The following is an 82,199-nucleotide window of genomic DNA, read 5'->3' as shown; positions in this document are numbered from 1 at the left end:
TGGAGCACGACCCGTCGGACGACGACATCGTGAAGAACTGGCTCCCGGAAGAGCCCTGGACCCCCACGACTACGCAGGACGACTGGACCTGGACGGTGCGCGTCAAGGAGGACGACGTGGACACGGAACTGGGGGGCGAGGAGATTTACCTGCAAATCGCTCTTCGCAACATGACGACGTCGTCTCCGCCCATCCTGGGGCGGTCCAGGCTCATCCAGGTCAGCCCTGGTTAAGGGACACCCGACCTGCCGGCTGACACACTGTGACCTGCCAGGCTTCACGCCGGCAGGTCACAGAGCCGCAGGGCAGCGCTAGATGCGGAAGAACAGGTTCAGGAAGCGGTTGGCCAGGTCGACGTCGCCGCGGACCGTGCCGAAGTTGCCGCGGCCGAAGGTGGTCAGGACCATGCTGGCCGCGTCGAACTCGATCACGGCGGGGAGGCCGGTGATGTCGCCGGGGGCGTAGGCCATGCCCTCGGCGCCGATGTCGATCCGGAAGTCGCCGCCGTTGCGGCCGCCGATGCGCAGGCCCACCGAGAACGGGGTCAGGTCGGCGTCGGCCTTGATGGTGTACTGCCAGAGCACCAGCATGAACGGCACCAGCAGGTCGGCGGCGTCGCCGGACATGGCGTGGTTGCGGCCGGTGCCCTCGCGGATGTCCCAGGAGTGCACGCCGAAGTCCATCAGCTGGCCGGCGGCGTAGAAGTAGGCGGGCACGGGGCCCATGTAGGGGTGCACGACCAGGAAGCCGGTCCAGTCCTCGGGGCTGAGGGCGGTGAGGATGCCCTGCATCTTCTCGAAGTCGGCGCGGGCCCGGTCGAGGAGTTCCTTCTGGGTGGTGTTCCGGAACGAGATGGCCTGCTCGTTGACCCGGGCGCCCATCGCGGGCAACCCGTACGGATCGTCGGGCCGGGCCCCCGCGCGGGCCACGTCGAAAGCGGCGAAGTAGCCCTCGGTGGTGTCGACGATGTGCGCGACCACGTCGCGGACGTGCCAGCCCGCGCAGGCGGTGGGGGCCTCCCAGGCGTCCTCGGGTTCCGCGAGGGCGAAGAATCGCCCGGCCTCCTCGCGGACGACCCGCAGGATGGTGTCCTTGCCTTCGACGCTGGTGGCGTCCCATTCGCTCATGTCAGGTTCTCCTCGCCTGGGGGGCGGCGGCACGGCCTCGCGGGGAGAGCAGCCTCCCCGTTGAGGCCATTGAAGATTCAATCAAACCGGCGGGGATGGCGGCGGTCAACCCCCGGCGCGGGGCGCGTCGTAGTCGCAGCCGACGGTCTCGGTGGCCAGCCGGGTGAGCAGGTCGGTGAGCTCGGGGTTGGCGTCCGGATCCCAGCCGTCCAGGTGCCGCGCGAGCGCCGCCCGGCGCACGCGGATCAGCCGCTGCGCGGCCTGCAGGCCGGTGCCGGTGATCACCAGCTGGGACGCGGCGTGCTCGACCAGGCCGTCGTCGACCAGCGGCTGCACGTACGGGAGGCCCTGCTCGACGGTGACCCCGGCGCGTTCGGCCAGGACCGCGCGGTCGACGCTGCCCTCGCGGGCGACCCGGCAGAGCGTCCAGGTGGTCCCGGCGGAGAAGGCGTAGCCGGCCCGGTGGGCCAGGTCGGTGTAGAGGGAGACGGCGGTGGAGTCCCGGCGGATCAGGCGGCTGAGGGCGCGCTCGATCTCGGCCTGGGAGGATTCGCCGCGTGGCCTGCCGTACCCGTCGCCGAGGTCGCCTGCGGCGGCGCCGATGGTGGAGCGGAGCGGGATCTGGCGCAGCAGCAGGGCGAGGGCGAAGCCGAGCAGGGTGATGGGGACCGCGTACAGGAAGATGGCGGTGACCGACTCGGAGTAGGCGTGGATGATCCGGGCGGCGGCCATCGGGGGCAGCGAGGTGAGGTAGTGCGGGTCGCCCTGGATCAGGTTGGGGTCGAAGCCCGGCGGGAGGTCCTGGCCGCGCAGCGCGCCGGTGATGTTCCCGGCCAGCCGGCTGGCGAAGACGGAGCCGAAGACGGAGACGCCGAAGGAGCCGCCGATGGAGCGGAAGAAGGTGACCGAGGAGGTGGCCACCCCGAGGTCCGGGTAGTCGACCACGTTCTGCACGGCGATCACCAGCACCTGCATGACCATGCCGAGGCCGGTGCCGAGCACGAAGAAGTAGAGGCCGCACAGGGTCAGCGAGGTGCGCTCGTCCACCGACTGCAGGAGCAGCATGGCGATGGTGGTCAGGCCCATGCCGAGGATGGGGAAGACCCGGTAGTGGCCGGTCCTGCTGATCAGCTGGCCGGAGCCGATGGACATGCCGAGCAGGCCGACCATCAGCGGCAGCAGGTAGAGGCCCGAGGTGGTGGCCGAGACGCCGTGCACGACCTGCAGGAACAGCGGCAGGTAGACCAGCGACCCCATCATGGCGAAGCCGACGATGAAGCCGAGCCCGGCGCTGACCGAGAAGATGTTGATCCGGAACAGCCGCAGCGGCAGCAACGGCTCCGCGGCCTGCCGTTCGATCAGCACGAACAGGACGAGCAGCGCGATCGAGATGATGCCCAGGCCGAGGATCTCCGGAGCGTTCCAGGCGTATTCCGTGCCGCCCCAGGTGGTGATCAGCACGACGCAGGTGACCGCGGCGGAGAGCGTGGCCGCGCCCAGGTAGTCGATGACGTGCCGGGTGCGCTGGGGGCGGCCGGGCAGCGTGGCGGCGACCACCAACAGGGCGGCGGCCCCGATGGGCAGGTTGACGTAGAAGACCCAGCGCCAGCTGAGCTGGTCCACGAACAGGCCGCCGATGAGCGGGCCGACCACGCTGGCGAAGGCGAAGACGCCGCCGAACAGGCCCTGGTAGCGGCCCCGGTCGCGGGGGGCGACCACGTCGCCGACGATGGCCATGGCGAGCACGATGAGGCCGCCGCCGCCCAGGCCCTGGAGCGCCCTGAAGAAGATCAGCTGTTGCAGGTTCTGGGCCAGGCCGCAGAGCGCCGACCCGATCAGGAAGATCACGATGGCGGCCTGGAAGAGGCCCTTACGGCCGTACTGGTCGCCGAGTTTGCCCCACAGCGGGGCGGAGACGGTGGCGGCGAGCAGGTAGGCGGTGACCACCCAGGACAGGTGGTTCAGGCCGCCGAACTCGCTGACGATGGTCGGCAGCGCGGTGGAGACGATGGTCTGGTCGAGGGCGGCCAGCAGGAGGGTGAGCATGAGCGCGCCGATGATCACCCAGAGGTCACGCTCCGCCTTTCCACCCATAGATCACAATGTCCCCACACCGCCCTGTTTCATACTTGATGTCGACTTAAGGGCGATAAACGCGGCGAAGATCGCCAAACCCGTCAGCACCAAGATCGAGATCAGCAGTAACGCGAGCATCACCAGCGCGACGACCACCCCCAGTGACATCAGCGTGCCTGCGAGCTCGGCCATGCGACCCCTCCAATGATCTAGGTCATAGGAGCGCTTGCCCGCTATGTGTAGATAAATGCCTTACCTGGAGGTCAGGTCACAGCCTTACGCCCGATCCGTTGGGGAGCACGTCGAGGCGGCGCAGGATGACGCCCTCGCGCAGGGCCCAGGGGCAGAGCTCCAAGGCGGGCAGCTCGAACAGGTCCATGGTGGCGTCGGCGACCAGGGCGCCCGCCAGGAGCTGGGGGGCGCGGCCGATGGAGACGCCGGGCAGGGTGTTGCGCTGGGCGGCGCTCATCTCGGCCAGCCGGGTGGTCCAGGTGGTGACGGCCTCGTGGGTGAGGGTGCGCTTGGCGTACGCGCCTTCGCTGGAGGGGGCGGCGCCGGCGATTCTGGCCAGCTGGCGGAAGGTCTTGGAGGTGGCGACGGTGTGGTCGGGGCGGCCGTACCTGACGACGCCGCCGACGGTTCGGCCGATCTCGGCGCGGATGTGGCGGCGCAGCGCGCGCACCTCGTCGGCGGGGGGCGGGTCGGCGGTGAACCAGTCGCGGGTCAGCCGGCCCGCGCCGAGCGGCAGCGAGATGCCGGTGTCGGGCTGCTCGTCGATGCCGGAGGCGATCTCCAGCGAGCCGCCGCCGATGTCGATGACCAGCAGCCGCCCGGACGACCAGCCGAACCAGCGGCGGACCGCGAGGAAGGTCAGGCGGGCCTCGTCGGCCCCGGACAGCACCTGGATGTCCACCCGGGTGTCGTCCTTGATCCGCCCGAGCACCTCCTCGCCGTTGACGGCGTCCCTGACGGCCGAGGTGGCGAAGGCGACGAGGTCCTCGACGCCCTTGTCCTCGGCGATCCGCATCGCCTCCCGGACGAACCCGTGCAGTTGCTCGGCCCCCTGTTCGGACAGCCGGTCGCCGTCGAGATGCTCGGCGAGCCGCAGCTCGACCTTGTGGGAGTACGCGGGCAGCGGCCGGGCTCCCTGGTGCGCATCCATCACCAGCAGGTGCACCGTGTTGGATCCGACGTCGAGGACACCAAGTCGCATGAGTGCGACGCTACCGCCTGCGCATAACCGTTCATCCCTCCGTTATCGCTCCTTGATGCGGGCGCGATCTCACGTTCGAGCCCGGAAGGCCGCGGTTTTCACCCGGTTCTGGCAGGCGGTGGAGCAGAATCGCCGGGTTCCATTTCTGGACACATCCACATATACGCGGTCACACCGGTCGGCCGTGCAGACACCCAGGCGGTCGTGCAGGTCGCTGCCCAGCACGATGGCCAGGCCAGTCGCGCAGGAGGCGGCGTAGTCGGCGCCGAACGTGCCGTCGGCGCCGTGGAAGTGCACGTGCCACGGTTCGCCGTCGTGGCGGGACAGGTGCGGCCTGGCCCGGGTGTCGGTGAGCAGCCGGTTGAGCGTCCCGGCGGCGTGATCGAGATCACCTTTGGCCACCGCCTCGAAGACCGCCCGCAGGTCGAGCGCGTAGCCCGCGAGCTCCGCCGCCTCGGCGTCGGTGATCTCCCGCCGCAGCGGCACGGCCTCGGCGACGGCCGTGCGCCGATCCGCCGGGATCTGGTACGGCCTGCCGCGCCGTTCGCCGGGCGTGAGGGCGTTCACCACGGCCACGGCGTGGGCCACGATCATGTCCGAGTGACTGTTGAAGTTCACTTGACCAGTTACATCCTCTGTGCCTAAATTTGTGACTGTCCAAATGATAGACGACAGTGACAAGAGGTGCCGCGATGCTGACCCACGCTCACGCCCACGCCTGGATCGAACGCTGGGACCGCCAGCAGGAGGGCTACCTGCCCGACCGGGAGGAGCGTTTCACCGCCCTCATCGACGCGGTCGCCGCCGGGCGTCCCGACCCGATCGTGATCGACCTCGGCTGCGGCCCCGGCTCGCTGAGCGCCCGCCTGCTGGACCGCCTCCCGGACGCGACGGTGATCGCCGTCGACACCGACCCGCTCCTGCTGGCCCTGGGCCGGGCCGAGTACGCGGACCTGCCCGGCCTGCGCTTCGTGGACCGGGACCTGCGCGTCCCCGGCTGGACGGAGGCGCTCGAACTGCCCCGGCCCGCCGACGTGGCCGTCAGCACGACCGCCCTGCACTGGCTCCCGGAACCCCGGCTCAAGAACGTCTACGCGGAACTCGCCGGGGTGCTCCGGCCCGGCGGCATGTTCCTGAACGGGGACCATCTCGCCGTGTCCGACACCTCGCCCCGGCTGAACGACCTCGAACTGGCTCTCGCGGCCGGCGCCACCGAACGGCTGTTCGCCGGGAGCCCGCCGGAGGACTGGGCCTCCTGGTGGGCGGCCGTGGCCGCGGATCCGATCCTGGGGGCCATCGACCGCCGGCAGGACTCCGTCGGCCACCACGGCTCGGAGTCCGGCCTGCTGTCGGCCCACGTCGGGGCGCTGCGCGCGGCCGGCTTCACCGAGATCGGCACGCTGTGGCAGCGCGGCAACGACCGCCTGCTCTGCGCCCTGCTTCCTTAACGCAGTCCCGCGTAGTTCTCCGCCAGTTCCGCGGCGGCGTGCCGGGAGTCGGCGATGCGGTGCAGCTGGGAGAGCTGCAGGCGGGCGTCGAACGCGGTCTGGCCGGGCGCGCGGTGGAGCAGCGTCGTCATGAAATAGGAGAAGTGCTCGGCCCGCCAGACCCGGCGCAGGCAGGTGTCGGAGTAGGCGTCGAGCAGGTCGGCGGAGCCGGTGGCGTACCAGCGTTCCAGGGCCCTGGCCAGGATGACGACGTCGGAGATGGCCAGGTTGAGGCCCTTGGCGCCGGTGGGGGGCACGATGTGGGCGGCGTCGCCGGCCAGGAAGATGCGGTCGTGGCGCATGGGTTCGGTGACGAAGCTGCGCATGGGGGTGACCGACTTCTGGGTGATCGGGCCGCGCATCAGCTTCCAGTCGGCGTCCACGGCGAAGCGCGCGTCCAGTTCGTCCCAGATGCGGTCGTCGGGCCAGTCGTCGGGGTCGGTGTCGTTCGGGACCTGGAGGTAGAGGCGGCTGACCGTGGGGGAACGCATGCTGTGCAGGGCGAAGCCGCGTTCGGAGTGGGCGTAGATGAGCTCGGCGCAGGACGGCGGGACGTCGGCGAGGATGCCCAGCCAGGAGTAGGGGTAGTCCCGTTCGTACGTCCTGGCGTCCGGGATCGCGGCCCGGGAGATGCCGTGGAAGCCGTCGCAGCCGACCACGAAGTCACAGCTCAGCTTCTCCTCGACGCCGTCCCGGAGGAAGGTGACCATGTCCTGTTCGATGGCGACGGCCTGCGCCTCGAAGATCAGCGGGCCGCCCTCGCGGAGCTGGAGCGCGACCAGGTCCTTGACGATCTCGGTCTGCGCGTAGATCGTCACGCTCCGCCCGCCGGTCAGGTCAGGGAAGTCGAGGTGGTGGCTGCGCCGGTCGAAGCGGAGCTCGATGCCGTGGTGGAGCAGGCCCTCCCGGTCCAGGCGATCGGCGGCCCCGCAGGCGCGCAGGGCGTCGACCGTGCCCTGTTCCAGCATGCCGGCGCGCTGCCGGTGCTCGACGTAGGCGCGGTCCCGGTGTTCCAGGACGACCGAGTCGATTCCGGCTTTGTGCAGCATTCGGGCCAGCAGCAGCCCGGCCGGCCCGGCTCCGATGATGGCGACGGTGGCGAACATCAGGTCCTCCCAAGGGTGCGCTGCGCCACGGCGAAGGCGGCGTTGGCCGCGGGCACGCCGCAGTAGACGGCGGTCTGCAGCAGGACTTCCTTGATCTCGTCCGGGGTGAGGCCGTTGCGGAGGGCGGCGCGCACGTGCATGGCCAGCTCCTCCAGGTGGCCGCCCGCGACGAGGGCGGTGAGCGTGATACAGCTGCGGGTACGGCGGTCCAGGCCGGGGCGGGTCCATATCTCGCCCCAGGCGTAGCGGGTGATGAAGTCCTGGAAGTCGGCGGTGAAGGCGGTGGTGTTCGCGATGGCGCGGTCGACGTGTTCGTCGCCGAGGACTGCCCGCCGTACGGTCATGCCGTCGGGTGCGGGCAGGTGGCCGCGCAGGGCGGCCAGCACGGGTCCGGGGCGTTCGAGGTTGGCCAGGTGGGCGGCGCGGGCGATCTCGGTGAGGGCGGCGCCGGGGATGCCGTCGGCGAGTTCGCGGGCGGCGGCGGGCGGGGTGACGGGGTCGTCGCGGCCGGCGATGATCAGGGTGGGGGCGGTGATCCTGGGCAGGTCGGCGCGCAGGTCGTAGCCGGCCAGGGCATCGCAGCAGGCCGCGTAGCCTTCGGGGTCGGCGGCGGCGAGGTCGGCGGCCATCCGTCGGGCCTCGGGCGTCCGCGCTCCCTCGGCGGTGAACCACCGGCCGAGAGCGGCCGCCACGAGCGGGGCCGTGCCTTCGGCGCGGACGAGGGCGGCGCGTTCCCGCCAGGCTTCCGGTTCGCCGAAGCGGGCCGCGGAGCACAGCATGGCGAGCGATTCGATCCGGTCCGGATGGTGTACGGCCAGCCAGGCCCCGATCGCGCCGCCGAGGGAGATCCCGGCGTAGTGGAAACGCTCTGCGCCGAGGGAGTCGGCCAGGGCGAGCACGCGCCCGGCGAGTCCGGCCATCGACGAAACCGGCGTGGCTTCGGAATCGCCGTGGCCGGGCAGGTCGAAGCGGATGACCCTGAAGTGGCGTCCCAGCTCGGCGGCCTGCGGGTCCCAGACCGCCTGCGAGGTGCCGAGCGAAGGCCCGAGGATGCAGACGTCACTCATCGCGCCCCCTGCGGGTGAGGGCCAGGTCGGTCAGCGCCGGGGCGGCCCCCAGGTAGGTGGCAGGGTCGCAGAGTTCGTCCAGGTCGGTGAAGTCGAGGTCGCCGGGCGAGGTCTCCCTGACGAGGGCCTGGCGGAGGGTGATCCCTTCGGCGACGACCCGGCGGGAAGCGCGTTCCAGCAGGTCGCGGGCCTCCAGGCGGCCGAGGGCCGGGGTCAGTGCGGCGCTGACGCGTTCGGCGGCGATCAGTCCCCGGGTGAGGTCCAGGTTGGCGCGCATCCGGTCCGGGTCGACGCGCAGTCCTTCGGCGAGGGCGGCGGCGTGGGCGGCCGAGCCGCCGGCGTGGCGGAGCAGGTCCCGCAGCGGCGACCATTCGGCGTGCCAGGCCCCGGCGGGGCGTTCGTCCTCGGCGGCGAGCGAGCCGTACAGGATCGCCGCGAGTGAGGGCGTGGTGCGGGCGGCGGCGGCGATCAGGGTGGCGGCGACGGGGTTGCTCTTGTGCGGCAGCGCGGAGGAGCCGCCGCCGGCGCCTTCTGCGACTTCGGCGATCTCGGTGCGGGACAGGACCAGCACGTCGGCCGCCGGCTTGCCGAGCGCGCCGGTCACGAAGGCCAGCGCGGCGCCGAGGTCCACGATCGGGGTTCGCAGGGTGTGCCAGGGCAGAAGGGGCTCGGCCAGGCCGAGTTCCCCGGCGAAGCCGGCGAGCAGCCGCCGGTGGTCGACCCGGGGGACGAACGCCTCGAAGGCGGCCATCGTCCCGGCGGCCCCGCCGAGCTGGACCGGGAGGACCACCGCGTGCAGCCGGTCGCGGGCGTCCAGCACCAGATCCCGCCAGCCCGCGGCTTTCAGCCCGAACGTGGTCGGCACGGCGTGCTGGGTCAGCGTGCGCCCGGCCATGGGCGTGTCCCGATGTTCCGCCGCGAGCCGGGCCAGCGCTTCGGTCACCCGATCGAGGTCGGCGAGGATCACTTCGCGGGTGCGCTTGGCCATGAGCATGAACGCCGTGTCCATGATGTCCTGGCTCGTGGCCCCCAGATGCGCGTCGGGCGCCCGTTGCGTCAGGGCTTTGACCAGGGGGATTACCGGATTCCCGCCGGATCTCGCCAGCAGCGCCAGGGTTCGCGCGCCCTCCCGGGCCAGCGCGTCCGCGGCTGCCGCGATGTCCTTCACCGCGCCGTCCTGGATCAGCCCCTCGGCCGCCTGGGCGCGGGCCAGGGCCAGCTCCGCGTCCAGCAGGGCGCGCAGGAAGGCGAGGTCGCCGGTGGCGGCCTCCGCCGGGCTGCCCGCCCAGATCGGGGCGAGCAGCCCGGCGTCCGGCGAAAAATCATCGGAATTCAAGAAAGACGGTCTCCCGCTCCCCTTGCAGGTGGATGTCCAGCCGATGCGTGCCGCCAGGCCCGGCCGTCGCCACCAGTGTGGCGCGGCGGTCCGGCTCCAGCGACGCCAGCAGCGGATCGGACGCGCTGTCCTCAAAATAGATCCGGGTGTACAGATGGTGCAGCAATCCGCGCGCGAACACGCACACCGAAATGTACGGAACCCGCCCCGGCCCGGTCGCCCCCGGCCGGAACGTGCGCACCGCCCACTGGCCGTCGGCGTCGGTCGCCACCCGCGCGAACCCGGTGAACCGCACGAGATCCCGCCCGGCGAACGACCGGTTCACCTGGTCCTTCCGCATCGAGCCCGGCTCCCCGTCCAGGCCGCCGCCCGGATCGGCCTGCCAGAACTCCAGCAGCGCGTCCGGCACCGGCTCCCCGGCCCCGTCGTACACGAACCCGTGCACGACCACCGCGTCAGGATGCCCGGCCGGAGCGAGCTCTCCCCCGCCCGGGTACGGCAACGCGTACCCGTAGAAGGGCCCCACCGTCTGCGAAGGCGTCGGCTTCACCGGCCTTCCTCCATCCAGGTCGCCGACGGGCCGTCCAGCACGATGTCCCAGCGATACCCCAGCGACCACTCCGGGCTGGACAGGTCGTGATCATACGCGGCGATCATGCGCTGCCGGGCGGACTCGCTGGGCACCGAGTTGAAAATCGGGTCGTACCGGAACAGCGGATCGTTGGGGAAGTACATCTGGGTGACCAGTCGCTGGGCGAAGGCCGTGCCGAATACAGAGAAGTGAATGTGCGCGGGACGCCATGCGTTGACGTGGTTACGCCACGGGTAGGCGCCCGGCTTGATGGTGGTGAAGTGGTAGCGGCCCTCGTCGTCGGTGAGGCAGCGGCCGGTGCCGGTGAAGTTGGGGTCCAGCGGGGCGGGGTGCTGGTCGCGGTCGTGGGCGTACCGGCCGGAGGCGTTGGCCTGCCAGACCTCCACCAGCTGGCCGCGGACCGGCCGGCCGGACCGGTCGAGCACCCGGCCGCTGACGGTGATCCGCTCGCCGAGCGGCTCGCCCGGATGGTGCCGGGTGAGGTCGCGGTCGAGTTCGGTCACGTCGGTGACGCCGAAGACGGGGCCGCGCAGCTCGGTGTCGGCCTCCTCGGTGAGGATCAGCGGGAGGCGCGGGTGGCGGAGCACGCTGCTGCGGTAGGGCGGGTAGTCGCGCGAGACGTGTTCGGGCTCCGGCTCACCCCCGGCCACCGCCTTCGCCGCGGCGGTGGCGATATCGGCGATCTCGCGGTCGATATCGCCCTGGCTGTCAGGCATGTCACGCTCCTCGGTCGGATAGTTCACGGAGTGCGGCGAGTTCTTCCGCGGTCGGCGGCTCGGTCTCGCCGACGTCGGGGGCGGTGCGGAGTTTCCAGCCGGTGGCCTCGGCCGCCTGCTCCGCCGACACCCCCGGATGCAGTTCGGTCAGCACCAGCTCGGCCGTCTCCGGGTCGGGCCGGAGCACGCCCAGGTCGGTGATGACCGCGACCGGGCCCGCGCCCGGCAGGCCGAGCCTGGCCCGGTCGCCCGGCCCGGAGCCGTGCCCGACGGTGGTGACGAAGTCGAGTCGCTCCACCAGGTTCCGCCGCGAGTGCCGCACCACCATCAGGACTTTCCCGCAGCCGGCCGCGATCTCGGGCGCTCCCCCTGCGCCGGGCAGCCGCCCCTCGGGACGGCCGGGGCCGCGGTCGATCACGGTGGTGTTGATGTTGGCGTACCGGTCGACCTGGGCGGCGCCGAGGAAGCCGACGTCGATACGCCCGGCCTGCAGCCAGTAGTTGAAGATCTCCGGCACCGAGACGACCGCGTCGGCGGTGTCGGCCAGCTCGCCGTCGCCGATCGACAGCGGCAGCCGGGACGGCTTGGAGCCGAGCGTGCCCGACTCGTAGATCAGCACCAGGCCGGGCCGTACCGTCCTGCGGGCCAGGTTGGCGGCGGCGCTGGGCAGGCCGATGCCGACGAAGCAGGTGCGCGCCCCGGCCAGCGCGCGGGCGGCGTTGACGGTCATCAGCTCATCCGGCGTCCAGCTCACGCCGCCTCCAGCACATGCGCGCGCATCCAGGCCAGGAAGGTGTCCCGATCCCTGGAGATGGGATCCCAGGCTTGGTAGAAGTCGTTGTCGCGGACCGTGTAGCCCGCCGTGTACGACGGGTGCGCGCCGTTCGGCGCGACCGCCACCGCGTGCACCGACCAGGACGGCAGCACCACCGCGCCCGGCCGCGGATCGAGCGCGTCCACGATCTCCTCCACGGTCACCAGCACCCGCTCGGCGGCCAGCGCGGCCTCCTTCTGGATCCCGACCAGCCCCCACAGCTGCACGTTCCCGTCCCGGTCGGCCCGCTGCGCGTGGATCACGGTCACGTCGGGGTTGACCGCGGCCACGGCCGCCAGCTCCTCGCCGGTGAACGGGCACCGCACGGTCGAGATGGTCGGCGACCTGGTCGCCAGGTCGCTGCCGCGGTAGCCGCGCAGCACCGCGAACGGCAGCCGGGACGCCCCCGCCACGTAGCGGTTGGCCATCCCGGCGTGGCTGTGCTCGTCCAATTCGAGCGGGCGCGGCCAGCCGTTCTCGACCGCGTCGCGGAAACGGTGTAGCGAGCCGACGCCCGGGTTGCCGCCCCAGGAGAAGACCAGCTTGCGGGCCGCGCCCATGCCGATCAGCTGGTCGTAGATGACGTCCGGGGTCATCCGGACCAGCGTCAGGTCGGTGACGCCCTGCCGGATCACCTCGTGCGCGGCGGCGAACGGGATCAGATGGGTGAACCCCTCCATGGCCACGGTGTCCCCGGGCCGGACCAGGCTCGCCACCGCCTCCCGCAGGCTCAGGATCTCCGCCATTGGCCCCTCGAATCAGCTAGGCGTTGTTCGCCTGATGAACTAATGTTCAAAATCGATTGCCGACAGAGTCTGCCCCTGGGACAGGACGGATGTCAATGACACGGGACGCGACGGTGGGGCCGCTGGAGCGCGGTCTCGCCGTCCTGCGCGCCATGTCCGGGACGGAGGTCTCCCGGGCCAGCGAACTGACCCGCGAGACCGGGCTGGCCCGCTCCACCGTGGACCGGGTGCTGGCCACGCTGGTCCGCCTCGGCTACGTCCGCGAAGCCGATCGGTCGGTACGGCTCGCGCCGCCGCTGCTCGAACTCGGGAACGCGTACCTGGCGGGCAGCGGCCTCCCCGACGCGCTCGGCCCGCTGGCGGAACGCCTGGCCGGCGAGTTCGACGAGTCGGTGTCGGTGGCCGTGCCGGACGGGGACGGGGTGCGTTTCGTCACCCAGATCACCCGCCGCAGGACGATGTCGCCGGCGTTCCGGATCGGCGACCTGCTCCCGGCCGAACGCTGCGCCCCGGGGGCGCTGTTCGCGGCGGGCTGGACCGACGGGGACTGGGACCGCTGGCGGTCGGCCGAGGGCGGGACCGCGGTGCCCCGGACCCCGGAGGCCGAGCCGGACTTCCGCCGCAGGGCCGCCGGGAGCGCACGCGGCTGGGCCGAGGACGACCAGCTCATCGAACCAGGGCTGATCGCGGTCGCGGTGCCGGTGCGGGACGCCTCCGGCCGGGTGGTCTGCGCGGTGAGCGTGGTCAGCCACACCAGCAGGCACACGATCGGCTCGCTGGCCGGGCGCGTGCTGCCCCGGCTGCGCGCGGCGGTCCCGGTGCTGGCCGCCGAGGCGCGCGGCGCGCGGCGGCCGGGCGCGGCCGGGGTCGACCCGGCACGCGGGGTGAAGGAGGAGGCCGGGGCGGAGTTCCTGCAGTCGCTGGCGCGCGGGCTCGCGGTGCTGGCGCGGCTGGGCGACGAGCGCGGCGGGCTGACGCTGGCGGAGGCGGCCGAGGCCACGGGGCTGGCGCGGGCCACGGCGCGGCGGTCGCTGCTGACCCTGGCCGGGCTCGGCTACGTGGCGCAGGCCGGGCGGCGGTTCGCGGCGCTCCCCCGGGTGCTGGAGCTGGGGTACGCGCGGCTGTCGTCGATGGGGTTCGGGGAGGTCGTCCACCCGCATCTGGCCGGGTTGATGGAGCGGGTGCGGGAGTCGGTGTCGATGGCCGTGCTGGACGGCACCGAAATCCGATATATCGCCCGGGTTTCGGCTTATCGGATCATGAGTGTGGACATCACGGTGGGGAGCCGGCTGCCGGCGTACGCGACCTCGATGGGGCGGGTGCTGCTCGCCGGCCTCGGCCCCGAGCGGCGGGCCGGGGCGCTGGCCAGGACGCCTCCGCGCCCGCTCACCCGGCGGACTCGGATCGATCTGGACGCGGTGCTGGACGAGGTGGCGGAGGGTGGGTACGCGTTCGTGGACGAGGAGCTGGAGGAGGGGCTGCGCTCTCTCGCCGTGCCGGTCCGGGACTGCGCCGGGCGGGTGGTGGCGGCGGTCAACGTGGCCACGCACGCCGCCAGGGGGACGGCGGCGGAGACCCTCGCCGCGCTGCTGCCGGAGCTGACCGAGACGGCGCACCGGATCGAGGCGGACCTGCGGCTGATGCCTGATTTTAGAGACTTGCCCTAGAGAACGGCCCGCGCATGTTTCATCCACGCCGCGCCGAACACGGCCGGGCACGCGGCCGCCATCGCCGAGCGCAAGGCGCCGCAGCTGGACCGCCTGGTGGCCTGGCTGCGCCCGCACATCGCCGCCGGGACCGTGGCCGACCTGCCGGTTCCGCTGCTGGAGATGCTGCTGATCGGGCCGCTGTCGGAGGTGACCAGGCGCTGGCTGTCGGGGGCGCCGGGCATCGATCTGGCCGAGGCCGCCCGGGTGCTGCCCGAGCCCATCTGGCGCTCGCTCCAGGCTGGTTATTGACGACGAAACGGCCCGCGGGTTACGTTCGCTCCAATTAAAAGGAAAGCTTCCTAATAGTTCCCTTGGAACCCGCAGCTAGGAACCATGCGTCATGCCGCGATCGCCGCCTGCCCAGAAGCCTGCCCGCTGAGCGATTCCCCCCGAGTGCCCGCCCGAGCCCGGTCGGCCGCGCACACGCGTCCCGCGACATCCGATCCCCCCATGGACGTGGAGCAGCACAGATTATGAGACTCAGGACCGTTCACACCCTGTTACTGGCAGTGGGGGCACTGCTTCTTCCTCTTCTCCTCTCCCAGAACGCCGCGTACGGCGCGGTGAGCGTGCCGCTGCGGGCCAACGCGAACGGCCCGGCCTTCACCGACGGCGGCGGCAACGCCTGGCTCGCCGACAAGGGCTACACCAGCGGCACGTGGGGCTACGAGACCTCGTACGGCGCCGGCTCGACCGGCAGCGCCATCGGGGGCACCACCGACGACGCCCTCTACCAGAACTACCAGCTGTTCAACGGCTGGGGCGGCTACAAGTTCGACGTCGCCAACGGCACGTACGCGGTCACCGTGAAGATGGTCGAGGACTGGGCCAACGCCGCCGGGCAGCGCAAGTTCGACATCCGGGTCGAGAACACGGTGGTGGCCACCGCCTTCGACGTGTTCGCCTCCTGCGGGGCGCTGACCGCCTGCGACCGGACGTACAACACGACGGTGAGCGACGGCCAGCTGAACGTGCAGTTCAACATGAACGGCGGCGCCAACTACGCCATCGTGGCGGCGGTCGCGGTGACCGGCGGTTCCGGCGGCGGCGACACGACCGCGCCCTCCGTGCCGGGCAACCTGCGCACGACCGGCGTGACGAACAACAGCGTCGCGCTCGCCTGGAACGCCTCGACGGACAACGTCGGCGTGACCGGCTACCTGGTGTACCGGAACGGCACGCTGGTGACCACGGTCACCGGTCTGGCGTACACCGACACCGGGCGTTCGGCGAGCACCGCCTACACCTACACGGTCCGGGCCAGGGACGCGGCCAACAACCAGTCCGGCCTGAGCAACTCGGTGGTCGGGACCACCACCGGCGGCGGAGGCGGCGACACGACCGCGCCATCGGTGCCGGGCAACCTGGTGAGCACCGGCGTGACCAGCAACAGCGTCTCGCTGTCCTGGAACCCCTCCACCGACAACGTCGGCGTCACCGGCTACCTGATCTACCGGGGCGGCACGCTCGTCACCACGGTCACCGGCACGACGTTCACCGACACCGGCAGGGCCGCCAGCACCACCTACACCTACCAGGTGCGGGCCCGCGACGCGGCCAACAACCAGTCGGGCCTGAGCAACTCGGTGTCCGCGACGACGACGACCGGCGGCGGCGGGGGCGGCGGCAAGAAGCTGCTCGGCTACTTCGTGCAGTGGGGCGTCTACCAGCGCGGCTACCACGTCAAGAACATCGTCACCAGCGGCTCCGCGGCGAAGCTGACGCACATCAACTACGCCTTCGGCAACGTGCAGAACGGCCAGTGCACCATCGGCGACTCCTACGCCGACTACGAGAAGGCCTACACGGCCGGGGAGAGCGTGGACGGCGTCGCCGACACCTGGGACCAGCCGCTGCGCGGCAGCTTCAACCAGCTGCGCAAGCTGAAGCAGCAGTTCCCGAACATCAAGATCCTGTTCTCGTTCGGCGGCTGGACCTGGTCCGGCGGCTTCGGCCAGGCCGCGGCCAACCCGACCGCGTTCGCGAACTCCTGCTACAACCTGGTGGAGGACCCGCGCTGGGCCGACGTCTTCGACGGCATCGACATCGACTGGGAGTACCCGAACACCTGTGGCCTCAGCTGTGACGCCAGCGGTTTCGCCTCCTTCAAGAACCTGATGCAGGCGCTGCGCAACCGGTTCGGCGCCGGCAACCTGGTCACCGCCGCGATCACCGCCGACGGCACGAACGGCGGCAAGATCGACGCGGCCGACTACGGCGGCGCCGCCCAGTACCTCGACTGGTACAACGTCATGACCTACGACTACTTCGGCGCCTTCGCCCCGACCGGACCGACCGCGCCGCACTCGCCGCTGACGTCCTACACGGGCATCCCGCAGGCGGGCTTCTACTCGGACGCGGCGATCCAGAAGCTGAAGAGCAAGGGCATCCCGTCCAGCAAGCTGCTCCTCGGCATCGGCTTCTACGGCCGCGGCTGGACCGGCGTCACCCAGGCCACACCCGGCGGTACGGCCACAGGCCCGGCGTCCGGCACCTACGAGCAGGGCAACGAGGACTACAAGGTGCTCAAGAACACCTGCCCGGCCACCGGGACGATCGCCGGCACGGCGTACGCGAAGTGCGGCAGCAACTGGTGGAGCTACGACACGCCGGCCACCATCGGCGGCAAGATGACGTACTCCAAGGACCAGGGGCTCGGCGGCGCGTTCTTCTGGGAACTCACCGGCGACACCACCGGCGGTGAGCTCATCACGGCCATGAAGAACGGCCTGGCCTAACCGGACCAGGGCGAGTCCCGCTCGCCCGACCCAAGGCCCGCCGGGGAATCCCCCCTCTCCGGCGGGCCTCTTCACGTGCGGAATCGGCCGCCACGGGGGGCGGGGGCGGCCGGGGTCGGGCAGAATAGGCGGGTGACGACTTCGATCAACCAGCGGATCGCCGACGAGCTCAACGTGCGCGAGCGGCAGGTCGCCGCGGCCGTGGACCTGCTCGACGGCGGGGCCACCGTGCCGTTCATCGCCCGGTATCGCAAGGAAGCGACCGAGATGCTGGACGACGCGCAGCTGCGGACGCTGGAGGAGCGGCTGCGGTATCTGCGCGAGCTGGAGGAGCGGCGGAGCGCGATCCTGGAGTCGATCCGGTCGCAGGGCAAGCTGGACGACGCGCTTGAGGCGCAGCTCATGGCGGCCGACTCGAAGGCGCGGCTGGAGGACATCTACCTGCCGTACAAGCCGAAGCGGCGGACCAAGGCGCAGATCGCCAGGGAGGCCGGGCTGGAGCCGCTGGCCGACCAGCTGATGAGCGACATGACCCTGGACCCGGCGGCCACCGCGGCCGCCTACGTCGGGGAGGCCGTGGCCGACGCGGCGGCGGCCCTGGAGGGGGCCCGCGCGATCCTGATCGAGCGGTTCGGCGAGGACGCCGACCTGATCGGCGAGCTGCGCGAGAGCATGTGGTCGCGCGGGCGGCTGCTGGCCCAGGTCAAGGAGGGCAAACAGGAGGCGGGGGCCAAGTTCTCCGACTACTTCGCGTTCGGCGAGCCGTTCACCCGGCTGCCTTCGCACCGGATCCTGGCCATGTTCCGGGGCGAGAAGGAGGAGATCCTCTCGCTGACCCTGGAGCCGGAGGAGCCGCAGGAGGGGCCGAGCACGTTCGAGCAGCGGATCGCGCGGCGGTTCGGGATCGGCGACCGGGGCCGGGCCGCGGACCGCTGGCTGCTGGACACGGTGCGGTGGGCGTGGCGGACCCGGGTGCTCGTGCACCTGGGCATCGACCTGCGGACCCGGCTGTGGCAGGCGGCCGAGGAGGAGGCCGTGCGGGTGTTCGCGGCCAACCTGCGGGACCTGCTGCTGGCCGCCCCGGCGGGGACCCGGCCGACGATGGGGCTCGACCCGGGGCTGCGTACGGGGGTCAAGGTGGCCGTGGTCGACGCCACCGGCAAGGTGGTCGAGACCGCGACGATCTACCCGCACGAGCCGCGGCGGCAGTGGGACCAGGCGATCGCCGTGCTCGGGGCGCTGGCGAAGAAGCACAATGTCGAGCTGATCTCGATCGGCAACGGGACCGCGTCCCGGGAGACCGACAAGCTCGCCGGTGACCTGCTGAAGCTGATGCCGGGGCTGACGAAGATCGTGGTGTCGGAGGCGGGGGCGTCGGTGTACTCCGCTTCGTCGTACGCCTCGCAGGAGCTGCCCGAGCTGGACGTGTCGCTGCGCGGCGCGGTGTCGATCGCGCGGCGGCTGCAGGATCCGCTGGCCGAGCTGGTCAAGATCGACCCCAAGTCCATCGGGGTCGGGCAGTACCAGCACGACCTGTCCGAGCTGAAGCTGTCGCGGTCGCTGGACGCGGTGGTGGAGGACTGCGTGAACGCGGTCGGCGTGGACGTGAACACGGCCTCCGCGCCGTTGCTGACCCGGGTGTCCGGGATCGGGTCCGGGCTGGCCGAGAACATCGTGCTGCATCGGGACGCGAACGGGCCTTTCCGGTCGCGGCGGGCGTTGAAGGACGTGGCCCGGCTGGGGCCGAAGGCGTTCGAGCAGTGCGCGGGCTTCCTGCGCATTCCCGGCGGGGACGATCCGCTCGACGCGTCCAGCGTGCACCCGGAGGCGTATCCGGTCGTGCGGCGGATGCTGGCGGGGGGCGACCTCAAGTCCCTGATCGGGGACAGCGCCCAGGTGCGCAAGCTCAACCCGGCCGACTTCGTCGACGACACCTTCGGCCTGCCGACGGTGACCGACATCCTGAAGGAGCTGGAGAAGCCCGGCCGCGACCCTCGGCCCGCCTTCAAGACGGCCACCTTCAAGGACGGCATCGACAAGATCGGCGACCTCAAGCCGGGCCTCATCCTGGAGGGTGTGGTCACGAATGTGGCGGCTTTCGGGGCGTTCGTTGACGTCGGCGTGCACCAGGACGGCCTGGTCCACGTGTCGGCTATGTCGTCGAATTTCGTGAAGGATCCCCGCGATGTGGTCAAGCCCGGTGACATCGTCCGGGTGAAGGTGCTCGATGTGGACATTCCGCGTAAGCGGATCTCGCTGACGCTGCGCCTGGAGGACGAGGCGGCGAAGTCCGTGCCGTCCCCGCGTGGCGAGACCCGCCAGGGCAAACCGGGCGGAAAACAGCAGGGCGGCCAGCCCCGCCAGAACCGGGGCGGACGCGACGCCGGTTCCGGTGGCTCCGGTGGTCCGGGCGGCTCCGGCGGCGGCTCGATGGCGGAGGCCCTGCGCCGCGCGGGCCTCAACGACCCAGGCAAACGAAACCGCTGATTGCCGCACCCGGCCGTCTTAGCTCTTCGCCGGCGCGGGCCTCTCCCGGGGGCCCATCGCCGTCTGAGCCCTTAACCTCGCGGGCTTCTCCCCCGGGGACCCCGCCGCCCTTCGCCGTGCCCGCCGTCTGAGGCTCCGCTCAGGCGGCGTGCTGGTCCGCGCAGGCTTGGGCGAGGACGTCCAGGGAGATGCCCAGGGTCGCGCCCAGTGCGGCGATGGTGAAGAAGGCGGGCGTGGGGATGCGGCCGGTCTCGATCTTGCGGAGGGTCTCCGGGGAGAGTCCCGCGGCGGCGGCCACCTCGGGCATGCTGCGGTCCCCTCTGGCCTGGCGGAGGAGGTGGCCGAGGCGGTGGCCGCGTTCATGGTCCAGCTCGGAGAGTGAAGGTCGCACCATGCCGAGCATCCTAGCAACTGTGATAACAATACCGGTATAACTATTGGGATGCCGGTTGGAGGAGTCATGGTCGAGATCAAGACGAGCGGCGAGCTGGACGCCATGCGGGCGGCGGGCCGGGTGGTCGGGCGGGCGCTGGCCGCGATGAAGGCGGCGGTCGCGCCGGGGGTGCGGCTGACCGAGTTGAACGAGATCGCCGTCACGATCCTGGCGGAGAGCAAGGCCACGTCGGCGTTCCTGCACTACAAGCCGGACTTCGCGCCGACGCCTTTCCCGGCCGTGATCTGCGCCTCGGTCAACGACGTGATCGTGCACGGCATCCCGGACCGCTACCGGGTCCGCGACGGCGACCTGCTGACCATCGACTTCGGCGCGTACCTGGACGGCTGGGCGGGCGACGCCGCGTTCAGCACGGTGGTCGGCTCGGGTGGCGACCAGCGCCTGATCGACGTGGCCTCGGAGGCGATGGAGGCCGCGCTCAAGGTGGCCGTCCCCGGCAACCGTCTCGGCGACATCGAGCACGCCATCGGGAAGGTCGGCCGGGCCGCCGGCTACGGCATCCCGGACGGTTTCGGCGGCCACGGCATCGGCCGCCACATGCACGAGCCCCCGTTCGTGCGCAACGAGGGCCGTCCGGGCAGGGGCCTGGTGCTGCGTCCCGGTCTCACCCTGGCCCTTGAGCCGATGTTCCTGTCCGGCGGCTCCGACCGCTACCACACGGCGGGCGACGGCTGGGCCCTGCGCAGCTCCGACGGCACCCGCGCGGTCCACATCGAGCACACCGTCGCCATCACCGACGACGGCCCCCGCATCCTCACCCTCCCCTGACCGGAAGGTCACGCGGCCCGCCGCCGAACGCGTCCGCGGCCAGCTGCGCGAACCACCGCACCCCCGGCAGCAGCAGAAACCAGCCCGCCAGCGCCCACCCCAGATGCACATGTTGTACGGCGTTCGCGAACGCGGCCACCCCGTCCGCGGCCACCCCGTCCTCCCGCTCGTACCGCATCCGCCGCAGCTCCCCCGGATACCCCTCGGCGGCGGCCACCCGCAACGCCACCGGCCGCCGCCCGGCCAGCCACCGCGCCAGCGCCGAGCACTCCCCGCAGCTCTCGGCCAGATAGACGACCGCCGAAGGCATCCCGGGATATGGCCGGAGCGACGGCGCCCAAGCCCGCACCGCGTCATGCCCCCGCCCGAACCTGGCCCGCAACTGCCCGCCCTCATGCCAGGCGGCGAGCCCCGCGCCATAGCAGAACGCGGTGACCGCTCCGGCCAGGAACCGCACGTCCACCAGAGCGAGGACGAGATAGCTCGCCACCATCGACACCTGCATCGGATTGCGGACATACGCGTACGGCCCGCTGGTCACCAGCCGTTCCGGCGGGTCGAAGGGCAGCGGCGTCCCGGATCCGGCGACGGCGAACTCTCGGACGGCGGCCACGCCGAGCAGGCACGGCACGGCGAGCACCTGCGCCAGCAGGCAGAGCACCCACGCGGGCTGGTCCCAGGCCCCGGTGACCGCGAGCGGCAGCCCGAGCATGACCGCCCCCGCCAGCACGACCTGGGCGGAGACCCGGACCCCGAGTCTGGTCCCTGCCGCCGTCCAGCGCGCCAGCAGCAGCCCCGGGATCAGCGCGACCGCGATGGCCACCGCCTCCCCGTACAGCCAGGTGGCGTGGACCACGACGACCGGCCCGGCCTGGGGCATGAACGCGAGATCGATCCACGCGAGGACCCCGACCACCAGCGGCGGCGGATGATCCCGGCCGATATGCGCGGGTATGGCACCCCAAAGGACCGCCCACCCGAGAAGCAACCCCACCGGCAGTTCCTCCCCCGGAAAGGACCACCAGCCGACCTCCACCGCGACGACGTTGACCACGCTGAGCGCCACCAGATTCCAGACCGTAGCGAGGATGACGGCCGCGATGCCGCTCCCCGCAGGCCGTACCACCAGCAGCGTGAGCCAGCAGACGACGATCGGCGCGAACGTCAGGACCGCGATCACGACGTGAACGTCCCGGCCAGATAGGTGGCGGCCGCCGCCACCGCATGCCGCTGCAACGGCCCGAAATACCAGCTCGGATCGAAGGTACGGCGATACCGGATGGTCACCTCCAGCCGCGCCGGCGTCCACCGGAACTCGGCCTCCCGCAGCTCCATCCAGCGGGCCAGCGTCGTGTCCGAGACCACGCCGAAGGCGACCATGCCGGGCCCCCGGCGAATCACCCGTAACGTCATCGAACGCGATTCGAGCGGCGCCCCGATCCCCAGCGACCGCCGTGGCGTGAACGTGACCACCCGGCTGTCGCCGACCTCCAGCCCGGTCCCGGCCGCGCTCAGTGGCTTCGGAAAGCCCAGCGCCAGGAAACGGGACCGCACAGGGCCGAACCGTGGCTCCTCCGCCAGCGCGAGTTCGACGTCGCCCCGCGCAGGAACGCTGACGGTGACCTCGTTCTCCCGTGGCACCGACCCGGCGGCGCCCTCCAGCGCGACCATCAGGATCAACGGCCCCACCAGCAGGTACGTGCCACGCCGGTGGACGTAGTCCACGCAGAGCCCGATGAACAGCCCGACCAGGTAGAACAGCGGCGCGGCCATGAGCAGGCAGACGATGCCCTCGCGCAGCAGCGGCCCGGCCACGGCGAGACCGATGGTGATGGTGACCATGATCAGGCCGGTGGCGGTGCGCGGGCGGGCGGTGAGGGCGACGGTGACCGCGATGAGGCCCGGGATGCCGATGTAGAACAGCGCGGTCTGCTCCACACCGCCGGCGTGCAGCGTCACGTACAGCAGGTAGGCGGCGAACAGTCCGGCCAGGACGGCCGCCGGCATCCGGCGCGCGGAGCCCATTCATCCTCCAAGTGATTTAATCAACTGATTAAACCGTATGATGAGAGGACGGGTTCGTGTCAAGTGGAGGCGCGCGTTGGTCGGGAAGCAGCAGTCGGGGGCCGAGACCCGGGATCGGCTGATCAGGGCGGCGGGCGAATCGCTGCTCGCGGAGGGCTACGCGGGCACCAGCGCCCGGACCATCGCCCGCGCCGCCGGAGTCAACTCGGCCCTGGTCTTCTACCATTTCGGCGGGGTCGACCCGCTGCTGCTGGCCGCCCTGGACCGCGCCTCAGAACAGCGCATGACCACCTACCGGGAGGCGGTAGCCTCGGCCCGGAACCTGGAGGAACTGGTGGAGGTGGCCACCCAGATCTACCGCACCGACATCGCGGAGGGCCACATCACCATGTTCTCCGAGCTGGTCGGCGCGAGCATCGCCCGCCCCGAACTGCGCGAGGAGATCGTCAAACGCTCCGAGCCGTGGATCGACTTCGTCGAGACGACCCTGGACCGCGTCATCGGCGGTTCCGCTCTCGCCAAACTGCTGCCGCCGCGCGACCTGGCGTACGCGGCGATCACCTTCTACCTGGGGGTCAACCTGTTCACGCATCTGGACGCCGACCGGTCCCGGACCGAGGCGCTGTTCAGCCTGGCGGCGCGGGTGGCTCCGCGCGCCCGGCTGCTCACCCTGCGGCTGCCGCGCCGGGGTGGCCGCGATGCGTGAGCCCGTCGTCGAGGTCGCCCCCGCCCGTGGCGCGGTGAAGGCGGTCGCCATGGTCCTGCACGGCGGCCAGGAGGTCGGGCGGACCCCGACCACGGCGCGGCAACTGGCGGTGCTCCGGATGCTCCCGTTCGCCTGGGCGCTCACCCGGGCCGGCGCCGATCACGGCCTGGCCGTCTGGCGCGTCCGCTACCGCGTGCGCGGCTGGAACGGCTCCGAGGCCTCCCCCGTCGCCGACGTCGACCAGGTCCTCACCCGGCTCCGGCACGAGCACGACGTCCCCGTCATCCTGGTCGGCCACTCCATGGGCGCCCGCACCGCCCTGCGCGTCGCCGGCCACCCGAACGTCGTCGGCGTGGCCGCCCTGGCCCCCTGGGTCCCCGAAGGCGAACCCGTCACCCAACTGGCCGCCCGGAGAATCCTCCTCATCCACGGCACCGCCGACCGCATCACCTCCCCCGCCGCCACCCACACCTACGCCCGCCACGCCGCCGAAGTCGCCACCGAGGTCCGCCTGATCGACATCCCCGGCGAGGGCCACGCAATGCTCCGCAAACCCCGCCTCTGGCACGACCTGACCACAGAATTCACCCTCTCCCTGATCTGACGAGCGGGGAGGCACACGGCTTCGCGCTCCACGGGATGGCTCGCAGCGAGCACCTGGATCGCGCTTCCCCTCGTCTGATGTGCGAGGAAGTTCGCGGCTTCGCGTTCCACGGGTGACTCCCAGCGGACCCCTGGGTCGCGCTTTCCCTGGTCTGATGTGCGAGGTGAGGCTCGCGGCTTCATGCTCTGCGAGATGGGATTCGCTCTTCTGGCTGCTCCGAGGACCACTAACAGCATGGGCCGCGCCTTCCTGGCGCCGGTGCGGTGAGAAGCATCACTTGCGTGAACGGCGCCGGATAACGGCGATCGACCCAGCGACTCACCTTTTCCGTTAGGAGTTGTAGTCGCGGGGCCGCTCAGTTGGGCTCGCGGAGGGCGGCGGTGATCGGGGTGCGCGCGGTGGCGCTGGCGATGAGGCGTTCGTACTGGTCTGGGGTGGTTGTCTCGCAGCCGAGGCGGTGGCCGGTCAGGTCGCCGTGGTCGTCGCTGGAGCCGGTGATGATCAGGTCCAGGTCGGTGGCGAGGGCGCGGAGTTCGGCGCGGGCCTCTGGGGTGTGGTCGCGGTGGTCGATCTCGATCCCGGCCAGGCCGGCGTCGGCCAGTTCGGCGATCCACTCGGCGGGGACGGTCCGGCCGCGTTTGGCGGAGCGGGGGTGGGCGAGGACCGCCGCTCCCCCGGCCGCGAGCGTGAGCCGGACCGCGCGGACCGGATCCAGCGCGTAGCGGCTGACGTGGGCGCGCCCGCCGGAGCCGATCCAGTCGGGGGTGAACGCCTCCGCCACGGTCGCGACGGCCCCCACCGCCAGCAGCGCGCGGGCGATGTGCGGGCGGCCGATCACACCGCCGGCGGCGATGGCCGTCACCATGTCCAGAGTGATCGGCGCGCCCAGCTCCACGATCCGGTTCACCATCGCGGCGGCCCGATCGTCCCGGGCGGCGCGAATCAGCTCAAGCTCGGCGGCCAATTCGGCGTGCCCAGGATCGAAGAGGTACGCGAGCATGTGGATGCTCATCCCGTCCCGGCGGCACGACAGCTCCATGCCGGGAACGAGGGTCAGCCCGTCCGGGAGCGCCTCGATCGCCTCCCCGTGCCCGGCGACGCCGTCGTGGTCGGTGAGGGCCAGGACGTCGAGCCCGGCCTCCCCGGCCCGGCGAACCACCTCGGCGGGACGTTCTGTCCCGTCCGAGGCGGTGCTGTGGCTGTGCAGATCGATCCGCACGGCTCAGGGTTCCACGGGCGCCGGTTGCGCCGCCAGGAACTTGTCGATCACCTCATCCGGCGCCGCGCCCCGGGCGGGCACCTCGATGCCCTGCTCCCTGGCCCAGGTCCGGACGTCGCTGTTGGTGAACCCCTGCAGCCGCTGCGGCTCGGCCGCCTTCCGCGCCCTGGTCGCCTGCTTGACCTCGCGGCCCCGCTCCAGCGCCAGCTCGATCAGGCTGACCGCCTCGGCCAGCCGCGCACTGTTCGCCTCCGACAGATCGATCGCGAACGTGCGCTGCAGGAGCTGGAACTCCCGCCGAACCACATCTTCGCCTTCGGACTGATCGAGATCATCAATCAGGATGACCTTCTCTGCCACGCGCTCTCCCCCAGCCAGACGTCATGTGCCCGGCAATCGTACTGGGGTTCTAGGAGATCGATTGCCACCAGCCGTCCACCAGCGGCGGCTGATCGACCGCGACGCGCTCCCCTGGTTTGGGGACGGCCAGCCGTACTCCACGGGCCTTGGCCTCGCGCCAGAGGCGGTCGACCGGCTCGCCCCAAGCGTGGAAGGCCAGGACGAACGTGCACCAGTGGACGGGGATCAGAAGTTGGGCCCGCAGGTCGAGATGGGCGGCGACGGCCTCTTCCGGGGTCATGTGGATGTCCGGCCAGCTGGGGCTGTACGCGCCGATCTGGATGAGGGACAGGTCGAAGGGGCCGTGTCTCTCGCCGATCTCGGCGTAGCCGGGGAAGTAGCCGGAGTCGCCGGTGTAGAAGACGCGGCGGGTCGCGCCGGCCACCACCCAGGAGCCCCAGAGGGTGCCGTTGCGGCGGAACGAGCGGCCGGAAAAGTGCCGGGCCTCGGTGACGGTGAGGCGCAGGCCCGCGACGGTGGTCGACTCGTTCCAGTCGAGCTCGACGATCCGGGACGCGGGGACGCCCCATTTCTCCAGGTGTGCGCCGACGCCGAGGGGAACCAGGAAGGGGGCGGACTGGAGGCCGACCAGGGCGCGGACGGTGGGCATGTCGAGGTGGTCGTAGTGGTCGTGGGAGATCACGATCGCGTCGACCTGGGGGAGGGTGTCCAGCGGGGCCGGGGGCTGGTGCAGGCGGCGCGGGCCGAGGTGGGCCGCCGGGGAGCAGCGGTCGCTCCACATCGGGTCGAACAGGACCCGGCGGCCCTCGATTTCGAGCAGGGTGGAGGCGTGGCCGTACCAGATGACGTCGAGGCTGCTCAAAGGCTTGACCGAGGGGGTCACCAGGGGAATCTGGCCGTGTGGTTTGCGCTGTTCGCGGCCTTCGATGAGGTCGCGCATGATGGGTTTGCTCTCACCGGCGGGCGGCACCGTGGTCGGTTCCGTGTTGCGGAAGGCGTCACCGTCGAACTGGGGCGAACGGCGCATCCGCTCGGCCCGCTTGCCGGCGGGCTTCGCGCCCAGCGCGGCAGGAATGTCCCGCATCGCCCAAGCGGCCCCCGCCGCCGCCAATCCCGCTGCCAACCACCCCGATTTACGCATACCAAAGATGGTGTCACAAGGACCGCGCGCCGGTGATGGGGGGCATGGCCAGAACCAGGCGTGTCGCCACAGACCACAGACGCGCCTCCGCCGGACGACAGGCCGTGTTTCGTGGCGCGGGCGCACCTCCGCCGGACGACAGGCCGTGCTTCGTGGCGCGGGCGCACCTCCGCCGGATGAGAGACCGCGGTTTCGTGGCGCACCGCGGACGCATTCCCCGAACGGCAGGCGTTGGTTTCGCGGTCTCACGACTGACCGCGTCCGCCCGCCTGGCGGCGGCTAAAGTGCGAAGCGATGATGAACCATCAGATACTAGTCCAGTGGCATCCTGACCCGGACTCCCCGGCGGCCCGCACCTTCACCTGCTCATGCGACCTGCCGCTGCCCGACCAGACCGCCGCCGAACTCCACGCCATGGAGCTCAACCGCTGCACCACCTGCTTCGGCTCCGCCCGCCACGAACCCGTCCCCGGCTACAACCGCCCGTGCACCGCCTGCGCCGCCACCGGCCGCCGGGGCCCCCAGCTCGTCTGGGAACTGGCCCACGCCGAAGCCGAACGAACAATCACTCTCCCCCTGATCCGCCTTCTCCTCCCCCACCGCCCGTTCCGCCTCTCCGAACTCGCCGACAAGGTCCGCTCCCACCTCTCCCTCCCCCCGGGCCGCCTCCCCGTCGGCCCCCGCGTCCGCGACCTCCTCCTCCACCTCCAGTCCATGGGCGAACTGGCCCTCCTGTCCGCCCCCGACCGCCTCCTCCAGGGCACCGACGTAGTCCTCTACGACGACCCCCACTGGATCCGCGTCTCCTGACCGCGAACGCTCCACTCAGACCTGCGGCGCGACCGCCAGATCCGCCCACAACACTTCGATGGGGAAGGGCGCGGTGACATTCACAGCCATGGGGCCCATGTCGCGATGGGTAGTGCCGATATGTGTGTACGGGCTGTTCCGTCCCGCCAGCACATACCTCTCAATCGATACCGCCCCGACCTTGTCGAAGCTCACAATCCAGTAATGCGGAATACCGCCATCGGCATAGTCACTCATCTTGTGCGCACGATCGCGACGCCCTGACCAGGTGGAAAGCACCTCGGCGACGATCATTACGGGGTCGGCCGCCAGCTGCCCGAACTCCTCCAGGCAGCGATGGAGAACCACGTCCGGCTTACGCGCGGTCGGGGGCACCTCCCAGAGCAGGTCGGGGGCACCTCCCAGAGCAGGTCGGGGGCACCTCCCAGAGCAGGTCGGGGGCACCTCCCAGAGCAGAACGTCCACTTCGGTGTTGGTCTCGTAGCAATCGCCTCGGCGGGACCGCCGCATCTCCGCCACCGCCGCTCGCTCCAATGCCAACGACAGCCGGGTCGCCACCTTCTGATGCTCACGACTCCGCTGCTCGCGCGGAACGACGAATCCGTCCACGATCTCAAGATCTCGGCGGATATCCGGGGTCGATCTCAAGGAACATGTCCCAGGTGATCGGCTCGCGTTGTTGCCCGTTCCACACGATCACGCAGTCCTACCCCTCATCCACCGCTGCGCGCGATCCTATGCCCGCATCAGATACGGCCACCGGAACGCAGTCGGGCGCACAGGTCGCGGATTTGTCGGTGGTGGTGTCTACGATCCGGGGCATGGTGACTGTTGACTTGATTCGGGCGGTCGCGCTGGCGTTGCCGCGGACCACGGAGCATCTGATCAGGGATCGGGTGAAGTTCCGGGTGGGGCGGATCGTGTATCTGGCGATTTCGCCGGATGAGGCGTCGATGGGGTTCGGGTTTCCGAAAGAGGAGCGGGCGGCGCTGGTTGAGGCGGAGCCGGAGAAGTTCTTCATGCCTGTGCCGTCGGATGAGCGGTATCACTGGGTTCGGGCCTGGTTGGGGGCGCTGGACGAGGAGGAGACCCGCGAGCTGGTGATCGAGGCGTGGCGGATGTGCGTGCCCAAGAAGATCTCGGCGTTGGTCCCTTGATGCGCGAGCCGAGAGATGTCGGCATTGGTTCCTTGATGTGGGGGCCCGAGAGATCTCGGCGTTGGTTCCGATATGAGCGGGAGCCAGTGATTCGGGTGGGTATGGTGTGGTTGTGCGTGATCTAGGTGAGGATCCCCGGCCGGGTCGGGGGGCGGTTCGTGAGGTCCATCGGGTGGATCGGGTGGCCGCGTTGGAGTATTCGCCGGACCTGGATGGGATGGCGGATCCAGGGGAGATCGTCTGGGCCTGGGTACCTTACGAGGAGGATGCTCGGCGCGGTAAGGATCGGCCGTTGCTGGTGGTGGGGCGGCATGGGCGGCTGCTGCTGGGGATGATGTTGTCCAGCAAGGGCGGCGGCGGGGATGAGTGGCTCGCCCTCGGGGCGGGGACGTGGGATCGCGAAGTGCGGCCGTCGTTCCTGCGGCTGGACCGCATATTCGAGCTGAGCGAGGACGGCATCCGGCGCGAGGGCGCGATCCTGGACCGGGAGCGGTTCGCGAAGGTGGCCGCCGTTCTCATGCGGACCCACGGATGGGCCGCTGACGGCTGAACCCGATTCCGGCCACCGCGATCACAGCGGTGGCCGCCAGGCGAGTCGGAGACCTGGTCGGCCGGATGGCCTGGGCGGAGCGCGGGTACGACAGACCCAGCGGCGACACGGGGATGGCACCATGACCACAGACAACCTCTTCTGGCCCGGCGGCGCGCGGCTGGCCTTCTCGATCACTGTGCAGTTCGAGGCGGGAGGACAGCCGATCAGCGGCGCCCCGGGGCCGATCAGCGAGCCGATCCTGCCCGGTTTCCCCGACCTCGGGCAGAACAGCTTCTATGAGTACGGCGCCCGCGAGGGAATACCTCGCCTGCTGGACCTCTTCGACAAGCATGGCATCAAGGTGAGCGCCTACATGGTCGGCGACGCGGTCCGCCGCCATCCCGGCCTGGCCGCCGAGGTCGTGCGCCGCGGACACGAGGCCGGCGCGCACGGGCTCAGCTGGCAGCGCCAGTACCACCTGTCCCGCCCCGAAGAGCGAGCGTGGATCGAAGGCAACATCCAGGCCATCGAGGAAGCCACCGGCACCCGGCCCACCGGCTACACCAACTACTGGATCCGCCCCGGCGTCAACACCCTGAAGATCCTGCAGGAACTCGGATTCCGCTACCACATCGACGACCTGTCGGCCGACGAGCCCTTCCTGCAGACCATCAACGGCAAGCCATTCGCCACCGTCCCCTACACGGTGCACCTGAACGACATCGTCAGCTACGACTTCGCCGCCTACGACCCGGCCGCCTACGAACAACAGCTCATCGACGAGTTCGACCAGCTCTACGAAGAGGGCGCGCACAGGCGCCGGATGATGGTCATCGCCCTGCACGACCGCCTGTCCGGGCACGCCTCCCGGGTCCGGGTCCTCGACCGCGTGCTCACCCGGCTGCGCGAACGGGACGGCGTGTGGTGGGCCCGCAAGGACCAGATCGCCGACTGGATCCTCGCCCATCCCAAGACCGCCGCCTGGGTCGAGCGCGGCCCCGCCCCCGTCAGCGGCCTCCCCGGCTCCAGCGCCTGACCAGCCGGCCGCGCGGCAGGTGGGGGATCAGCCGAACCCGGCCTGCGGCGCCCTCACGCCCGGTTCGGGCTCCTGCTATTCGGCTACTGCCGGGCCTACTTCTCGCCGGCCGGGGTCGCCGGGCTTGGGGTGGCGCGTTTGCGGCGGTGGCGGCCGGTGGAGAGGGCGAAGCGGCGGACGTGTACGCCGGTGGCCACCACGGAGGCGGCGAGGGCCACGGCCAGGACGGCGGTGGCGATGGTGGCGGTGGGGTCCAGGCCGGGGGTGGGGTTGGCGACGGCGGTGACCGCGTCGGGGCGGAGGTCGACCGAGACGGGGGTGCCGGTGACAGCGTCGCGGACTTTCCTGGGGAGGCCGTAGCCGACGACCTTGGATTCGTCGCGGACCTTGCGTTTCAGCCAGACCCGATCGACATTCGCCTCGATTGTGTGGATTTTTCCGTTTTCGACCTTTTCGACTATTCCGACGTGGTCGATGCCTTTGATGCTGCCGCCGCCCGACCAGTCGAAGAAGACTAAGGCGCCGGGTTCCGGCTGGTCGGTCCAGGCCTGGTGCTGTTCGAACCAGCGTGCGTGGGAGGGGGTCCAGGCGAACTCGCCGACATAGTCGGTGACACCCGCCTGATCCGCCGCCCAGGCGATGAACATGTCGCACCAGGGGGCGTTCTTGTACTGCGGGTCTTTCGTGAGATCCGCGTACCAGGCACCGAACTTGGTGTGCTGGCCGGGCTTCTCACGGTAACCGAGTTCCCTGGTGACGACGGATAACAGGTCCTGCGTGATGGTGTCGTCGTGGGAACGTTCCAGCAACACTGCCTCCATAACCGCCCGATAACAATGGACTGTAGTTCGGAAATGTCGGACACGCGGCACTTTTTCGAGAAAGGCGGGTAGTCAGATTGGCGAGAAGGCACGAAACGCCAGCGTGACGGCCTAATCGTGTGATCGTTTTCCCGTATGATCAGATCCCCGGTGTTCGGTTCGTGTGGGTGGGAGAGTGCTAGTGGATCATCGTTTCCTGCTGGCTGCGGCGGGGATCGTTGTCACCGGGCTGATCGGCGGGGTCGTACTGGCCGAGCCGGAGCCTCCGGTCAGACCGGCGGTCCTGACGGCCGCCGTCCCGTCGGCGAAGCCATCGAAACCACCGAAACCGACGCCCGCGCTCCTCTCGCCAACCGCGCTGCCCGCGCCCCGGGGCGAGAAGGCGCTGATCGTGAACGGGCGGGTACAACCGGCCAAGGTCAAGGTCCCGTTCCGCGCCAAAGGCGGGTACGCGCTGGTCCCCGGCGGCGAGAAGTCCCGCAAGGGCGGCGGCCGGGAGATCCGCTACCTGGTCGAGGTGGAGAAGGGCCTGCCGTTCGACGGCAAGGAGTTCGCCCGCGAGGTGCACCGCATCCTGAACGACAAGCGCGGCTGGGCCCGGTTCAAGCGGGTCGAGTCGGGTCCTGTCCAGGTCCGGGTGGCGCTGTCCAGCCCGGCCACGACCAACGCGCAGTGCCTGCCGCTGCGTACCGGCGGGGAGCTGTCCTGCTGGAACGGCAGCCGCGCGGTGATCAACGCCAGGCGGTGGGCGGAGGGGTCGGAGGGCTACGGCCGCGATCTTGCCTCCTACCGTGAATATGTCATCAGTCATGAGGTCGGTCATGGTCTCGGGCACGGCCACGTGGGCTGTCCTGGACGCGGAAAGCCCGCCCCCGTCATGATGCAGCAGACGAAGTCACTCGCCTCATGCAAGCCCAACCCCTGGCCCCACCCCGGACGGCTAAGGTCTGAGTCATGAACGTGGATCGACTACAGGTCCTCGCCTATCGCGTCGCGGCCCAGCAACTCGACCGGCCCGACCTCCCGCCCGCCGGCCTGGCCGTCCTCGATCTCGGGGTGCAGGACACTCCGTACGGGTCGGCCCGGCTGGCGGTGGCGGCGCGGACCATCGCGGAGCCGGATGACGCCGCGCTCACCCTGGTCTGGTCGACGCGTGGCGCCCCCCACCTGCACCGGACGGCCGACCTGCCCGCGCTGGCCTCCGCCCTGTGGCCGGTCAGCGACGCCGACGCGACGGCGCGGATCGTCACCTCGCAGATCCGGGTGGGGGCCCGGCTGGGCCTGACCGCGTTCCGGGCGGCGGCCAAGGCCATGCACGAGGTGGTCACCGGCCCGATGACCAAGGGCGAGGTCAGCACGGCGGTGAGCGCACTGGTCCCGGAGAGCGTGACCTACTGGTGCCGCGGCTGCAACGCCCAGCACATCTCGGGCGCGCTGTTCCAGCAGGTCGGCCTGGCCGCCGGGGTGCGGCTCGCGCCGAAGGGCTCGGCCACCACCCTGGTTCCGGTGGGCGGGCGCCGGAACGTCCCGAACCAGTCGATCGCCCCCGATTCGATCATCTCCGCCTATCTGCGGCTGCTCGGCCCGGCCACCCCCGCCGAGGCGGCCAAGTTCATGGGCACCACCCCGACCGAGATCAAGCGCATGTGGCCGAAGGACCTGGCCGAGGTGCGGGTGGACGGCCGCCGCGCCTGGCTGCCCACCGACCGGATCGACTTACTCCTGGACGCGACCCGCCGCCCCCGGCTGCTCCGGCTGCTCCCCCCGTCCGACCCTTACCTGCAGGCCCGCGACCGCACCCTCCTGGTCCCGGACAAATCGCGCCACGCTGAGATCTGGCGCATGCTCGGCAATCCCGGCGCGGTCCTGCTGGACGGCGAGATCGCCGGGGTGTGGCGGGCCAAGATGGCCGGCAAGAACACCCTGGACGTCACGGTGACCGCGTTCGAGCCGCTCCCCCAGGAACCGCTGGAGAAGGAGGCGTCCCGGGTGGCCGCGCTGCGCGGCGCGCAGAACGTCCGGGTCCTGGACGCGAAGGGCTGAGCGCGTCAGGCCGACTGCCGTATCACCAGTTCGGGTTCGAAGATGACCGAGGTGACGCGGCGGTCGGGGTCCTCGATGTGGGCCAGCAGCAGGCGGGCCATCTCGGCGGACATGTCCTCGACCGGGTGCCGGACGGTGGTGAGCGGCGGGCGGCAGGCGAGGGCGGCGCTGCTGTCGTCGAAGCCGACGACGGCGAGGTCGTCGGGGACCCGGCGGCCGTGCGCCTGGGCGACCAGCAGGGCGCCCTGGGCCATCAGGTCGTTGCCGGTGAACAGGCCGTCGATGTCGGGATGCTCGGCGAGCAGGCGTTCCATCGCCCGTTCGCCGGACTCCTGGGTGAAGTTGCCCTCCACGCTGGGGATGTACGCGTGCCCGTGCCGGGCCATGGCCTCCCGGAAGCCGGACTGGCGTTCCAGGCTGGCGGGCACGTCGAGCGGGCCGGAGATGGTGGCGACGCGCTGGCAGCCGCGGGCGATCAGGTGGTCGGCGGCGAGGCGGGCCCCGGCGCTGTGCGCGACGTCGACGTAGCTGATCCGGATGGGCTGGGCTGGGCGGGCGAACAGGACGACGGGCGGGCCCGACTCGACCAGCTGGGCGGGGAGCGGGTCCTCGGGGTGGGTGGAGACGAGGATGGCGCCGTCCACGTGGCCCTGGCGCAGGTAGTCGATGATCTGGGCGCGGGCGTCGGCGGCCTCGGCCAGCATGAGCACCAGGTGCACGCCGAGCGGGCGGAGGTGGCCGGAGATGCCGCTGACGACGCGGCCGAAGAAGGGGTCGGTGAAGACGCGGGCGAAGAAGTGGCCCGCGCCGGAGACGACCAGGGCGATCGAGCCGGTCTTGCCGGTGACCAGGGAGCGGGCGGCCCGGTTGGGCACGTAGCCGACGGCGGCGACGGCCCGCCGGACCGTTTCCTGGATTTCCGGGTCGACGTTGCGGATGCCGTTGATCACGCGGGACACGGTGGCCCGGGAGACGCCCGCGGCCCTGGCGACGTCCTCAAGAGTGGGCGAAACCAGGCGATCTTCCCTCATGTATGAACTCTAGCGCACGAAGGGAGAGCGCTCTCCCATCCGGTGAGGTCAGGAGGTGGGCAGGAGCCGTACCGCGTCCAGGGCCAGGGCGAGGTCCACGATGTCGCGGGGGCGGGAGAGGGAGCGCCCGGTCAGGTTCTCGATTCGGCGGATCCGGTTGATGATCGTGTTGCGGTGGCAGTAGAGCTGCCCGGCGGCCTGGGCCGCGGAGCCCTCGCAGCGCAGCCAGGTTTCCAGGGTGGTGAGCAGCACGTCCCGGTCGGCGGGGTCCAGGGCGAGCAGCTGCCCCAGCACCCCATTCACCAAATATCCGGAAATCTCGGGTTGGCAGATGACGAGAACGGCCGGGAGGCGCTGGTCCAGGCGGGCGACCTCGGGCCCGGCGTCCACGCAGGTGCGCATCGCCAGTTCGGCCAGCCGGTGCGCCTCGCCCAGCTCGACCAGCCCGTCGACCACCGGGCTGATCCCGGCGACCCCGCTCACGGTCACGCTGAGCGCGCTGGCCAGCCCGTCCAGGGTGCCCTCGCCCAGCGCGACGACCGCGACCTCATGCCCGGTGCGCATCCGCCACAGCAGGCGCATGCCGCCGAGTTTCTCCGGCAGGCGTCCCCCGTCGTGCCGTACCGGGAAACGCACGGTGACCACCGCGTACCTGCCGCGTTCCGGCAGGTCGAGCCCGGCGGCGGCGGAGCGGACCACGCCCGCGTCCGCGGCGCCGTCCAGCAGCGCGTCCAGCAGCGCGCTCACCCGCTCGTGATTGCGTCCCAGCAGTTCGCTCTCCCGCCGCCGGTAGGTGTCCCCCGCCACCAGCGCCTGCCGGTCGATGGCGTGCCACACGTGACAGGCCGTCCGCACCAGCGCGCCCAGCTGGTCGGGGTGCTCCCGCTCCATGTAGTCGACGATGCCGGCCCAGGTGACCTGGGCGGCCAGCCGGTACATCCGCATCATCGAGTCCAGCGGCAGCCCCTGGTCGGCCCGCCGCCGCGCCATCGCCTCGGTGAACTGCAGGTCCCGCCGCTCCCCCCGCTTCTGCAGGATGGCCGTGATGCCGAGCCGCATGCCCTCCAGCGTGCTGGCCCAGTGATCGTCGTACGGCACCAGCGAGCAGTAGTCCTCGTCGCCGCCCCGGACCCGGGCGACCAGCTCGTCCGTCAGCTCGGGGAGGCGTTCCAGCATCGCCCGGGCCGCCGTGCGCAACATTTCCCGGACTTCCTCATCCGCGTGCAGTTGGGGGCGCATCCTCCCGAGGGTGCCACCCGGCCAACTCCGGAACAAGGTTCGGTTTCGTTTCGTGACACGCCGTTGTGCGGCTGCACAGTCACCCCGGTACGCCGGTGGGCAGAACTCCCGACTTCACCGCCGCATCTGGACGGCCGTGCACGGCCGGGATTGGGTGTGCCCGTGAACCGAATGACCGACCTGACGGTCAGCGACCTGGCGGTGAACTACGGGCCGGTGCGCGCGCTGAGCGGCCTGTCGCTCCGGGTGCCGGCCGGATCGATCGTCGCCGTGCTCGGCGCCAACGGCGCCGGGAAGACCACTCTGCTGCGGGCCGTCTCGGGCACGCTCCGCTTCCATCGCGGCCTCGCCCGGGGCATGATCACCTTCGGCGAGGCCAGGCTGTCCGGGCTGAGCGCGGCCGCGGTGGTCGGCAGGGGCATCGTGCAGGTGCCGGAGGGCCGCCGGGTGTTCGCCCGGATGACGGTCGAGGAGAACCTGCGCGCGGGGGGTCTCGGCCGGTCGCGGAAGGACGCGCACCGGGCGCGCGACCAGGTGCACGAACTGTTCCCGGTGCTCAGGGAGCGGGCCGGGCAGCGGGCGGGGCTGCTGTCCGGGGGCGAGCAGCAGATGCTGGCGATCGGCAGGGCGCTGATGGCGGACCCGGCGGCCCTGCTGCTGGACGAGCCGACCCTGGGGCTGGCGCCGCTGGTGGCGGCCAGGATCGTGGAGACGATCAAGGAGATCAACGCGCGGGGGACCTCGGTGCTGCTGGTGGAGCAGAACGTGGCGATGGCGCTGTCGCTGGCCTCGTACGCGTACGTGCTGGAGGTCGGCGAGGTGGCCCTGGAGGGCACGGCCGCGGAACTGGCGGCCAGCGACGAGGTGCGGCGGCGATATCTGGGCATCGCGGACGCGGTCGAAGGGCAACTGGTCGCCCGTACCCTGCCGAGGTGGTCCGCATGACCACGGCATACCAACCGGACGGTATGGCAGCGCTGGAAGTCCGCGACGTGACCGTGCGGTTCGCCGGTCTGGTCGCCCTCGACCAGGTCAGTTTCACGGTCGCGCCCGGCTCGGTGCACGCGGTGATCGGCCCCAACGGCGCCGGCAAGTCCACCTGCTTCAACGTGCTGTCGGGCGTCTACCGGGCCACCTCGGGCAGCGTCAGGTTCGGCGCGGCCGAGCTCACCACCCGCAAACCGCACCAGGTGGCCGCCCTCGGCGTCGCCCGCACCTTCCAGAACATCGCCCTCTCCCCGCACCTGCCGACGCACGACAACCTGATGCTCGGCCGTCACCGCCTGACCCGCTCCGGCTTCGTCTCCTCCGGGCTCCGCCTGCCGCACGCCCGCCGCGAGCAGCGCCGCCACGCGGCCAGGGTGGCCGAGATCGCGGAGTTCGTCGGGCTCACCCCGCACCTGGCCAGGCCCGTCGGCCTGCTCCCCTACGGCGTGCAGAAACGCGTCGAACTGGCCCGCGCCCTCTGCATGGAGCCCCGGCTGCTGCTCCTGGACGAGCCGGTGGCCGGGATGAACAGCGGCGAACGCCAGGAGATGGCCGAACTGATCATCTCGGTACGGCAGAGCCTCGGCATCTCCATCCTCCTGGTCGAGCACGACATGGGCCTGGTGATGCGCCTGGCCGACCGGGTCACCGTCCTGGACTTCGGCCGGCGCATCGCCGACGGCACCCCCGCCGAGGTGCAGAACGATCCGCACGTCATCGGCGCCTACCTCGGCAAGGAGGGTTCGTGATCACGTTCCTGGAGCTTCTCGTCAACGGAATCTCCATCGGGGCCGTCTACGCGCTGATCGCGCTCGGGTTCGTCGTCATCTTCAAGGCGACCGAGGTGGTGAACTTCGCGCACGCGTCGCTGCTGCTGGCGGGCGGGTATCTGGTGGCGCGGCTGCACCCGTACGTGGGGTTCTGGGCGGCGCTGCTGATCGGGATCGCGGCGGCGGCCGTGATCGGGGCGCTGATCGAGTTCCTGATCATCCGGCGCGCCAATGTGGCCTCGCACAGCGTGCTGGCCATCGTCACCATCGGCGTGGACATCGTGCTCACCACCGAGCTGACCCGGCAGATCGGCACCGAGGTGCTGGCCGTGGGCGACCCGTGGGCCGACTCGGTGGTCCGGATCGGCGGCGTCACCATCGCCGAGACCCGGATCGTGGCGCTGGTCACGGCCACGCTGCTGATCAGCGCGTTCCTGCTGGCGTTCAAGTACACCGGCTGGGGGGTGGCGATGCGGGCCACCGCCGAGGACGCGGAGACGGCCGCGCTGATGGGCATCCGCCTGGGCCGGGTCTCGCTCAGCGCCTGGGCGGTGGCGGGCGGCCTGGCCGCGGTCGCCGCCGTCTTCCTGTGCGTGTTCCCCACGCCGGGCCTGGATCGCAGCACCAGCCTGGCCGCGATCAAGGCGTTCCCCGCCGCGATACTCGGCGGGCTGGACTCGACCACCGGCGCCCTGGTGGGCGGCCTGGTCGTGGGCGTCACCGAGGCGATGATGAGCGGCTACCAGAACGACCTGGCCTTCCTGGGCCGGGGCATCGGCGATGTCGCGCCGTTCCTGGTGATGATCGTTATCTTGCTGATCAGGCCCGCGGGGCTGTTCGGGACCAAGGAGCTCGCCCGTGTCTAGGATCCTGTTCTGGGCCGCGGTGGCGGCAACAGTAGCGGCGGTGGTGGCCGTGCCGTTCTATCTGGACGGGTTCTGGCTGCAGACCGGCCTGTTCGCGATGTCGGCGGCGATCGGCGCGATCGGCCTCAACCTGCTGACCGGGGCGACCGGGCAGCTGTCCATGGGGCACGCGTTCTTCCTGGCGGTCGGCGCGTACGCGTACGTGTTCCTGGCCGCCGAGCCCACCGGGACGCTGGGCGGGCTCGGGCTGCCGACGCCGCTCGCGGCGGTGCTCGCGGTGCTGGCGGCCGGGGTGGCGGGCGGACTGTTCAGCCCGATCGCGAGCCGGTTGAAGGGCGCCTATCTGGGCATCGCCACCCTCGCGCTGATCTTCGGGGGTCAGCACGTGCTGTTCAACGCCGGGCCGGTGACCGGCGGGTTCAACGGCAGGGCCGTACCGCCGATGGAACTGTTCGGGTTCGTGTTCGCGGACTCGCCGGAAGTGGTCCTGCTGGCGGTGCCGTTCGGGTCGCTGGAGCGGCTCTGGCTCCTCGGCGCGGTGCTGCTGGCGGGGGCGGCCTTCTTCGCCAGGGGCGTGCTGCGCGGGCGGCCGGGCCGGGCGATGAACACGATCAGGGACCACGAGATCGCGGCCGGGGTGATCGGCGTCCCGGTCACCCGTTACCGGGCGGGCGTCTTCGTGCTCTCCTCCATGTACGGCGGGCTGGCCGGCGTCCTGCTCGCCCTGGTGTTCCAGCGGACGGTCCCGGAGTACTTCGGGGTGCTGCTCTCGCTGGACTACCTGGCCATGATCGTCATCGGCGGTCTCGGCTCGGTCACCGGCGCGGTGATCGGCGCGGTCTTCGTCTCCATGCTGCCGCAGCTGCTCACCCGCTACAGCGACGCGATCCCGCTGATCGCCGCACCCGGTTCCGGCGGGGTCTCCCCCGCCGAGGCGGCCCGCATCCTGTACGGCGCCGCCGTCGTCTCGGTCGTGCTCTTCCTCCCCGGAGGCCTGTACGGCCTGCTGCGCAAGATCCGCCCCAGCCTCCCCTCCATCCGGCTCCGACTGGCCCGTTCCCCCGAAACCAGGAGTTCCCATGTTCCGTAACCGCATAGCCATAGCGGCTCTGGCGGCCCTCGCGCTGGCCGCGTCCGCCTGCGCGAGCGACAAGGCCACCGGCGGGGCCGCCCCCGCCACCGCGACCGGGGGCGACGGCGTGAAGACCGGCCCCGGCGTCACCGCCGACACCATCACGCTCAGCCTGCTCACCGACCTGACCGGCCCGTACGCCTCACTCGGCAAGAGCCTCACCCAGGCGCAGCAGCTCTACTTCGAGCAGGTCAACGCGGCCGGCGGGGTCTGCGGCCGGAAGATCGAACTGGTGGTCCGGGACCACGGCTACGACGCCCAGAAGGCGATGGCCGCCTACACCGAGGTGGCCCCGCGCTCGGCGGCGATCCCGCAGTTCATCGGCTCGCCGATGGTGATCGCGCTGAAGGACAAGATCACCACGGACAAGCTGCTGACCATCCCGATGGCGTGGGCCACCGGCCTGCTCGGCAGCGAGGCCATCCAGGTCACCGGCACCACGTACGACGTGGACATGATCAACGGCGTGGACTTCCTGATGAAGGAGAAGGGCATCAAGGCCGGCGACAAGATCGGTCACCTGTATTTCGAGGGCGACTACGGCGAGAGCTCGCTGGACGGCTCCCAGTACGCGACCGGGAAGCTCGGCCTGACCCTGGTGGAGCAGAAGATCAAGGCCACCGACCAGGACATGACCGCGCAGGCGACCGCGTTCAAGAAGGCCGGCGTGAAGGCCATCCTGGTCTCGGTCGGCCCGCGCCAGGCGGCGTCGCTGGTGGGCGTCTCGCTCGCGTCAGGACTGGACGTGCCGTTCGTCGGCAGCAACTCGGCCTACAGCCCGCTGCTGCTGGCCACCCCCGCCGCGCCGGCCCTGCTCAAGGACTACTACTACGTGACGGCGGGCGCGCCGATCAGCGCCCCGCTGCCGGTCTACCAGAAGCTGATCAAGGACTATGAGGCCCGCTTCGCCGGTCAGCCGCTGGACAGCGGCGTCTCGACCGGGTGGACCGCCGCGATGATCATCGGGGACGCGCTGACGCAGGCGTGCGCGGCCAAGGACCTCAGCCGCGAGGGCATCATCAAGGCGCACCGCTCCCAGCACGCCTGGGAGGGCGGCCTGGGCGGCACTCCGATGGACTTCAGCGTGTACGACCAGCCCGCCTCGCGCGCCTCATACGTGGTCAAGCCCGACAAGGCCGCGGTCGGCGGCGCCGTCATCTTCAAGGAGGCCGCCGTGTCCGACCTCGCCAAGGACTACCAGGTCCCCCCGGCGAGCTGACGCCTGACGGCAGCCGCCCCGCTCCTCGGCGGGGCGGCTGCCGGACCTTCGATCCCCCGGAGCCCGCATGCTGCGCGGCAGAAGCACCGAACAGGCCACCGTCCGCCGCCTACTCGACGACGCCGCGTCGGGGTCGGGCGGCGCACTGCTCTTTCACGGGGCAGCGGGAACCGGCAAGTCCGCCCTCCTCGACCACGCGGCGGGGCTGTTCCGCCAGGCTGGACGGAACGACTCGACAGAGCTGTTCCGCCACGCCGGACGAGACGACTCGACAGGGCCGTTCCGCCACGCCGGACGGGACACCTCGACAGGGCCGTTCCATCAAACCGGGCAGGACGACGGGGCCGGGCTGTCCGGCCACGCCGGAGGTGACAACGCCGCCGCCCCTGGTCCGTTTCTCATGCTGCGCGCTCGCGGGATCGCGGCCGAGAGCGGCCTGCCGTTCGCGGGGCTGCACTGCCTGCTCCGCCCGCTGGCTCGCGATGTGCCCGCTCTGCCGCCGGTTCAGGGCGCGGCGCTCACGGACGCGCTGGAACGCGGCGTGGACCCGGGTGCCCTGCTCGTCCCGGCGGCGGTGGTGAACCTGCTCTGCTCGGCCGGGCGGCCGGTGCTGGCCTGCGTCGACGATCTGCACCTGATGGACGCGCCGAGCAGGGACGCGCTGCTGTTCGCGGCCAGGAGGCTGTCCGGGGAGCGCGTCGCGATGGTGTTCACGGCCGCGGCCGACCTGGCGGGGATCCCGTCGGCGCGGCTGGAGAACCTGGATGAGCGGGCCCGCCGAGACCTGGTGGACGACCTGGCTCCAGAGCTCTCCGACGGGCTGCGGGCGGCGGTGGACCAGATCGCCGGGGGCAACCCGCTGGCGGTGACCGAGGTCGTCGCCGCCCTCACGCCCGCCCAGCTGGCCGGGCACGCGGCCCCGCCCACCGCGCTGCCCCCGGAAGGGCGGCTGTTCCGGCGCTACGCCGACCAGGCAGAACGCCTGCCCGGCCGGACCCGCGCGATACTGCTGCTCCTCGCCGCCGACCCCGACCTGGACCTGCCCGCACTGGTCCGGGCCGCCGAACCCGACTGCGCCTTCGCCGGACTTGAGGCGGCCGAACAAGCCGGCCTGGTACGCATCACCGGCGACCGGTGCGCCTTCGTGGAGCCGAACCTGGCCACGGTCGTCTACCGGCGAGCCACGTCGCTGCGGCGTCGAGCCGCCCACCGCCGCCTGGCCGAAGTACTCGGCGGCGACGGCCAGGCACTGCGCCGGGCCTGGCACCGCGCGGCTGCCCTCGACGGCCCCAGCGCCGCCCTGGGCGACGAACTCGCGGCAGCGGCGAACGCGCATAACGGCCAGTCGGCGACGGTGGGCGCATATGCCGGGCGTCCCGAGCTGTCAACGGCGGCCGGCCCACATGCCGGACATCCCAGCCTGTCAACGGCGGCGAGTCCTCATGCCGGGTATCCCGGGCTGTCGGCGGCGTTCGAGCGGGCCGCCGAGCTGAGCCCGTGCGCCGATGTGCGGGCGGCGCGGCTGGCCACGGCCGCGCAGCATGCCCGGCTGGAGGGCCGGCCGTACCAGGCCAGGATGTTGCTCGATCGGCTGCGCTCCGGCACGATCTCCGAGGAGTTGCGGCAGCAGGCCGAGCTGATCGGGGCCCGGCTGGAGTTGCGCGGTGGCGCGACCGCGAGCGCCAGGGACGATCTGCTGGCGGTGGCGGCGGCGCTGCTGGGGCGGGATCGCACGATGGCCGTGCGGGCGCTGGTCCGGGCCGGGGAGGCCAGTTACCTGGCCGGTGATCACCAGCGGTTCGTGGCGATCGCCAGAGACGCGGCGGAGCTGCGCCGCCCGGACGACTGCCCGGCCACCCGGCTGATGTTCGAGTACCTGACCGGGCTGGCCGCCTCGTTCCGCGGCCGGCACGCGGAGGCCGCCGGGCCGCTGCGCCGGGTGGTGGAGCTCGCGCCCTCGGTGCACAGCCCGTCGGTGCTGGTGTGGGCCGCGTGCGCGAGCCTGATGCTGGGCGACGACGTACAGGCGCTGCGGCTGTCCACCCGGGCGGTGGAGACGGCCAAGGCGCGTGGGGCGATCTCGACCGTGCCGCAGGTGCTGGAGTTCGCGACGCACAGCGAGTTCTGGATGGGCCGCTATCCGGCCGTGACCGCCAACGCCGCCGAGGGCCTGCGGCTGGCCCAGGAGACCGGGCAGCGCAACAGCGCGGGGCAGCACCTGGCTTGGCTGGCCATGATGGCGGCCGTCCGGGGCGACGAGGAGACCTGCAGAACCCGCGCGGAAGCCGCCATCGACCTGGCCGGAGCGCACGGCGTGGGCCTGGCCGGCGCGCTCAGCACCTGGGCGCTGGCCTGCCTCGACCTGTCCCGCGGCAACGCCGCCGCCGTCGTCCAGCGGCTCCGGCCGACCCGGAACGGCCATCTCGTGGTACGGGTGACCGCCACCCCCACCCTCGTCGAGGCCGCCGTACGGACCGGGGACAGGGAACGGGCCGAAGCCGCGCTGGCGGTGTTCGGCCGGTGGGTGGACAGCACGCGCAGCCCGGACCGGCTGGCCCTTGCCGTACGGTGCCGGGCCCTGCTGGCGGCGCCCGGCGACGCCGAGGACCTCTACCGGGAAGCGCTCGACCTGCACCGGCGGGGCTTCTCCGAGTTCGAGACGGCCAGGACCGAACTCCTGTTCGGCAACGCCCTGCGCCGCGACCGCCGCCCCGGCGCGGCCCGCGAGCACCTGCACGGCGCCCTCGACACCTTTGAACGTTTCGGCGCGCGACTCTGGGCCGAACAGTCCCGCAACGAACTACGCGCGACCGGCGAAGCGGTCCCGTCCACCCGCCCCGCCCCCACCGGAGACCTCACCGCCCAGCAACTCCAGATCGCCCGCCTGGTGGCCGACGGCGCCACCAACCGCGAGGTCGCGGCCCGGCTGTACCTGAGCCCCCGCACGATCGAACACCACCTGAGAAACATCTTCGCCAAACTCGATATCCGCTCCCGGGTGGAACTGGTGCGCCTCCTGAGCTGAGCAGCGAGTTGACGCTTGAACCCGGCTGAGGCGTTCGCGCTGCAGATGCTGGGCGAGGTCGCCCGGCGGGACGGGCGAACCGGGGACGCGCGTGGCCACTTCGGCCGGGCCCCGCCTGGTGCTGAGCGGAATGGGTTCCGCCACCACCCGGCTGGACCGGCTCCTCGCCCAACTCGACTGAGTCAGCGCATCATCCGGCTCGGACGGGAGCGCTTGGCCATGGATTTCATGGACTTCATCGTCTTCATGGGCATGGACTTGGCCTTCATCGTCTTTCTAGGCCACATCGACCTGAGGAAGCTCATGAAGCCCGTGGAGCGCATGGGACGCGTGGAGCGCATGGAGCGCATGGAGCGCATCGGCTTGCGGCCTCGGCCGCCGCCGGTGAACTTCATTCCCGCGCGCATGTTCCTGCGCCTGAACAGTGTGCGGGCCAGCGCGCCCATGGCGACCAGGAAGGTGGTTCCGTAGACGGCGGCGGGATGCCGGTTGGCCTTGTCCGCGACCTGGTGCGCCCCGGAACTCGCCGTCGACTTGGCCGACATGGCCTTGGACTTCACGCTGCTTTTGGCCCGCGACCTGACGTCGGCCTTTGCGGCCAGGGCGGCCACCGTGCGGCCGAGTTCGGCGCGGGTACGCTCCGCGTCCTCGGCGATGGCCGCGACGTCCTCGGACGAGGTCCGGTGCGCGCGGGTCATCGATGCGCCCTCCCTTCGTGCATGCCGGACTTGACGGCATCGATGTCGTTCTTGACGCCGTTCACCGCCTGGGTCGGCTTGGGCGGCATGGCCCCCGTGACCCGCTTCTTGCCGAAGACCCCCATGATCCCGCCGATGATCAGCAGGACGGCTCCGACGACCAGCGCGGCCAGCCAGGCCGGCCACGGGATGGACAGCGCGAGAATCACGCAGGCGACCAGTGCCGCCGCGCCGAGCAGCGCTACCACGCCGGTGGCGCCGAACAGGGCCGCGCCGGTCCTCGCCTGCCGTCCCTTGCCCGCCACTTCGGCCCTGGCCAGGCGCATCTCGTCCTTGATCAGGCGGGATACCTGGTCGGACGCCTGCTGTACGAGCTCGGCGGTGGACTGAGACTCTCTCTGGTTGACAGACATTGTCGCTCCTTCCCCCATCTACTTCGGGTACCCGATTTGTCCCGTTGAAACCTCCTTGTGGCGTTATGTCACCATTGTCCCATAATTGCCGGGGGTAGTGGAGTGGCGCGGAGTTCGTCCGAAGTCAGGGACACGGCCGCCGGGGTGCGGTCGCCGATCTTCCAGCCCGCGTTGAGCACCGCGCCCCGGAGCGCCCAGACGGGATCCTCAGTGCTCGTCCAGAGATGGAGGAACGTGGCGAACAGCCCGTCACCGGCACCCGCCGTGTTGACCACGCCACGCGGCGTGACCGCCGGGACCGTGACGAGCCGCCCGTCCCGCAGGCCCAGCATCGCACCGTGCGCCCCCAGCCCCACCCCGGCCAGGGCGCAGTGCGGGTAGCGGCCGAAGATCTCGGCGATCCAGCGCCGCGGCGGCACCGGGAGGCAGTCGCCGCTGCAGAACACCACGCGCGCCGCCCGCAGCCACGGCAGGTTGTACGGATCGCCCGGGTCCGCGATCAGGTGGGTGTCCACCGCGATCGGGATGCCCAGGCCGGCCGCGCGGGCCACCAGCGGGCGGACGAACTTCGCGTTCGTCAGCACCAGCAGGTCGGCGCCGGCGGCCTGGCCGGCGAGCACCTCGAACGGGTAGGCGACCTCGTCGACGGGGGCCAGGTGCGGGTAGCCCATCCGGCGGCCGTCCGGGCCGACCAGGACGACGCCCAGCGACGAGCGCTCCCCCGTGATCACCCCAGGGCCGAGCAGCCCGTGCGCCTCCAGGTCGGCCCGGATTCCGGCCCCGGCCTGGTCCGAGCCGACCACCGTGCAGAGCCGGGAGTCGCTGCCCAGGGCGCGGAGGGTGCGGGCGATGTGGGTGGCCGTGCCGGAGACGCCGCCGGCCAGCCATCGCGGCTTGCAGGTCGGCAGATAGCTGACCGGGAACCCGGCCACGCCCAGGGACAGGTAGAAGCTGGTCACCCCGGCGACCACGATGGCCGGGGTCATCCCGCTCCTCCGGTGACCGCGATGCGGGCCCGTCCGGCCACGTCGAACGCGCACCCGTCCAGGTAGTGGCCGGCGATCACGGTGGCCGTGGTCAGGCCGTACAGCGGAAGTCTGGCGGCCAGCCAGCAGTACAGGAACGAGCCGAACGTGGCCGGCCACGGGTCGGCCCCGGCGATGAGCCCGGCGCTGCCGGTGATCTCGGCGCGGCAGCCGTGCCGCAGCCCGACCAGGCAGCCCCCCGGCTGCCTGGTCACCGCGACGGCGCACCCCACATACCGGTCCAGCAGCCCGGCCATGCCGTCCCGGGTGATCAGCACGTCGGCCAGCTCCCGCCGGGCCTGATCGCCGGCGTCGTCGGAGTCGACCACGAGATGGGTGTCGTCGAGCACGTCCCCCGGCGGCAGGCCATGGACCGGCGAGGTGCCGGTGACCACCATCAGGTGCGGCTCGCGCAGTGGCCCCTCGCGGGGGATGACCAGCACCGCGGGAACCGTCGCGCGCGGCGGGATCGCGGGCGCCCGGTTCAGCGACAGCGGCTGCCGCTGGCGGAAGAAGTGGGCGACGACCAGCTTGTCCAGCACGATCAGCCTCCGTGGTACGGGTTGAGGAACGGCATCGGGGCCGGGGCGGCGACCGGGATGGACGCGGGCTGGCGCAGATTCATCAGCCGGTACATCAGGCGCCGCATGTTGCGGTGGAAATGGCCGGGCGCCGAGGTGATCCGCTCCTCGACGCGCTGGTAGTGCTCGGGCTTGAGCGTGCTGGCGGCCCGGTTGAGCTGGGTGGCGAGCCGCTGGTAGCGGTTGATCCGGGGGGCGATGGCGGCCAGTTCGCCCTGCGGCGAGCTCGGCGCCACGTCGTCGGCGGGGAAGCGGGCCAGCAGGATGGGGATGCCGATGGACGCGCCGTACAGCGTGGCGGAGCCGTGGTCGCCGACCACCCAGTCGGCGGCGACGAGCACGCCGAGCCAGTCGTCGTTGGGCGGCACGATCTGCAGTCCCCGCCGCACGCTGTCGGCCAGCCAGGCCCGGACCTGCCAGGAGCCGTGCATGTACCAGACATTGGGGTGCAGCAGCGCGACGACCTTGTACTCGCTGGCGGGCAGCTCGCGGACCAGGCGGTTCACCAGGTCGCCCCGGCCGAACAGCGACTCGGTGCCCCAGGTGGAGCTGACCGCGATCAGTTTCTGCCTGGGCCAGACGTCGAGCGCCCGCCGGTACAGGGCCCGGTCGTCGCGGCTGACCGCGAGCCGGTCGTAGATCGGATCGCCGATCACCTCCGCGGACGGCACCGCCTGCGGGCATTCGATCGCCAGCCTGCCCAGGTCGGTCTGGTGGGGCAGGACGATCGCGTCCGGGATGACGCTGCCGTCCCGGAGCAGCCGCTGCGCGTCCAGCCCGTACGTCCCCCGGGCGCCCGCCACCCGCCGGCCCGGCGGGCGCGGCACCAGCTTGTTGAAACTGGCCCCGTGCGCCATCACGATCAGCGGCGCGTGGATCTCGTGGATCGAGCCGAAACTGGCCGCGATGGCCAGGTCGAAACGCTCGGTCACCGCCTGCCGCCAGGGCAGCAGCAAGCCACCGAGACCCTGCACGAACTCCTCCACCCCGTTGTTGAAGGCGTCCTCCGCGACCGTGAACAGCGTCTGGACCCGCAGATCGGAATCCAGCAGCCGGATCGCCTCCAGCAGGCGCTGCCCCGTCGTGACCGTGTGGACTATCACCAGCACGGTCTTCAAATTCCCTCGTGTCACCCATTTGCCGGCATCGAGCCCCACCGGGACCCGGCGCCAATCCTTACTCGGCATGCTGGCTCTGCAGCCCCCTCGCTCCGGCCTTCCGAAATGGCGATCCCCCCGAACCGCCTCCTGCCGTGAGCGTCCGCGCCGCACCTTGCAGCAACCCTTGCGGGAACCTTACTTACCGTGTCAGTACGCTTCACCAGCCCGTGTCAGCCGAACTCATTTCGACGAAACCGGCGTAGCGTCCGCCGCGGCGCAGCAGCTCGTCGTGGGTGCCCTCCTCCACGATCCGGCCGCCGTCCAGGAAGACGACGCGATCGGCGCGCCGGACGGCCTGTCCTCGTCACCCGGTGAGGTGGTCTCGGAGGAACGGGCGATCTCCGCCCGCGCGGCCTTCGCCTGTGGCACCAGGCCGGGCATGCTGAGGAACGTGTGCGTCGCTCCGGGGTATTCGGTGAGCCGTGCGGGCGTCCCGGCCGCCCGCAGTCGTTCGGCGTATCGGCGGCCGTGATCGGCCACCGGGTCGAGGGTCGGCAGCACCACGAGCGCGTGGGCCAGCCCGCTCAGGTCGTCGGCGTACAGGGGCGGCACCGTACGAGGGTCGGTTCCCGGCGGGACGGCGAACCGGTGGAACAGCCGCAGCTACGGCAGGGTGAGGGTCGGGCTGTGGGCGTGCCGGGTGAACGAGGCGTGGTCGAACATCGTCGCGGTCAGGTCGACGGCGGGGTTGACCAGCACCTGCGCCCGCAGGGGCGGGCCGGACGCCCTGGCCCGGATCGCGGCCAGGGCGGTGACCATCGAGCCGGCGCTCTCGCCGAAGACGACGGTCCGCGCCAGGTCGATTCCCCACTGCGCGGCGTGCCGCAGCATGTGCCGGAGCACGTCCCAGCCGTCGTCGACGGCCGACAGCGGAGTCTCCGGGCCGAGGAGGCGGTGCTCGACCGAGACGACGACCGCGGGCAGCCGCGCGGCGAGGTGGCTGTTCACCCAGTCGCTCTGCACCGCCGTACCCACGAAACCGCCTCCGTGCACATGGAGCACGAGCGGCAGGACCGCGCCCCCGGGTGACGGCCGGTACACCCGGACCCGGAGCAGGCGGCCGGGCAGCGCCACCTCCCGCCACCGGATCGCGGCGCCGCGATCCGGAAATCTCAACGCGGTGGTCTTCGCCGCGACGCTGAGCACGGTCTGCGAACTCGGGTACGCGCGCCACCGTCGAACGCATCGCGGCCGCGGCCGGCGTCGCGAAGACGACGATCTACCGGCGCTGGCCGTCGAAGGGCGCGCTGATCGTGGACTTCCTCCTGGACGCGTTCGGCCCGGTGCCGCTGGCGGGCGGCAGCCGGGCCGAGCTCATGTCCTCGGGCATCCGCTGGGCCGCGGCGAAGATCGGCGAGCCCGGGGTGGGCGACGCGTTCGCGGGCGTGTTCAGTGACGCCGTCAGCGATCCGGCCCTGCGCGAGATCCTGGCCACGCGGTTTCAGGATCCGTACCGGCTCGCGCTCCAGGACGCGCTCGGCGAACCGGAGAACCGGGTCCTTTTCTACATTGACGTCGTCGTCGGAACTCTGCTCCACCGGATGGGCATGACCGGCGGGCCGATGGCCGACGCCGACGTCACCGCGCTGGTCGAGATGGTCCTGGCGCACTTCGGCGACGGTGCGGGCCCGGCCTGAACCCGCAGGTGGGCGGCCCGCCGGGAATCGCGGACAGCCGTAATCAGCTGGTTTCCGATATGGCCATATCATCCGGCAATTGCGACATGTCTAGCAATCTCGTTTTATTTCGCTAGAAATGCAGTCTGCGTATTCGAATGAGAACTCGAATTTGACACCGGGAATGGGCGCGGACCATTATTGAGCCGACCGGAGACGTAATGGGCGCTCCAAAGTCGGTTAAAGTTCTGCAAATAATCGTGCTCCGGTTCTGTTTCGTCGATCGTCGGACAGGGGTGGGTAGTGACGGTTGAGAACGACCAGTTGAGCCTCGGCACAGCTGCGGCGCGGAAACTCGCGACGACCACCAAGACCACGCCGCAGATGCAGGGCATCACCTCCCGGTGGCTGCTCAAACTGCTGCCGTGGGTGCAGGTCTCGGGCGGGGCGTATCGGGTGAACAGGAGGCTCAGTTACGCGGTCGGCGACGGGCGGGTGAGCTTCAGCGTCACCGGAACTCGGATCCGGGTCATCCCGCCCGAACTGGGCGAGCTTCCGCTGCTGCGGGGCTACGAGGACCTGGAGACGCTGGAGGCCATGGCGGGGCGGTTCCTCCAGCGGGATTTCCAGCCGGGCGACGTCATCGCGACGGAGGGGGAGGACGCCGACCAGGTCGTGCTGGTCGCGCACGGCAAGCTCAACCGCCTCGGCCACGGGCCTTACGGGGATGAGGCCGTGCTCGGGCTGCTGGCCGACGGGGACCATTTCGGGGACCGGGCGCTGGTGGAGGGGGGCAGCTGGGACTGCACGGTCCGGGCGGTCACGTCGGGGACCGTGCTGACACTGTCCCGGCAGGCGTTCGACGAGCTGGCGGCCTCCTCCGACAGCCTGCGGGCGCATCTCGCCGCGTTCCGGGCGGGGCCGTCCGGCGCGCAGGACGAGTACGGTGAGGCCGCCATCCACCTGTCGGCCGGCCACCACGGCGAGGCCGCCCTCCCTGGCACCTTCGTCGACTACGAGGTCTCGCCCCGGGAATACGAGCTGAGCGTCGCCCAGACCGTGCTCCGGGTGCACAGCCGGGTGTCCGACCTCTACAACGACCCGATGAACCAGACCGACCAGCAGCTCCGGCTCACCATCGAGGCCCTGCGCGAACGCCAGGAGCACGAGATGGTGAACAACACCGATTTCGGGCTGCTGCACAACGCCGACCTGAAGCAGCGCATCCACACCCGGACCGGGCCGCCGACTCCGGACGACCTGGACGAACTGCTGGCCACCGTCTGGAAGGAGCCCTCCTTCATCCTGGCCCACCCGCAGGCCATCGCCGCCTTCGGCCGGGAGTGCAGCAAGCGCGGCGTCTACCCGAGCAGCGCCGACTTCGGCGGGCAGAAGGTGCCCGCCTGGCGCGGGGTGCCGATGCTGCCGTGCAACAAGATCCCGGTCACCACCACCCGGACCACCTCCATGATGGCGCTGCGGGTGGGCGAGGAGCAGCAGGGCGTGGTCGGCCTGCACCAGGTCGGCATCCCGGACGAGTACCAGCCCAGCCTGTCGGTCCGGTTCATGGGGATCAGCGAGCAGGCGATCATCTCGTACCTGGTCAGCGCCTACTACTCGGTGGCGGTGCTGACCCCGGACGCGCTCGGCATCCTGGAGAGCGTCGAGCTCGGGCACTAGACCACTGAGTTTCGATCACTGAGAATCATCGGCCGCTGAAAGCAGAACCCTGGGCGTGTTCGCCCCGGGATGGGTTGTCGCGGCCCGGGCCAGCCCGGGCCGCTTCCCTACGCGACCTGAGGAGTGGACTGTGACCGTTCAGAACGATCAGCTGAGCCTGGGCACCGCCGCCGCGCGGAAGCTCGCCACCACCACCAAGACCGTGCCGCAGATGCAGGGCATCTCGTCGCGGTGGCTGCTGAAGGTGCTGCCGTGGGTGGAGGTGTCGGGCGGCGCCTACCGGGTCAACCGGCGGCTCACCTACACCGTCGGCGACGGGCGGGTGACCTTCACCAACGTGGGGGCCTCCATCCGGGTGGTCCCGCAGGAGCTGTGCGAGCTGCCGCTGCTGCGCGGCTACGACGACATGGACACGCTGGAGGCGCTGGCCGGCCGGTTCGCCCAGCGGGACTTCGAGCCGGGCGACATCATCGTGGCCTCCGGAGACGCGGCCGACGACGTGGTCCTGGTGGCGCACGGGAAGCTCGACCGTTTAGGAGTCGGGCCGTACGGGGACGAGGCCGTGCTGGGGAACCTGGCGGACGGCGACCACTTCGGCGACCAGTCACTGCTGGGGCCTGGCGTGTGGGGGTTCACCGTCAAGGCGACCACGGCGGGAACCGTGCTCACCCTGCCCCGGCGGGCGTTCGAGGAGCTGCTGTCCCAGTCCGACACGCTGCGCGCCCAGGTGGACGGCTACCTGTCGGCGGCCGACCGCCCGCAGGACAACCACGGCCAGGCCGCCATCGCGGTCGCCGCCGGCCACCACGGCGAGGCGGCCCTGCCGGGCACCTTCGTCGACTACGAGGGCTCGCCGCGGGAGTACGAGCTGAGCGTCGCCCAGACCGTGCTCCGGGTGCACACCCGGGTGGCCGACCTCTACAACGACCCGATGAACCAGACGCAGCAGCAGTTGCGCCTCACCATCGAGGCGCTGCGCGAGCGGCAGGAACACGAGCTGGTCAACAACCGCGAGTTCGGGCTGCTGCACAACGCCGACCTGAAGCAGCGCATCCACACCAGGACCGGGCCGCCCACGCCCGACGACCTCGACGAGCTGCTCAGCCGCCGCAGGAAGACCCAGTTCTTCCTGGCGCACCCGCACGCGATCGCCGCGTTCGGCCGCGAATGCTCCAAGCGCGGGCTGTATCCGCAGGTCGTGGACATGAACGGGAGCCATGTCCCCGCCTGGCGCGGGGTGCCGATCCTGACCTGCAACAAGATCCCGATCAGCGACTCCCGGACCACCTCGATCCTGGCGCTGCGGACCGGCCAGGAGGACCAGGGCGTGGTCGGGCTGCACCAGACCGGCCTGCCGGACGAGGTCGAGCCCGGCCTGAACGTGCGGTTCATGGGGATCAACGAGCAGGCGGTCATCTCCTACCTGGTCAGCGCCTACTATTCGGCGGCCGTGCTGGTGCCGGACGCGCTGGGGCTGCTGGAGAACGTGGAGCTCGGCCACTGATGACCACGACCGGCGAGTCAATCGAGTCGGTGGAGCTACGCCCGGCGGGCTCGGTGCTGGACTGGGGACGGGCGCTGCTGCGCCCGGCCCTGGGCCCGGCCGTGGACCGGCTGCCGGCGCCGATGCGCCACATCACCGGCTACCACCTGGGCTGGTGGGACGCGCACGGCGCCCCGGCGCAGGCCGACAGCGGCAAGGCGATGCGGCCGACGCTGTCCCTGCTGGCGGCCGAGGCGGTCGGCGGGGAGGCCGGGGCCGCGGTGCCGGTCGCGGTCGCGGTCGAGCTGGTGCACAACTTCTCGCTGCTGCACGACGACGTGATGGACGGGGACGACACCCGGCGGCACCGGCCCACGGCGTGGCGCGCGTTCGGGGTGAGCCAGGCCATCCTGGCGGGGGACTCGGTGCTCGCGCTGGCGTTCGACGTCTTGGCGGCCAGCGGGCACCCGTTCGCCCGCGCGGGGATCTCGACGCTCAGCGCGACCGTGCAGGAGCTGCTGAACGGGCAGAGCTCCGACGTCGAGTTCGAGGGCCGGGCGGAGGTGGAGCTGGCCGAGTGCCTGCGCATGGCGAGCGGCAAGACGGGCGCGCTGATCGCCTGCGCGTGCGCGCTTGGCGGCCTGTTCGGCGACGGCACGGCAGTCCAGGTCGAACATCTGCGGGCGTTCGGCGATCGGGTGGGGCTGGCGTTCCAGCTGGCCGACGATCTGCTCGGCATCTGGGGCGATCCTGCGGTCACCGGCAAACCCGTCTATTCGGATCTGGCCAATCGCAAGAAGTCCCTTCCGGTGGTGGCGGCGCTCACCTCGGGGACGGCGGCCGGGCGCGAGCTGGCGGCCGTCTACCGGGGGGACGCCCTGCTCTCCCACGACGAACTCACCCACGCCGCCGATCTCATCGAGAACGCCGGGGGCCGGGCCTGGAGCCGGGCCACCGCCGACGACCTGCTCGCGGAGGGGCTCGCCCACCTGGACGCGGCCGGGCTCGCGCCCCGCCCGGCCGGGGAGCTCCGCGCGCTGGCCCGATCGATGACCCGCCGCACGGTCTAACGGCACTGGGCGAGCATGTGAGATTTGTCGGCCCGGGTGACCGGAAGGTCGTATTTCAGGGCGACCTGGGCGAAGCGTACGACGTAGGCGCAGCGGATCCGACGGGACGGAGGGAGCCAGGCGGCCGGCCCTGAGCCGCCTTTGGCCTCGTTGACGGGGCCGTACACGGGCAGCAGGTTGAGCGGGTCGTTGGCGATCCGGAGGCGTTTGGCGCGCGACCAGCGGGACGCGCCCATCCGCCACTCGTAGGAGAGCGGGACGACGTGGTCGACCTGGATCCGGTCGGCGTCGGCCTTGCGCCACCGGATCGTCCGGCCCGTGTACGGATCCTCCAGCGTCATCTCCACCACCACACAACGGGACCCCGCCCGGTAGCGCACGTCGTCGCCGTCCCGGGCGAGGAGATCGTTGCGGGTGTCGCACCCGTTGCGCGAATAGGGCACGGCGGACGCCGCGTCAGCCCAGTTCTCGCCGAACCGTTCCCGCCGGTAGCCGTTCTTGGGCCCCATCCCCGCCACCCGCAGCCCCTTGATCAGGCCGACGGCCGCGGCCCGGTCCGCCGCCGACGTGACCGGCACCAGACCCCGCCTGGTCCCGTCGGGGTTGTCCAGCGGGCTGGCGGCGCGTTCCCGCGAACCGGTCTGCGCCGCCAGTGACACCACCAGCGCCCCCGCCAGGACCACGGCGACCGCGTTCCACGTCCCCATGTCCGGATGATGACGCAAGAAATGCGAAACGCCTACGCGGGACCCGGCTGCAGGGCCGCGCCGCCGCCGAAGCCCTCGGCCCGGCAGTCGTCCTGGATCTTCTCGATGTCGACTCCGGGGCCGGGCACGCTGTTGTACGTCCAGCCGATGGCGTTCGGGTCAGAGCCGGTGGCCGGGGTGATGCTGACGTCGAAGCCGTGCTCCTTCATGCATTTGACCTGGGCCCGGACGGCGTCCGCGTAGTGCGGGTTCCGCGCGGGGTCCATCTCCGGCGGCAGCTGGGGCAGCTTGTCCTCGCACTCCTTCCTGGCCTTGTCCTCGGCGGCCTGCATCGCGGCGGTGTACTCGCCGCCGCCGTCCGGCATCCCGTGCTCGCGCAGGCAGGCCGCGTACGCCTTGCGCAACGTCGCGACCTCCTCCGCCGTGCTGTCCAGGCGCAGTTGGGGCCGCTTCGACTCGGGATCGGGCTTCTTGGACGGGGTGGCGTCGGCGTTCTGAACGGGGGTCTCGGTGACCAGGGACGCCACCTCGCCGGCCGGCGCGGCGGCCACCTTCGTGCTCGTGCCGCCGCCGCACGCGGTGAGCAGGCAGCCGGCGAGGGTCAGGGCGGCGAGCTGCCCCAGGGACCTTGCGCTACGTAGTGTCATGCGAGGCAGGTTGCCGCCCGGATGTGAGGAACCTGTCAGGGACAGATGAGGTTCTCTTAGTGCCTGGCGTCAGGGCGCGGCCAGCGCGTCGGTGGGCGTGAGGCGGGAGGCCCGGATCGACGGATAGACCCCGGCCGCCATGCCGACCAGCACTGCGCCCGCGGCTCCCCCGGCCACGGCGATCCCCGGGATGACGGGCGGCCAGCCCTGGTAGGCGTCGTAGCCGAGGGCCGCCAGCACGCCCAGCAGGGCGCCGATCCCGCCGCCCAGCCCGGACAGCGCCACCGACTCGGTCAGGAACTGCACCCGCACGTGGCCGCGGGTGGCTCCGAGCGCCCGCCGCAGGCCGATCTCGCGGCGGCGTTCCAGCACCGAGACCACCATCGTGTTGGCCACGCCGATGCCGCCGACCAGCAGGGCGACCCCGGCCAGCCCGAGGAACAGCGCGGAGAAGGCGGTCTCGGTGGCGCGTTTGGCGGCCAGCGCGTCCGACGGCCTGCTGACCTGGACCAGGCCGGGCGCCTCGGGGTGGACGCTGGCGGGCAGCACCGCGCGCACGTCCTCGACCGCGTCCTCCCGGGCCCGTACGTAGATCACGGTGGGGTGGCCGTCGAAGCGCAGGAACCGGCGGGCGGCCTCCCAGCCGACCAGGACCGACCGGTCCAGTTCGGGGGCCAGCGGCATCGGATCGAGGAGGCCGATGACGGTGAACCACTGCCCCCCGGCGTACACCTGCGGGGGTTCGCGGCCGGGCGGCAGGTCGTTGACGCCGAGCCGGGTGGCGGCGTGGTGGCCGAGCACCATGGCGGGGAAGGCGTCGGTGGCGGGGTTGAGGAAACGCCCGGCGTGCACGGTCCCGTTGACCGCCGCCAGCAGGTCGTCCCGGCCGGCGAGCACGCTGACGCCGGCGGCGTCGGTGTCGTCCACCCGGTCGGAGCGGGCCACGGCGGCGTGGGTGTTGGCGACCGCGCTCGCCTCCAGGACGGGGGCGATCCTGGCCGCCATGCCGTCGGCCGTCTCGGGCAGCAGGACCGGCGGGTCCTGGTTGGGCATCGGCTCGGCGCGCAGCATGTTGGTGCCGAGCGCGGCCAGCCGGTCGAGCAGGGCCTGCTGGCCGGCGGCGGGGATGCCCGTCACGACGATCAGGGTGGCGACGCCGATCGAGATGCCGAGGGCCGACAGCGCCGCCCGGAGTTTCCTGGTGCGCAGGCCCAGCAGCCCGAGCCGCAGCACGTCGGCGGGCGGGAGCCGGACGGGCCGGGTGGTGGCGAGCGTCATGGGGTGCCCTTCCGGTGCGTGTCGGCGACGATGCGGCCGTCGAGGATCTCGATCCGCCGGGGCACCAGGGCCGTGAGGTCCCGGTCGTGGGTGACGATCGCGATGGTGGCGCCCTCGGCGTTCAGCCGTACCAGCAGGTCGAGTACGGCCTGGCCGTTGGCGGTGTCCAGGGCGCCGGTCGGCTCGTCGGCGAGGATCAGGGCGGGTTCGTTGACCAGGGCGCGGGCGATGGCGACGCGCTGCCGTTCGCCGCCGGAGAGCTGGTGCGGCAGGTGGCCGACCCGGTGGGCGAGCCCGACCCGGGCCAGGGCGGCGAGCGCGAGCGGGCGGCGCCTGCGGTGCGGCACGCCGGCGTAGAGCAGGCCGGTGGCGACGTTCTCGGCGGCGCTGAGCCCGTCGGTGAGGTGGAACTGCTGGAAGACGAAGCCGAGCCGGCGGCCGCGCAGCGCGGAGAGCCGCCGGTCGGTGAGCGCGGCCGCGTCCTGGCCGTCGATCTCGACGGTGCCGCTGGTGGGGCGGTCGAGGGTGCCCATGATGTTGAGCAGGGTGGACTTGCCGGAACCGGACGGGCCGAGGATGGCGAGCAGCTCGCCTCCGGCGATCTCCAGGGAGACCTGGTCGAGCGCCGTCACCCCGCCCGGGTGGATCTTGCTGGCCCGGATCACCCGGAGGACGGGGGTCATGAGCTGGTCACCACGGTCAGGCCCGGGGTGATCCCGGGCCCGGAGACTTCGACCAGGCCCCGGGCGAACATGCCGGTCTTCGCGGCGAGCAGCTTCCCGCCCGGCAGTTGCAGGGCGTAGCCGCCCTCGCGCAGGGCGAGCAGCGCGCCCACGGGCACGGCGAGCACGTCCCGCCGGGCCCTGACGGTGAACCGCACCTCGACCCGGGCCGAGTCCAGCGTCTTGACGTCGGCGCTCCTGGCGGGGGTGACGGTGACGCTGACCTGCGGCGCGCCGCCGTCCGAGGTGCCGTCGGTGGCGGCCGTCCCGATCACCGTGACCTTGCCGGGGATCTCCTGGTCGGCGGGCAGCAGGACGGCGACCCGCATGCCCCGGCGGATGCCGCCCACGTCGGCGGCGTTCACCGGCACGGTCACCACCTTCACCGCCCGGGTCAGGGTGATCAGCTCCCCCGCCGCCGGGTCGCCGAGCCGCGCCTGGACCGAGCCGACCCGGGCCGGTCCCGGCAGCACGGCGACCTGCCCGACGTCGAGCGTGCCGGTGGCCGGCAGTCCGGTGTCCAGTTGCCAGCGTTTCAGGGCGGCGCGGAGGGAGGCGGTGAAGACGTCTCCCGGCAGCGGCTTCCCCCGGGACGGGGTGGTCACCGCGGCTGGCCCGGACCGTGCGCCGATGGCGTAGCCGAGCGCGGCGAGATTGTCCGCCACCGTGGTCACGTCACGGCCTCGCAGTCCGATCTTGCCCAGTTCGCGGAAGAGCGGGGTGGCGCCGAAGAACACCGGCACCGGACGGTCGTCCACCCAGTACAGCGGTCTGCCCCGGAGCACCGCGGCGCCCGGCTTCGGCAGCCCGGTCACCAGCCCCTCCCCCGCGCCGCGCAGCGGCCGTTCCGCGCCGAAGCCGAGCGTGCCGGGCAGGGAGCGGGTGTCCGACAGGTCGGTCCGCTCCACCGACGTGGTCTCGACGGGGGCCCTGCCGGGCGCCGGCGGCTCCGGTTCGCCGCGCGCGGCCAGCGCGACCGCGCCCGCGCCGCCCGCCGCGACGGCGACCAGCGCCACCGCCCCGGCGGCCACCCGCCGCCAACTCCTGTCGTTCCCCGTGTCTCCGGCCACTGGAGCCCCCATCCTCATCGTGTTGACGGCGAGGATGGTGGGGAAATGTTAGGAACCCGTCAGGAACCCTTAGTCCTTCTGTGAACCGTCCCCGCAGGCGGACAGCCACCCTAAACTCGGCGATATGTGCGCCTATGTCCTGGTTGCTGAGGACGACGAGAAGCAGGCGGAACTGCTCCGCCGTTACCTGGAGTGGGAAGGCCACGCCGTCGGCCTCGTGCACGACGGGCGCTCGGTGCTGGACTCCGTCCGCCGCCGGGCCCCCGACCTGCTCGTGCTCGACGTGATGATGCCCAAGGTCAGCGGCCTGGACGTGTGCCGGATCCTGCGGGCGGAGTCGGACCTGCCGATGCTCATGCTGACCGCCCGCGCCACCGAGGACGATCTGCTGCTCGGCCTCGACCTGGGCGCCGACGACTACATGACCAAGCCGTACAGCCCGCGCGAGCTGATGGCCCGGATCCGCACCCTGCTCCGGCGCACCCGCCGGGCCGCCACGCCCGTAGAGCCCCTGCTGCGCGTCGGCGACCTGGCCGTCGATCCGGTACGGCACGAGGTCAGCGTGGCCGGGGAGTCCGTCGAGTGCACCCCCGGGGAGTTCCAGCTGCTGGAGCTCCTGATGTCCCAGCCGGGCCGGGTGTTCACCCGGGCGCAGATCCTGGAGCATCTGCATGGCTTCGACCGGCACATCACCTCCCGTACCGTCGACGTGCACGTGATGAACCTGCGCAGGAAGATCGAGCCGGATCCGCGCCGGCCGGTGCGGCTGCTCACCGTCTACGGCGTCGGGTACAAGCTCGCCGACGGCCCGCATGGGTGACGTCCCGTTGCGCCGCAGCCTGCTGCTGCGCCTGCTCGCGGTGACCGCGCTGGTGTCGGTCTGCTCGATCGCGGCGACCGCCTGGCTGACCGTGCGGAGCACCACCGTGGCGCTCCGGCAGGAGCAGGGGCAGGCGCTCTCCGACGACGCCCGGGTCTACGACGCCCTGCTCGGCTACGCGGCCGGGCACCCCTCCTGGTCCGGCGCGGCGGAGACCGTACGGCGGCTGGCCAGGGAGACCGGGCACCGCGTCACCCTCACCACCGAGGACCGCGAACCGGTGCTCGACTCCGATCCCGGGCCGATCACGCTGCCCGCGAAGCCGACCGCGGTGATCGAACCGCTGGCCGTCGACACCCCGGATCACATCGACCCGCGCGCGGTCGGCCCGTTCCGGCTGCCCGCGGGAGAGCGCGACCAGTTGCGCGCCGCCGCCCAGCGGCGGGCCGCCTGCCTGCGCGACGCCCTGGCGAACGTCACCGCCACCGTCGCCCAGAAACCCAGCGGCCGTTCGTACGTCGAGACCCGCAACATCGACCCGACCACCTCCAGGTGCGCCGGCCTCGCCCTCGACCGGCTGACCCCCACCGAGACGAAGGCGCTGGACCGGCTCAGCACGTCGGTCAACGCCTGTCTTCAGCGGCGGGACCTGCCCGAGGTGCGGCTCGGCCTGGACTTCAGCTGGTCCCCAGTCCCGGCCCCGGTCCGGCCGGCCGGGACCGGGAGCCTCACCGAGAGCGTGCAGAAGTGCGTCACCGCGAGCCGCCGCGAGCAGCTCGCCCCCTATGTCGCGCCGACCGCGCTGCTCTTCGTCGGCAGCCGCGCCGGCCCGCCTTCGACGATCTTCGATCTGTCGCCGGCCAACCAGGTCAGGATCGCCGGGGTCGCGGCGCTGGTGCTGCTGGCCACCGTGGCCGTCACCGTCCTGTCCGGCGTCCGGCTGGTCCGGCCGCTGCGGGCGCTGACCGGAGCCGTACGGCGGATGGAGCGGGGGGATCTCGCGGCCACCGTCCAGATCGCCAGAAAGGACGAGATCGGCAGGCTGGCGGCGGCCTTCAACGCCATGTCCGTCCGGCGTACCCAGCTGGAGGGCCTGCGCAAGGCGATGGTCAGCGACGTCGCGCACGAGCTGCGCACCCCGCTGAGCAACATCAGGGGCTGGCTGGAGGCGACCGAGGACGGCCTCGTCGCCCCCGGCCGGGCGCTGATCTCCTCGCTCCTGGAAGAGGCCCTGCTGCTCCAGCACATCATCGACGACCTGCAGGACCTGGCGGTGGCCGACGCCGGCGAACTCCGCCTGCACCGGGAACGCTTCGACGTCACCGACCTGCTCGCCCAGGTCGCCCAGGCGCACCGGAGCGGCGCCGACGCCGCCGGAGTCACCCTGTCCCCGCCCGCCGGCGCCCCGCTGGAGGTGCACGCCGACCCGGTACGGCTCCGCCAGGCCGTCGGCAACCTGATCTCCAACGCGATCCGGCACACACCCCCCGGCGGCGCCGTCGCCCTGCGCGCCCGCCGCGACGGCGACGGCACGGTGATCGAGGTGGCCGACACCGGCACCGGCATCGGCGCCGACGACCTGCCCCTGATCTTCGAACGGTTCTGGCGGGTGGACCGGTCCCGCAACCGCCGCACCGGCGGCAGCGGCCTCGGCCTGTCCATCGTCCGCAAACTCCTGGAGGCCCACGGCGGCACGGCCTCCGCCACCAGCACCCCAGGCCAGGGCTCCACCTTCACCCTCCGCCTGCCGGGAGATGTCGCACGCTAACGACGCCTGTCCGCAATATCGAGGAATGGTGACAAATAAGCGACGTACCTACCCCCTGTGGTGCATACGTAGCACCATGCTCCTGGGCGATATCTCGATCTAGGAGCACCTTCTGTGGCAACACGCAAAACAAAACGGCGCTTAATCACGGCGGCGGCCCTGCCGCTGGCCCTCGCGGCGACCATGGCGACCCTGCCTGGCTCCGCGAACGCCATCTCCACCGATGTCGTCATCTCCGCCGTCTACGGCGGCGGCGGCAACTCCGGAGCGGCCTTCAAGAACGACTTCATCGAACTCGCGAACGTCACCGGCAGCCCGATCGACGTCTCGACCTGGAGCATCCAGTACGCCTCCGCCGCCGGCGTCGTCTTCCAGATGACGTCGCTCATCGGCAGCATCCCGGCGCACGGCCGCTACCTGATCCAGCAGGCCGCCGGCGCCGGCGGCGCCCTCACGCTGCCCACGCCCGACGCCGTGGGAACGGTCCCGATGTCGGCCACCTCCGGCGTGGTCGCCCTGCGCACCAGCCAGTTCCCGCTGGTGGGCTGCGGGACCGCGTGCGCCACCGCCCCCGACGTCAAGGACCTCATCGGGTACGGCGCCACCGCCAACGTCGAGACCCTCGCCGCTCCCGGCCTGACCAACACCACGGCCAACGCCCGTTCCGGCGCGCTCGTCGACACCGACAACAACGCCGCCGACTTCTCCTCCGGCGTCCCGAAGGCCACCAACACCGCCGGCACGACCGTCTCGGCGGCCGACCCCGACCCCGGCCCCGGCGATCCCACCCCGGGCCCGCTGCGCATCCACGACATCCAGGGGTCGGGCCGCATCTCGCCGGTGGTCGGGCAGAACGTCACGAACGTGCCCGGCATCGTCACCGCCGTCCGCGTCACCGGCAGCGCCCGCGGCTTCTGGTTCCAGGACCCGTCCGCCGACGCCGACCCGCTGACCAGTGAGGGCCTGTTCGTCTTCACCGGCACGACCACCCCGACCGTCGCGATCGGCGACTCGGTGCTGGCCACCGGCCGGGTCACCGAGTTCCGCCCGTCCACGGGCGCCCAGTCGCTGACCGAGATCGGCGGCACGGTCACCTACACCAAGCTGACCGGCGGCAACACGCTGCCCGCGGCCATCCCGGTCGCGCTGCCCGATCCGTACACCAAGACCGGCGCCCTGGAGGCGCAGCCGCTGGAGCCGGGCTCGTACACGCTCGACTGGTACGAGGTCCACGAGGGCATGCGCGTCACGGTCGCGCAGAGCGCCCGCCTGGTCAGCCCCGCCAACGACTTCAACGAGCTGTGGGTCACCCTCAAGCCGGGCCAGAACCCGACCCCGCGCGGCGGCACCATCTACCAGTCCTACGACGACCAGAACAGCGGCCGGCTGCTGATCCAGGCCCTGACCGGAGCCCCCGAGGCCAATGTCGGCGACACGCTGGCCGGCGGCACCGTCGGCGTCATCGACTACCAGAACTTCGGTGGGTACGCCCTGATCGCGACCACCCTGGGCGCGGTCACCGACAACGGGCTCAAGCGCCAGAAGGTGCTGCCGCCGAAGAAGGCCGGCGACCTGTCGGTCGCGACGTACAACGTGGAGAACCTGGCCGCGACCAACCCCGCCGCCAAGTTCGCCCGGCTCGCCCAGGCGGTCGTCACCAACCTCGGCTCGCCGGACATCCTGGCCCTGGAGGAGATCCAGGACAACAACGGCGCCGTCAACAACGGCGTCGTCGCGGCCGACCAGACCGTCGCGCTGTTCATCGCGGCGATCACGACGGCCGGCGGCCCCGCCTACGACTGGCGTTCCGTCGACCCGGCGGACGGCACCGACGGCGGTGAGCCCGGCGGCAACATCCGCCAGGTCTTCCTGTTCAACCCCGCCCGGGTGACCTTCGTGGACCGGCCGGGCGGCGACGCCACCACGGCCGTCACGGTGCTGCGCGAGCGCCCGACCAGCAACCAGGTCTCGCTGTCGGTCTCTCCTGGCCGGATCAACCCGGGCTCCGCCGCGTGGTCGTCGTCCCGCAAGCCGCTCGTCGGCGAGTTCCTGTTCGACGGCAACAAGCAGCTGTTCGTGGTCGCCAACCACTTCAACTCCAAGGGCGGGGACTACCCGCTGACCTCCGCCGTGCAGCCGCCCAACCGCGTCACGGAGACCCAGCGCATCCAGCAGGCCTCCGAGGTCAACGCGTTCGTCCAGGACCTGTCGACCAAGAGCCTCGCCCGCGCCCGCGTCGTCGTGCTCGGTGACCTGAACGATTACCCGTTCAGCCCGGCCGTCAACACGCTGACCAGCAACGGCACCGCGCTCAAGACCCTCATCGACACACTGCCCGCAGGTGAGCGCTACAGCTACGTGTTCGACGGCAACTCCCAGACCCTCGACCACATCATGATCAGCCCGGCGATCAAGGGCTACTCCTACGGCGTCGTCCACATCAACGCCGAGTTCGCCGACCAGGCGAGCGACCACGACCCGCAGATCGTCCGTATCCTCACCGGCTGCGACACCAGCCCGCTACCTGCCCGCTGCACCCCGGGCAGCCCCGTCGTCGACGAATAACCTCTAGCCGAACACCGAATAAAGCAGGGCCGCCGAATCTTTTCGGCGGCCCTTTGCAATTATTCCGTTTTCCTCTCCTTGAACCGGCGGACGCCTACAAGAAGGAACTGCTGAAACGTTCACGCAATCATCTAACGAGCGAATTGCCATCCGCTGGCCGCTCGGCGTGCGCGGAAGGTCCGGCCAGCGGGTTCTCCCGGCTGGTACCGCTTCGAGCGGGTTTTGACAGGTCGTCCGGGGCGCGGTGACCATCGGCCCTTGCGAGCGAGTGGCCAGCGGCCGAGCCCACCCACCTCGCGCGAATACCCCGCCGCCGAAGCCGGGCCCGCCGCTCCACGTCCGTTCCGGGCGCACTCTCGCCCTTTCGGATGACATTTCCGATAAGCCGTCGAATTGGCGAAAGTTCACGAAAGAGAGCGCCGCATGACCGGTTTCGACGCCCGCCCCCGGGCCCGGCGAGCACTCACCGTGCTCACCGCCCTCGCCCTCTCGGCAATCCCCTTATATCCCGGTACGGCTACCGCCGCCGCCCCCGCCTGCCGCGTCGAATACACCGTGAACCAGTGGTCCGGAGCCTTCACCGCGACGGTCCGCCTCACCAATCTCGGCCCCGCGACGAGCACGTGGGCCCTCCGCTGGACCTACCCCTCAGGCCAGCGCGTCACCAACGGCTGGAACACGGTCATCACCCAGTCCGGCACCGCCGTCACGGCGGCCAACGCCGCCTGGAACGGCTCCCTCGCCACCGGCGCGACCACCGAGTTCGACTTCCAGGCCACCTGGACATCGGCCAACCCGATCCCCACCGACTTCACCCTGAACAACGCCTCCTGCACCGACTCCCCAAGCCCCTCCCCAAGCCCATCGCCCTCCCCGTCCCCATCGCCCTCCCCGTCCCCATCGCCGACGCCATCGCCGTCACCGAGGCCGTCGCCTTCTCCTTCGCCGAGCCCGAGCCCATCGCCAAGCCCATCGCCAAGCCCATCGCCGAGCCCCCCGCCCGGATGCGCGGGCGCGGTCGTCTGCTCGGGCTTCGAAGACCAGACGGGATCAACCCCCAGCGGCAACTGGACGGTCGTCACCCCCAACTGCGCCGGCACCGGCACCGCGACGATCGACACGACGATGGCCCATTCCGGCAGCAGATCCCTGCGCATCGCCGGCGGCGGCAACTACTGCAACCACATCTTCGCCGCCACCACCGCCAGCCTCTCCACGGTCGCCCCCGTCGTGTACGCCCGGCTCTGGATCAGGCACACCACCGCTCTCCCCGCCAACCACGTCACCATGATCACCATGGCCGACTCCACCGCCGGCGGCCGGGACCTCCGCCTGGGCGGCCAGAACGCCGCCCTCCAGTGGAACCGCGAACTCGACGACGCCACCCTCCCGGAACAGAGCCCCAACGGCGTCGCCCAGAGCCGCCCCCTGCCCACCGCCCGCTGGGTCTGCCTCCGCTTCCAGATCGACACCACCCGCCAGGCCATGTCCACCTACCTGGACAACACCGAGGTCCCCGGCCTCCACCTGGACACCACCCCCACCACCGACATCGACGCCCAGTGGCTCCGCCGCACCACGGCCCCCCGCCCCACCACCCTCCGCCTCGGCTGGGAAAGCTACGGCTCGGACTCCGACACCCTCTGGTACGACGACGTGGCCCTAAGCTCCTCCCCCTTGTCCTGCTGACCCCCAATCGGACACCCCGGGGGCTGTCACTCACAGCCCCCGGCACGACTCAAAGCGATATTGACCATGGCTTTACCTGGACATATGCGACAATAGGGACATGAAGCGCTCGGACGCGCTGGGTGAGTTCCTCCGGTCCCGGAGGGCTCGGCTGACCCCGCCGGACGTGGGGCTGCCGTGGCGGGCGAACGGCCGGCGGGTGGCGGGGTTGCGGCGCGAGGAGCTCGCGCTGGCCGCCGGGGTCAGCGTGGACTACTACACCCGGCTGGAACAAGGGCGGGTCGGCAACGTGTCCGACCAGGTGCTCGACGCGGTCGGCGGAGTGCTGCGGCTGACTTCGGAGGAACGCCGCCACCTGCGCGAGCTGATCAGGACCCGGCCGGGCGACGAGGCGGAGCCCTGGGCGTCCGGGCCGATCCGCGCGCGGGCGGCGCTGCGGATGATGGTGGACATCCTCGACCCCGTGCCGGCGATCCTGGTCACCGGGGTCCTGGACGTCGTGGCCGTCAACCGGACGGCCAAGATGCTCATCCACGACTTCGAGGCGATGCCCCGCGCCGAGCGCAACATGGTCCGCTGGACGTTCCTCGACCCCGGGGCGCGGACCGTCTTCCCGGACTGGGAGCAGATCGCGGCCGACTCCGCCGCCTGGCTCAGGAGCGCGCTGGGCCGCGCGACCGACTCGCGGCCGCAGGAGCTGGTCGACGACCTGCTCGCGCGTTCCGACTATTTCGCCCGATGCTGGGCCGACCATCACGTGACGTACTGCACGCACGGCACCAAGCGCTTCCGCCATCCGGCGGTGGGCACCATGTCCCTCAACTGGGAGTCCTTCACGCCGACAGCGGACCCCGATCTGTACCTCCTCGTCTACACCGCCGCGACCGGCTCCCCGTCCGCGGAGAAGCTGGCCGCGCTCCCGAGTAGGGCCCTGGAGAACGGGCAGGGGAAGAGTCCAAGCAGCTCAGAGGGGAGGCAGCCATGATCGAAGGCAAGACCGTCGCATTTCTCGCCGCGCCCGAGGGCGTCGAGCAGGTCGAGTTGACCGAACCGTGGCAGACCATCATGAACGCCGGGGGCACACCCCGGCTGATCTCCACCCGGGAAGGCCGGATCCAGGCGTTCAACCACCTCGACCGAGGCGACACGTTCCCGGTGGACGCCACCGTGGACCAGGTCGACGCCGCCCAGTTCGACGCCCTCGTCCTGCCCGGCGGTGTCGCCAACCCCGACTACCTGCGCACCCGCCCCGAAGCGGTCCGGTTCGTGCGGGCGTTCTTCGACATGGGCAAGCCCGTCGCGGCGATCTGCCACGCGCCGTGGACGCTCATCGAAGCCGAGGTCGTGCGGGGGCGCACCATGACGTCGTGGCCCAGCCTGCAGACCGACCTGCGCAACGCGGGCGCGACCTGGCACGACCGCGAGGTCGTGGTCTGCACCTCGGCCCCGTCGACGCTGGTCACCAGCCGGATGCCGGACGACCTGAAGGCGTTCGGCGAGGCGGCGATCGAGGCGTTCGCGTAGTTCGGAGGCAACACCCAAGAGCCGCCGGCGACCAGGAGTCGCCGGCGGCTCTGGCTTGTGCCCGTACGCTCTTGACGTCCAACACATACGGGTATAAATAAAGATGAAACCAAATGGAAACGGCGGTGAATCAACATCGTGTACGCGGAGGAGCGGCAGCAGGAGATCCTGCGCCGGGCCCGGGTGGCGGGGCGGGTGGACGTGGTCACGCTGGCCGAGGAGCTTCTGGTCACCACCGAGACCATCCGGCGGGATCTGACCGCGCTGGAGCGGGCCGGGCTGCTGCGCCGGGTGCACGGCGGCGCGATCCCGGTGGAGCGGCTGGGCTTCGAACCGGCGCTGGCCGCCAGGGACGAGGTGATGACCGCCGAGAAGGAGCGGATCGCCAAGGCGGCCCTGGCCGAGCTCCCCCAGGACGGCGCGATCATCATCGACGCGGGGTCGACGACCGGCCGCCTGGCCCAGGTGCTGCCGACCGACCGGGAGCTCACGGTCATCGTCAACTCGCCGCCGCTGGCCACCGTGCTGGCCACCCGCGGCAACCTGTCGGTGATCATGCTCGGCGGCCGGGTGCGCGGCCGTACCATCGCCACCGTCGACGACTGGGCGCTGCGCCCGCTCGACAACCTGCACGTGGACGTGGCCTTCATGGCCGCGAACGGGTGCACCGTGAACCGGGGGCTGACCACGCCCGACCCGGCCGAGGCCGCGATCAAGCGCGCGATGATCGGCGCGGCGCACCGGACCGTGCTGCTGGCCGATCACACCAAGTTCGCCAACAGCTACCTGGCCAGGTTCGCCACGCTGGCCGACATCGACATGGTGATCACCGACACCGGCCTGGACAGCGGCCTCGCCGCCGACCTGGCCGCGGCCGGCCCCGAAGTGATCCGGGCCTGACGGCCATGATCCTCACCCTGACCCTCAATCCGAGCCTGGATCGCACCATCGAGGTCGAGTCGCTCACCCGGGGCGCGGTCATCCGGGCCGCGACCGCCCATCTCGACCCGGGCGGGAAGGGCGTCAACGTGTCGCGCGCGCTGCTGGCCAACGGGGTCGCCTCGTGCGCGGTCATCCCGTACGGCGGGGACGAGGGCCGGCGCCTGGTGGAGTTGCTGTTCACCGAGGGCCTGGACATGATCACCGTCCCGGTGGCCGGGTCGACCCGGTCGAACGTGACGATCGCCGAGCCGGACGGCACGGTGACCAAGATCAACGAACCGGGCACCGCGCTGTCCCCGGCGGAGCTGGACGCGGTCGCGGACGCCGTACTCAAAGCGGCCCATTCCGCCGACTGGGTGGTCGCCTCCGGCAGCCTCCCGCCGGGCGTGCCCACCGACGTGTACGCCCAGCTGTGCGCCCGTTTCGCCGCCGCCGGGATCCTGGTCGCGGTGGACACCAGCGGCCCGGCCCTGTCCGCCGCGATCGCCGCCGCCCCCGCGCTGGTCAAACCCAACCGGGAGGAACTGACCGAGGCGACCGGCCGGCCGATCGCCTCGGTGGGCGACGCCGTCGAGGCCGCCCTGAGCCTGCGCGAGCGCGGCGCCCGCGCCGTGCTGGCCAGCCTCGGCCCGGACGGCGCGATCCTGCTGACCGGCGAAGGACACCCCCGCGGCTGGTACGGCTACGCCCCCGTCCCCGAACCCCGCAGCACGGTCGGCGCCGGCGACGCGATGCTGGCCGGCCTGCTGGCGGGCGGCGGCCCGGCGGCGGGCGGGGCGGCGCTGGCCGAAGCCCTCGCCTGGGCGACGGCGGCGGTCGGATTACCGGGCAGCCGGATGCCGCTCGCCGCCGACATCAGACGCGACCAGGTCCAGGTCCGGGAGCTGCGGCTCCAGGACGCCCACGAACCCCACCTCGCCCAGCCGCTCCGGTCCGGGGGCTGACAGCGGCACGTTTCCACCCCCCACCCCGAAGGAGCGTCAGAACATGACGACCGATTACACCCCAGCGGTCCAAGGGACCGGCGTCAAAGCCACCATCCAGCGCCTCGGCGGCCACCTGGCCGGGATGATCATGCCGAACATCGGCGCGTTCATCGCGTGGGGCCTGATCACGGCACTGTTCATCCCGACCGGATGGCTGCCGAACGAGCAGCTGGCCGAGTTGGTCGGCCCGATGATCACCTTCCTGCTGCCCATCCTGATCGGCTACACCGGCGGCCGGATGGTGCACGGCCAGCGCGGCGCGGTGGTCGGCGCGGTCGCGACCATGGGCGTGATCGTCGGCGCCGACGTGCCGATGTTCCTGGGCGCCATGATCATGGGCCCGCTGACCGCGCTGATCCTGAAGTACGTGGACGCGTACACCGAGGAGCGGACCAGGGCCGGGTTCGAGATGCTGGTGGACAACTTCACCGCCGGCATCATCGGCGGCGCGATGGCGATCGCCGGGGTGTTCGCCATCGGGCCCGTGGTCGAGTGGCTGACCGCGCGGGCCAGCGAGATAGTCGACTGGCTGATCGGGCAGCAACTGCTGCCACTGGTGTCGCTGCTGATCGAACCCGCCAAGGTGCTGTTCCTCAACAACGCGATCAACCACGGGGTGCTCGGGCCGCTCGGGGTGGCGCAGGCCGCCGAGACCGGCAAGTCCATCCTGTTCATGCTGGAGAGCAACCCGGGGCCCGGCCTGGGCCTGCTGCTGGCGTACATGCTGTTCGGCCCGCGTTCGCTGCGTCCCACCACGCCCGCCGCGATCGTGATCCACTTCCTGGGCGGCATCCACGAGATCTACTTCCCGTACGTGCTGATGAAGCCGCGCCTGATCCTGGCGGTCATCGCGGGCGGCGCGTCCGGCGTGCTCACCTTCCTGGTGACCGGCGCGGGTCTGGTGGCCACGCCGTCGCCGGGCAGTATCTTCGCCTACCTGGCGGTGACGCCGAAGGGCGGCTGGTTCGGCGTACTGCTCGGCATCCTGGTCGCGACGGCCGTGTCGTTCGCCGTGGCGGCGGTGCTGCTGGGCTTCGGCCGCGGCGAGAAGGCGGAAGACGAGCCGGAGACCCCCACCGAGGAGAGCACTCCCGTGAAATCGGAGGCATAGATCGATGGCGAGCATCGAGAGCAAGGACATCCACAAGATCATCGTCGCCTGCGACGCCGGCATGGGCAGCAGCGTGATGCTGGCCGGTCAGCTGCGCAAGGCGCTGAAGGGCACCGACATCGTGGTGACGCACATCCCGGTCAACTCCATCCCGGCCGACGCCGACGTGGTGCTCTGCCACGCGGGACTGGCGGCCAGGGCCAGGGCGTCGGCGCCGGGCACGGTGCTGATCCCGTTCCAGATCTTCATCGGCGACCCTGCGGTGACCGGGCTGATCTCCACGATCAAGAACGGCGGCACCGTTCATGACTGAGGCCGTGCTGGACCGGCGGGCGGTGCGCCTGGAAGCGGTGGCCGCCGACCGGGAGGACGCCATCCGGCAGTGCGGGCAGGCGCTGCTGGCGGTGGGCGCGGTGCGGGAGCCGTACCTGGTGACGATGCTGGAGCGGGAGCGGTCGATCTCCACCTATGTCGGGGAGGGCGTCGCGATCCCGCACGGCACGCTGGCCGGGAAGGACGCGGTGCTGCGGGACGCGCTGTCGTTCCTGCGCTTCCCCGGCGGCGTCGACTGGGGCGGCGAGCGGGTGACGATCTGCATCGGCATCGCGGCCACCGGCGACGGCCATGTCGCGGTGCTGGCCGAACTGGCCGAGATCCTGCTCGACCCGGAGCGGGCCAGGGTGCTGCGGGAGAGCGGCGAGGCCGACGAGGTCATCGCGATCCTGGGCGGTGCCGCGTGAAGGTCGCCCGTTTCCACGCCCCCGGCGACCTCAGGATCGAGGACGCGCCCGAGCCGGTGGCCGGTCCCGGCGAGGTCAAGATCCGGGTACGCAACTGCTCCACCTGCGGCACCGACGTCAAGATCTACAAGCACGGCCACCACCACATCGACCCGCCCCGGGTGATGGGCCACGAGATCGCCGGGGAGGTCGTGGAGTCGGCGGCCCCCGGCTGGTCGGCGGGCGACCGGGTGCAGGTGATCGCCGCGATCCCGTGCGGGCGGTGCGCGGAGTGCCGGCGCGGCCGGATGACGGTCTGCCCGAACCAGGAGTCGATGGGCTACCACTACGACGGCGGCTTCGCCGAGTACATGGTCGTCCCGGCCAAGGTCCTCGCGGTGGACGGCCTGAACCGGATCCCGGCCGGGGTCGGCTTCGCCGAGGCGTCGGTGGCCGAGCCGCTGGCCTGCGTGCTCAACGGCCAGGAGCTGGCCAGGGTGGGCCCCGGCGACGACGTGGTCGTGATGGGCTCCGGCCCGATCGGCTGCCTGCACGTACGGCTGGCGCGGGCCAGGGGCGCCGCCCGGGTGTTCCTGGCCGACATCAACCCGGACCGCCTCGCCGTGGCCGCCGCCCTGGTCCGCCCCGACGCGGCCATCCACGCCGAGGTCGAGGAGCAGGTCGCCAAGCTGACCGACGGCCGCGGCGCGGACGTGGTCATCACCGCCGCGGCGGCGGGGGCGGCCCAGGAGCAGGCGATCAGGATGGCCGCCAGGCAGGGCCGGATCAGCTTCTTCGGCGGCCTGCCCAAGGACAATCCGATCATCTCCTGCGACTCCAACCTGGTGCACTACCGGGAGCTGACGATCGTCGGCGCGAACGGCTCCAGCCCGGCCCACAACGCCCGCGCGCTGGAGCTGATCGCCACCGGCGCGGTCCCGGTCGCCGACCTGATCACCGAGCGGCTGCCGCTGCCCGACGTGCTGGCCGCGATCGACACGGTCGCGCGCGGCGCGGCCATCAAAGTCACGATCGAACCCTGAGAACGGAGAGCCATGCCGGAGAGGACTGTGACGATCGCGTCGGCGACCGGCCTGCACGCCAGGCCCGCGAAGCTGTTCGTGGAGGCCGCCGCCCGCCAGGGCGTGCCGGTGACGATCCGGCTGGGATCGTCGGGGCGGGCGGTCCCGGCCAACAGCATGCTGTCGGTGCTGACCCTGGGCGCGACCCACGGCAGCGAGGTGACCCTCCAGGCCGACGGACCCGGCGCGGAGGCCGCGCTGGACGAACTGGCGACCTTACTGGCCACCGACCTGGACGCCTGAGTACGGTTTACGCGGCCGGATCGAGGAATCCGGCCGCGGGCGATCATCCGGCGTCAGACGTAGGTCTGGTAGCCGAGGACGGCCGCGACCAGCAGGCCGCAGCCGGCGGCGAGCAGGCGCAGGCTCTGGCCGGGCAGGCGGCGGACCACCGGGGGGCCGAGCCGGCCGCCGAGCAGCAGGCCGAGGGCGAGCGGCAGCGCCGCCGACCAGTCGACCGGCCCGAACAGGGCGAAGCCGAGCGCGGCCACCGCGTTCGCGAACAGGCCCAGCACGTTCTTGACCGCGTTGACCCGGGCGGGGAGCTGGTCCAGCGCGGCCGTGAGCACCGCGAACATGATGACGCCCCCGGCCGCGCCGAAGTAGCCGGTGTAGACCGCCACCGCGAACACCGACAGATGTACCGCCAGGCCCGCCCGGGGGCGCGGGTGGGGGGCGCGGAGCAGCAGCAGGGCGGCGGCCGCGATCAGCACCGGCGCGACGTACTCGAACACGCGCGGCGGTGTGACCAGCAGAAGTGCCGCGCCCGCCGCACCCCCGAGGGCGGCGGCCACGCCTAGCCGGCGCAGCAGCGGTCCCTGCCCGGACAGTTCGGGCCGGGACCCCGCCGCCGCACCTAGTCCGGTGAACAGCAGGGCGAAGGTGTTGGTGACGTTGGCGGCCAGCGGCGGGAGGCCGATGGCCAGCAGCGCCGGGTAGGAGGCGATCGACGCGATGCTGACGACCGTGCTCAGCAGCCCGGCCAGCACGCCCGCGGCGGCAAGTCCCAGAAATTCCCCGATGACCACCCGGAAACCCAACCACAGCGGTAGGGATGGGTGTCACCGGCCCCCCGGGTTAGTAGCCGCCCGCGTCCGCGCCGGTGTCGGCGGCCGGGTCCGCGGCCGGGTCGGCCGGGGCGGCGCTCTTCACCCGGTGGTCGCTGAGGTGCAGGTCGCCGCCGAGCTTGACCTTGAGCGCGTCCAGGACGGGACGTTCCGCCAGCACCGTCCAGAGGTTCCCGACCAGGTGCGGGTTGTACTCGGGGGCCTGGTCCATCCACTCGTCCTTGAGCTTCTGGGTGGCGAAGGTGTTCACGAAGAACTGGCCGACGTCGGTCTTGCAGGCGCCGGTGCGCAGGTCCTCCGCGTCCACCTGGATGTCCGGCGTGCAGCCGACCTTGGCGGAGAGCTGCTCGACGGTGGGGGGCGGGCCGAGGACGGTCTCCCCGGTGCCGGTGGCCGTCTCACCGCCGGGCTCGCTCCCTGAGCAGGCCACGGTGGACAGCAGTGCGATTGCCGATAAGGCGAGCGCGATCTGGCGCGTACTTGTCAACACACTCGAGATACGCAGCCCACCCCAGCAAGGTTCACTCCACAATAACGCCTATTAGTAATTTTACGGGCATATATCGGGCGTACCGGGAATGATATTTCACTCCCGGGTGATTCAATGCCTATGGCGCCAATGCGCCCGGCGGCCCGGAAGACGGTCTGAAGCGAGCGGCGGCACTCGGCTCGGACAGCGGCCGCATCGCTTGACCACCGGGGGAAACCTTGCCTTCATCCGTGTCCGACCTGGCCCTATCGATCCCATCGCCCACCGCTCCGGCTGCGATCTTCCTCGCCGGGGACGCCGCGCCGCCCGCGCGCACCCTGCTGGACGTCTTCGACACGACGGTCCGGCGGCATCCCCGGGCGCGGGCACTGGACGACGGCACGGTCGCGTACGACTACGCCGAACTGGCGTTCGAGGTGACCGGGCTGGCGGCCGAGCTGGTGCGGGCCGGGATCGGGCGCGGCGACCGGGTGGGCGTGCGGGTGCCGTCCGGGACGGCCGATCTGTACGTCGCCATCCTGGCCGTGCTCCGGGCCGGCGCGGCCTACGTGCCGGTGGACGCCGACGACCCCGACGAGCGGGCCGAACTGGTCTTCGCCGAAGCCGGCGTGTGCGCGGTCGTCGGCGAGAGCCGTACCCTCACGATCCGGCGGCAGCCGACCGGCGCGCGGGGGCGCCCGGAGCCCGGCGACGACGCGTGGATCATCTTCACCTCCGGCTCGACCGGCAAGCCCAAGGGCGTCGCGGTCTCGCACCGGAGCGCCGCCGCGTTCGTCGACGCCGAGGCGCGCCTGTTCCTGACGGCCGACCCGATCGCCCCCGGCGACCGGGTGCTGGCCGGGCTCTCGGTGGCCTTCGACGCCTCCTGCGAGGAGATGTGGCTGGCCTGGCGGCACGGCGCCTGCCTGGTCCCGGCCCCCCGCGCGCTGGTGCGCACCGGCATGGACCTGGGCCCCTGGCTGATCGACAAGGGCATCACCGTGGTGTCCACGGTGCCGACGCTGGCCTCGCTGTGGCCGGTGGAGACCCTGGACGACGTCCGCCTGCTGATCTTCGGCGGCGAGGCCTGCCCGCCCGAGCTGGCCGACCGGCTGGCGGTCCCCGGCCGCGAGGTGTGGAACACCTACGGGCCGACCGAGGCCACCGTGGTGGCCTGCGCCGCGCCGCTCGGCCAGGAGCCGGTCCGGATCGGGCTGCCGCTGGACGGCTGGGACCTGGCCGTGGTCGACCAGACGGGCACGCCCGTCGCCATGGGCGGCGTCGGCGAGCTGGTGATCGGCGGGGTCGGCCTGGCCCGCTACCTGGACCCGATCAAGGACCTGGAGAAGTACGCCCCGCTGCCCTCGCTCGGCTGGGAGCGCGCCTACCGCAGCGGCGACCTGGTCAAGGCCGAGCAGGAGGGCCTGATCTTCGTCGGCCGGGCGGACGAGCAGATCAAGATCGGCGGTCGCCGGATCGAGCTGGGCGAGATCGACGCCGCGCTGAGCGCCCTCCCCGGCGTGGCCGGGGCCGCGGCGGCGGTGCGCACCACCGGCGCGGGCCACCAGCTCCTGGTCGGCTACGTGGTGGCCGCGGATGACTTCGACCCGCGCTCGGCGCGGGAACGCCTGCGGGAGGCCCTCCCGGCCGCGCTGGTCCCCCGGCTCGCCGTCGTGGACGACCTGCCGACACGCACCTCCGGCAAGATCGACCGGGACGCGCTGCCGTGGCCGCTGGCCGCCACCGAGGACACCGGCGGCCTGTCCGGCGTCGAGAAGTGGCTGGCCGAGCGCTGGCAGGAGATCCTCGGCGTCACCTCGGGCGACCCGGCCGCCGACTTCTTCACGCTGGGCGGGACCAGCCTGGCGGCGGCCCGGCTGGTGTCGGTGCTGCGCGACCAGTACCCGGGGGTGGTGGTCGCCGACCTGTACGACCACCCGACCCTGCGCGGGCTCGGCGCGTTCCTGAAGGCGATGGACGCCCAGGACGCCGCCACCAACGACCGCGCCGTGACGCCGCTCCCCCGGCGGGCCGCGCTGGTCCAGGCCGCGCTGATGATCCCGCTGCTCACCGTGGGCGCGCTGCGCTGGCTGGTGGGCCTGGCGGCGCTCAACAACATCGTCGCCCTGCCCTGGGCGCCGGTCGTCTCGTGGTGGTACGTCGTGCTCGGCTGGCTGCTGGTCGTCTCCCCGCTGGGGCGGATGAGCCTGGCGGCGGCCGTGGCCCGGGGCCTGCTGCGCGGGCTGAAGCCGGGCACCTACCCGCGCGGCGGCCCGGCCCACCTGAAACTGTGGTTCGCCGAGCAGTTCGCGGCCAGGATCGGCGTGGCGGAGTTGTCCGGCGCGCCGTGGATCACCCACTACGCGCGGGCGCTGGGGGCGCAGATCGGGCAGGACGCCGACCTGCACACGCTGCCGCCGATCACCGGCATGCTCCGGCTCGGCAAACACGCCGCGGTCGAGCCCGAAGTGGATCTGACCGGCTACTGGCTGGACGGCGACCTGCTCAGGGTGGGCGAGATCAGGATCGGCGCGGGAGCCACCCTGGGCGCCCGGTCGACGATCTTCCCAGGCGCCAGGATCGGCAAGAACGCGCAGGTCGTCGCCGGTTCCGCGGTGCGCAAGGCGGTCCCCGCCGGGGAACGCTGGGCGGGCGCGCCCGCCACCAGGACCGGGAAGGCCCGGCACCCCGCCAAACGGCCGCCGCGCTCGCCGCGCTGGGTCGTCCAGTACGGCGTCTCCGCCCTGCTGCTCAGCCTGTTCCCCGTCTTCGCCGCGCTGCCGGGACTGCTCGTGCTGCACGCGTTCCTGGGGTCCACGCCGGGCTCGGCGCTCACCGGGGCATTGCTCGGCGTGCCGCTCGCGACCGTGCTGTCGATGGTCACGTTCGCGCTGCTGATCCTGGTCGCGGTCCGGTTCCTGGGGGTCTGCCTGCACGCGGGCAGCCATCCGGTGCACAGCCGTACCGCGTGGCAGGCCTGGATGACGGCGCGGCTGATGTCGATGGCCCGGGTGTGGCTGTTCCCGCTGTACGCGAGCGCGTTCACGCCCGTCTGGCTGCGCGCGCTCGGCATGAAGGTCGGGCGGGACGTGGAGCTGTCCACCGTGCTCGCGCTGCCGTCCATGACCACCGTCGGGGACGGCGCGTTCCTGGCGGACGACACGATGGTCGCGCCGTACGAGCTGGACGGCGGCATGCTCCGCATCGACCACGTCCGGATCGGCAAACGCGCCTTCCTCGGCAACTCCGGGATGACCGCGCCCGGCCGCAAGGTCCCGAAGGACGGCCTGGTCGGGGTGCTGTCTTCGACCCCGAAGAAGGCCAAGGCGGGCTCCTCCTACCTCGGCATGCCGCCGGTCGAACTCCGCCGCACCGCCGAGGACTCCGACCGCGGCCGCACCTACAACCCGCCGCTCCGCCTCAAGATCGCCCGCGCCGCCGTGGAGAGCTGCCGGATCATCCCCGCGATGGCCACCGTCGCCGTCGCGATCCTGGTCCTGGCCGCCCTCGAAACCCTCACCGTCCGGCACGGCTACGCCGTCGCCGCCCTGCTCGGCGGCTTCGTCCTGGCCGGCGCCGGCCTGCTCGCGGCGCTGCTGGCCGTGGCCGCCAAATGGGCGCTGGTCGGCCGGATCCGCCCCGGCAACCGGCCGCTGTGGAGCTCCTTCGTCTGGCGCAGCGAACTGGCCGACAACTTCGTCGAAATCCTCGCCGCGCCCTGGTTCGCCCAGCCGTTCCTCGGCACCGCGCCGCTCAACCTGTGGCTGCGCGCGCTCGGCGCCAAGATCGGCCGCGGCGTCTGGTGCGAGACCTACTGGCTGCCGGAGATCGACCTGGTCACGCTCGGGAACGGCGTCTCGGTGAACCGCGGATGCGTGCTTCAGACCCACCTGTTCCACGACCGGGTGATGAGCATCGATACTGTCGTGTTGCGGGACGGATCGACACTCGGCCCGCACGGGGTCGTCCTGCCCGCCGCGGAGGTCGGGGAGAACACCACGGTCGGACCTGCGTCCCTGGTGATGCGCGGGGAATCCCTGCCCGCCCAGACCCGCTGGTTCGGAAACCCGATCGCGGCGTGGTTCTGATGGAGAACGGTGTCCTATTTTCCGAAGCGGGGTAACGAGGGTTACCGCGTTCTGCACTACGATCTCGCGCTGGATTACCGGGTGGTCACCAACCGGTTGAGCGGCACCGCCGTGCTTTCTGCGGTGGCGACCGCGCCGCTGGACCGGTTCGAGCTGGACCTGGGCCTGTTCCGGGTCGGCCAGGTCCTCGTCAACGGGACGCGGGCCCGGTTCGCGCACCGGGACGACAAGCTCAGGGTCACCCCCGGCGGCTGGCTGGCGGAGGGGCGTCCCTTCTCGGTGGAGGTGCGGTACGCGGGCAATCCGCGGCCGGTGCCGAGCCCGTGGGGGGAGCTGGGGTGGGACCAGCTGACGGACGGGGTGATCGTGGCCAGCCAGCCGATCGGGGCCTCGTCGTGGTTCCCGTGCAACGACCGGCCGGCGGAGAAGGCGACCTATCGGATCGCGGTGACGGCGGCTTCGCCGTACCAGGTGGTGGCGAACGGGACGCGGATGTCGGCGATCCGGGGGGCGTCGGCGACGACCTGGGTGTACGAGCAGGCGGAGCCGATGGCGCCCTATCTGGCCAGCGTGCAGATCGGGCGGTACGCGTCGGCGGATCTGGAGGGCGAGGTGCCGCAGCGGGTCTACTACCCGCCCCGGCTGGCCACCCGGATCCGGCAGGATTTCGGGCGGCAGGACCGGATGATGGCGACGTTCACCGACCGGTTCGGGCCGTACCCGTTCGGCGGGTACACGGTCGTGGTCACCGATGACGTGCTGGAGATCCCGGTCGAGGCGCAGGGCATGTCGATCTTCGGGGCCAATCACGTGGACGGGCGGCGCGGCAGCGAGCGGCTGGTCGCGCACGAGTTGGCGCACCAGTGGTTCGGAAACAGCCTGACATTGGGTCATTGGCGCGATATTTGGCTTCATGAGGGGTTCGCGGCGTACGCGGAGTGGCTCTGGTCGGAGGCCTCCGGCGGCGACCCGGCCGCCGTGCACGCCCGGCGCTGGCACCGCCGGCTGGCCACCGCGCCCCAGGATTTCGTGCTGGCCGACCCCGGCGCCCGCCGCCTCTTCGACGACCGCGTCTACAAGCGCGGCGCTCTCACCCTGCACGCCCTGCGCACCGCCCTCGGCGACGTCCCCTTCTTCTCCATGCTCCGCGAATGGACCTCCGCCCACCGCCACGGAATCGTAAACACCGGCATGTTCACCGATTTAGCGCGACATTTCACGCCAGAACCGCTGGATGGCCTGTTCGCGGCCTGGCTCTACACCGCGAAACTGCCCGCCTTCCCCGGAGCCTGAATCTGTTTCGGTTTAATGGGCAGACGGTGTGAACCTATGTGACTAATGGTGCGTCATGATTGTCAGGGAGGCCCGCATGGACGTCCTGGACAGCCTCGTCGACACCGAGCTCCACCTGGAACTCGTCCTCGTCGAGGCCCTGCACTGGGAAGCAGATCGGCTGGCCGCCCCAGCCGATCACTGAACCCCCGGCGCCCGCCCCTCACGGTGGGGGGCGGGCGCCCGACCGTCATCCTCCGTTCATGTGGGCTGTCCATAATTCGCGGGATGAGCAGCCGATTGGGCGAAGTCGCCGCCGCGTTCCTGAAGCTCGGCGTGATCGGCTTCGGTGGCCCCGCCGCGCACACCGCGCTGATGCGCGACGAGCTGGTGCGCCGCCGCGGCTGGGTGAGCGACGAACGCTTCCTGGACCTGATGGGCGCGACCAACCTCATCCCTGGCCCCAACTCCACCGAACTCGCCATCCATCTCGGCCACGAACGCGCCCGGGCGCGCGGCCTGGTCGTGGCCGGGGTGTGCTTCATCCTGCCCGCGTTCGTCCTGGTGCTCGCCCTCGCCTGGGCGTACGGACGGTACGGCCGGACTCCCGCGGCCGAAGGTCTGCTCTACGGGATCAAGCCGGTGGTCGTGGCGATCGTGGTGTGGGCGGTCGCCGGGCTGACCAAGACCGCGATCAAGAACGCGCCCACCGGGATCGTCGCGGCGGCCGTCCTGGTGGCGTACCTGCTGGGCGTCAACGAGCTGCTCCTGCTGGCCGGCGGCGGCCTGCTGGTCATGGCCTGGCGACTGCGCCCGGACGGGCACGCACTCCTCCTCCTGTTCCCGCTGGACCCGCTCCGCCGGGCCCTGTTCCCGCTGGACCCGCTCCGCCCTGCCCTGTTCCCGTTAGATCCGCTCCGCCCCGCCCTGTTCCCGTTGGATGCGATCCGCCGTATCCCGTATTTCCTGGACCCCTCCGGCGGCGACCTCATCCGCCTGTTCCTGACCTTCCTCAAGATCGGGTCGGTGCTCTACGGCAGCGGCTACGTGCTGCTGGCCTTCCTGGAAGGCGATTTCGTGGTCCGCCTCGGCTGGCTGACCCAGGAGCAACTCCTGGACGCGATCTCCATCGGCCAGGTCACCCCGGGCCCGGTGTTCACCACCGCCACCTTCATCGGCTACGTGATCGCCGGGCTGCCCGGGGCCGTGCTGGCGACGATCGGGATCTTCGCCCCGTCGTTCGTCTTCGTCGCGCTGCTGACCCGGCTGGTCCACTGGATCAGGGGACGGGCCTGGTCGTCGGCGTTCCTGGACGGAGTGAACGCCGCCGCGCTCGCGCTGATGGCCGGAGTCACCCTGCATCTTGGCAGGGAGGCCCTCGTGGACCCGCTCACGGTCGTGCTCGCGGGGGTGACTTTGATCCTCCAGTGGCGTACCAGAATCAACACCGCCTGGTTCATCGCGGCCGCGGCGGGAATCGGAACGGCCAGGGCGTTGTTCCTCCTTGCATACCCCATGGGGGTATAGACTGGAGGTCCATCATGGAACACCGGCCCCGAGCCAGCTGGTCCACCGCCACGTCGGCGACCCTGCGCTGCCTCACCGGCTGCGCCATCGGCGAGATCCTGGGCGTGGTCATCGGCACCGCCCTGGGCTGGCACAACGCCCCAACCCTGATCCTGGCCATCGCCCTGGCGTTCTTCTTCGGGTACGCGCTGACGTTGCGCGGCCTGCGCCGGGCCGGGCTGGACTGGCGGCGGGCGATCCGGCTGGCGCTCGCGGCCGACACGCTCTCCATCCTGGTCATGGAGATCGTCGACAATACCGTGATGCCGGCGGTCCCCGGCGCGATGGACGCGGCACTGACGACCACGCTGTTCTGGGGCGCCCTGCTCGGCTCCCTGGCGGTGGCCTTCGTCGTCACCACACCGATCAACAAGTGGCTCATCGGCCGTGGCCGGGGCCACGCCGTGGTGCACAATTACCACCACCGACTGACGGGCATGCTCCCGACATTAAGGGAGATGCCAGACTCGTCGAGGGGAGCGTCATGGCCGGCGGAGCGGATGTCGTAGTCGTCGGCGCCGGGGTGATCGGGCTGACCACAGCCGTCTGCCTCGCCGAGAGCGGCCTGCGTGTCCAGGTCTGGAGTTCGCTGTTCCGTGAGCGCACCACGTCCGCCGTGGCCGGAGCCATGATCGGCGGCCCGGTCTTCACCGAGCCACTGGACTCCACCGTCCGCTGGCAGCGCACCTCCATGGACGAGTTCACCGCCCTCGCCAAATCCCCCGGCACGGGATCCCGAGTCGCCCGCGGCCGCCTGGTCAGCCGCCTCGGCGACGACATCCCGCCCTGGGCCGCCGCGCTCCCCGGCTACCAGCCCTGCACCCCCACCGAGAGCGCCGGCTTCCCGGTCGCCTTCTGGATCACCTCTCCCCTCGTCGACATGCCCGTCTACCTCGACTACCTCACCGACCGCCTGATCAAGGCCGGCGGCGACCTCCAAGTCCGGACCGTGACCAACCTGGCCGAACCGGCCGCCGCCGCACCCGCCGTCGTCAACTGCACCGGCGTCGGCGCCGCCACCCTCGCCGGCGACGACCACGTCCGCCCGATCCGCGGCCAGCACGTCATCGTCGAAAACCCCGGCCTGGACGACTTCTTCTACGAGGGCGGCGCCGAAACCGACTGGACCGGCTACATGCCCCACCCCGGCCGCGTCGTCCTCGGCGGCAACGCCACCCCCGACAACTGGACCCTCTCCCCCGACCCCACCCAAACCGAAGCCATCCTGTCCCGCTGCATCGCCATCGAACCCCGCCTGTCCACGGCCCGAATCCTCGCCGTCGAGGTGGGCCTACGCCCCGGCCGCCCATCCATCCGCCTCGAACCGGACCCCAACACCAACGTGATCCACTGCTACGGCCACGGCGGAGTGGGCGTAAGCATGTCCTGGGGCTGCGCCCACGAAGTCACCACCATGCTCACCACAACCGGAAGCTCACATATCCGGCTCCATCAAGGTCGAGAAGCCAGCCAACGGCGTCAGGTCTAAGTTGGTCATCTGTGAACTCGTCCGCCCATAGCCTGAACGAGGCGTCGAGGTCGACAAGGGAGTTGCATCCATCCCCTCCGGCATCCGTCTGCCACCGACTGAGAAGCCAGAAGACCGGTGCCGATCCTTCCCAAGCGGTGAACCTGGTGGCAACAGCACCCGAGCACGCTGAAGCGGAGTGCCGGGCACCAAAGGCACATGGGCACGGAAACAGCCACGTCCTCGCCCGCTGGATGCGCGTTTTGGTGGTCAGCCCCTCCGTCCGAGTGGCCCCGATGCCCAGCCGACTCAGGGGCGGTGAGCCCAGATCAAACCGTTGCGGCCAGAAGGTGCCGCGCCGACCGCCCAGACGGAGCCGCTCTCCGGCTGGATGGCGAGGTCACGGACGGACGCGTTCTGGTTCGGCGGAGCCGGAAAGGCGCCCGGCTCGACACTTTCGGTGCCGATGTGCAGAAACCCGCTGCCTCCGCCCTTGGCGTCGTAGACGACCCAGGCCCCGCCTCTGCCGTCGGGCTCCGCCTGGGCGCGCGGCTGGATGCCCGGTTCACCACGGACCTCGAAGTTCCAGTTGCCCACGTAGCCGGACAGCAGCAAAGTCTCACCGCAGAAGGAACTGCCGCACGGCCAGGCGACCCAGCCGACGGCCATCACCTGGCCGGTCTCACCGTCGACCGCGACATCCGTCAGCTCCGAGATCTGGCCCGAGTGAGCGGACGGAATCACGGGAAGTGCAACCGCGCGCCAGGCCGTGCCGGTCCAGCGGGCCAGAGCCGCCGTGCCCCGCACGGAGCCCGCCGCCCACTTTCCGTCGAGTCCTTTGACCACGATGGGCGTGGGGACCTTGCGCCACACCGACCCGACCAGGAGCCGCAGTGTGGACCGCGCCTTCCACCCTGCGTCACGGGCCGCGGGGAACGCATTTGAGTTCTCGATGACCCACAGGTTTTTGCCGATGGAGTACGCCCGATCCACCCGGCCATAGCTCCATCGCTTGACCTGCCAGCGCTTGCCATCCCACCGGGCGTACCGCGACGCGCCGAACGCCCAGACCCTGGTGTCGGACGCCGACGCCAGCCGCTTCACCCGGAAGCCCGGCCCGGTGACACGCTTGAAGGTGGAGCGGCCGCCCTTGAGCAGGAGCGACTCGGTGCCGCTCGATCCGCGCCTCGTCCCGGCGACCCAGACCGCCCCACCCGGCGTCACCGTCACCGCGTCATAGGAGTCACGGAGGTCGTCATGAACGACACTCCACTGACCAGCCGGCGCCGCGGCGTGGGCGGCGGCTGGCCCAGCAGTGACGAAAAGGGCGACGGCTGCAGCGGTGCCGCGAAAAAATATTCCCACAAAGGGTTAGACGCGCCTTTCGGGAGAAAAGTTTGCATGCGGCAGGGCAGGAGATGGCGATCGCGCACTGTGGAGCGTGGCAGGCCGCCGGGTGATCGTTGATGCCATGCCGCCGTCGGCCACGGTCAACCGCGGTGCCGCGCGACATCGGCGCCCGATCGGGATGGCACGCCAGCCCGCCCCGCCGGGTGAAGACGGACGCGACGACGTTTGCGCTGCGAAATCGGTATGACACGACTCGCCGGATCGGCACCGTCCACGGCCGGATCGGCCATCCACATCGCGGCCCCTATGAGCCAGCGGGAGATTCGGGCCAGGCCGGGAGCAGGATCGCAGGTATTGATCGCGAGATCCTGGGCTCGGATCTCTAATTCCCGCTCAGATAACAG

At 71.4% G+C, this 82,199-nt stretch carries 80 protein-coding genes and 1 pseudogene; 44 read left to right on the top strand and 37 right to left on the bottom strand.

Translation table 11 applies throughout. From position 1 onward, the window contains the following. A partial coding sequence (locus Acor_RS42395; protein ID WP_170317131.1) for a hypothetical protein occupies positions 1-233 on the top strand: 233 nt, incomplete at its 5' end. A gap of 78 nt (positions 234-311) precedes the next feature. Here the strand turns inward: Acor_RS42395 and Acor_RS29730 are convergent. The 5 genes from Acor_RS29730 to Acor_RS29710 form a co-directional block, all read right to left on the bottom strand. Further along, positions 312-1,127 (bottom strand): maleylpyruvate isomerase family mycothiol-dependent enzyme, encoded by an 816-nt coding sequence (locus tag Acor_RS29730; RefSeq protein ID WP_155340067.1) that lies wholly within the window; start codon positions 1,125-1,127, stop codon positions 312-314. 105 nt (positions 1,128-1,232) lie between these two features. Continuing rightward, the gene (locus tag Acor_RS29725; RefSeq protein ID WP_155340066.1) at positions 1,233-3,221 is read right to left on the bottom strand and encodes an MDR family MFS transporter; all 1,989 of its coding nucleotides are present in this window, start codon (positions 3,219-3,221) and stop codon (positions 1,233-1,235) included. 3 nt (positions 3,222-3,224) lie between these two features. Next, positions 3,225-3,395, bottom strand: coding sequence for a hypothetical protein (locus Acor_RS29720; protein WP_155340065.1), 171 nt, complete (start codon positions 3,393-3,395; stop codon positions 3,225-3,227). Between the two features lie 76 nt (positions 3,396-3,471). Beyond that, positions 3,472-4,416, bottom strand: a complete 945-nt coding sequence (locus Acor_RS29715; RefSeq protein WP_155340064.1) for a Ppx/GppA family phosphatase — start codon at positions 4,414-4,416, stop codon at positions 3,472-3,474. Between the two features lie 69 nt (positions 4,417-4,485). After that, positions 4,486-5,034, bottom strand: coding sequence for a CGNR zinc finger domain-containing protein (locus Acor_RS29710; protein WP_155340063.1), 549 nt, complete (start codon positions 5,032-5,034; stop codon positions 4,486-4,488). A gap of 74 nt (positions 5,035-5,108) precedes the next feature. On the opposite strand from Acor_RS29710, the gene Acor_RS29705 reads away from it, so the two are divergent. Continuing rightward, positions 5,109-5,864, top strand: a complete 756-nt coding sequence (locus Acor_RS29705) for a class I SAM-dependent methyltransferase (RefSeq protein WP_155340062.1) — start codon at positions 5,109-5,111, stop codon at positions 5,862-5,864. Here Acor_RS29705 and Acor_RS29700 read toward each other — a convergent pair. From Acor_RS29700 to Acor_RS29670, 7 genes are read right to left on the bottom strand one after another with little or no spacing between them, the layout of a single operon-like run. Further along, positions 5,861-7,009 (bottom strand): 4-hydroxybenzoate 3-monooxygenase, encoded by a 1,149-nt coding sequence (locus Acor_RS29700; RefSeq protein WP_155340061.1) that lies wholly within the window; start codon positions 7,007-7,009, stop codon positions 5,861-5,863. The two genes, Acor_RS29705 and Acor_RS29700, sit on opposite strands and share 4 nt — an antisense overlap. Next, a complete protein-coding gene (pcaDC, locus tag Acor_RS29695; protein ID WP_155340060.1) occupies positions 7,009-8,076 on the bottom strand; it encodes a bifunctional 3-oxoadipate enol-lactonase/4-carboxymuconolactone decarboxylase PcaDC in 1,068 nt (355 codons plus the stop codon). Before pcaDC ends, Acor_RS29700 begins: the two co-directional genes overlap by 1 nt. Beyond that, on the bottom strand, positions 8,069-9,412 hold the full coding sequence (pcaB, locus tag Acor_RS29690; RefSeq protein WP_155340059.1) for a 3-carboxy-cis,cis-muconate cycloisomerase: 1,344 nt from the start codon (positions 9,410-9,412) through the stop codon (positions 8,069-8,071). The genes pcaDC and pcaB overlap by 8 nt, the downstream gene beginning before the upstream one ends. Beyond that, the gene (pcaG, locus tag Acor_RS29685; RefSeq protein ID WP_218034556.1) at positions 9,399-9,962 is read right to left on the bottom strand and encodes a protocatechuate 3,4-dioxygenase subunit alpha; all 564 of its coding nucleotides are present in this window, start codon (positions 9,960-9,962) and stop codon (positions 9,399-9,401) included. The genes pcaB and pcaG overlap by 14 nt, the downstream gene beginning before the upstream one ends. Beyond that, positions 9,959-10,720 (bottom strand): protocatechuate 3,4-dioxygenase subunit beta, encoded by a 762-nt coding sequence (pcaH, locus tag Acor_RS29680; RefSeq protein WP_155340058.1) that lies wholly within the window; start codon positions 10,718-10,720, stop codon positions 9,959-9,961. The genes pcaG and pcaH overlap by 4 nt, the downstream gene beginning before the upstream one ends. A gap of 1 nt (position 10,721) precedes the next feature. Then, positions 10,722-11,450 (bottom strand): CoA-transferase subunit beta, encoded by a 729-nt coding sequence (locus Acor_RS29675; RefSeq protein ID WP_155340080.1) that lies wholly within the window; start codon positions 11,448-11,450, stop codon positions 10,722-10,724. Positions 11,451-11,470: 20 nt separating this feature from the next. Then, positions 11,471-12,280, bottom strand: a complete 810-nt coding sequence (locus tag Acor_RS29670; protein WP_155340057.1) for a CoA transferase subunit A — start codon at positions 12,278-12,280, stop codon at positions 11,471-11,473. A 95-nt stretch (positions 12,281-12,375) separates the two neighbouring features. Between Acor_RS29670 and Acor_RS45945 the strand changes: the two genes are divergently transcribed. The 4 genes from Acor_RS45945 to Acor_RS29650 all read left to right on the top strand — a co-directional run bounded on the left by Acor_RS45945 (position 12,376) and on the right by Acor_RS29650 (position 19,214). Further along, entirely contained in the window at positions 12,376-13,947 is a 1,572-nt protein-coding gene (locus tag Acor_RS45945; protein ID WP_218034555.1) for an IclR family transcriptional regulator domain-containing protein, read from the top strand. A 96-nt stretch (positions 13,948-14,043) separates the two neighbouring features. Beyond that, entirely contained in the window at positions 14,044-14,238 is a 195-nt protein-coding gene (locus Acor_RS29660) for a hypothetical protein (RefSeq protein WP_155340055.1), read from the top strand. 224 nt (positions 14,239-14,462) lie between these two features. Next, entirely contained in the window at positions 14,463-16,727 is a 2,265-nt protein-coding gene (locus Acor_RS29655; protein WP_155340054.1) for a glycosyl hydrolase family 18 protein, read from the top strand. A gap of 132 nt (positions 16,728-16,859) precedes the next feature. Further along, positions 16,860-19,214, top strand: a complete 2,355-nt coding sequence (locus Acor_RS29650) for a Tex family protein (protein ID WP_155340053.1) — start codon at positions 16,860-16,862, stop codon at positions 19,212-19,214. A 139-nt stretch (positions 19,215-19,353) separates the two neighbouring features. Here Acor_RS29650 and Acor_RS29645 read toward each other — a convergent pair whose 3' ends face one another. Next, positions 19,354-19,608 carry a helix-turn-helix domain-containing protein gene (locus tag Acor_RS29645; protein ID WP_155340052.1) on the bottom strand — a complete coding sequence of 85 codons (255 nt, stop codon included), beginning with the start codon at positions 19,606-19,608 and terminating at the stop codon, positions 19,354-19,356. A gap of 66 nt (positions 19,609-19,674) precedes the next feature. Between Acor_RS29645 and map the strand changes: the two genes are divergently transcribed. After that, positions 19,675-20,436, top strand: a complete 762-nt coding sequence (gene map / locus Acor_RS29640; protein ID WP_155340051.1) for a type I methionyl aminopeptidase — start codon at positions 19,675-19,677, stop codon at positions 20,434-20,436. Here the strand turns inward: map and Acor_RS44785 are convergent. Together Acor_RS44785 and Acor_RS44780 are read right to left on the bottom strand one after the other, a co-directional pair. Next, positions 20,423-21,616, bottom strand: coding sequence for a phosphatidylethanolamine N-methyltransferase family protein (locus tag Acor_RS44785; RefSeq protein WP_246239312.1), 1,194 nt, complete (start codon positions 21,614-21,616; stop codon positions 20,423-20,425). The two genes, map and Acor_RS44785, sit on opposite strands and share 14 nt — an antisense overlap. Beyond that, positions 21,613-22,461 carry a hypothetical protein gene (locus tag Acor_RS44780; RefSeq protein ID WP_155340050.1) on the bottom strand — a complete coding sequence of 283 codons (849 nt, stop codon included), beginning with the start codon at positions 22,459-22,461 and terminating at the stop codon, positions 21,613-21,615. Before Acor_RS44780 ends, Acor_RS44785 begins: the two co-directional genes overlap by 4 nt. Positions 22,462-22,501: 40 nt before the next feature. Here Acor_RS44780 and Acor_RS29625 point away from each other — a divergent pair, with 40 nt between their 5' ends. Next, positions 22,502-23,167 (top strand): TetR/AcrR family transcriptional regulator, encoded by a 666-nt coding sequence (locus Acor_RS29625; RefSeq protein WP_155340077.1) that lies wholly within the window; start codon positions 22,502-22,504, stop codon positions 23,165-23,167. Continuing rightward, positions 23,160-23,771 (top strand): alpha/beta hydrolase, encoded by a 612-nt coding sequence (locus Acor_RS29620; RefSeq protein WP_155340049.1) that lies wholly within the window; start codon positions 23,160-23,162, stop codon positions 23,769-23,771. Before Acor_RS29625 ends, Acor_RS29620 begins: the two co-directional genes overlap by 8 nt. A gap of 355 nt (positions 23,772-24,126) precedes the next feature. On the opposite strand, the gene Acor_RS29615 is transcribed toward Acor_RS29620, so the two are convergent. The 3 genes from Acor_RS29615 to Acor_RS29605 are packed head-to-tail and all read right to left on the bottom strand — an operon-like array spanning position 24,127 to position 26,434. Further along, entirely contained in the window at positions 24,127-24,990 is an 864-nt protein-coding gene (locus Acor_RS29615) for a PHP domain-containing protein (RefSeq protein ID WP_155340048.1), read from the bottom strand. Between the two features lie 3 nt (positions 24,991-24,993). Next, a complete protein-coding gene (locus tag Acor_RS29610; RefSeq protein WP_155340047.1) occupies positions 24,994-25,350 on the bottom strand; it encodes an Lsr2 dimerization domain-containing protein in 357 nt (118 codons plus the stop codon). A gap of 49 nt (positions 25,351-25,399) precedes the next feature. Then, on the bottom strand, positions 25,400-26,434 hold the full coding sequence (locus Acor_RS29605) for an MBL fold metallo-hydrolase (RefSeq protein ID WP_246239310.1): 1,035 nt from the start codon (positions 26,432-26,434) through the stop codon (positions 25,400-25,402). A 351-nt stretch (positions 26,435-26,785) separates the two neighbouring features. On the opposite strand from Acor_RS29605, the gene Acor_RS29600 reads away from it, so the two are divergent. After that, a complete protein-coding gene (locus Acor_RS29600; RefSeq protein ID WP_155340045.1) occupies positions 26,786-27,301 on the top strand; it encodes a hypothetical protein in 516 nt (171 codons plus the stop codon). 15 nt (positions 27,302-27,316) lie between these two features. On the opposite strand, the gene Acor_RS29595 is transcribed toward Acor_RS29600, so the two are convergent. After that, positions 27,317-27,910 (bottom strand): Uma2 family endonuclease, encoded by a 594-nt coding sequence (locus Acor_RS29595; protein WP_170317129.1) that lies wholly within the window; start codon positions 27,908-27,910, stop codon positions 27,317-27,319. 44 nt (positions 27,911-27,954) lie between these two features. On the opposite strand from Acor_RS29595, the gene Acor_RS29590 reads away from it, so the two are divergent. From Acor_RS29590 to Acor_RS29580, 3 genes are all read left to right on the top strand, one after another. Next, on the top strand, positions 27,955-28,458 hold the full coding sequence (locus tag Acor_RS29590) for an MmcQ/YjbR family DNA-binding protein (RefSeq protein ID WP_246239308.1): 504 nt from the start codon (positions 27,955-27,957) through the stop codon (positions 28,456-28,458). Positions 28,459-28,570: 112 nt separating this feature from the next. Next, the gene (locus Acor_RS29585) at positions 28,571-29,008 is read left to right on the top strand and encodes a type II toxin-antitoxin system PemK/MazF family toxin (protein ID WP_155340043.1); all 438 of its coding nucleotides are present in this window, start codon (positions 28,571-28,573) and stop codon (positions 29,006-29,008) included. 121 nt (positions 29,009-29,129) lie between these two features. Further along, positions 29,130-30,026 carry a polysaccharide deacetylase family protein gene (locus Acor_RS29580; RefSeq protein ID WP_155340042.1) on the top strand — a complete coding sequence of 299 codons (897 nt, stop codon included), beginning with the start codon at positions 29,130-29,132 and terminating at the stop codon, positions 30,024-30,026. 95 nt (positions 30,027-30,121) lie between these two features. On the opposite strand, the gene Acor_RS29575 is transcribed toward Acor_RS29580, so the two are convergent. Next, entirely contained in the window at positions 30,122-30,847 is a 726-nt protein-coding gene (locus Acor_RS29575) for a CHAP domain-containing protein (RefSeq protein ID WP_176607595.1), read from the bottom strand. A gap of 181 nt (positions 30,848-31,028) precedes the next feature. Between Acor_RS29575 and Acor_RS29570 the strand changes: the two genes are divergently transcribed. Continuing rightward, the gene (locus tag Acor_RS29570) at positions 31,029-31,805 is read left to right on the top strand and encodes a DUF3152 domain-containing protein (protein WP_246239306.1); all 777 of its coding nucleotides are present in this window, start codon (positions 31,029-31,031) and stop codon (positions 31,803-31,805) included. Further along, a complete protein-coding gene (locus Acor_RS29565; protein WP_155340041.1) occupies positions 31,802-32,890 on the top strand; it encodes a DNA glycosylase AlkZ-like family protein in 1,089 nt (362 codons plus the stop codon). The genes Acor_RS29570 and Acor_RS29565 overlap by 4 nt, the downstream gene beginning before the upstream one ends. 5 nt (positions 32,891-32,895) lie before the next feature. Here the strand turns inward: Acor_RS29565 and Acor_RS29560 are convergent, their stop codons facing one another. Further along, positions 32,896-33,921, bottom strand: a complete 1,026-nt coding sequence (locus Acor_RS29560; protein ID WP_155340040.1) for a LacI family DNA-binding transcriptional regulator — start codon at positions 33,919-33,921, stop codon at positions 32,896-32,898. A gap of 48 nt (positions 33,922-33,969) precedes the next feature. Beyond that, positions 33,970-35,160, bottom strand: coding sequence for a PucR family transcriptional regulator (locus Acor_RS29555; protein WP_218034554.1), 1,191 nt, complete (start codon positions 35,158-35,160; stop codon positions 33,970-33,972). Positions 35,161-35,331: 171 nt separating this feature from the next. On the opposite strand from Acor_RS29555, the gene Acor_RS29550 reads away from it, so the two are divergent. From Acor_RS29550 to Acor_RS29525, 6 genes are all read left to right on the top strand, one after another. After that, a complete protein-coding gene (locus Acor_RS29550; protein WP_155340073.1) occupies positions 35,332-36,105 on the top strand; it encodes an ABC transporter ATP-binding protein in 774 nt (257 codons plus the stop codon). Continuing rightward, positions 36,102-36,896, top strand: coding sequence for an ABC transporter ATP-binding protein (locus Acor_RS29545; RefSeq protein ID WP_246239299.1), 795 nt, complete (start codon positions 36,102-36,104; stop codon positions 36,894-36,896). The genes Acor_RS29550 and Acor_RS29545 overlap by 4 nt, the downstream gene beginning before the upstream one ends. After that, entirely contained in the window at positions 36,893-37,783 is an 891-nt protein-coding gene (locus tag Acor_RS29540; protein ID WP_155340039.1) for a branched-chain amino acid ABC transporter permease, read from the top strand. The genes Acor_RS29545 and Acor_RS29540 overlap by 4 nt, the downstream gene beginning before the upstream one ends. Further along, positions 37,776-38,873 carry a branched-chain amino acid ABC transporter permease gene (locus tag Acor_RS29535; RefSeq protein ID WP_155340038.1) on the top strand — a complete coding sequence of 366 codons (1,098 nt, stop codon included), beginning with the start codon at positions 37,776-37,778 and terminating at the stop codon, positions 38,871-38,873. The genes Acor_RS29540 and Acor_RS29535 overlap by 8 nt, the downstream gene beginning before the upstream one ends. Further along, positions 38,863-40,134: an ABC transporter substrate-binding protein gene (locus Acor_RS29530; protein WP_155340037.1), complete on the top strand. Its 1,272-nt coding sequence runs from the start codon at positions 38,863-38,865 to the stop codon at positions 40,132-40,134. The genes Acor_RS29535 and Acor_RS29530 overlap by 11 nt, the downstream gene beginning before the upstream one ends. A gap of 67 nt (positions 40,135-40,201) precedes the next feature. Then, positions 40,202-43,159 carry a helix-turn-helix transcriptional regulator gene (locus Acor_RS29525; RefSeq protein ID WP_155340036.1) on the top strand — a complete coding sequence of 986 codons (2,958 nt, stop codon included), beginning with the start codon at positions 40,202-40,204 and terminating at the stop codon, positions 43,157-43,159. A 182-nt stretch (positions 43,160-43,341) separates the two neighbouring features. Here the strand turns inward: Acor_RS29525 and Acor_RS29520 are convergent, their stop codons facing one another. The 6 genes and pseudogenes from Acor_RS29520 to Acor_RS29495 form a co-directional block, all read right to left on the bottom strand. Then, on the bottom strand, positions 43,342-43,857 hold the full coding sequence (locus tag Acor_RS29520; protein ID WP_155340035.1) for a DUF3618 domain-containing protein: 516 nt from the start codon (positions 43,855-43,857) through the stop codon (positions 43,342-43,344). Beyond that, a complete protein-coding gene (locus tag Acor_RS29515; protein ID WP_218034553.1) occupies positions 43,854-44,270 on the bottom strand; it encodes a phage holin family protein in 417 nt (138 codons plus the stop codon). The genes Acor_RS29520 and Acor_RS29515 overlap by 4 nt, the downstream gene beginning before the upstream one ends. A gap of 68 nt (positions 44,271-44,338) precedes the next feature. Continuing rightward, positions 44,339-45,256: a carbohydrate kinase family protein gene (locus Acor_RS29510; RefSeq protein ID WP_155340033.1), complete on the bottom strand. Its 918-nt coding sequence runs from the start codon at positions 45,254-45,256 to the stop codon at positions 44,339-44,341. Then, entirely contained in the window at positions 45,253-45,837 is a 585-nt protein-coding gene (locus Acor_RS29505) for a hypothetical protein (RefSeq protein WP_155340032.1), read from the bottom strand. Before Acor_RS29505 ends, Acor_RS29510 begins: the two co-directional genes overlap by 4 nt. 2 nt (positions 45,838-45,839) lie before the next feature. Next, complete coding sequence (locus Acor_RS29500) at positions 45,840-46,985, bottom strand: hypothetical protein (RefSeq protein WP_246239298.1); 1,146 nt, start codon at positions 46,983-46,985, stop codon at positions 45,840-45,842. Positions 46,986-47,216: 231 nt separating this feature from the next. Then, positions 47,217-48,029: pseudogene (locus tag Acor_RS29495) on the bottom strand (alpha/beta hydrolase). Between the two features lie 260 nt (positions 48,030-48,289). Between Acor_RS29495 and Acor_RS29490 the strand changes: the two are divergent. The 4 genes from Acor_RS29490 (at position 48,290) to Acor_RS29475 (ending at position 52,885) form a co-directional block, all read left to right on the top strand. Further along, positions 48,290-48,673 (top strand): TetR-like C-terminal domain-containing protein, encoded by a 384-nt coding sequence (locus tag Acor_RS29490; RefSeq protein ID WP_246239297.1) that lies wholly within the window; start codon positions 48,290-48,292, stop codon positions 48,671-48,673. A 282-nt stretch (positions 48,674-48,955) separates the two neighbouring features. Next, the gene (locus tag Acor_RS29485) at positions 48,956-50,332 is read left to right on the top strand and encodes a family 2B encapsulin nanocompartment shell protein (RefSeq protein WP_246239296.1); all 1,377 of its coding nucleotides are present in this window, start codon (positions 48,956-48,958) and stop codon (positions 50,330-50,332) included. Between the two features lie 130 nt (positions 50,333-50,462). Then, positions 50,463-51,836 (top strand): family 2B encapsulin nanocompartment shell protein, encoded by a 1,374-nt coding sequence (locus Acor_RS29480; RefSeq protein WP_246239294.1) that lies wholly within the window; start codon positions 50,463-50,465, stop codon positions 51,834-51,836. Then, entirely contained in the window at positions 51,836-52,885 is a 1,050-nt protein-coding gene (locus Acor_RS29475) for a family 2 encapsulin nanocompartment cargo protein polyprenyl transferase (protein ID WP_155340029.1), read from the top strand. Before Acor_RS29480 ends, Acor_RS29475 begins: the two co-directional genes overlap by 1 nt. Here the strand turns inward: Acor_RS29475 and Acor_RS29470 are convergent. The 5 genes from Acor_RS29470 to Acor_RS29450 form a co-directional block, all read right to left on the bottom strand. Beyond that, a complete protein-coding gene (locus Acor_RS29470) occupies positions 52,882-53,592 on the bottom strand; it encodes an HNH endonuclease family protein (RefSeq protein ID WP_155340028.1) in 711 nt (236 codons plus the stop codon). The genes Acor_RS29475 and Acor_RS29470 overlap by 4 nt on opposite strands. Positions 53,593-53,624: 32 nt before the next feature. Next, on the bottom strand, positions 53,625-54,239 hold the full coding sequence (locus Acor_RS29465; RefSeq protein WP_155340027.1) for a hypothetical protein: 615 nt from the start codon (positions 54,237-54,239) through the stop codon (positions 53,625-53,627). 69 nt (positions 54,240-54,308) lie between these two features. Further along, complete coding sequence (locus Acor_RS29460) at positions 54,309-55,517, bottom strand: ABC transporter permease (RefSeq protein ID WP_155340026.1); 1,209 nt, start codon at positions 55,515-55,517, stop codon at positions 54,309-54,311. Then, on the bottom strand, positions 55,514-56,200 hold the full coding sequence (locus tag Acor_RS29455; RefSeq protein WP_155340025.1) for an ABC transporter ATP-binding protein: 687 nt from the start codon (positions 56,198-56,200) through the stop codon (positions 55,514-55,516). Before Acor_RS29455 ends, Acor_RS29460 begins: the two co-directional genes overlap by 4 nt. Continuing rightward, a complete protein-coding gene (locus tag Acor_RS29450) occupies positions 56,197-57,309 on the bottom strand; it encodes a peptidoglycan-binding protein (protein WP_218034552.1) in 1,113 nt (370 codons plus the stop codon). The genes Acor_RS29455 and Acor_RS29450 overlap by 4 nt, the downstream gene beginning before the upstream one ends. A gap of 124 nt (positions 57,310-57,433) precedes the next feature. Between Acor_RS29450 and Acor_RS29445 the strand changes: the two genes are divergently transcribed. The 13 genes from Acor_RS29445 to Acor_RS29385 all read left to right on the top strand — a co-directional run bounded on the left by Acor_RS29445 (position 57,434) and on the right by Acor_RS29385 (position 70,758). Further along, entirely contained in the window at positions 57,434-58,129 is a 696-nt protein-coding gene (locus tag Acor_RS29445) for a response regulator transcription factor (RefSeq protein WP_170317128.1), read from the top strand. Further along, positions 58,122-59,897, top strand: a complete 1,776-nt coding sequence (locus Acor_RS29440) for a sensor histidine kinase (protein ID WP_155340023.1) — start codon at positions 58,122-58,124, stop codon at positions 59,895-59,897. The genes Acor_RS29445 and Acor_RS29440 overlap by 8 nt, the downstream gene beginning before the upstream one ends. Before the next feature lie 114 nt (positions 59,898-60,011). Continuing rightward, positions 60,012-62,462 (top strand): endonuclease/exonuclease/phosphatase family protein, encoded by a 2,451-nt coding sequence (locus Acor_RS29435; RefSeq protein WP_246239292.1) that lies wholly within the window; start codon positions 60,012-60,014, stop codon positions 62,460-62,462. A gap of 423 nt (positions 62,463-62,885) precedes the next feature. Next, entirely contained in the window at positions 62,886-64,151 is a 1,266-nt protein-coding gene (locus Acor_RS45620) for a cellulose-binding domain-containing protein (protein ID WP_155340022.1), read from the top strand. 100 nt (positions 64,152-64,251) lie between these two features. Continuing rightward, positions 64,252-65,136, top strand: a complete 885-nt coding sequence (locus tag Acor_RS29425) for a helix-turn-helix transcriptional regulator (protein ID WP_155340021.1) — start codon at positions 64,252-64,254, stop codon at positions 65,134-65,136. Continuing rightward, entirely contained in the window at positions 65,133-65,675 is a 543-nt protein-coding gene (locus Acor_RS29420) for a type 1 glutamine amidotransferase domain-containing protein (protein ID WP_155340020.1), read from the top strand. Before Acor_RS29425 ends, Acor_RS29420 begins: the two co-directional genes overlap by 4 nt. 138 nt (positions 65,676-65,813) lie before the next feature. Further along, positions 65,814-66,575: a DeoR/GlpR family DNA-binding transcription regulator gene (locus tag Acor_RS29415; protein WP_155340019.1), complete on the top strand. Its 762-nt coding sequence runs from the start codon at positions 65,814-65,816 to the stop codon at positions 66,573-66,575. Positions 66,576-66,580: 5 nt separating this feature from the next. Beyond that, complete coding sequence (gene pfkB, locus Acor_RS29410; RefSeq protein ID WP_155340018.1) at positions 66,581-67,561, top strand: 1-phosphofructokinase; 981 nt, start codon at positions 66,581-66,583, stop codon at positions 67,559-67,561. A gap of 43 nt (positions 67,562-67,604) precedes the next feature. Next, complete coding sequence (mtlA, locus tag Acor_RS29405; protein WP_155340017.1) at positions 67,605-68,714, top strand: mannitol-specific PTS transporter subunit IIC; 1,110 nt, start codon at positions 67,605-67,607, stop codon at positions 68,712-68,714. A gap of 4 nt (positions 68,715-68,718) precedes the next feature. Further along, positions 68,719-69,027 carry a PTS sugar transporter subunit IIBC family protein gene (locus Acor_RS29400; RefSeq protein WP_155340016.1) on the top strand — a complete coding sequence of 103 codons (309 nt, stop codon included), beginning with the start codon at positions 68,719-68,721 and terminating at the stop codon, positions 69,025-69,027. Continuing rightward, complete coding sequence (locus tag Acor_RS29395; RefSeq protein ID WP_155340015.1) at positions 69,020-69,454, top strand: PTS mannitol transporter subunit IIA; 435 nt, start codon at positions 69,020-69,022, stop codon at positions 69,452-69,454. The genes Acor_RS29400 and Acor_RS29395 overlap by 8 nt, the downstream gene beginning before the upstream one ends. Next, complete coding sequence (locus Acor_RS29390) at positions 69,451-70,476, top strand: zinc-dependent dehydrogenase (RefSeq protein WP_155340014.1); 1,026 nt, start codon at positions 69,451-69,453, stop codon at positions 70,474-70,476. The genes Acor_RS29395 and Acor_RS29390 overlap by 4 nt, the downstream gene beginning before the upstream one ends. Positions 70,477-70,488: 12 nt before the next feature. After that, the gene (locus Acor_RS29385) at positions 70,489-70,758 is read left to right on the top strand and encodes an HPr family phosphocarrier protein (protein ID WP_155340013.1); all 270 of its coding nucleotides are present in this window, start codon (positions 70,489-70,491) and stop codon (positions 70,756-70,758) included. 53 nt (positions 70,759-70,811) lie between these two features. Here the strand turns inward: Acor_RS29385 and Acor_RS29380 are convergent, their stop codons facing one another. Next, positions 70,812-71,543 (bottom strand): sulfite exporter TauE/SafE family protein, encoded by a 732-nt coding sequence (locus Acor_RS29380; protein WP_246239278.1) that lies wholly within the window; start codon positions 71,541-71,543, stop codon positions 70,812-70,814. A 49-nt stretch (positions 71,544-71,592) separates the two neighbouring features. After that, on the bottom strand, positions 71,593-72,069 hold the full coding sequence (locus Acor_RS29375) for a hypothetical protein (RefSeq protein ID WP_218034551.1): 477 nt from the start codon (positions 72,067-72,069) through the stop codon (positions 71,593-71,595). 233 nt (positions 72,070-72,302) lie between these two features. Here Acor_RS29375 and Acor_RS29370 point away from each other — a divergent pair, with 233 nt between their 5' ends. The 6 genes from Acor_RS29370 to Acor_RS29350 all read left to right on the top strand — a co-directional run bounded on the left by Acor_RS29370 (position 72,303) and on the right by Acor_RS29350 (position 80,466). Further along, complete coding sequence (locus tag Acor_RS29370; RefSeq protein WP_246239276.1) at positions 72,303-76,139, top strand: Pls/PosA family non-ribosomal peptide synthetase; 3,837 nt, start codon at positions 72,303-72,305, stop codon at positions 76,137-76,139. A 9-nt stretch (positions 76,140-76,148) separates the two neighbouring features. Continuing rightward, entirely contained in the window at positions 76,149-77,432 is a 1,284-nt protein-coding gene (locus tag Acor_RS29365) for a M1 family metallopeptidase (RefSeq protein ID WP_155340011.1), read from the top strand. 55 nt (positions 77,433-77,487) lie between these two features. Beyond that, the gene (locus Acor_RS45615) at positions 77,488-77,616 is read left to right on the top strand and encodes a hypothetical protein (RefSeq protein ID WP_281353276.1); all 129 of its coding nucleotides are present in this window, start codon (positions 77,488-77,490) and stop codon (positions 77,614-77,616) included. An 83-nt stretch (positions 77,617-77,699) separates the two neighbouring features. After that, the gene (gene chrA, locus Acor_RS29360; protein WP_155340010.1) at positions 77,700-78,938 is read left to right on the top strand and encodes a chromate efflux transporter; all 1,239 of its coding nucleotides are present in this window, start codon (positions 77,700-77,702) and stop codon (positions 78,936-78,938) included. A gap of 14 nt (positions 78,939-78,952) precedes the next feature. Next, positions 78,953-79,486: a DUF4396 domain-containing protein gene (locus tag Acor_RS29355; protein WP_155340009.1), complete on the top strand. Its 534-nt coding sequence runs from the start codon at positions 78,953-78,955 to the stop codon at positions 79,484-79,486. Next, positions 79,462-80,466: an FAD-dependent oxidoreductase gene (locus Acor_RS29350; RefSeq protein WP_155340008.1), complete on the top strand. Its 1,005-nt coding sequence runs from the start codon at positions 79,462-79,464 to the stop codon at positions 80,464-80,466. The genes Acor_RS29355 and Acor_RS29350 overlap by 25 nt, the downstream gene beginning before the upstream one ends. 288 nt (positions 80,467-80,754) lie before the next feature. Here the strand turns inward: Acor_RS29350 and Acor_RS29345 are convergent, their stop codons facing one another. Together Acor_RS29345 and Acor_RS43495 are read right to left on the bottom strand one after the other, a co-directional pair. Then, entirely contained in the window at positions 80,755-81,675 is a 921-nt protein-coding gene (locus tag Acor_RS29345) for a hypothetical protein (RefSeq protein ID WP_155340007.1), read from the bottom strand. 260 nt (positions 81,676-81,935) lie between these two features. Then, the coding region (locus Acor_RS43495; protein ID WP_218034550.1) for a hypothetical protein at positions 81,936-82,199 on the bottom strand (264 nt) is incomplete at its 5' end.

Source organism: Acrocarpospora corrugata, assembly GCF_009687845.1.
In the GTDB taxonomy this organism is placed as follows: Bacteria; Actinomycetota; Actinomycetes; order Streptosporangiales; family Streptosporangiaceae; genus Acrocarpospora; species Acrocarpospora corrugata.
Note: the sequence above shows the minus strand (reverse complement) of the source record. Positions and strands in the feature narration are given on the sequence as shown.

Excerpts from the sequence above, each read along its gene's own strand:
- Acor_RS29730 (WP_155340067.1), bottom strand. The coding sequence starts at position 1,127 with ATGAGCGAATGGGACGCCACCAGCGTCGAAGGCAAGGACACCATCCTG.
- Acor_RS29725 (WP_155340066.1), bottom strand. The coding sequence starts at position 3,221 with ATGGGTGGAAAGGCGGAGCGTGACCTCTGGGTGATCATCGGCGCGCTC.
- Acor_RS29720 (WP_155340065.1), bottom strand. The coding sequence starts at position 3,395 with ATGGCCGAGCTCGCAGGCACGCTGATGTCACTGGGGGTGGTCGTCGCG.
- Acor_RS29715 (WP_155340064.1), bottom strand. The coding sequence starts at position 4,416 with ATGCGACTTGGTGTCCTCGACGTCGGATCCAACACGGTGCACCTGCTG.
- Acor_RS29705 (WP_155340062.1), top strand. The coding sequence starts at position 5,109 with ATGCTGACCCACGCTCACGCCCACGCCTGGATCGAACGCTGGGACCGC.
- Acor_RS29700 (WP_155340061.1), bottom strand. The coding sequence starts at position 7,009 with ATGTTCGCCACCGTCGCCATCATCGGAGCCGGGCCGGCCGGGCTGCTG.
- pcaDC (WP_155340060.1), bottom strand. The coding sequence starts at position 8,076 with ATGAGTGACGTCTGCATCCTCGGGCCTTCGCTCGGCACCTCGCAGGCG.
- pcaH (WP_155340058.1), bottom strand. The coding sequence starts at position 10,720 with ATGCCTGACAGCCAGGGCGATATCGACCGCGAGATCGCCGATATCGCC.
- Acor_RS29675 (WP_155340080.1), bottom strand. The coding sequence starts at position 11,450 with ATGACCGTCAACGCCGCCCGCGCGCTGGCCGGGGCGCGCACCTGCTTC.
- Acor_RS29670 (WP_155340057.1), bottom strand. The coding sequence starts at position 12,280 with ATGGCGGAGATCCTGAGCCTGCGGGAGGCGGTGGCGAGCCTGGTCCGG.
- Acor_RS45945 (WP_218034555.1), top strand. The coding sequence starts at position 12,376 with ATGACACGGGACGCGACGGTGGGGCCGCTGGAGCGCGGTCTCGCCGTC.
- Acor_RS29655 (WP_155340054.1), top strand. The coding sequence starts at position 14,463 with ATGAGACTCAGGACCGTTCACACCCTGTTACTGGCAGTGGGGGCACTG.
- Acor_RS29645 (WP_155340052.1), bottom strand. The coding sequence starts at position 19,608 with ATGGTGCGACCTTCACTCTCCGAGCTGGACCATGAACGCGGCCACCGC.
- map (WP_155340051.1), top strand. The coding sequence starts at position 19,675 with ATGGTCGAGATCAAGACGAGCGGCGAGCTGGACGCCATGCGGGCGGCG.
- Acor_RS44780 (WP_155340050.1), bottom strand. The coding sequence starts at position 22,461 with ATGGGCTCCGCGCGCCGGATGCCGGCGGCCGTCCTGGCCGGACTGTTC.
- Acor_RS29625 (WP_155340077.1), top strand. The coding sequence starts at position 22,502 with ATGAGAGGACGGGTTCGTGTCAAGTGGAGGCGCGCGTTGGTCGGGAAG.
- Acor_RS29620 (WP_155340049.1), top strand. The coding sequence starts at position 23,160 with ATGCGTGAGCCCGTCGTCGAGGTCGCCCCCGCCCGTGGCGCGGTGAAG.
- Acor_RS29605 (WP_246239310.1), bottom strand. The coding sequence starts at position 26,434 with ATGCGGGACATTCCTGCCGCGCTGGGCGCGAAGCCCGCCGGCAAGCGG.
- Acor_RS29600 (WP_155340045.1), top strand. The coding sequence starts at position 26,786 with ATGATGAACCATCAGATACTAGTCCAGTGGCATCCTGACCCGGACTCC.
- Acor_RS29590 (WP_246239308.1), top strand. The coding sequence starts at position 27,955 with ATGTCCCAGGTGATCGGCTCGCGTTGTTGCCCGTTCCACACGATCACG.
- Acor_RS29580 (WP_155340042.1), top strand. The coding sequence starts at position 29,130 with ATGACCACAGACAACCTCTTCTGGCCCGGCGGCGCGCGGCTGGCCTTC.
- Acor_RS29575 (WP_176607595.1), bottom strand. The coding sequence starts at position 30,847 with ATGGAGGCAGTGTTGCTGGAACGTTCCCACGACGACACCATCACGCAG.
- Acor_RS29565 (WP_155340041.1), top strand. The coding sequence starts at position 31,802 with ATGAACGTGGATCGACTACAGGTCCTCGCCTATCGCGTCGCGGCCCAG.
- Acor_RS29560 (WP_155340040.1), bottom strand. The coding sequence starts at position 33,921 with ATGAGGGAAGATCGCCTGGTTTCGCCCACTCTTGAGGACGTCGCCAGG.
- Acor_RS29555 (WP_218034554.1), bottom strand. The coding sequence starts at position 35,160 with ATGCGCCCCCAACTGCACGCGGATGAGGAAGTCCGGGAAATGTTGCGC.
- Acor_RS29550 (WP_155340073.1), top strand. The coding sequence starts at position 35,332 with ATGACCGACCTGACGGTCAGCGACCTGGCGGTGAACTACGGGCCGGTG.
- Acor_RS29545 (WP_246239299.1), top strand. The coding sequence starts at position 36,102 with ATGACCACGGCATACCAACCGGACGGTATGGCAGCGCTGGAAGTCCGC.
- Acor_RS29530 (WP_155340037.1), top strand. The coding sequence starts at position 38,863 with ATGTTCCGTAACCGCATAGCCATAGCGGCTCTGGCGGCCCTCGCGCTG.
- Acor_RS29525 (WP_155340036.1), top strand. The coding sequence starts at position 40,202 with ATGCTGCGCGGCAGAAGCACCGAACAGGCCACCGTCCGCCGCCTACTC.
- Acor_RS29520 (WP_155340035.1), bottom strand. The coding sequence starts at position 43,857 with ATGACCCGCGCGCACCGGACCTCGTCCGAGGACGTCGCGGCCATCGCC.
- Acor_RS29515 (WP_218034553.1), bottom strand. The coding sequence starts at position 44,270 with ATGTCTGTCAACCAGAGAGAGTCTCAGTCCACCGCCGAGCTCGTACAG.
- Acor_RS29510 (WP_155340033.1), bottom strand. The coding sequence starts at position 45,256 with ATGACCCCGGCCATCGTGGTCGCCGGGGTGACCAGCTTCTACCTGTCC.
- Acor_RS29475 (WP_155340029.1), top strand. The coding sequence starts at position 51,836 with ATGACCACGACCGGCGAGTCAATCGAGTCGGTGGAGCTACGCCCGGCG.
- Acor_RS29470 (WP_155340028.1), bottom strand. The coding sequence starts at position 53,592 with ATGGGGACGTGGAACGCGGTCGCCGTGGTCCTGGCGGGGGCGCTGGTG.
- Acor_RS29465 (WP_155340027.1), bottom strand. The coding sequence starts at position 54,239 with ATGACACTACGTAGCGCAAGGTCCCTGGGGCAGCTCGCCGCCCTGACC.
- Acor_RS29460 (WP_155340026.1), bottom strand. The coding sequence starts at position 55,517 with ATGACGCTCGCCACCACCCGGCCCGTCCGGCTCCCGCCCGCCGACGTG.
- Acor_RS29455 (WP_155340025.1), bottom strand. The coding sequence starts at position 56,200 with ATGACCCCCGTCCTCCGGGTGATCCGGGCCAGCAAGATCCACCCGGGC.
- Acor_RS29445 (WP_170317128.1), top strand. The coding sequence starts at position 57,434 with ATGTGCGCCTATGTCCTGGTTGCTGAGGACGACGAGAAGCAGGCGGAA.
- Acor_RS29440 (WP_155340023.1), top strand. The coding sequence starts at position 58,122 with ATGGGTGACGTCCCGTTGCGCCGCAGCCTGCTGCTGCGCCTGCTCGCG.
- Acor_RS45620 (WP_155340022.1), top strand. The coding sequence starts at position 62,886 with ATGACCGGTTTCGACGCCCGCCCCCGGGCCCGGCGAGCACTCACCGTG.
- Acor_RS29425 (WP_155340021.1), top strand. The coding sequence starts at position 64,252 with ATGAAGCGCTCGGACGCGCTGGGTGAGTTCCTCCGGTCCCGGAGGGCT.
- Acor_RS29420 (WP_155340020.1), top strand. The coding sequence starts at position 65,133 with ATGATCGAAGGCAAGACCGTCGCATTTCTCGCCGCGCCCGAGGGCGTC.
- pfkB (WP_155340018.1), top strand. The coding sequence starts at position 66,581 with ATGATCCTCACCCTGACCCTCAATCCGAGCCTGGATCGCACCATCGAG.
- mtlA (WP_155340017.1), top strand. The coding sequence starts at position 67,605 with ATGACGACCGATTACACCCCAGCGGTCCAAGGGACCGGCGTCAAAGCC.
- Acor_RS29400 (WP_155340016.1), top strand. The coding sequence starts at position 68,719 with ATGGCGAGCATCGAGAGCAAGGACATCCACAAGATCATCGTCGCCTGC.
- Acor_RS29395 (WP_155340015.1), top strand. The coding sequence starts at position 69,020 with ATGACTGAGGCCGTGCTGGACCGGCGGGCGGTGCGCCTGGAAGCGGTG.
- Acor_RS29385 (WP_155340013.1), top strand. The coding sequence starts at position 70,489 with ATGCCGGAGAGGACTGTGACGATCGCGTCGGCGACCGGCCTGCACGCC.
- Acor_RS45615 (WP_281353276.1), top strand. The coding sequence starts at position 77,488 with ATGATTGTCAGGGAGGCCCGCATGGACGTCCTGGACAGCCTCGTCGAC.
- chrA (WP_155340010.1), top strand. The coding sequence starts at position 77,700 with ATGAGCAGCCGATTGGGCGAAGTCGCCGCCGCGTTCCTGAAGCTCGGC.
- Acor_RS29355 (WP_155340009.1), top strand. The coding sequence starts at position 78,953 with ATGGAACACCGGCCCCGAGCCAGCTGGTCCACCGCCACGTCGGCGACC.
- Acor_RS29350 (WP_155340008.1), top strand. The coding sequence starts at position 79,462 with ATGGCCGGCGGAGCGGATGTCGTAGTCGTCGGCGCCGGGGTGATCGGG.